99 protein-coding genes are annotated in these 115,343 nt (G+C 60.6%); 48 read left to right on the forward strand and 51 right to left on the reverse strand.

Features of this window, described 5'->3' with window-relative positions:
* Positions 1-113: 113 nt before the first annotated feature.
* Positions 114-1,403: an MFS transporter gene (locus J1G35_RS09235; RefSeq protein ID WP_053127573.1), complete on the reverse strand. Its 1,290-nt coding sequence runs from the start codon at positions 1,401-1,403 to the stop codon at positions 114-116.
* Positions 1,404-1,814: 411 nt separating this feature from the next.
* Here J1G35_RS09235 and J1G35_RS09240 point away from each other — a divergent pair, with 411 nt between their 5' ends.
* On the forward strand, positions 1,815-2,219 hold the full coding sequence (locus J1G35_RS09240; protein ID WP_003176975.1) for an acyl-CoA thioesterase: 405 nt from the start codon (positions 1,815-1,817) through the stop codon (positions 2,217-2,219).
* A 57-nt stretch (positions 2,220-2,276) separates the two neighbouring features.
* Positions 2,277-3,176, forward strand: coding sequence for a D-hexose-6-phosphate mutarotase (locus J1G35_RS09245; protein ID WP_223014743.1), 900 nt, complete (start codon positions 2,277-2,279; stop codon positions 3,174-3,176).
* Positions 3,177-3,235: 59 nt separating this feature from the next.
* Here the strand turns inward: J1G35_RS09245 and J1G35_RS09250 are convergent, their stop codons facing one another.
* From J1G35_RS09250 to J1G35_RS09270, 5 genes are all read right to left on the reverse strand, one after another.
* On the reverse strand, positions 3,236-3,772 hold the full coding sequence (locus J1G35_RS09250) for a DUF3299 domain-containing protein (protein WP_053128148.1): 537 nt from the start codon (positions 3,770-3,772) through the stop codon (positions 3,236-3,238).
* Positions 3,773-3,850: 78 nt separating this feature from the next.
* Positions 3,851-4,096: a GlsB/YeaQ/YmgE family stress response membrane protein gene (locus J1G35_RS09255; protein WP_005792540.1), complete on the reverse strand. Its 246-nt coding sequence runs from the start codon at positions 4,094-4,096 to the stop codon at positions 3,851-3,853.
* Positions 4,097-4,207: 111 nt separating this feature from the next.
* On the reverse strand, positions 4,208-5,287 hold the full coding sequence (locus tag J1G35_RS09260; protein ID WP_223014744.1) for a 5-(carboxyamino)imidazole ribonucleotide synthase: 1,080 nt from the start codon (positions 5,285-5,287) through the stop codon (positions 4,208-4,210).
* An 11-nt stretch (positions 5,288-5,298) separates the two neighbouring features.
* Positions 5,299-5,790, reverse strand: a complete 492-nt coding sequence (gene purE / locus J1G35_RS09265) for a 5-(carboxyamino)imidazole ribonucleotide mutase (protein ID WP_003176980.1) — start codon at positions 5,788-5,790, stop codon at positions 5,299-5,301.
* 308 nt (positions 5,791-6,098) lie between these two features.
* Positions 6,099-7,007, reverse strand: coding sequence for a LysR substrate-binding domain-containing protein (locus J1G35_RS09270; RefSeq protein WP_053127569.1), 909 nt, complete (start codon positions 7,005-7,007; stop codon positions 6,099-6,101).
* A gap of 182 nt (positions 7,008-7,189) precedes the next feature.
* On the opposite strand from J1G35_RS09270, the gene aspA reads away from it, so the two are divergent.
* The 7 genes from aspA to J1G35_RS09305 all read left to right on the forward strand — a co-directional run bounded on the left by aspA (position 7,190) and on the right by J1G35_RS09305 (position 19,949).
* Positions 7,190-8,614, forward strand: a complete 1,425-nt coding sequence (aspA, locus tag J1G35_RS09275) for an aspartate ammonia-lyase (protein ID WP_025854459.1) — start codon at positions 7,190-7,192, stop codon at positions 8,612-8,614.
* 392 nt (positions 8,615-9,006) lie between these two features.
* On the forward strand, positions 9,007-10,452 hold the full coding sequence (locus J1G35_RS09280) for an alanine/glycine:cation symporter family protein (protein ID WP_053127567.1): 1,446 nt from the start codon (positions 9,007-9,009) through the stop codon (positions 10,450-10,452).
* A gap of 76 nt (positions 10,453-10,528) precedes the next feature.
* On the forward strand, positions 10,529-11,506 hold the full coding sequence (locus tag J1G35_RS09285; RefSeq protein ID WP_223014745.1) for an asparaginase: 978 nt from the start codon (positions 10,529-10,531) through the stop codon (positions 11,504-11,506).
* Between the two features lie 452 nt (positions 11,507-11,958).
* Positions 11,959-12,951 carry an AraC family transcriptional regulator gene (locus J1G35_RS09290; RefSeq protein WP_223014746.1) on the forward strand — a complete coding sequence of 331 codons (993 nt, stop codon included), beginning with the start codon at positions 11,959-11,961 and terminating at the stop codon, positions 12,949-12,951.
* A gap of 133 nt (positions 12,952-13,084) precedes the next feature.
* Complete coding sequence (locus tag J1G35_RS09295; protein ID WP_223014747.1) at positions 13,085-14,119, forward strand: histone deacetylase family protein; 1,035 nt, start codon at positions 13,085-13,087, stop codon at positions 14,117-14,119.
* Positions 14,116-15,207: a polyamine ABC transporter substrate-binding protein gene (locus J1G35_RS09300; protein ID WP_223014748.1), complete on the forward strand. Its 1,092-nt coding sequence runs from the start codon at positions 14,116-14,118 to the stop codon at positions 15,205-15,207. Before J1G35_RS09295 ends, J1G35_RS09300 begins: the two co-directional genes overlap by 4 nt.
* Before the next feature lie 116 nt (positions 15,208-15,323).
* Entirely contained in the window at positions 15,324-19,949 is a 4,626-nt protein-coding gene (locus J1G35_RS09305; RefSeq protein WP_223014749.1) for a DUF6543 domain-containing protein, read from the forward strand.
* Between the two features lie 3 nt (positions 19,950-19,952).
* Here the strand turns inward: J1G35_RS09305 and J1G35_RS09310 are convergent, their stop codons facing one another.
* Entirely contained in the window at positions 19,953-21,494 is a 1,542-nt protein-coding gene (locus J1G35_RS09310) for a PLP-dependent aminotransferase family protein (protein WP_223014750.1), read from the reverse strand.
* Between the two features lie 87 nt (positions 21,495-21,581).
* Between J1G35_RS09310 and J1G35_RS09315 the strand changes: the two genes are divergently transcribed.
* The 3 genes from J1G35_RS09315 to J1G35_RS09325 are packed head-to-tail and all read left to right on the forward strand — an operon-like array spanning position 21,582 to position 23,354.
* Complete coding sequence (locus J1G35_RS09315; RefSeq protein ID WP_223014751.1) at positions 21,582-22,220, forward strand: FMN-binding negative transcriptional regulator; 639 nt, start codon at positions 21,582-21,584, stop codon at positions 22,218-22,220.
* Positions 22,217-22,663: a GNAT family N-acetyltransferase gene (locus J1G35_RS09320; protein ID WP_053127552.1), complete on the forward strand. Its 447-nt coding sequence runs from the start codon at positions 22,217-22,219 to the stop codon at positions 22,661-22,663. Before J1G35_RS09315 ends, J1G35_RS09320 begins: the two co-directional genes overlap by 4 nt.
* 10 nt (positions 22,664-22,673) lie before the next feature.
* On the forward strand, positions 22,674-23,354 hold the full coding sequence (locus J1G35_RS09325) for a GNAT family protein (RefSeq protein WP_053127550.1): 681 nt from the start codon (positions 22,674-22,676) through the stop codon (positions 23,352-23,354).
* A gap of 3 nt (positions 23,355-23,357) precedes the next feature.
* Here the strand turns inward: J1G35_RS09325 and J1G35_RS09330 are convergent, their stop codons facing one another.
* The gene (locus J1G35_RS09330; RefSeq protein WP_223014752.1) at positions 23,358-24,257 is read right to left on the reverse strand and encodes a homocysteine S-methyltransferase family protein; all 900 of its coding nucleotides are present in this window, start codon (positions 24,255-24,257) and stop codon (positions 23,358-23,360) included.
* 113 nt (positions 24,258-24,370) lie between these two features.
* Here J1G35_RS09330 and J1G35_RS09335 point away from each other — a divergent pair, with 113 nt between their 5' ends.
* From J1G35_RS09335 to J1G35_RS09350, 4 genes are all read left to right on the forward strand, one after another.
* On the forward strand, positions 24,371-25,192 hold the full coding sequence (locus tag J1G35_RS09335) for an ABC transporter substrate-binding protein (protein WP_223014753.1): 822 nt from the start codon (positions 24,371-24,373) through the stop codon (positions 25,190-25,192).
* Positions 25,193-25,221: 29 nt separating this feature from the next.
* Entirely contained in the window at positions 25,222-25,992 is a 771-nt protein-coding gene (locus J1G35_RS09340; protein WP_053128145.1) for an amino acid ABC transporter permease, read from the forward strand.
* A gap of 158 nt (positions 25,993-26,150) precedes the next feature.
* On the forward strand, positions 26,151-27,458 hold the full coding sequence (locus tag J1G35_RS09345; RefSeq protein ID WP_223014754.1) for an autotransporter outer membrane beta-barrel domain-containing protein: 1,308 nt from the start codon (positions 26,151-26,153) through the stop codon (positions 27,456-27,458).
* A gap of 111 nt (positions 27,459-27,569) precedes the next feature.
* Positions 27,570-28,718 (forward strand): hypothetical protein, encoded by a 1,149-nt coding sequence (locus tag J1G35_RS09350; protein WP_223014755.1) that lies wholly within the window; start codon positions 27,570-27,572, stop codon positions 28,716-28,718.
* Between the two features lie 73 nt (positions 28,719-28,791).
* Here J1G35_RS09350 and oadA read toward each other — a convergent pair whose 3' ends face one another.
* Positions 28,792-30,600: a sodium-extruding oxaloacetate decarboxylase subunit alpha gene (gene oadA, locus J1G35_RS09355; protein ID WP_223014756.1), complete on the reverse strand. Its 1,809-nt coding sequence runs from the start codon at positions 30,598-30,600 to the stop codon at positions 28,792-28,794.
* A gap of 10 nt (positions 30,601-30,610) precedes the next feature.
* The gene (locus J1G35_RS09360) at positions 30,611-32,026 is read right to left on the reverse strand and encodes an acetyl-CoA carboxylase biotin carboxylase subunit (protein ID WP_223014757.1); all 1,416 of its coding nucleotides are present in this window, start codon (positions 32,024-32,026) and stop codon (positions 30,611-30,613) included.
* A gap of 195 nt (positions 32,027-32,221) precedes the next feature.
* Here J1G35_RS09360 and J1G35_RS09365 point away from each other — a divergent pair, with 195 nt between their 5' ends.
* On the forward strand, positions 32,222-33,196 hold the full coding sequence (locus J1G35_RS09365) for a LysR family transcriptional regulator (RefSeq protein ID WP_027608220.1): 975 nt from the start codon (positions 32,222-32,224) through the stop codon (positions 33,194-33,196).
* Here the strand turns inward: J1G35_RS09365 and J1G35_RS30880 are convergent.
* From J1G35_RS30880 to J1G35_RS09375, 3 genes are all read right to left on the reverse strand, one after another.
* Positions 33,126-33,323 (reverse strand): hypothetical protein, encoded by a 198-nt coding sequence (locus tag J1G35_RS30880; RefSeq protein ID WP_082340881.1) that lies wholly within the window; start codon positions 33,321-33,323, stop codon positions 33,126-33,128. The two genes, J1G35_RS09365 and J1G35_RS30880, sit on opposite strands and share 71 nt — an antisense overlap.
* Before the next feature lie 224 nt (positions 33,324-33,547).
* The gene (gene hexR, locus J1G35_RS09370; RefSeq protein ID WP_010168370.1) at positions 33,548-34,414 is read right to left on the reverse strand and encodes a transcriptional regulator HexR; all 867 of its coding nucleotides are present in this window, start codon (positions 34,412-34,414) and stop codon (positions 33,548-33,550) included.
* 161 nt (positions 34,415-34,575) lie between these two features.
* Complete coding sequence (locus J1G35_RS09375; RefSeq protein ID WP_223014758.1) at positions 34,576-37,449, reverse strand: EAL domain-containing protein; 2,874 nt, start codon at positions 37,447-37,449, stop codon at positions 34,576-34,578.
* Positions 37,450-37,727: 278 nt separating this feature from the next.
* Here J1G35_RS09375 and uvrD point away from each other — a divergent pair, with 278 nt between their 5' ends.
* The 3 genes from uvrD to J1G35_RS09390 all read left to right on the forward strand — a co-directional run bounded on the left by uvrD (position 37,728) and on the right by J1G35_RS09390 (position 41,511).
* A complete protein-coding gene (gene uvrD / locus J1G35_RS09380; RefSeq protein WP_223014759.1) occupies positions 37,728-39,911 on the forward strand; it encodes a DNA helicase II in 2,184 nt (727 codons plus the stop codon).
* A 189-nt stretch (positions 39,912-40,100) separates the two neighbouring features.
* The gene (locus J1G35_RS09385; protein ID WP_223014760.1) at positions 40,101-40,970 is read left to right on the forward strand and encodes a Tim44 domain-containing protein; all 870 of its coding nucleotides are present in this window, start codon (positions 40,101-40,103) and stop codon (positions 40,968-40,970) included.
* 133 nt (positions 40,971-41,103) lie between these two features.
* Positions 41,104-41,511: an SMI1/KNR4 family protein gene (locus J1G35_RS09390; RefSeq protein ID WP_017739032.1), complete on the forward strand. Its 408-nt coding sequence runs from the start codon at positions 41,104-41,106 to the stop codon at positions 41,509-41,511.
* Positions 41,512-41,586: 75 nt separating this feature from the next.
* On the opposite strand, the gene J1G35_RS09395 is transcribed toward J1G35_RS09390, so the two are convergent.
* Complete coding sequence (locus J1G35_RS09395; RefSeq protein WP_053127534.1) at positions 41,587-43,350, reverse strand: cation:proton antiporter; 1,764 nt, start codon at positions 43,348-43,350, stop codon at positions 41,587-41,589.
* Between the two features lie 291 nt (positions 43,351-43,641).
* On the opposite strand from J1G35_RS09395, the gene J1G35_RS09400 reads away from it, so the two are divergent.
* A complete protein-coding gene (locus tag J1G35_RS09400) occupies positions 43,642-44,127 on the forward strand; it encodes an acyl-CoA thioesterase (protein ID WP_053127532.1) in 486 nt (161 codons plus the stop codon).
* A 54-nt stretch (positions 44,128-44,181) separates the two neighbouring features.
* On the opposite strand, the gene pdxY is transcribed toward J1G35_RS09400, so the two are convergent.
* A complete protein-coding gene (gene pdxY / locus J1G35_RS09405) occupies positions 44,182-45,054 on the reverse strand; it encodes a pyridoxal kinase PdxY (protein WP_053127530.1) in 873 nt (290 codons plus the stop codon).
* Between the two features lie 117 nt (positions 45,055-45,171).
* Here pdxY and J1G35_RS09410 point away from each other — a divergent pair, with 117 nt between their 5' ends.
* Positions 45,172-45,567 (forward strand): DUF3301 domain-containing protein, encoded by a 396-nt coding sequence (locus tag J1G35_RS09410; protein WP_223014761.1) that lies wholly within the window; start codon positions 45,172-45,174, stop codon positions 45,565-45,567.
* On the opposite strand, the gene J1G35_RS09415 is transcribed toward J1G35_RS09410, so the two are convergent.
* From J1G35_RS09415 to zigA, 3 genes are read right to left on the reverse strand one after another with little or no spacing between them, the layout of a single operon-like run.
* Positions 45,561-46,523, reverse strand: coding sequence for a CobW family GTP-binding protein (locus J1G35_RS09415; protein WP_223014762.1), 963 nt, complete (start codon positions 46,521-46,523; stop codon positions 45,561-45,563). The genes J1G35_RS09410 and J1G35_RS09415 overlap by 7 nt on opposite strands.
* Before the next feature lie 44 nt (positions 46,524-46,567).
* Positions 46,568-47,212, reverse strand: coding sequence for a DUF1826 domain-containing protein (locus J1G35_RS09420; RefSeq protein WP_223014763.1), 645 nt, complete (start codon positions 47,210-47,212; stop codon positions 46,568-46,570).
* Positions 47,212-48,417 (reverse strand): zinc metallochaperone GTPase ZigA, encoded by a 1,206-nt coding sequence (gene zigA / locus J1G35_RS09425; RefSeq protein WP_223014764.1) that lies wholly within the window; start codon positions 48,415-48,417, stop codon positions 47,212-47,214. Before zigA ends, J1G35_RS09420 begins: the two co-directional genes overlap by 1 nt.
* 155 nt (positions 48,418-48,572) lie before the next feature.
* Between zigA and J1G35_RS09430 the strand changes: the two genes are divergently transcribed.
* Positions 48,573-48,941, forward strand: coding sequence for a hypothetical protein (locus J1G35_RS09430; RefSeq protein WP_053127519.1), 369 nt, complete (start codon positions 48,573-48,575; stop codon positions 48,939-48,941).
* Here the strand turns inward: J1G35_RS09430 and J1G35_RS09435 are convergent.
* Positions 48,938-50,149, reverse strand: coding sequence for an N-acetylmuramoyl-L-alanine amidase (locus J1G35_RS09435; RefSeq protein ID WP_223014765.1), 1,212 nt, complete (start codon positions 50,147-50,149; stop codon positions 48,938-48,940). The genes J1G35_RS09430 and J1G35_RS09435 overlap by 4 nt on opposite strands.
* A gap of 128 nt (positions 50,150-50,277) precedes the next feature.
* Between J1G35_RS09435 and folE2 the strand changes: the two genes are divergently transcribed.
* From folE2 to J1G35_RS09470, 7 genes are read left to right on the forward strand one after another with little or no spacing between them, the layout of a single operon-like run.
* Positions 50,278-51,168 (forward strand): GTP cyclohydrolase FolE2, encoded by an 891-nt coding sequence (folE2, locus tag J1G35_RS09440; RefSeq protein ID WP_223014766.1) that lies wholly within the window; start codon positions 50,278-50,280, stop codon positions 51,166-51,168.
* Positions 51,165-51,833, forward strand: a complete 669-nt coding sequence (locus J1G35_RS09445; protein ID WP_223014767.1) for an ATP-binding cassette domain-containing protein — start codon at positions 51,165-51,167, stop codon at positions 51,831-51,833. The genes folE2 and J1G35_RS09445 overlap by 4 nt, the downstream gene beginning before the upstream one ends.
* Complete coding sequence (locus tag J1G35_RS09450; protein ID WP_053127510.1) at positions 51,833-52,699, forward strand: metal ABC transporter permease; 867 nt, start codon at positions 51,833-51,835, stop codon at positions 52,697-52,699. The genes J1G35_RS09445 and J1G35_RS09450 overlap by 1 nt, the downstream gene beginning before the upstream one ends.
* Before the next feature lie 11 nt (positions 52,700-52,710).
* Positions 52,711-53,589 (forward strand): metal ABC transporter substrate-binding protein, encoded by an 879-nt coding sequence (locus J1G35_RS09455; protein ID WP_223014768.1) that lies wholly within the window; start codon positions 52,711-52,713, stop codon positions 53,587-53,589.
* Positions 53,586-53,999 (forward strand): phosphoribosyl-AMP cyclohydrolase, encoded by a 414-nt coding sequence (gene hisI, locus J1G35_RS09460; RefSeq protein ID WP_223014769.1) that lies wholly within the window; start codon positions 53,586-53,588, stop codon positions 53,997-53,999. The genes J1G35_RS09455 and hisI overlap by 4 nt, the downstream gene beginning before the upstream one ends.
* The gene (locus J1G35_RS09465; RefSeq protein ID WP_005792581.1) at positions 53,996-54,556 is read left to right on the forward strand and encodes a DapH/DapD/GlmU-related protein; all 561 of its coding nucleotides are present in this window, start codon (positions 53,996-53,998) and stop codon (positions 54,554-54,556) included. The genes hisI and J1G35_RS09465 overlap by 4 nt, the downstream gene beginning before the upstream one ends.
* A gap of 3 nt (positions 54,557-54,559) precedes the next feature.
* Entirely contained in the window at positions 54,560-55,897 is a 1,338-nt protein-coding gene (locus J1G35_RS09470; RefSeq protein ID WP_223014770.1) for a dihydroorotase, read from the forward strand.
* 21 nt (positions 55,898-55,918) lie between these two features.
* Here J1G35_RS09470 and J1G35_RS09475 read toward each other — a convergent pair whose 3' ends face one another.
* On the reverse strand, positions 55,919-56,440 hold the full coding sequence (locus J1G35_RS09475; RefSeq protein ID WP_223014771.1) for a DUF3617 domain-containing protein: 522 nt from the start codon (positions 56,438-56,440) through the stop codon (positions 55,919-55,921).
* A gap of 130 nt (positions 56,441-56,570) precedes the next feature.
* On the opposite strand from J1G35_RS09475, the gene cls reads away from it, so the two are divergent.
* Positions 56,571-58,010, forward strand: coding sequence for a cardiolipin synthase (cls, locus tag J1G35_RS09480; protein WP_223014772.1), 1,440 nt, complete (start codon positions 56,571-56,573; stop codon positions 58,008-58,010).
* A 78-nt stretch (positions 58,011-58,088) separates the two neighbouring features.
* On the opposite strand, the gene cfaB is transcribed toward cls, so the two are convergent.
* From cfaB to J1G35_RS09520, 8 genes are all read right to left on the reverse strand, one after another.
* Positions 58,089-59,273 carry a C17 cyclopropane fatty acid synthase CfaB gene (gene cfaB, locus J1G35_RS09485; protein WP_223014773.1) on the reverse strand — a complete coding sequence of 395 codons (1,185 nt, stop codon included), beginning with the start codon at positions 59,271-59,273 and terminating at the stop codon, positions 58,089-58,091.
* 86 nt (positions 59,274-59,359) lie between these two features.
* Positions 59,360-60,148: a DNA-binding domain-containing protein gene (locus J1G35_RS09490; protein ID WP_223014774.1), complete on the reverse strand. Its 789-nt coding sequence runs from the start codon at positions 60,146-60,148 to the stop codon at positions 59,360-59,362.
* Positions 60,139-60,984 carry a DUF692 domain-containing protein gene (locus J1G35_RS09495; protein ID WP_223014775.1) on the reverse strand — a complete coding sequence of 282 codons (846 nt, stop codon included), beginning with the start codon at positions 60,982-60,984 and terminating at the stop codon, positions 60,139-60,141. The genes J1G35_RS09490 and J1G35_RS09495 overlap by 10 nt, the downstream gene beginning before the upstream one ends.
* Before the next feature lie 66 nt (positions 60,985-61,050).
* Complete coding sequence (locus J1G35_RS09500) at positions 61,051-61,302, reverse strand: hypothetical protein (protein WP_053127493.1); 252 nt, start codon at positions 61,300-61,302, stop codon at positions 61,051-61,053.
* 116 nt (positions 61,303-61,418) lie between these two features.
* A complete protein-coding gene (locus tag J1G35_RS09505) occupies positions 61,419-63,305 on the reverse strand; it encodes a cation-translocating P-type ATPase (RefSeq protein ID WP_223014776.1) in 1,887 nt (628 codons plus the stop codon).
* Complete coding sequence (locus J1G35_RS09510) at positions 63,302-64,336, reverse strand: protease modulator HflK (RefSeq protein ID WP_223014777.1); 1,035 nt, start codon at positions 64,334-64,336, stop codon at positions 63,302-63,304. The genes J1G35_RS09505 and J1G35_RS09510 overlap by 4 nt, the downstream gene beginning before the upstream one ends.
* Positions 64,333-65,322, reverse strand: a complete 990-nt coding sequence (locus J1G35_RS09515; RefSeq protein ID WP_223014824.1) for a protease modulator HflC — start codon at positions 65,320-65,322, stop codon at positions 64,333-64,335. The genes J1G35_RS09510 and J1G35_RS09515 overlap by 4 nt, the downstream gene beginning before the upstream one ends.
* Before the next feature lie 9 nt (positions 65,323-65,331).
* Positions 65,332-67,236 (reverse strand): protease modulator HflK, encoded by a 1,905-nt coding sequence (locus J1G35_RS09520; protein WP_223014778.1) that lies wholly within the window; start codon positions 67,234-67,236, stop codon positions 65,332-65,334.
* Between the two features lie 319 nt (positions 67,237-67,555).
* Between J1G35_RS09520 and J1G35_RS09525 the strand changes: the two genes are divergently transcribed.
* The 10 genes from J1G35_RS09525 (at position 67,556) to pbpC (ending at position 82,624) form a co-directional block, all read left to right on the forward strand.
* Entirely contained in the window at positions 67,556-68,179 is a 624-nt protein-coding gene (locus tag J1G35_RS09525; protein ID WP_053127483.1) for a CDP-alcohol phosphatidyltransferase family protein, read from the forward strand.
* Between the two features lie 10 nt (positions 68,180-68,189).
* On the forward strand, positions 68,190-69,944 hold the full coding sequence (locus J1G35_RS09530) for a bifunctional alpha/beta hydrolase/class I SAM-dependent methyltransferase (RefSeq protein WP_223014779.1): 1,755 nt from the start codon (positions 68,190-68,192) through the stop codon (positions 69,942-69,944).
* 2 nt (positions 69,945-69,946) lie between these two features.
* A complete protein-coding gene (locus J1G35_RS09535; RefSeq protein WP_223014780.1) occupies positions 69,947-71,245 on the forward strand; it encodes a phosphatase PAP2/dual specificity phosphatase family protein in 1,299 nt (432 codons plus the stop codon).
* On the forward strand, positions 71,235-71,678 hold the full coding sequence (locus J1G35_RS09540; protein ID WP_053127477.1) for a hypothetical protein: 444 nt from the start codon (positions 71,235-71,237) through the stop codon (positions 71,676-71,678). The genes J1G35_RS09535 and J1G35_RS09540 overlap by 11 nt, the downstream gene beginning before the upstream one ends.
* A gap of 9 nt (positions 71,679-71,687) precedes the next feature.
* Positions 71,688-72,308 carry a lysophospholipid acyltransferase family protein gene (locus J1G35_RS09545; protein ID WP_223014781.1) on the forward strand — a complete coding sequence of 207 codons (621 nt, stop codon included), beginning with the start codon at positions 71,688-71,690 and terminating at the stop codon, positions 72,306-72,308.
* A gap of 1 nt (position 72,309) precedes the next feature.
* Complete coding sequence (locus tag J1G35_RS09550; RefSeq protein ID WP_223014782.1) at positions 72,310-73,242, forward strand: phosphatidate cytidylyltransferase; 933 nt, start codon at positions 72,310-72,312, stop codon at positions 73,240-73,242.
* A gap of 162 nt (positions 73,243-73,404) precedes the next feature.
* Positions 73,405-73,869, forward strand: a complete 465-nt coding sequence (locus tag J1G35_RS09555; protein ID WP_027608185.1) for a helix-turn-helix domain-containing protein — start codon at positions 73,405-73,407, stop codon at positions 73,867-73,869.
* Positions 73,860-74,447 (forward strand): mobile mystery protein B, encoded by a 588-nt coding sequence (locus J1G35_RS09560; RefSeq protein WP_053127469.1) that lies wholly within the window; start codon positions 73,860-73,862, stop codon positions 74,445-74,447. Before J1G35_RS09555 ends, J1G35_RS09560 begins: the two co-directional genes overlap by 10 nt.
* 94 nt (positions 74,448-74,541) lie before the next feature.
* The gene (locus tag J1G35_RS09565; RefSeq protein ID WP_223014783.1) at positions 74,542-80,346 is read left to right on the forward strand and encodes an alpha-2-macroglobulin; all 5,805 of its coding nucleotides are present in this window, start codon (positions 74,542-74,544) and stop codon (positions 80,344-80,346) included.
* Positions 80,327-82,624 (forward strand): penicillin-binding protein 1C, encoded by a 2,298-nt coding sequence (gene pbpC, locus J1G35_RS09570; RefSeq protein WP_223014784.1) that lies wholly within the window; start codon positions 80,327-80,329, stop codon positions 82,622-82,624. The genes J1G35_RS09565 and pbpC overlap by 20 nt, the downstream gene beginning before the upstream one ends.
* On the opposite strand, the gene J1G35_RS09575 is transcribed toward pbpC, so the two are convergent.
* The 17 genes from J1G35_RS09575 to mnmG form a co-directional block, all read right to left on the reverse strand.
* Positions 82,621-82,998: a hypothetical protein gene (locus J1G35_RS09575; RefSeq protein WP_223014785.1), complete on the reverse strand. Its 378-nt coding sequence runs from the start codon at positions 82,996-82,998 to the stop codon at positions 82,621-82,623. The genes pbpC and J1G35_RS09575 overlap by 4 nt on opposite strands.
* Positions 82,999-83,058: 60 nt before the next feature.
* On the reverse strand, positions 83,059-84,891 hold the full coding sequence (gene glmS / locus J1G35_RS09580; protein WP_223014786.1) for a glutamine--fructose-6-phosphate transaminase (isomerizing): 1,833 nt from the start codon (positions 84,889-84,891) through the stop codon (positions 83,059-83,061).
* Positions 84,892-84,901: 10 nt separating this feature from the next.
* A complete protein-coding gene (locus J1G35_RS09585) occupies positions 84,902-85,669 on the reverse strand; it encodes a DeoR family transcriptional regulator (RefSeq protein ID WP_027608178.1) in 768 nt (255 codons plus the stop codon).
* A gap of 165 nt (positions 85,670-85,834) precedes the next feature.
* Positions 85,835-87,202 carry a bifunctional UDP-N-acetylglucosamine diphosphorylase/glucosamine-1-phosphate N-acetyltransferase GlmU gene (gene glmU, locus J1G35_RS09590; RefSeq protein WP_053127458.1) on the reverse strand — a complete coding sequence of 456 codons (1,368 nt, stop codon included), beginning with the start codon at positions 87,200-87,202 and terminating at the stop codon, positions 85,835-85,837.
* Between the two features lie 123 nt (positions 87,203-87,325).
* Entirely contained in the window at positions 87,326-87,742 is a 417-nt protein-coding gene (locus tag J1G35_RS09595; protein WP_003195825.1) for a F0F1 ATP synthase subunit epsilon, read from the reverse strand.
* A gap of 44 nt (positions 87,743-87,786) precedes the next feature.
* Entirely contained in the window at positions 87,787-89,163 is a 1,377-nt protein-coding gene (gene atpD, locus J1G35_RS09600; protein WP_003177062.1) for a F0F1 ATP synthase subunit beta, read from the reverse strand.
* A gap of 27 nt (positions 89,164-89,190) precedes the next feature.
* On the reverse strand, positions 89,191-90,051 hold the full coding sequence (gene atpG / locus J1G35_RS09605) for a F0F1 ATP synthase subunit gamma (protein WP_003195829.1): 861 nt from the start codon (positions 90,049-90,051) through the stop codon (positions 89,191-89,193).
* 50 nt (positions 90,052-90,101) lie between these two features.
* The gene (gene atpA / locus J1G35_RS09610; protein ID WP_053127456.1) at positions 90,102-91,646 is read right to left on the reverse strand and encodes a F0F1 ATP synthase subunit alpha; all 1,545 of its coding nucleotides are present in this window, start codon (positions 91,644-91,646) and stop codon (positions 90,102-90,104) included.
* 21 nt (positions 91,647-91,667) lie between these two features.
* Positions 91,668-92,204, reverse strand: a complete 537-nt coding sequence (locus J1G35_RS09615; protein ID WP_053127454.1) for a F0F1 ATP synthase subunit delta — start codon at positions 92,202-92,204, stop codon at positions 91,668-91,670.
* 12 nt (positions 92,205-92,216) lie between these two features.
* On the reverse strand, positions 92,217-92,687 hold the full coding sequence (locus J1G35_RS09620) for a F0F1 ATP synthase subunit B (RefSeq protein WP_008439543.1): 471 nt from the start codon (positions 92,685-92,687) through the stop codon (positions 92,217-92,219).
* A gap of 55 nt (positions 92,688-92,742) precedes the next feature.
* A complete protein-coding gene (atpE, locus tag J1G35_RS09625) occupies positions 92,743-93,000 on the reverse strand; it encodes a F0F1 ATP synthase subunit C (RefSeq protein WP_002555987.1) in 258 nt (85 codons plus the stop codon).
* A gap of 133 nt (positions 93,001-93,133) precedes the next feature.
* Positions 93,134-94,003 (reverse strand): F0F1 ATP synthase subunit A, encoded by an 870-nt coding sequence (gene atpB / locus J1G35_RS09630; RefSeq protein ID WP_017736231.1) that lies wholly within the window; start codon positions 94,001-94,003, stop codon positions 93,134-93,136.
* Positions 94,004-94,019: 16 nt separating this feature from the next.
* The gene (locus tag J1G35_RS09635) at positions 94,020-94,427 is read right to left on the reverse strand and encodes a F0F1 ATP synthase subunit I (protein ID WP_010565865.1); all 408 of its coding nucleotides are present in this window, start codon (positions 94,425-94,427) and stop codon (positions 94,020-94,022) included.
* Positions 94,428-94,575: 148 nt separating this feature from the next.
* Positions 94,576-95,448, reverse strand: a complete 873-nt coding sequence (locus J1G35_RS09640) for a ParB/RepB/Spo0J family partition protein (RefSeq protein ID WP_053127452.1) — start codon at positions 95,446-95,448, stop codon at positions 94,576-94,578.
* 9 nt (positions 95,449-95,457) lie between these two features.
* Positions 95,458-96,255, reverse strand: a complete 798-nt coding sequence (locus J1G35_RS09645; protein ID WP_016978715.1) for a ParA family protein — start codon at positions 96,253-96,255, stop codon at positions 95,458-95,460.
* Positions 96,256-96,273: 18 nt separating this feature from the next.
* Positions 96,274-96,918: a 16S rRNA (guanine(527)-N(7))-methyltransferase RsmG gene (gene rsmG / locus J1G35_RS09650; protein ID WP_053127450.1), complete on the reverse strand. Its 645-nt coding sequence runs from the start codon at positions 96,916-96,918 to the stop codon at positions 96,274-96,276.
* A complete protein-coding gene (gene mnmG / locus J1G35_RS09655; RefSeq protein ID WP_053127447.1) occupies positions 96,915-98,807 on the reverse strand; it encodes a tRNA uridine-5-carboxymethylaminomethyl(34) synthesis enzyme MnmG in 1,893 nt (630 codons plus the stop codon). Before mnmG ends, rsmG begins: the two co-directional genes overlap by 4 nt.
* Positions 98,808-99,371: 564 nt before the next feature.
* On the opposite strand from mnmG, the gene J1G35_RS09660 reads away from it, so the two are divergent.
* From J1G35_RS09660 to J1G35_RS09670, 3 genes are all read left to right on the forward strand, one after another.
* Positions 99,372-99,878, forward strand: coding sequence for a sigma-70 family RNA polymerase sigma factor (locus J1G35_RS09660; RefSeq protein WP_223014787.1), 507 nt, complete (start codon positions 99,372-99,374; stop codon positions 99,876-99,878).
* Positions 99,878-100,822, forward strand: coding sequence for a FecR domain-containing protein (locus J1G35_RS09665; RefSeq protein WP_223014788.1), 945 nt, complete (start codon positions 99,878-99,880; stop codon positions 100,820-100,822). The genes J1G35_RS09660 and J1G35_RS09665 overlap by 1 nt, the downstream gene beginning before the upstream one ends.
* Positions 100,823-100,914: 92 nt before the next feature.
* A complete protein-coding gene (locus J1G35_RS09670) occupies positions 100,915-103,353 on the forward strand; it encodes a TonB-dependent siderophore receptor (RefSeq protein ID WP_223014789.1) in 2,439 nt (812 codons plus the stop codon).
* Between the two features lie 53 nt (positions 103,354-103,406).
* On the opposite strand, the gene mnmE is transcribed toward J1G35_RS09670, so the two are convergent.
* The 5 genes from mnmE to rpmH all read right to left on the reverse strand — a co-directional run bounded on the left by mnmE (position 103,407) and on the right by rpmH (position 107,356).
* On the reverse strand, positions 103,407-104,777 hold the full coding sequence (gene mnmE, locus J1G35_RS09675) for a tRNA uridine-5-carboxymethylaminomethyl(34) synthesis GTPase MnmE (RefSeq protein WP_223014790.1): 1,371 nt from the start codon (positions 104,775-104,777) through the stop codon (positions 103,407-103,409).
* A 79-nt stretch (positions 104,778-104,856) separates the two neighbouring features.
* A complete protein-coding gene (yidC, locus tag J1G35_RS09680; RefSeq protein ID WP_053127438.1) occupies positions 104,857-106,560 on the reverse strand; it encodes a membrane protein insertase YidC in 1,704 nt (567 codons plus the stop codon).
* Positions 106,561-106,562: 2 nt separating this feature from the next.
* Positions 106,563-106,808 (reverse strand): membrane protein insertion efficiency factor YidD, encoded by a 246-nt coding sequence (yidD, locus tag J1G35_RS09685; protein ID WP_010207715.1) that lies wholly within the window; start codon positions 106,806-106,808, stop codon positions 106,563-106,565.
* Entirely contained in the window at positions 106,801-107,205 is a 405-nt protein-coding gene (gene rnpA, locus J1G35_RS09690; RefSeq protein ID WP_053128141.1) for a ribonuclease P protein component, read from the reverse strand. Before rnpA ends, yidD begins: the two co-directional genes overlap by 8 nt.
* A gap of 16 nt (positions 107,206-107,221) precedes the next feature.
* Positions 107,222-107,356: a 50S ribosomal protein L34 gene (gene rpmH, locus J1G35_RS09695; RefSeq protein WP_003213577.1), complete on the reverse strand. Its 135-nt coding sequence runs from the start codon at positions 107,354-107,356 to the stop codon at positions 107,222-107,224.
* A 585-nt stretch (positions 107,357-107,941) separates the two neighbouring features.
* Here rpmH and dnaA point away from each other — a divergent pair.
* Genes dnaA through gyrB form a run of 4 tightly spaced genes read left to right on the forward strand, consistent with a single transcriptional unit; the run spans position 107,942 to position 114,150 of the window.
* A complete protein-coding gene (gene dnaA, locus J1G35_RS09700) occupies positions 107,942-109,462 on the forward strand; it encodes a chromosomal replication initiator protein DnaA (RefSeq protein WP_053127436.1) in 1,521 nt (506 codons plus the stop codon).
* A 38-nt stretch (positions 109,463-109,500) separates the two neighbouring features.
* Positions 109,501-110,604: a DNA polymerase III subunit beta gene (gene dnaN / locus J1G35_RS09705; RefSeq protein ID WP_005783345.1), complete on the forward strand. Its 1,104-nt coding sequence runs from the start codon at positions 109,501-109,503 to the stop codon at positions 110,602-110,604.
* Positions 110,605-110,624: 20 nt separating this feature from the next.
* Positions 110,625-111,728, forward strand: a complete 1,104-nt coding sequence (recF, locus tag J1G35_RS09710; RefSeq protein WP_003187251.1) for a DNA replication/repair protein RecF — start codon at positions 110,625-110,627, stop codon at positions 111,726-111,728.
* Positions 111,729-111,732: 4 nt separating this feature from the next.
* On the forward strand, positions 111,733-114,150 hold the full coding sequence (gyrB, locus tag J1G35_RS09715) for a DNA topoisomerase (ATP-hydrolyzing) subunit B (protein ID WP_053127434.1): 2,418 nt from the start codon (positions 111,733-111,735) through the stop codon (positions 114,148-114,150).
* Positions 114,151-114,256: 106 nt separating this feature from the next.
* On the opposite strand, the gene J1G35_RS09720 is transcribed toward gyrB, so the two are convergent.
* Positions 114,257-114,979, reverse strand: coding sequence for a response regulator transcription factor (locus J1G35_RS09720; protein WP_053127432.1), 723 nt, complete (start codon positions 114,977-114,979; stop codon positions 114,257-114,259).
* Between the last annotated feature and the right edge of the window lie 364 nt (positions 114,980-115,343).

A 115,343-nucleotide genomic window follows, 5' to 3' on the forward strand; every position in this document is an offset into this window, starting at 1 on the left:
CTGAAGCTAAATGGCCTGAGTCCTGTGGGATACAGAACTCAGGCCGCTCAGGCATAGACATGTAATCGTCCAGCTTTGTGGGGTCAGTTCAGAGCGTGGGAACGATCAGTAGCTTAGCGGCCTTTTTTCCACAGATACCCACCCACCACCATCCCCATCACACACAGGACAGCCACGTAGTAAGCCGGGCCCATCGGGCTTTCCTTCATCAGCAGCGACACCGCCAGCGGCGTCAGCCCGCCGAACACGGCGTAGGCGACGTTGTAGGAAAACGACAAGCCACTGAAGCGCACCACGGGTGGGAAGGCTTTCACCATCACGTAAGGCACCACGCCAATGGTGCCGACGAACAGGCCGGTCAAAGCGTACAGCGGGAACAGCCAGTCCGGGTGATCCAGCAAGCTGTGGTACAGCGTCCACGACGTTGCCAGCAACAGTGCGCAACCGGCAACCAGTACACGACCCGCACCGAAGCGGTCGGCCAGGGCGCCGGAGGCAATGCAGCCCAGGCTCAGTGTCACGATGGCCAGGCTATTGGCTTGCAGCGCAACGGTCGGGCTGAAGTGGTAGATGGTCTGCAGCACGGTCGGGGTCATCAGGATCACTACCACGACGCCGGCCGACAGCAGCCAGGTCAGCAGCATCGACAACACGATGGCACCACGGTGATCGCGCAGTACGGCACGCAATGGCAGCTCGGCGGCCAGGGTCTTGCGTTGCTGCATCTCGGCGAAGATCGGTGTTTCATGCAACCAGCGGCGCAGGTACACCGACAGCAGGCCGAACACGCCGCCGAGCAGGAACGGAATCCGCCAGGCGTAATCCGAGACCTGCTCCGGGCTATAGATAGTGTTGATTGCAGTGGCAACCAGTGAACCCAGCAGGATACCGGCGGTGAGGCCGCTGGTCAGGGTGCCGCAGGCGTAGCCAATATGGCGCGGCGGTACGTGTTCGGAGACGAACACCCAAGCGCCCGGTACTTCGCCGCCAATCGCCGCACCCTGGATCACGCGCATCAGCAGCAACAGCAGCGGCGCCCACAGCCCGATCTGCGCGTAGGTCGGCAGCAGGCCCATGATCAGGGTCGGTACGGCCATCATGAAGATGCTCAGGGTGAACATTTTCTTGCGGCCCAGCAGGTCACCGAAGTGCGCCATGATGATGCCGCCCAGCGGGCGTGCCAGGTAACCGGCGGCGAAGATGCCGAAGGTCTGCATCATGCGCAGCCACTCGGGCATGTCCACGGGGAAGAACAGTTTTCCGACCACGGTGGCGAAAAACACGAAAATGATGAAATCATAAAACTCCAACGCCCCGCCCAAGGCAGACAGCGACAGGGTTTTGTAGTCGTTGCGGGTCAGCGGGCGCGAGGGTTGCGCACTGCTTGCGGGCACGGAGGACATGGCAAGGCTTCTCTTATAGTAGGCAGCTTGATAAGGACGGCACGCCCGGGACTGGCGGCGGGTCTGGCAAGATAGCAAATCGCTTGTAAAAGCACAGCGCCAGGAGAACAGTTGCGCGCAAAAGCCGCGATACAGCGGCTATTTACCGACCAAATGAGCGCCGGGAGGTCGTCGTGGCGCCAGGGTCTCGATATACTCGGCCCTTGCAGGCTCAAGACCCGCATCCTTGAGGGGCTGCTGTGCCAAAACGTCGTTGGGTGCCATCCAGCCGGTTTGGCAGAGTTTCCCTTTAGTACGCCTTACGAGAAACGTATCGAACGGAGTATGTTTGTGCTGAAACGTTTTTCCACCAGTCGGCTATCCACTTTGCAACATCTATAAAAAGCGTCACGGGTCAGAGGCACCCCCGGCATGATCGAACTCGAACAAGAAGATCCTATCCCGCAAGGCGATCTCGCCCTGCAAATCACCGCGCTTCCGCGTGAAACCAACGGTTTTGGCGATATCTTCGGCGGCTGGCTGGTCGCGCAGATGGACCTCGCCGGTACGGCGATGGCCAGCAAGGTTGCGGGTGGTCGCGTGGCTACCGTGGCCATTGATCGCATGGCGTTCCTGGTGCCGGTGGCCGTGGGCGCGCAATTGTCCTTCTATACCCAGGCCCTGGAAATCGGCCGCAGCTCGATCCAGATGATGGTCGAAGTGTGGAGCGACGACCCGCTGTCCAGCGAATGGCGCAAGGTGACCGAGGCGGTGTTTGTATTCGTCGCGATCGATGGCAGCGGCCGCACACGTTCGGTGCCTTCACGCGCGCGTTAAACCTCGTGGGGTTTTGACGGTCCATTGCCCCATTGCTTGCCATTGAGAGTGCCTGTTATGCCTACGCCCCACGTTGAGCCCGTAAAGATCGACGAACTGGACTGCTGGCGCATCCGCCACAACGGCGCCGAGCTGATGATTGCCCAACAGGGCGCACACATCTTCAGTTACGGCCGCGAGGGCGAGCAGCCGCTGATTTGGCCGAACCCCGAGGCGCTATTCAAGAAAGGCAAAGGCATCCGCACCGGCGTACCGGTGTGCTGGCCATGGTTTGGCGTATTTGATCGCAACCCGCACAGCGTAAAGGCGATGCGCCACAGTGATCAGCCTGCAGGCGCCCACGGTTTCGCGCGTACCGCGACCTGGGTATTGGCCGGGACCACGCTTGAAGGTCAAGCGCTGCGGGTAGACCTGGAACTACCGGTTCCTGCGGGCGGCTTCCCCGGCTGGCCCCATCAGGTGGAGCTGAAACTGAGCCTGTTGCTGGACGATCAACTGCACATCCGCCTGACCAGCCACAACCGTGGCGACGACACTGTCACGCTCAGCCAGGCGCTGCACACCTACTTCGCCGTGAGCGACGTACGCAACGTGCAGGTCGACGGCCTGGACGGTTCGGCCTACATCGATACCGCCGATGGCTGGAGCGAGAAGACACAATCCGGCCTGCTGCACTTCAGCGCCGAGACCGACCGCATCTACCTCGATACCCCCTCATCGCTGAACATCGTCGATAAGGACTGGCAGCGCCGTATCCAGCTCACCAGCCAAGGCTCGAAATCCACCGTGATCTGGAACCCCTGGACCGAACGCGCCAAGGCCTTCGACGACATGGCCGACGATGGCTGGCAGGGCATGCTGTGCATCGAAACCGCGAATGTGCTGGATGATGTGGTGAGCCTGGCCCCAGGTGAAAGCCATACGTTGGGCGTGAGCATCACCGCTATCGCCCTGTAAACCCAATCGAAAATGTGGGAGGGGCGCACCGCCCCCCCCACATTGGGTTTTGCGTAAGCTTAGAGATCGGATTCCTTTACGACCCGCACTTTCCCAGCATCCAGCGCATACGCCGCATCCGCCAGGTCGTTATTCACTGTCTCCACCTTCAACGTACCGGTAACCCACAGCGGCGTGTAGATGTCATCCAGCTTCAAGCCCTTGGGATAACGCACCAGCACCAACTGGTTCGGCGGCGGTGGCGGCACGTGGATGCAGGCACCTGGGTACGGCACCAGGAAGAACAATGTACTGCGGCCCTTGGCGTCGGTTTCCAACGGCACCGGGTAACCGCCGATGCGGATGTTCTTGCCGTTCATGGCGGCCACGGTCTTGGTCGAATACATCACCGCCGGCAAGCCTTTGCTCTGCTTCAGGCCACCTTTGTCGGTGAACGTGCCTTGGGCTTCGGGGGAGTTGTGGTCGATCTCGGGCATGGCCTCGAGGGCCTTCTGGTCCGACAGCGGCATCAGGTCGAGCCAGTCGGTTTCCGGCAGTTCGCCGGCGTGCGCCAGGCCAGAGCCCAGCAAGAGAAGAGTCAACAGGAAACGGCGCATGGAGAGGCTCGGCAAGTAACAAGTGCCGAGCATTCTAGCCCTCTGCGCCTGCGCAGCGCAGAGGACTTTGTCGGCTGATTACTTCTTTTTGATCAGGCCGTAGATCACCAGCAACACAATGGCGCCGACCAGTGCGCCGATAAAGCCTGCACCTTGACCCGCCTGGTAGATGCCCAGTGCCTGACCACCGTAGGTCGCGGCCAGGGAGCCGGCGATACCCAGCAGAATGGTCATGATCCAGCCCATGCTGTCGTCGCCGGGCTTGAGGAAACGCGCCAGCAGGCCGACGATCAAGCCGATAAAGATGGTTCCGATGATACCCATGGCATTTCCCTCTGAATGAAGTGAGCTATGCCAAAGCCTAGACAGGCTTTGGCATCCTGCAATCAGAGGACGGCGATAACCGAATGGTTCCCGCCGATCCCTGGCTTATTGCTAGGCGATCAGCGCTTCGACCTTGAGGATCTGCGCTTGCAGCGTTGCGCGGTCCTTGCAGCGCAGGTTGGCGTGGCCGACCTTGCGCCCGGCCTTGAAGGCCTTGCCGTAGTGATGCAGGTGGCAGTCTTCGATCGCGATCACGCGCTCAACCGGCGGTACCACGCCGATAAAGTTGAGCATCGCGCTCTCACCGACCTTGGCCGTGGAGCCCAACGGCAAGCCCGCCACCGCCCGCAGGTGGTTTTCGAACTGGCTGCATTCGGCGCCTTCGGTGGTCCAGTGCCCGGAGTTGTGCACACGCGGGGCGATTTCGTTGGCCTTGAGGCCACCGTCGACTTCAAAGAACTCGAACGCCATCACACCGACGTAATCCAGCTGCTTGAGCACACGGCTGGAATAGTCTTCGGCCAGGGCCTGCAACGGGTGATCGGTGCTGGCCACGGACAGCTTGAGGATGCCGCTGTCGTGGGTGTTGTGCACCAACGGGTAGAAGCGGGTCTCGCCATCACGGGCACGCACGGCGATCAACGAGACTTCGCCGGTGAAGGGCACGAAGCCTTCCAGCAGGCAGGCCACGCTGCCCAGTTCGGCAAAGGTGCCGACCACGTCGGCGGCGGTGCGCAGGACTTTCTGGCCCTTGCCGTCGTAACCCAGGGTGCGGGTTTTCAGCACGGCTGGCAGGCCGATGCTGGCGACAGCGGCGTCCAGGTCCGCCTGGGACTGGATATCGGCGAAGGCCGGGGTCGGAATGCCCAGGTCCTTGAACATGCTCTTCTCGAACCAGCGGTCACGGGCGATGCGCAAGGCTTCGGCGCTCGGGTACACCGGTACGAACTGTGACAGGAAGGCCACGGTTTCGGCCGGCACGCTTTCGAACTCGAAGGTCACCAGGTCAACTTCGTCGGCCAGTTGGCGCAGGTGGTCCGGGTCGCTGTAGTCAGCGCGCAGGTGTTCACCCAACGCAGCCGCACAGGCGTCCGGCGCCGGGTCCAGGAAAGCGAAGTTCATCCCCAGCGGGGTGCCCGCCAGGGCCAGCATGCGGCCCAGTTGGCCGCCACCGATTACACCGATTTTCATCGTCAACAACCTCAGGCGATACGTGGGTCTGGATTGTCCAGCACGCTGTCTGTCTGTTCAGCACGGAATTTCTTCAGCACCGCGTGGAACTGCGGGTGCTTGGCGCCCAGGATGCTGGCGGACAGCAGGGCTGCGTTGATCGCGCCGGCCTTGCCGATCGCCAGGGTGGCCACCGGGATACCGGCCGGCATCTGCACGATGGACAACAGCGAATCGACGCCCGAGAGCATTGCCGACTGCACCGGTACGCCAAGCACTGGCAGGTGAGTCTTGGCCGCACACATGCCCGGCAGGTGCGCTGCGCCGCCGGCACCGGCGATGATCACCTCGATGCCACGGGATTCTGCTTCATCGGCATACTGGAACAGCAAATCCGGGGTGCGGTGGGCAGAGACCACTTTCACTTCATACGGAATGCCGAGTTTTTCCAGCATATCGGCGGTGTGGCTAAGGGTGGACCAATCGGACTTGGAGCCCATGATCACGCCAACCAATGCACTCATCGTCGTGCCTCTTCTCTCTGGGCGCCCGCAGGCGCGTCAAAAAACAACAAGCCACGCGGGAAATCCGGCGTGGCTTGTTGTACGAAATTTGGCCGGTTGGACCGGCCGAAGGCCGCGCAGTATACCGTAATAATCCAGATAAACAGCCCCTGGAATGACCATCTGTCCAGCGGCGCAAACCGGCGGTTTTATTGACCCTGTAGGAGCGAGCTTGCTCGCGAAGATCGCCAACGATGACGCGGGCGTTCTGAATGGATGCGGCGCTCTCAGGTTTTTCGCGAGCACGCTCGCTCCTACAGGGATCGCATTCAGGTACTTTGTGCCGCCCCACCTTCCAACTTACGCCACAACAACCGCACGTTCGCCTTGCGCACCAGCGCGCAGCGATACAGCCGAATCTCCAGCGGCACATGCCATTGCGGCCCGCCGCACACCACCAGTTCGCCTCGGGCCAGTTCGGCACGCACGCTCAACTGCGGCACCCAGGCAATGCCCAGGCCTTCGAGGGCCATGCTTTTGAGGCTGTCGGCCATCGCGGTTTCGTAAACCGTCGTGAAGCGCAACGCGCGCTGGCGCAGCAGCAGATGCACCGACCGGCCAAGGAACGCGCCAGCACTGTAGGCCAGCAACGGCACACTGCCCTCGCCTTCCAGATCGAACAACGGCTTGCCATCCGCGTCGGCCGCGCACACCGGGAGCATTTCGGTATTGCCCAAGTGCAGTGAGGGGAAGATCTCGGCATCCATCTGCATGGCCGCATCCGGGTCGTAGAAGGCCAGCATCAAATCGCAACCGCCTTCGCGCAGGGCGTGCACGGCGTCACCGACGTTGGTGGCAACCAGCCGTGTGGCGATGTTCAGGCCTTCGTTGCGCAGTTGCGCGATCCAGCGCGGGAAGAATCCCAGCGCCAGGGAGTGGGCAGCGGCCACCTGCATGACCTCGCCCTGCCCGCCTTCCAGGTGATGCAAATGGCGCAGCACTTCGCCGAGCTGCTCGACCACAGTGCGTGCGGTGACCAGGAACAACTGTCCCGCCGCCGTCAGCTCAACCGGCGTGCGCGAGCGGTTGACCAGGGTCAGGCCCAGTGCGGCCTCAAGGCTGCGGATACGTCGGCTGAACGCTGGCTGGGTGACAAAACGCCGCTCCGCCGCCTGGGAAAAGCTGCGCGTCGCCGCCAGGGCACTGAAGTCTTCCAGCCATTTGCTCTCAAGGTTCATCACTGCCTCCCACGGGTACGCACCATTTTGGCACACACGCCCGCCATGATAGCCGGGTCACACTCACATTATGCCGTTTATGCATAGGCCAGTGTTTAACAGCATTGGCCCAAAATTTCCTACAGGCCTAGCATTCGCAGCGTTCCGGCCTGTTCCGGGTCCTTATCGAGATGATTTCCGTCATGTCCTCCGCCGCATCATTCCGCACAGAAAAAGACCTGCTTGGCGTACTTGAAGTACCTGCTCAAGCGTATTACGGCATCCAGACTCTGCGTGCGGTGAACAACTTCCGCCTCTCGGGCGTCCCGATTTCGCATTACCCGAAACTGGTGGTCGGCCTGGCAATGGTCAAGCAAGCCGCCGCTGACGCCAACCGCGAGTTGGGCCAGCTCAGCGAAGCCAAGCACGCTGCCATCAGCGAAGCCTGTGCCCGCCTGATCCGCGGCGATTTCCACGAAGAGTTCGTGGTGGACATGATTCAAGGCGGCGCCGGCACTTCAACCAATATGAATGCCAACGAAGTCATCGCCAACATCGCGTTGGAGGCCATGGGCCACAACAAGGGCGAGTACCAATACCTGCACCCCAACAATGACGTGAACATGGCGCAGTCGACCAACGACGCCTATCCGACCGCGATCCGCCTGGGTCTGCTGTTGGGCCATGACGCGCTGCTGGCCAGCCTCGACAGCCTGATCCAAGCGTTTGCCGCCAAGGGCGTCGAGTTCAGCCACGTGCTGAAAATGGGCCGTACCCAATTGCAAGACGCCGTGCCGATGACCCTCGGCCAGGAATTCCGCGCCTTCGCCACCACCCTCGGTGAAGACCTGGCCCGCCTGAAAACCCTGGCGCCAGAGTTGCTGACCGAAGTGAACCTGGGCGGTACCGCCATCGGTACCGGCATCAACGCCGACCCGCGTTACCAGGCCCTGGCCGTACAACGCCTGGCCGTTATCAGCGGCCAGCCAGTGGTCCCGGCTGCCGACCTGATCGAAGCCACCTCCGACATGGGCGCCTTCGTGCTGTTCTCCGGCATGCTCAAGCGTACCGCCGTGAAACTGTCGAAGATCTGCAACGACCTGCGCCTGCTGTCCAGTGGCCCACGCACCGGCATCAACGAGATCAACCTGCCGGCGCGCCAGCCAGGCAGCTCGATCATGCCCGGCAAGGTCAACCCGGTGATCCCGGAAGCCGTGAACCAGGTTGCGTTCCAAGTCATCGGTAACGACCTGGCCCTGACCATGGCGGCCGAAGGCGGCCAGCTGCAGTTGAACGTGATGGAGCCACTGATCGCCTTCAAGATCTTCGACTCGATCCGCCTGCTGCAACGCGCCATGGACATGCTGCGCGAACACTGCATCGTCGGCATCACCGCCAACGAAGCCCGCTGCCGCGAACTGGTGGAGCACTCCATCGGCCTGGTCACCGCACTGAACCCGTACATCGGCTATGAAAACGCCACCCGCATCGCGCGTATCGCCCTCGAAAGCGGCCGCGGCGTGCTGGAACTGGTGCGCGAAGAAGGCTTGCTCGACGACGCCATGCTCGACGACATCCTGCGCCCCGAAAACATGATCGCTCCACGCTTGGTCCCGTTGAAGGCCTAAGCGTTTGTTGCACCGCTCACCAGGTTGAGGGACTAGACACCTCTCACCTTTTGAGGGCCTGAAGGCTCGTTCTTCAGGCCCTTTTTTTTGCCTCAAGGTTGTGAAATGACGCCCATAAAAAATCCAATATCGCCCCGTAAACCTTCCTTGCCTGTAACAGCGTGGCTGAAACCTTTAATCAGCCCGAGCAGACGGATCACGTTCGCCTAGGTATAGTGCCGCCCCTCTTCGCGTCTGCGGCAGTCGGTAACGAGGCCCGGATACACGCGAAAGCGCATGAATAACAACACCCGCAAAAGGATTGGGGTCGAAACGTCGCGCACTGCCTGGTGCTATGCGAAGGCTCGGACCGTCCTGCGTTTGCCATTAGAAAAATCAGCGAGGAACACTCCATGCTCGAAGTCATCAACGACTTCCTCTCAGGGAAAGTACTGATCGTGCTCATTGTCGGGCTCGGCGGTTATTTCACGATCCGCTCGCGTTTCGTTCAGTTGCGTCACTTTTTCCACATGTTTTCGGTGTTTCGCGACAGCCTGAAAAGCAGCTCCGACCAACTCAGCTCGTTCCAGGCGCTGATGCTCAGCCTGGCCGGCCGCGTCGGTGCCGGTAACATCGCGGGTGTCGGCATTGCCGTGACCCTGGGCGGCCCGGGTGCCGTGTTCTGGATGTGGGTCACCGCGCTGGTGGGCATGTCTTCGAGCTTTATCGAGTGCTCCCTGGGCCAGTTGTACAAGCGTACTGACGCTGAAGGCACCTACCGTGGCGGCCCGGCCTATTACATCCAGCACGGTTTGCAGAAGCGCTGGCTGGGGATGGTCATGGCGTTCCTGCTGCTGGTGACCTTCGGCTTTGCCTTCAACGGCCTGCAAGCCCATGCCGTGACCCACTCGCTGAACAATGCTTTCGGCCTCGACACCACCTACACCGGCCTGGCCCTGGCGGCATTGCTGGGCCTGGTGTTCATCGGCGGGATCAAGCGCATCGCTTCGATCGCCGACCTGTTGGTGCCGGTCAAGACCCTGGTCTACATCGCCGTGACCCTGTATGTGATCGTGCTGCAATTCGACCACGTACCGGCCATGCTCGCGACCATCGTCAAAAGCGCCTTCGGCCTCGACCAAGCCTTCGGTGGCCTGGTAGGCAGCGCGATCATCATGGGTGTGAAACGCGGCGTGTTCGCCAACGAAGCCGGTTTGGGCAGTGCGCCTAACGTGGCGGCAGTCGCTTCGGTAGAACACCCGATCGCCCAAGGCGTGGTCCAGGCGTTCAGCGTGTTCCTCGACACCTTCGTGATCTGCACCTGCACCGCCTTGCTGATCCTGCTCTCCGGCTTCTACACCCCAGGCTTCGAAGGCGACGGCATTGCCCTGACCCAGAACTCCCTGGCCGCTGTCGTGGGTGACTGGGGCCGCATGTTTATCTCGGTGGCCCTGGCGTTGTTCGTGTTCACCTCGATCATGTACAACTACTACCTGGGCGAGAGCAACCTGCGCTTCCTGGTGGGCAACAACCGCAAGGTGCTGATGGGTTATCGCGCGCTGGTGCTGGTGCTGATTTTCTGGGGCTCGATCGAGAACCTGAGCACCGTGTTCGCCTTCGCCGACATCACCATGACCATGCTGGCGTTCGTCAACCTGTTCGCCCTGGCGTTCCTGTTCAAGATTGCCATGCGCATCCTGAACGACTACGACAACCAGCGCGCGGCGGGCATCAAGACCCCGGTGTTCGACTCCAGCCAGTTCCCCGATCTGGACCTGGACCGCACCGCCTGGCCGGCCAATCCGGTACAACCGCAAGCGACTCCAGCGGCTGAACTGAACGCTCAAGTACAACGCTGAGCGTAGACAGATGACACGCCGCCTGGCCTTGGGCATGCTCTGGGCCCGGCGGCGTTTTTCGTTCAGGAGAAAATTCATGTCCCCATCCCGCACTATCATGGTGCTCTACACCGGCGGCACCATCGGCATGCAGGCCAGCGCCAACGGCCTTGCGCCCGCATCCGGGTTCGAATCGCGCATGCGCGAACAATTGGCCGACGCGCCAGTGCCCGCCTGGCGCTTCCGGGAAATGTCCCCACTGATCGACAGCGCCAACATGACACCTGCCTACTGGCAGCGTCTGCGCACCGCCGTGGTCGAGGCCGTGGACGCAGGTTGCGATGCGGTGCTGATCCTGCATGGCACCGACACCCTGGCCTACAGCGCCGCAGCCATGAGTTTCCAACTGCTCGGCTTGCCGGCGCCGGTGGTGTTTACCGGCTCGATGCTCCCCGCAGGCGTGCCTGACAGCGATGCCTGGGAAAACGTCAGCGGCGCGCTAATGGCCCTTGGCGAAGGCCTGGCGGCGGGCGTGCACCTGTACTTCCACGGCGCGCTGATGGCCCCGACCCGCTGTGCGAAGATCCGCAGCTTTGGTCGCCATCCGTTTGCCGCGTTGCAGCGCAACGGCGGCGCGCCCAAGGCCGAGGCGCTTCCAGCGGCACTGGATTACCGCCAGTCCAAGGCCCTGGCCAACGTCGGCGTATTACCGCTGGTACCGGGCATCGCCGCCGCGCAGGTAGAGGCGCTGGTCGACAGCGGTATCCAGGCGCTGGTGCTGGAATGTTTCGGCAGCGGCACCGGACCCAGCGACAACCCGGCGTTCCTCGCCAGCCTCAAGCGCGCGCAGGATCAGGGCGTGGTGGTGGTGGCAATCACCCAATGCCATGAAGGCGGCGTGGAGCTGGATGTGTACGAAGCCGGCAGCCGTTTGCGCAGCGTCGGCGTGCTGTCAGGCGGCGGCATGACCCGCGAGGCGGCATTCGGCAAGCTCAATGCCTTGATCGGTGCGGGACTTTCCACCGCAGAGGTCCGTCGCCTGGTGGAGCTGGACCTGTGCGGCGAGCTGAGCTGATCCCCCACCCTTTCCCTGGCCGGTCGGCCCCTAGCATCATGGGTATCCACACAACTTTTCAGACCCTGAAAAATCTCCCTGTGGCGAGCGGGCTTGTCCCGCGTTGGGCTGCGAAGCAGCCCCAGTAAAGAAGAACGCGGTGTATCAAACACTCTGTAGAGGCTGGTTTTGGGGCTGCTCCGCAGCCCAACGCGGGACAAGCCCGCTCGCCACAACAGCCCTATCTGCCGGGCGTTCCGCGTTGGACCAGCGTTGTGTAGATACCTATGCCCTGACATGGAACACCCGAGCGACGACCTCGGGCCGTTTCCATCAAGGGGCTCAGCGAACAACAGCACATTGACTATTACCGCAGCGAAATCAGCCTGGAGACAGCCAGTCGGTTATTTTTTGGCCACAACTAGACGGCACAGTCCTTGCTGCCTCTGGCCAAACCCTGGCAGGACTCGCCCATGCTGCACTCGCACCTTACTACGCTCAACGCCGTCGCCCTGGTGCTCGACACCTTCCAGGCCGAAGGCGTGGCCAGCGAGGCGCTGCTGGCTGGCAGCGGTATCTGTGGCGAGGACCTGAGCCGCGCTGACACACATATCACCACCAACCAGGAGATGCGGGTGTGTGCCAACGCCGTGGCACTGCGCCCGGACCTCGGCCTGGAATTGGGCCGCCGCATGCATGTGTCGTCCTACGGCATGCTCGGCTATGCGCTGCTGACGAGTGCCACTTTCGGTGACGCTTTGCGCCTGGCCCTGCGCTACCCGGCGCTGTTGGGAACACTGTTTGAACTGAGCCTTGAGGAAGACGGCGAGCGCGTCTGGTTCACCGCCGGTGACTACCGGGAAGCCCCGGCACTGGCAATGTTCAACGTCGAACTGTGCCTGGCCTCGCTGAAGGTGATCTGCGACGACCTGCTCGGCCACCCCCTGCCGCTGCTCGCCGCGCGCTTTGCACATGATGCCCCGGACTACCACCCGCGCTATGCAGAGCACTTTCCCTGCCCGTTGCAATTTAAGGCCAGCACCCATGCCTTCGCCTTCGACCGGCACTGGCTCAAGCAGCCCCTGCCCCTGGCGGATGCGATTACCCATCAGGCCATGGCCGAGCGCTGCCGCAAGCAGAACCTGGAGTTCACCGGGCGCCAGGCCTGGCTGGGCCGGATTCGCCAACTGCTCACCCGCCAACTCAACGCGGCGCCTGGCCTGGAGGGCCTGGCCGCGCAGATGAATTGTTCGGCGCGCACCCTGCGCCGGCACCTGCATGACCAGGGTTGCAGCTACCAGGAACTGCTGGACGAACTGCGCTTCGAACGCGCCAAGCAGTTGTTGGTGCAGGATCAGTGGCCGATCTATCGGATTGCCGAAGCCCTGGGTTTCAGCGAGACGGCCAGCTTCAGGCATGCGTTTGTGCGCTGGAGCGGCGTGGCGCCGAGCCAATTTCGCGCATGATGCGCCATCGAGGGGCGAATTTCGGACAGACAATCTGGCCATATTGATCCCCTTTTGGCCGCTCCTGCCGTTCTCATAACACCCGCTGGCCGCAAGACTGCAGACACCGATACCGCCTGCGGAGAACAACAATATGCTGACGATCTACTCGGACGATCACCACCTGCACCACGGCCGGTGCGAATTGATGGACGGGCAACTGATGCCCTGCTTCGAAATGCCCTCGCGCGCCGACCACGTATTGCAACGGGTCAAGGACCGCGAACTGGGCCCGGTGCAAGCGCCGCAGGACTTCGGCCTGGCGCCACTGCAACGCATCCACAGCCGTGACTACCTGGACTTCTTCCAAGGCGCCTGGGCTCGCTGGCTTGAATTCGGCCAGGACGGCGACCTGCTGCCCTACACCTGGCCCGCCCGCACCTTGCGCCGAGTGCTGCCCACCAGCCTGCACGGCCAGCTTGGCTATTACAGCTTCGATGGCGGCGCACCGATCACCGCCGGCACCTGGCAAGCGGCCTACAGCGCGGCGCAGGTCGCCCTCACCGCGCAACACGCCATCCAGCACGGCGCCCACAGCGCATTCGCCCTGTGCCGGCCGCCGGGGCATCACGCCGCCGGCGATTTGATGGGCGGTTATTGCTACCTCAATAACGCCGCCATCGCCGCCCAGGCCTTTCTCGACCAGGGCCACGGGAAGGTCGCAATCCTTGATGTGGATTACCACCACGGCAACGGCACCCAGTCGATTTTCTATGAGCGCAGCGATGTGCTGTTCACCTCGATCCACGGGCACCCGGAAGCTGAGTTTCCGTTTTTTCTCGGCTATGCCGATGAGCTGGGCGACGGTGCCAGCGCGGGCTTCAACTTCAACTACCCGCTGCCGGCCGGTTCCGGCTGGGACACCTGGAGCGCCGCGCTGGAGCAGGCCTGCGAGGAAATCGAGCGCTACGCTGCGGACGTCATTGTGGTGTCCCTGGGCGTCGACACGTTCAAGGACGACCCCATCTCGCAGTTCAAGCTCGACAGCCCGGACTACCTGGCGATGGGCGCACGTATCGCCCGCCTGGGCCGGCCGACGCTGTTCGTGATGGAAGGCGGCTACGCAGTGGAAGAAATCGGCATCAATGCCGTCAACGTTCTCGAAGGTTTTGAGGAAGCAGCCCAATGAACAGGCTCAAGTCATTTGTGCTCTGCGCCGCCGTGCTCAGCGGCGCGGCCCACGCCGAAGAAAAAACCCTGCGGGTCTACAACTGGTTCGACTACATCACCCCCAAGGCCCTGGAAGACTTCAAGGCGCAGAACCCGAAGGTCAAGCTGGTCTACGACATCTTCGACACCAACGAAGCCCTGGAAGCCAAGCTGCTCACCGGCAATTCCGGCTATGACGTGGTGGTGCCGTCCAACGTGTTCCTGGCCAAGCAGATCGAGGCCGGCGTGTTCCAGCCGCTGGATCGCAGCCAGTTGCCGAACTGGAACCACCTCGATCCCAAGTTGATGAAGCTGATCGAAGCCAACGACCCTGGCAATAAATTTGCCGTGCCCTACATGTACGGCACCATCCTGATCGGCTTCAACCCCGACAAGGTCAAGGCCGCGCTGGGCGCCGATGCACCGGTGGACAGTTGGGACCTGATCTTCAAGGAAGAGAACATCAGCAAGCTCAAGCAATGCGGCGTGGCACTGCTGGATTCACCGTCGGAGATCCTGCCCCTGGCCTTGCAGCACCTGGGCCTGGACCCCAACAGCAGCAACCCCAAGGACTATGAAAAAGCCGAAGCGCTGCTGATGAAGATCCGCCCGTACATCACCTACTTCCACTCCTCCAAGTACATGGCCGATATCGCCAACGGCGACATCTGCGTCGCCGTTGGCTACTCCGGCAGCTTCTCCCAGGCCGCCAACCGCGCCAAGGACGCCAAGAACGGCGTGACCGTGGACATGCGCCTGCCCAAGGAAGGCGCGCCGATCTGGTTCGATATGCTCGCGATTCCCAAGGGCGCGAAAAACCCGCAGGACGCCTACACCTTTATCAACTACCTGCTGCAACCCGGGGTGATCGCACCGATCAGTGATTTTGTCGGCTACCCCAATCCCAACAAAGACGCGACCGAGCAGGTGGACCCGGCGATCCGCAACAACCCCAACCTGTACCCCACTGAAGCAGCGATGGCCACGCTCTACACCCTCAAACCCCTGGGGCGCGATGCCGAACGCGCCAGAACCCGCGCCTGGACCAAGATCAAATCCGGGACCTGATCGGCCACGGCCGCGGAGCCTGCTCCCCGGCCGTGATTACTTATCTACCGTCTTGCCCACCGCGTGGAAAATTACCGTGCAGCTCTTCATGCCTCATACCGGCCAAGGAGCTGCACATGCCCATCGAATCGCCCACCGCCAATAATCGCCCGCCCAGTTCCTATGAACTGCTGACGCAACTGAGTACGGGCCCCTCCATCCGCGAAGTCGCCGCCAACCTGTTGCGCTCATCGCTCAAGGAACAATACCCCGCACTGAATATCGACCCGGACCTGGCCATGGTCGTTACGCCGCACTGGCGCATCCTCAACGACGTCATCGAGCCCGCGCCCGCCTCCATGGAGTCACTGACCTCGATCCTGGCCAACCAGGCCTTATCGCCAACCCCGATCATCTATATCGACGGCGACCATTTCCTCACGCTTGAGCCGGACGCCGAGCCCATCGAGCACTTGCCGGTGGAGATCGATGCCATCGCACGGCTGATCAATGAGCTGGTGCCACTGATATTTGCCGCCTTCCAGGAGCAACAGCTCGATTACTGGAACACCTCCAACGGTGTTTCCGGGCCCCGCTGGCAGAGCCTCTCCCACTCCCTGCGTAACATCTGGAACGTCACCCAGCAGGAAGGCTGGGATGAACACGACTGCGCCATGGCCAGGATGCTGTTCCATTTCCCTGAGCAGGCCAGGCGCAAGGCCTTCGATACGTTTCAGACACATGCTTTTCTGATCGACGTGGATGGGCAGCACAACAATCAGTCCACTCACATTGGCCTGTCGGACATGGCGGTGTTGATCGGCAAACATGAACAAAGCGAGCGGATTCTGGCCTATTCACTGCTTAACGGTTATGAGAAGTTCGAGTCGCTGGAGAAGCTAGGTGAATCACTGCCTTCAAGCCTGGTGCAATTTCAACCGAACGTCAGCGTGCAATGGCGACTGTACGAACCCGCCGGGAATTTCTTCGACAGCCTGGCGTGCAACCTGATCACCCTGCAATTGCAGGCCATCGGCTCGATTGGCTCATCCAACATCGAAGCACTACCCGCGCCTGTCTCCACCAGCCAGGCGGTCACCCGGATCCTGCCGGTGATTGAGGATTTGAGCGATCACTCGCTGTCGAGCATCCGCCAGATTCACGAACAACTCCCCGACTGGCTCGCCAACGCTTCAGACCTGGACGTGTCGACCTACAGCCGGTACGTGATCGATCTGGCCGAGCTGCATACCCACAACCTCGGCCGAACCTTCCAGGACGGCATACCACCGATTCGCGACTACGCCCGAGAGCAGCTGCAAAATAAAATCCAAGAACAGCCCAATGGCGCGGGACTGAACCTGGACGACGTCGAGATCAGCATCCAGAGCCCGGTGGTCTGGGGCACCTTTGTGCTGCCCGGTGCCAGCGAGATCACCCGGCGCAGCCTGATCGACCTGGCCCTGGAAAACCTCACCGGGTTACCCACCGGCACCCCCAGCGTGCACTACAACGGTCGCAAGACCCCAACATGGCTGACGTACAACTACCTCAAGGACGTCATCGAAACCGTCGACATCGGCGAGCAATACCCGGCCCTGATCAAAAAAACCCTGCTCGACGACCCGACTCAGTCCATAAGCCGGCAAGCCCTCTACACCTCGCACCTGCGAGTGCAACTGCCGCTGCTGGCGCTGCAATGGAAAATCCAGCGCCTGCATGGCCTCGATGATCGCGGCTACCGCTACATCGCCGCCGCCGTGCAGGCACAGACCCACGAGCGGCAAGTCGATGGGCAAGAGATCGTCATCCGCCGCCTGGCATTCATGCCGACCTTGCGTCCTGGCAACCAACAGGATGGGGTAGCGAACATGTTCGTGATCGGCCCCCGCGACCACACCCAGGGTCCGTGCCTGCTGTATCGCCCACTGCTGGATCCGGTATTGGTGCAGTTTCCGTCCCGGCAAAACCTGCTCTATGCCATCAAGCATCACCGCACCCTGCGCGATTCGGTGCTGGCCTGGTTGCCCGATGACATCCGCTTCAACTACGAGCAATACGTCTTCCCTGCCGCCCTGCCCTCGCCATGGACCGTCGTGCGCGGGCTGGTGGAACCGCAGGTGGTGGTACAAATGAGCGGCCCCATCGCATTGAGCGATGAAGTGGTGGGCAACGACCCCCTGGCGACCCTGTTCAAAGACAACGCTAATGCCATGGTCGAGCTGGCCAACCGGCAATCGGTGTCCAACGCGCAGAAACGCTGGAACAGCTACCGACAGGCCGGCTGGCTGATTTTCAGCGCGGCGTTGCCATTCCTGGGGCGCACGGTGGGAATCGCCGCGTGGATCTGGCAAATCATGGATGACCTGCAAGAAACCTTCCGCGCTGAACCCGGGCCTGACGGCCAGGTTGCCTGGACCGCGCAAGTCGACCTGCTGCTCAACCTGGGCATGGCTCTGGTGCTGCATGTCGCCCTGCGCCATCCGCCGCAGCGACGTCCGCTAGACGCAGCGCCTGGCCCCAAACAAATAGAGCCTGAAACGACACAGGGGGAGCCTCCAGAGCAGGCACCGCCGCCGGTGCGCAAGGTGCTCGTGGAGCAACAGCCCAACCTGCCTGAAGCCGAACTGCCGGCTCGCCATCAAGACCTGCTGCACAGCAGTGGTGCGCTCAACCGCTCGCCCGCCAGCCTGGGAGCCACGCTGGACCGCTTCAAAGTCGACAAGCCCGCTGGGCTGGGAGAATCCATCAAAGAACCAGGGGCTCACCTGCACCTCTATGCCCTTGGCGATAAATGGTATGCACCGGTCAATGAACGCTGGTTCGAGGTGACGCTGGATGAAAACGAAAACGTCATGATCGTTGACCCCAGACGCCCCTCCCACCTCGGCCCCTTGCTGATAAGCAACCTGGCCGGCCAATGGTTCGTCGACACACGCTTGCGCCTGCGTGGCGCCGGGTTTCGGAATCGGCGCAGGACCGCGCAGGCGAAAAGACCTTCTCGGATCACTGAACTCAGGGAGCAGCTCAACACGTTCAATGCAGAGCAACGCCACGAACAGGCGCAAATCAACGAAGCCCGTGCCGCAATAGACCCACAACCCGGCCCTTCCGCCAACCGACAGCGCCAGACATTCATCGACAAAGTGGACAAGCGCCTGGCCGAGTACGACGTCCCCATCCGCCAGCTCAGAGCCCTGAAAGTCCTTGATACAGTGCCCAATTACAAGGGCAACATGATCGACTATTTGCACCAGCAACTGCTGCTGACCCGCTTCGCCGTCTCCGATAGCCTGCCCACTTTCCGCACAGAGTTGTTGTCGACTCTGAATGAGATGGAAGCCCTCGAACCGACGCAAACCCTGAGGCAGACGGCACTCGCCGAGAAAATGTCGAAGCTGAACCTGGCCATGATCAGCCGCATGGAATACGCGCAAACCCGTTACCTGCAACTGCAGGATCTGGGCGCCGAAGGCAACAAGGTTATCGCGGCCACCATCCGTGCCTTGCCCGAGTTCGATCTGCACGACCTCAAGGCCATGCAAATCACTCTGACCCGCTACCTGTGCATCAAGGAGGGCAGTGGTGAAGCAGTCTCCGATGCCCACAACCAGCTCAATCAAATCGTCAACACCGCCGACCTCAACATACAAACCTGGATCGAGACACTGCCCGACGCCAACATCAGCAATCCGGACGAGCGCCTTGAGGTACTCAACAGCCTGGTCGAACAATTCGCCCTCGTCGACCAACGCCTGCTGGACCTGCACGCCGAGCATCCAGAGCTCGTGCAGAGAGACCCCATCGAAGACCTTCGCCAGCGTATTGATGAATTCAACCAGCAAGCCGTCCATGAGCTGGCCAAACGCTTGAAAGAGCGCAAGCCACTGCAACCCAAGGCCGGCTCGTCAAAAGCGATGCAGGCACCGAAAAAAAAGGTCATCAAGACCCGCTTCAATGCCGTGGTCGTGGGAGAGCCACGGCCGAGCGAAGAAGGACTTCTGGATGTAAAGGCGCCGATCACGGGCAAGGTCATTGCGACCTTTCACGAGAAAAGTCCTGGGGTGTGGGTCGAGCGCACAAAGCCGACCCCTCGGCCGCAAGGGCCACAGGCTGTGGACCTGAATACCAGCATGAGCACCGCGCAGACCTTGCTTGATGAGGAACCCACCGCTACCCAGCGCATCCTGGCACAGTCGAGAAAGCCCGGGCGGCTCCCGGTGGAAATCGAAGAGATGCTGCACCAGCACGCCGCGCGCATGGAGCAAGCGGTAACCAACATCGAAGAAGCGCTGACCCAACGCAACCTCACCGAAAGTGATCGCCCCTCTGCCGCCACTCTCAACCGTAAACTCAACGACGCCGTTCAGCGGCTCTACGCCCTGGGCACCAGCACCCGCATCAGCATGAGCAAGCAGCAACCGCCCACTGCCGCGCGGGTGGAATGGCTGCACAGCCAGGGGGCGGTAAACATTGCCAAAGTCATCACGCGTCGACGTCTCAAGGGGGCCGACAAGAACTACCTGGATGAGTACGCGATCAGCGATCACCACACCCAGGAAGTGCTGTGGTATGCGCATTTCCACTACGAATCACCCCAAGCCGAGTTGGACCACTTCACCGCCGGCCACCTCAAGACCCGTGACCAGCAGAAACTCGGCGGTGCTATCCATCGTACCGGCCTGAACGATCGTGATCAGATTGCAATTTATCGCAGCGAAATCAGCCCGCAATTGGCCCGTTCGCTGTTCTTCCAGAACTGAGCGTCAACCGGCCTGCCAGGCCCTGCGCAGCGTTGCCAGGGCCTGGGCAATCGCCGCTTCAGGCACGGCGGCAAACCCCAGCACCAGGCCGGCGCGCTGATCCGCCGGGGTGGCGGATTGCGCCAGCCAGTAACTGCTCAGACCATTGATTTCAATATCCACGGCGTGGGCCTGTTCCAGCAGTTGCTGCTCGCGGGCCAGGCTGTCCACGCGCACCGTCATGTGCAGCCCCGCCGCCACGCCGGGTAACTCGCCGACACCCGGCAGGCCGCTGGGCCAACCGGCCAGCAAGGCATTACGTCGACTCAACGCCGCCCGCCGCATACGGCGGATATGCCGCTGGAAGTGTCCGGCGGCCATGAATTCGGCCATCACCGCCTGGGTGCTGACTTCGGAGTGGCGCATGTCTACGGCGCGCCGCCGCGAGAAGGCATCCACCAGGGCCGGCGGCAGTACCAGGTAACCCAGGCGCAAGGCCGGGAACGCGACTTTGCCGAAGGTACCGACGTAGAGCACGCGGCCACTGCGGTCCAGCGCGGCCAGGGGCGCCAGCGGGGCGCCGCTGTAGCGGTATTCGCCGTCGTAGTCGTCCTCCACGATCCAGCCGCCGGTGCGCTCGGCCCAGGCCAGCAATTCCAGGCGTCGCGCCAGGCTCATCACCACACCCAACGGGTATTGGTGGGAGGGTGTGACATACGCCAGACGACAATCTTCCAGACGATTGAGGGTTTGGCAGTCGATTCCGTCAGTGTCCACCGGCACGCCATGCAGGTTCGCACCGGCCAGGGCGAAGGCGTGGCCGGCTGCACGGTAGCCCGGGTTTTCCACCGCCACCCCGTCACCGGGCTCTATCAGCAACTGTGCACAAAGGCTGATTGCCTGCTGTGCGCCACAGGTGATCACTATTTGCTCAGCCGTGCACTGCATGCCCCGTGAGCTGCGCAGGTAGGCGGCGATCAAACCGCGCAGCCGACCATCACCCGCCGGGTCGCCATAACACAGCTGCTCAAGGTCCGGCTTGCGCCAGAACGCCCCGTTCAGCTTGGCCCAGACCTCAAACGGAAACAGATCGAACGCCGGTACGCCCACACGAAACGCCCGTGGCGGTCCCGAGGGAGGCTGGGACAGATGGTTGTTTTTCACCCGTGCCAGGCCCGCACTGTGGATAATTTCGTTGTCGAGGTTTTCCGGCAAATCTGCCCATTTTGTGGATAAGGCTGGGGATAAGCTTGTTGATAACCCTGTGGACACTTTTGTGGATAATTTTTTCGCGCTCGGCAGTTGGGCCACATAGGTGCCATCGCCGACACGGCCTTCGATAAATCCTTCGGCGTACAACTGATCGTAGGCGCGCACTACGCTGTTGCGAGAAATCGCCAAGGCCGCCGCCAGGTCACGACTGGCGGGCAAGCGCGTGCCACTGATCAAGCGTCCGTCCAGCACGCGCTGGCGCAGAGCTTCATACAGCTGGCGGGTGAGGCCCTGGCGGCGGTCCAGCTCAATTCCGGCAGGGTTGAATGACAGGGGCGGCGATGAGGGCGACATATTGGACCTATGAAATTGGCCTTAGATGGCTCTTACAACAGACCATTAGCCTGCCTAGGATGGCGGTATTCGCCAAGGAAAATATTCATGTACACACCTCGCGCCTTTGCCCTTGAAGACTTGCCCGAACTCCAGCAACTGATCCAGCACACGCGCCTGGCGCAGCTGGTGACCTTTGGCGAACAAGGCCTTCAGGCCAGCCACTTGCCGCTGCTGCTCAACCCCGACGAAGGCCCCAATGGCACGCTGTACGGGCACCTGGCCAAGGCCAATCCGCAGTGGCGCGAACTGCAAAACGGCAGCGAAGCCCTGGTGATCTTTGCCGGCGCCGAGGCTTACATCAGTCCGGCGTTTTACCCGGCCAAGGCTGAGCACGGCAAAGTGGTGCCCACCTGGAATTACATCGCCGTGCATGCCTACGGCAAGGCCGAGGTGTTTACCGATGCCGAACGTTTGCTCGCCCTGGTCAGCGCCCTCACCGACCGCCATGAAGGCAACCGCGCACAGCCGTGGAAAGTCAGCGACGCCCCGGCCGACTACATTGACGGCATGCTCAAGGCCATCGTCGGCTTCAGCCTGCCGATCGAGCGTCTGATCGGCAAACGCAAGCTCAGCCAGAACCGCAGCGCGGCCGACATCGCCGGTGTGCGCGACGGCCTGGCCGCCAGCGCCGATATACGCGACCAGACCCTCGCGCGCTTTATTCCCCAAGGAGTTTCAGAATGAGCCAGATCGACATCCGCCAGGTCACCGCGGCCGACCACGCCGCCTGGCTGCCGCTGTGGCAGGCGTATTTAAAGTTCTACAACACCGAACTGCCGGACGCCGTCAGCCACAGCACCTGGCAGCGCCTGATCGATCCCCGTGAGCCGACCCACTCTGCGCTGGCCTGGCAGGATGGCAAGGCGGTGGGCATGGTCAACTTCATCTACCACCGTTCCAACTGGAGCATCGAGAATTCCTGCTACCTGCAGGACCTGCTGGTGGACCCGGCCCAGCGTGGCACCGGCGTCGGCCGTAAACTGATCGAGTTCGTCTACGCCACCGCCAAGGCCGACGGCTGCTGCAAGGTCCATTGGCTGACCCACGAGACCAACGCCACCGCGATCCAACTCTACGAGCGCATCGCCGAACGCCCTGGCTTCATTCAATTTCGCAAAGGTCTTTAAGGAGCGCAGCATGTCTACTTCCCTCGCCGACTGGAAAGGCGCCCCTGCGCCCACCGCTCAACTGCTCGAAGGGCGCTTTATCCGCCTGGAAAAACTCGACCCGGCCCGCCACGCCGACCAACTGTGGCAAGCCCTCGAAGGCCCCGGCGCCGACCCCAAGTTGTGGGATTACTTGCCGTACGGCCCGTTTGCCGAGCGCAGCGCGTTCGATGCGTGGCTGAACAACCACGCGGCCAACACTGATCCGTATTTCTTCAGCGTGGTCGACCGTGCGTCCGGCCAGGTACAGGGCATCCTCAGCCTGATGTCCATCGTCCCGGCCCAGGGCCGTATCGAAATCGGCCATGTCACCTTCGGCGCGCCGATGCAGCGCTCACCCAAAAGCACCGAGGCGGTGTACCTCTTGGCCAAATACGCGTTCGAGCAGGGCTACCGTCGCCTGGAGTGGAAGTGCAACAACGGCAACGCTCGCTCCAAATATGCGGCTGAGCGGTTGGGGTTCAGTTTTGAGGGGGTGTTCCGCCAGCATATGGTGGTGAAGGGGCAGAACCGCGATACGGCGTGGTATTCGATTTTGGATTCGGAATGGCCGACGGTGGGCGCGGGGTTTGAGGCGTGGTTGTCGGAGGCGAACCAGGCAGGCTCCGGGCAGTTGAAGGGCCTGGCGGAGTGTCGCCGCCAGGCGCTTTAAGGCTTAGTCCAGCTTCTGGGCCAGCACCGCAATGTGCTCCGGCCCGATCCCGCAGCACCCGCCCAAGTGGCTGGCACCGCGCTTTTGCCAGTCCGCGGCCCACTGCAGGTAGCCCGGCGGGTCGAGATCTTCGCGCAAGGGATCCAGGCCGTCGTTGGCCGTGGCTTCCTTGGGCTGTGGCGGGAAGGCATTGGCATAGGCGCCGATCTGAATCGCCACGCCCAGCCGCTCGAAGGTCTGGCGGGCGGCATCGATCGCCGCGCCGATCACTTCCGGCTGGCTACAGTTGAACAGCAACACTTGCACGCCCAACTGCGCGGCGGCTTCGGCCGCGTCCGCCACCGGTTCGCCGGAGCGCAGGCGCGGTACTTCGTCGGTGTCTTCGTCTTTCAAGGTAAACGACAGCCAGAACGGCTTGCCATCCTTCGGCAGGCCCGCATGAATCGCCCGCGCTTCGACGATTGAGCTCTGGGTTTCCGCCAGCCACAGGTCGACATGGGGTGCCAGGCCCTGCACCAGCGGCGTCAGCAGCTCAGACACGCGCTGCGGCTCGAACAGGTCGGGACGATACGAACCAAACAGCGGCGGCAGCGAGCCGGCCACACGCACGGCTTTGCCCGAAGCCTGCACCGCCCTTCTCGCCAACTCACCCGCCAGCGCCGCCAGGGCCTGGCCTTCGGCAGCAAACCGCGCCTCACCGATATGAAACGGCACCACCGCGTAACTGTTGCTGGTAATCACGTTGGCACCGCTGTCGATATAGGCCGCATGCACAGCCTCGACCGCTTGCGGCGCTTCGCTCAACGCCAGCGCCGACCACTCCGGCTGCCGGAAGGGCGCGCCACGGCGTTGCAGTTCACGGCCCATGCCGCCGTCCAGAATTACTGTGCTTACTGCGCCCATATGCTTTTTACTCATAAGCTTATGAAAATAACTCACTATGAGAGTCGTTCTTATAACTATTTAATACGTTCCATTCGGTTCATAACAACCTCTTTTTTATTCAGGTGCCCACTTTGAAACTTAAACCGCTACTGGCCTTGGGCCTGACGATTCTGGCTGCTTCAACCCAAGCCTTTGGCGGCGCGACCCTGGACCGGGTTGAGAAGAAGAAAGAACTGGTGGGCGTGCTGATGGAAAGCTACCCGCCGTTCTCGTTCCTCAACGACCAAAACCAACTCGACGGCTTCGACGTCGATGTGGCCAAGGCCGTCGCGCAGAAGCTCGGTGTGAAACTGCGCCTGGAAACGCCGTCGTGGGACGTGATCGCCGCTGGCCGCTGGAGCGGTCGCTACGACATCTGCATCTGCTCGATGACCCCGAGCAAGGCCCGCGCCGAGGTGTTTGATTTCCCGGTGGAGTACTACGCCTCCCCGGCCGTGATCGTGGTCAATGCCAAGGATGATCGCATCCACGGCGCCAAGGACCTGAGCGGTAAAAAGGTCGGGCTCACCAGCGCCTCCAGCTACGAAAGCTACCTGAACAAGAACCTGGTGATCGAAGGCGCCGAAGACACCCAACTGCAGTACCCGTTCGAGGACGTGCAGATCGCCCCGTACGACACCGATAACGTCGCCTTCCAGGACCTTGGCCTGGGCGCCGGTGTGCGTCTGGATGCGATCCTCACCAACCTGGTCACCGCCCAGCCGCGCTTGAACCAGGACAACCGCTTCAAGCTCGCCGGCGAGCCGCTGTACGCCGAACCCAATTCGGTCGCCATCGAAAAAGGCGATGCCCAGTGGGACGCCAAGGTGCGTGAGGTGTTTGCTCAGTTGAAACAGGACGGCACCCTGAGCAAACTGTCGCAAAAATGGATCGGTGCCGATATCAGCCAATGAGTGTTCCTCCAAAACCTGCGCGCGCCCTGCTGGGCTTTCGCACGCGGCTTTACCTGACCTGGGCGGCCCTGTTCGCCCTGTTTGCCAGTTTCTTCCTGAGCTTTGACCTGAAGTTCTCGATCATCGTCGACAAGCTGCCCAATCTGGTTGGCCTGCACCTGGCACCCAATGGCTTCCTGCAAGGCGCAGCGCTGACGCTGTTCCTGTGCCTGTGTTCGATTGCCGCTTCGTCGGTGTTGGGCTTCGTCACCGCGCTCGGGCGCTTGTCCAAAAGTGCCGTGGCCTTTGGCATCGCCAGCTTTTACGCGTCGTTTTTCCGTGGTACGCCGCTGCTGATCCAGATCCTGCTGATCTACCTGGGCCTGCCGCAACTGGGCCTGGTGCCGGGCGCCATCGTCGCCGGGATCATTGCGCTGTCGCTGAACTATGGCGCTTACCTGAGCGAAATCTTTCGCGCCGGCATTCTTGGCGTCCCCCACGGGCAACGCGAAGCCGCGCTGGCCCTGGGCATGCGCGACAGTGCAATCTTCTGGCACGTCACCCTGCCCCAGGCCATGCGTACGATTATTCCGCCGACCACCAACCAGTTCATTTCCATGCTCAAGGACTCGTCGCTGATCTCGGTGATGGGCGTGTGGGAAGTGATGTTCCTGGCGCAATCCTACGGCCGCTCCAGCTATCGCTACATCGAGATGCTCACCACGGCCGCAATCATTTACTGGGTCATGTCCCTGGGCCTGGAACTGATCCAGGCGCGGATGGAGCGTCACTATGGCAAGGGGTACGTCAGGCGCGGGTGAGACCGCTGAAGTCGCCCCCACAATTCGAGCGACCACCCAGGTCTTTTGCCACAGCAGACTAGAGAGTTCTCCCGCAAGTGAGCGGCACCTGACCTGACAGTCATTACCTCGACGTCCGGCTAAATTCCCTGACCTCATACATCAGAGGTCGGGATTGCATGTCTTCCACATCACAACAATTTGTACTTGCCATCACCTTTGCGCTGGGCCTCACCAGCGTTCAACTCGCACAGGCGCAGGCACAGCCACCCAACAAGTGGATCTTCCAGAGGCCCTACGACCCCGAGCGGGGTCCGGGCTATCCCGCGCTGCCTGTGCCTTCCGACTTCACCTTCGCCGGGCAAGCGACCAGCCGTAATGGCCTTATGGCGGCGCATGTACTCGACTCCGCGGTAGACGCCTTGCTGAAGTCGGATGAGCTAAGCGACTGGGACAAACATGAAATAGGTCAAATCGGCGACTACCTCCACAGCCTTGCGCCTGGCAGGGTCGGCGCGGTCCTGGAGCAACTGGCCGGGAGCCAGAATGCCAACCTCGGCACGGCCACCCAACAAGGTGTGGAACAGATCAGCAGCGGCTTGTTGTCAGCCATGCGCGAACCGCCTAACGGCTCCGTCGAAGACAGCACACGTGTGTGGGCCCTGGGCCTGAACAATGGCGGTCGCCTGTCCGGGCAGCACGGCAGTGCCGGCTTGCAGCGCGACATCCGGGGCGTGGTGGTCGGTGCCGACTGGGCCGCGGGCCATGAATGGCGAATCGGACTGATGGGCGGAAAATCCGACAGCACCTTCGACGCCAATCGTTTCCACGCCGAACTGGACAGCTGGCACCTGGGCAGTTACGCCGTGCGCCAGGACGGCCCGATGGCCCTTCGCCTCGGGGCGATCTACAGCAGCCATGACGGTCAGAACAAACGCAACATCGACATTGATTTCTTCGACTATCGGGAGCAGCTCAAGGGCAAATACAGCGCCCAAAGCCAGTCAGCCTTCGCCGAACTGGGCTACCAGATGACCAAGGGTGACTTCACCGCCGAGCCCTTCGCGGGTATCGGCTACCAGCGTTATCACCGTGACAGCTTCAAGGAAAACGGTGGCCGGGCGGCCCTGAATGTCGGCGAACAAACCCAGAAGAACTTCAGCAGCACCTTCGGCGTTCGACTGGCCAGCCTTCACCGACTGGATAACCAGATGAGCCTCAAGCCCTACCTGACCACCAGCTGGAAGCACCTGTATGGCAACGTCGACAGCAAGGTTCGGCAGTCTTCCACCCTGGTCGATAACAAAGACTTCAACAGCAATTTCACCATCGAAGGCACTGCCCTGGACCGCAACAGCCTGGGCCTGCAAGCGGGCCTTGACTGGGGTCTGTCGGCACAACAGACCGTCAGCGTCGCGTACACCGCAGACATCGGCACCGACAGTCGCAACCACGGTGTGATGGGCCAGTGGCAAATGGGGTTTTAACGCCAGCACCTTAAGGAAACCTCACACACGCACCCGCTGCACGCTCTGGCATCCGCGGTGTGCGCCTTCTCGCTACATTTCGGTCTCGACCCCACACGAGACCGAACCACTATGTCGTCAATATCATCGTACTTACCCACCCTGGGCGCGTTGCTGGCCTATGGCACCCGCACGCTGGCACAGGCCGTACAGGAAACGCCAAAACCGGCTCCCCTCGACCACCACCTCAGCGCGCCCCCAGACCCGAAGAGTGAGCTCAGCACAGCCCCCGTCCTGCCGCCAAACACCAGCCTGCGCTCCGTCTCGATTACGCTCAACAATGGCACGGGGCTCAACATCGACCGATTCGCCAAACTGATCACCCCCTCCAACAAACCTGCGACATCACTCTCGTTGCACACCGTCGAAATCAACAACAGCGCGAGCGCAAAAACCACTGGCCCTGACCACGGGCTGCACACCGCAGGCCTGATGCCAGTCTGGCTGGAGAACCAAGGGCTTATCGCCGGTAAACGGGGCGCCGGGGTGACGTTCAATGGGGACAAATCTGACGTGGTGATCAACGCTGGCTTGATTGCCGGTGGCAACGGCGTCGCCCTGGAGATGGGTGGTGGCGACGACGTGTTGATTGTTCGCGGTGGCGGCCGCTTCGACGGCACCATCGATGGCGGCAGTGGCACGAATCAAGTCATTCTCGACGATACCAAGGGCGGCCATTTCAACGGTGCCAACCAGATGCAACACCTGTGGGTCGGCGCAGGCACCTGGACCCTGACCGGTGCGGTGGACTCGAACCAGCAGGGCGAGGTCTACAGCGGCGCAACCTTGATCAACCAAAGTCGTATTGGCGGCTCAATGAAGGTCGACGCCGGCGGCACCTACAGGGGGGGCACCGTTGACAATTTGCGCGTGGCCGGCCACTTGCAGCTGGACCCTGCCACGCAAACCCAGACCCGGATCAAAAACGACCTGCATCTGGAAAAACAATCGACCCTGGGCTTTACCGTCGGTACGGGGCAAGCCCACCGCACGCTGAAAGTCGACAACGCCGCCAACCTCGGCGGTGGCACGCTGAACATACAGGTGCAGAACGAAAGTGACGAGTTGCTCACGCGGCAGTTGCGCATCGTCAACGCGAAGGCGCTTGAAGGACAGTTCGGCACCGTGACCAGTAACCTGAAAACCCTGACACCGGAGCTGACCTACACTCCGACGGGCGTATTCGTCGGCTTCAAACGCAAGGATCCCGCACTGGCCTGAGAGCCAAATTCCAGGCAAAAAAAAGGGGGGCACCTGCCCCCCCGAGGATTAAACGGTCGTGTCGAAGGCTGGATCAGCCTTCGATTTCAATCAGGATTTCGCCAGGATTCACCCGGTCGCCCTTCGCCACGTGAACGGCGGTCACCTTGCCGGCAATCGCAGCCTGCACTTCGGTTTCCATCTTCATCGCTTCAGTGATCAACACGGCCTGGCCGGCCTTGACCACATCGCCTTCCTTGACCAGCACGTCGACGATGTTGCCCGGCATCGCCGTGCTGACATGGCCCGGCGCGGTAGCGTGCTTGCGCTTGCTGCCGCCGCTGCTGACAAACTCGTTGAGCGGTTCGAACACCACTTCTTCGGGCATGCCGTCGATGGACAGGTAGAAGTGGCGCTTGCCTTCGGCCTTCACGCCGACACCGGTGATGTCCACACGATAGCTTTCGCCGTGCACGTCGATGACGAACTCGGTCGGCACCCCTTCACCACCGGCACGAGCCACGCCACCGGCTTCAGGGATCGGCAGCAGCACCTCTGGAGCCAAGGTGCCGGCGTCACGTTCTTCGAGGAACTTGCGCCCGATGTCCGGGAACATGGCGTAGGTCAGCACGTCTTCTTCGGACTTGGCCAGTGCGCCGATTTCGCCGCGCAGCTTGGTCATCTCCGGCTTGAGCAGGTCGGCTGGGCGCACGTCGATCACCTCTTCGCTGCCGATGGCCTGGCGGCGCAACTTCTCGTTCACCGTGCCCGGCGCCTTGCCGTAGCCGCCTTGCAGGTACAGCTTCACTTCGTTGGTGATGGTCTTGTAGCGCTCACCGGCCAGCACGTTGAAGAACGCCTGGGTGCCGACGATCTGCGAAGTCGGGGTCACCAGCGGCGGGAAGCCGAGGTCTTCACGCACCCGTGGAATTTCAGCCAGCACTTCGCCCATGCGGTTGAGCGCGCCCTGCTCTTTCAACTGGTTGGCCAGGTTGGAAATCATCCCGCCCGGTACCTGGTTGACTTGCACACGGGTGTCGACGGCGGTGAATTCGCTTTCGAACTGGTGGTACTTCTTGCGCACGGCATAGAAGTACAGGCCGATCTCCTGCAGCAGCTCCAGATCGAGACCGGTATCGAATTCGCTGCCTTTAAGGGCGGCGACCATCGACTCTGTGCCCGGGTGGCTGGTGCCCCAGGCAAAGCTGGAGATCGCGGTGTCGATATGGTCGGCCCCGTTTTCGATGGCCTTGAGTTGGCACATCGCGGCCAAACCGGCGGTGTCGTGGGAGTGGATAAAGATCGGCAGGCTCTGCTCGGCTTTCAACGCCTTGACCAGTTCACCGGTGGCGTACGGCGTCAGCAGGCCGGCCATGTCCTTGATCGCGATCGAGTCGCAACCCATGGATTCCAGCTGCTTGGCCTGGGCCACGAAGGCCTCGACGGTGTGCACCGGGCTGGTGGTGTAGGCGATGGTGCCCTGGGCATGTTTGCCGGCCGCTTTGACCGCTTCGATGGCCACGCGCAGGTTACGCACGTCGTTCATGGCGTCGAAGATGCGGAATACGTCGATGCCATTCACCGCGGCCTTGGCCACGAAGGCCTTGACCACGTCGTCGCTGTAGTGGCGGTAGCCGAGCAGGTTCTGGCCGCGCAGGAGCATTTGCAGGCGGGTGTTGGGCAACGCGGCGCGCAGTTTGCGCAGGCGCTCCCACGGGTCTTCCTTGAGGAAGCGTACACACGCGTCGAAGGTCGCGCCGCCCCAGACTTCCAGGGACCAGTAGCCGACTTTGTCGAGCTTGTCGCAGATCGGCAGCATGTCGTCGGTGCGCATGCGGGTTGCCAGCAACGATTGGTGGGCGTCGCGCAGGATAGTGTCGGTTACGAAGATTTTTTTAGTCATTGGATGTTCCTCACAGGCCTGCGTGGGCGGCGATGGCGGCGGCGATGGCCAGGGCCAGCTCTTCGGGTTTGCGCTTGATCGAGTAGTTGGTCAGCTCAGGGTGGTTTTCCACAAAACTGGTGTTGAACTGGCCGCTGCGGAATTCCGGGTTGCGCAGGATTTCCTGGTAGTAGGCGGCCGTGGTCTTCACGCCTTGCAGGCGCATGTCGTCCAGGGCGCGCAGGCCGCGGTCCATGGCTTCTTCCCAGGTCAACGCCCAGACCACCAGCTTCAGGCACATGGAGTCGTAGAACGGTGGAATGGTGTAGCCGGTGTAGATCGCTGTGTCGGTGCGCACGCCGGGGCCGCCGGGCGCGTAGTAACGGGTGATCTTGCCGAAGCTGGGGAGGAAGTTGTTCTTCGGGTCTTCGGCGTTGATGCGGAACTGCAACGCGAAACCCCGGTGCTGAATGTCTTCCTGCTTGACCGACAGCGGCAGGCCCGACGCAATGCGGATCTGCTCACGCACGATGTCGATGCCGGTGATCTCTTCGGTGATGGTGTGTTCCACCTGCACCCGGGTGTTCATCTCCATGAAGTACACCTCGCCCTCGGCGAGCAGGAACTCCACGGTGCCGGCGTTCTCGTAGCCCACGGCCTTGGCCGCGCGCACCGACAGGTCGCCGATGTAGGCGCGCTGTTCCGGGGTGAGTTGCGGGCTCGGGGCGATTTCGATGAGCTTCTGATTGCGGCGCTGGATCGAGCAATCGCGCTCGAACAGGTGCACGACGTTGCCGAAGCTGTCACCGAGAATCTGCGCCTCGATGTGCTTGGGATTGACGATGCATTTTTCCAGGAACACCTCCGCCGAACCGAACGCCTTGGTGGCTTCGGAGATCACGCGGGGGAAGGCTTGTTCAAGTTCTTCGCGGCTGTTGCAACGACGGATGCCGCGACCGCCACCACCAGAGGTGGCCTTGAGCATCACCGGGTAACCAATGCGGTCGCCTTCGGTGAGGGCCTCGGCGATGTCGGCGACGTTGCCTTCGGTGCCGGGCGTGACCGGTACGCCGGCCTTGATCATGCTGCGGCGAGCTTCGGTCTTGTCGCCCATGCGGCGAATCACTTCCGCCGAAGGACCAATGAATTTGATTCCACGCTCGGCGCAGATGTCCGCCAGTTCGGCGTTTTCCGACAGGAAGCCGTAACCGGGGTGGAGCGCGTCGCAACCGGTTTCCACCGCCAGGTTCACCAGCTTGCGCGGGTTCAGGTAGCCGGCCAGCGGCTCGGCGCCGATGCTGTGGGCTTCGTCGGCACGTTTGACGTGCAACGCATGGCGGTCGGCGTCCGAGTACACCGCGACCGAGCGAATGCCCATCTCGGCGCAGGCACGCACGATTCGTACGGCAATTTCACCACGGTTGGCGATCAGGATCTTTTTTATCACTTGGAAATTCCCTTGAGCCGATTGCTGCGTTCTTCGACCCGCTGGAGCCGGGTCGGCGCGTGACCAAATGTTTCAAGCCAGTCGCAGGCACACACTAAGCCCGTGGAGGGATTAACAAAAATCAATAATTATTTGGTCATGCATAAGTAAAGACTTATAGTTGGCCGGTCGGCCTGGGGCGAGAGGATTTAAATAATGCGTAAGTCATTGATGCGTATGACATTGCGTCAATTGCAGATCTTCAATGAAGTGTGCGATTTGCGCTCTTATAGCCGCGCAGCCGAGGAAATGTCTCTCACCCAACCGGCCGTCAGCCTGCAAATTCGCCAGCTGGAAGAGCTGGTCGGCCAGCCGCTGTTCGATTATGTCGGCAAAAAACTCTACATGACCGAGGCGGCTGAAGCCCTGCAACGGGCCAGTCGGGATATTTTCGGGCGTTTGGAAAACCTCGATATGCAGCTGTCGGACATGCAGGGTTCGCTGCAGGGCCAGCTCAAGCTCGCGATCGAGTCCAGCGCCAAGTACTTCGTGCCGCACCTGTTTGCCGCGTTCAAGCGCCAGCATCCTGAAGTACAGCTGCACCTGACCGTGGTCAACCGGGCCCAGGTGATTCGTCGTCTCTCTGACAATCGCGACGACCTGGTGATCATGTCCATGGTGCCCCAGGACATGGGCCTGGAATTCCTGCCGTTTCTCAACAATCCGATCGTAGCCGTAGCGCCACCCGATCACCCCTTGAGCCTGCAAGGGCCGCTGCGCTTGCAGGACCTTGAACCCTACACGCTGTTGCTGCGCGAACCGGGTTCCGGCACGCGACTGGCCTGCGAGGAGTATTTCAAGGAGAAACGCGTGCACTTCACCCAGACCGTGGAAGTGGCCTCGGCCGAGGCCCAACGTGAATGCGTCTGCGCCGGACTGGGCGTGGCTTTGCTGACGCGCCATGCGGTCAATATGGAACTGGCCACCGGCGGGCTCAAAGAGCTGCCGGTGGAAGAACTGCCGCTGTACCGCAGTTGGTGCCTGGTGCAGGCCAAAGCCAAGCGCCTGTCACCGGTGGCCCATGCCTTCCTGGGCTTTATCCGCAGCGAACGGGTGCAGATCAGCGCGCTGGCTGAGCGCTTCGCTGGGCAGCCGCGGGTGCCTGCCAGTGGAGTTCCGGGTAGTCACTGATGCTCTGGAGCAGTTGGCGCTCCTGGCAACGGTCTTCGATTGCGCGACGGAACGCCATGCGGCGCTGGTCTTCCTGCTGACGACGGGTTTTGACGGAGCTGTTGGTGTCTTCGTAGGGCCGGGCCATTTGGAGTCTCCCAATGCGAGTACGGGGAGTACAGGATGGGTTGTGGCGATGACGGTTTAACGGCGTGGGGGTTACAGGACGATGAATCTTCCGAATAGGTAAACAATCCAAATGTGGGAAGGGGCTTGCTCCCGATTACGGTACATCAGCCGATTTCTCTTTGACTGACCCACTGCTATCAGGAGCAAGCCCCCTCCCACATTTTGAGCGTGTATGGCCCTGGATCAGTCGTCGAGGGCTTTGACGGACTTGGGCGAGAGACGCAGGCTGCGCAAACTGCGCTTCACGCTCTTGAGGTGGTTGACCAGGCTCGGTCCGCGCGCCATGGCCACGCCCATCGCCAACACGTCGATCACCACCAGATGGGCGATGCGCGACGTCAGCGGGGTGTAGATCTCGGTGTCTTCGTGCACATCGATGGCCAGGTTGACCGTGGACAGCTCCGCCAACGGCGTCTGGCTCGGGCACAAGGTAATCAGCGTGGCGCCGCTTTCACGCACCAGGTTGGCAGTGATCAGCAGGTCTTTGGAACGGCCCGACTGGGAAATACAGATCGCCACGTCAGTCGGCTTTAAGGTCACCGCCGACATGGCCTGCATGTGCGGGTCGCTGTAGGCCGCCGCAGTCAGCAGCAGGCGGAAAAATTTGTGCTGGGCGTCGGCCGCCACCGCACCGGATGCGCCGAAACCATAGAACTCCACACGCTGGGCCTGGGACATGGCGGTCACGGCTTTTTGCAGCTCCACCGGGTCGAGCTTCTCGCGCACTTCCATCAGCGTGTGCAGGGTGGTGTCGAAGATTTTCAGGCTGTAGTCGGCGACGGAATCGTCTTCGTGAATTGCAAACTGGCCGAAGCTCGCGCCAGCAGCCAGGCTCTGGGCCAGCTTGAGTTTCAAGTCCTGGAACCCGGAGCAACCGATGGCACGGCAGAAGCGCACGATGGTCGGCTCGCTGATGCCCACGCTGTGGGCCAGGTCGGCCATGGAACTGTGCATCACGGCCGCAGGGTCAAGCAGCACGTGATCGGCAACCTTGAGTTCCGATTTGCGTAACAGGTGGCGCGACTGGGCGATATGTTGCAACAGGTTCAAAGGGCAGGACTCTTGTTATTGGCAGGGCCAGGGATGTAGCAAGCTTGTAGTTATACTACAAGAATTGTCGTTTTGCCCGCCCGACGCATCACTAAATTGCCCTGTCACCCTCATATTCAAAGGCCAGGCGCTTTGTAGCCACAGGGGAAATCCTCGCGCGACTAAGGAAAATCTGCATTTTTCCGTAACAAATCTGCCAGTCCATCAGCCTGCATCGGCCGGCTGATCAAATAGCCCTGCACCTCGTCACAATGTTCCAGGCGCAGGAAATCCAGCTGCTGCTGATCCTCCACGCCTTCGGCCACCACTTTGAGCGCCAAACCGTGCGCCATGGCAATGATCGCCCGGGTGATGGCCGCATCCTCGCGCCCCTGGCCGAGCCCACGGATAAACGTCTGATCGATCTTCACGTAGTCCACGGGGATGCGCTTGAGGTAACTGAGGGACGAATAGCCGGTGCCAAAGTCGTCGATGGCCAGCTTCACGCCCAAATCACGCAACTGCTGGAAGGTCGCGATGATGTGTTCGACACTGTCGAGCAACTGGCTTTCGGTCAGCTCCAGCTCAAGGTATTGCGGGTCCAGGCCGGTTTCTTCCAGCACCTGGCGCACCAGGCTGACCAGCTTGCCCTGGCGCAACTGATGCACCGACAGGTTCACCGACACACGAATCGGCGCCAGCCCCTGGCGCTGCCACTCACAGGCTTGCCAGCAGGCCTCGCGCAGCACGAATTCGCCCAGCGGCACGATCAGGCCCGTTTCTTCAGCCAGGCCGATAAAGTCGCAGGGCGGCACCATGCCCCATTGCGGATGTTCCCAACGGATCAACGCTTCAGCGGCGTTCAGCTTGCCGGTGGCCAGGCACAGCTTGGGCTGGTAGAACACCGTGAGCTGGCGCTCGTCGATAGCTTTGCGCAGATGGTTTTCCAGCTGCAAACGCTCCAGGGTGCTGGCTTGCAGGCTGTCGGTGTAGAACTGGAAGTTGTTGCCGCCCAAGTGTTTGGCGTGCTGCATGGCCATGTTCGATTGGCTGACCAGCGCGGAAATTTCCCGCGCGTTATCCGGCAACAGGCTGATGCCCATCGACGCACTCACCACCAACTCATGTCCTTCCACCGTCACCGGCACCCGCAGCTTGGCCAGCAGCCGTGTGGCCACCCGCGCCAGGCTCGACAGGTTGCCGTAGGCGTCGAACAACACGGCGAATTCATCGCCGGACAAACGTGCGATGGTGTCGGCCTCGGGCAAGGCATTGATCAACCGGCGGGCCATTTTTTGCAGCAACTGGTCGGCCACTTCATGGCCCAGGCTGTCATTGAGCAACTTGAAGCGGTCGAGGTTGATATGCAGCAACGCCAGGCTGCGCCCGCCCTGGCGTACACGCTGATGGGCCTCGCGCAGCCGTTCGCGGAACAGCGAGCGGTTGGCCAGGCCGGTCAACTCATCGTAGTGGGTGAGGTAGCGCATGCGCTCCTCGGATTCGCGCCGCGCCGATAGATCGGCGAAGAAGCCCACGATATGACTGACTTTTCCGCGAATATCGCGCACCACGTTCAGTTGCAGCCATTGCGGGTACAGTTCACCATTCTTACGCGTTTCTACCAATTCGCCCTGCCAGGTCCCATGCGTGAGCAGCGCTTGGCGGATCACCGGGAAGTGGCGCCGTGCATCACGACTGCTGGGCAGCTCGACGACGTTGCGACCGAGCATGTCATCGATCTCAAAGCCAGTGACACGGCTGAAAGCCTGATTGACGGCGATTAATTTGTAGTCCGGATCAAGGATCACAATGCCTTCGCTGGCCGCCTCGAACACGGTCGAGGCCAGTCGCTGTTGCTCCTCCAGGGCTTTGCCGGCGCTGACGTCGCGGCGTGTGCCGAGCATTCGAATCACTCGCCCGCTCGGCGCGCGCTCTACGGCGCGACCACGGTCTTCGATCCATACCCAGTGACCATCGCCATGGCGCACGCGGTATTCCACCTGGTAATCCTCAGTGCGCCCTTTAAGGTGCTCCACCAGCGCCCGCTTGAGCAGCGGCAGGTCGTCGGGGTGCAGCCGTGGCTTGAGGTGGCCGAGCATGGCCGTGACGTACTCGGGTTCCAGGCCGAACAGCTCTTTGAGCTGGGTGTGATGAACCTCGTCGGTTTGCAGGTTCCAGTCCCACAGCCCGAGCTCGCTGGCTTGCAGGGCCATGGCCAGGCGCGCCTCGCTTTTATTCAGGGCAAGGCTGGCGGCGTCCAGTTCCTGGCTGCGTTGCGCCACGCGGTCCTGCAGGCCGATCTGCGCCTCACGTAGTTCCTGCTCAACCTGACGCCGCTGCTCGACTTCGCGCACCAGATCCTGATTCAGCTGCTCGCTGCGCTGCTGCGCCTGCTGCAGATGCTCAATCAATGCCTGGTTCTGGAAACGCCGCAGCAGCCCGCGCTGGATCAGGCGGTTGACCTGCCACGCCACCACGCTCAAGGACGCCAGCAGGATCAGGCCCAGCACGCCCCAGCCCTGCTGTTGCGGGGCGCCGTTCCAGAACAGATAGACGATGGCCGGCACCAGGCATGGCAAGGCAAAGGACAGGAACGCCGGCAGGCTCACCGCGTAGGCGACACTGGCGGACAGCGTCGCCGCACCGATCAGGCCGAACACCCAGGCCTGTTGCATGAAACTGTCCACCGGCACCAGGGCGATGGCGGCGGTGGCCAGGGTCAGGCCGCTGACCGCCGAGCCGAGCATGAACATGCGCCGCCAGATCGGTTGGGCCTGGCGGCTGGGCATGGCCGAATCAAAGGCCGCCACCTGGATCACGCGCATCGCCACCAGGGCCAGCAGCCACACCAGCCAGATGCTGTCGAGCAGGTATTGCTTGGGGTTCCACAGCAGCCAGGCGCAGACCAGGCCGTTGACCAGCATTAATAAGGTGGGCAGCAACGAGCCCTGATAGAGCAGGCGTGTGCGCTCGACCGCCATCTCGGTGGCGTAATGTTTGCGGATAACCTGCGCGGGCGCCGCCGAGGGGCCAAGCAGGTCGGTGCTGAGAGTCATAGGCAGTGTTCTTATAATGGTGAGCCCGAAACGTCGACGGAGCATACACAAGCAAGCGCTTGGGCCAAACTGCTCCAGATCATAAAAATCACCCGGTGATCAGCCGCAAACCTTGGTGCCAGACCCCTTGAGCGAGGCAGTGCGCGGGCTGTGGCCTATGACTTACCGGTCGTCAGCCCTGCCAGAATGTTTGCCCTGCCGGATCACCTCGGAGTTTTTGCGTCGACCACCCGGCATTGGGATTTGCCCGACTCTCCCCGGCACCCTAGAATGCGCCGATGCGCGATGATCTCTCTCTTTTGCTGAACTCCCTCAACGATGCCCAACGCCAGGCCGTAGCGGCCCCCGTTGGCCGTCAGTTGGTCCTGGCCGGTGCTGGCTCCGGTAAAACCCGAGTGCTGGTGCACCGTATCGCCTGGTTGATCCAGGTCGAGAACGCGTCCCCGCATTCCATCCTGTCGGTGACCTTCACCAATAAGGCCGCTGCCGAGATGCGCCACCGCATCGAGCAGTTGATGGGCATCAGCCCGGCCGGCATGTGGGTGGGCACCTTCCACGGCCTGGCGCACCGCTTGTTGCGGGCACACTGGCAGGAAGCGGGCCTGGCCCAGACCTTCCAGATCCTCGACAGCGATGACCAGCAACGTCTGGTCAAGCGCGTGATCCGCGAGCTGGGCCTCGACGAACAGCGTTGGCCGGCACGCCAGGCCCAGTGGTTTATCAACGGCCAGAAAGACGAAGGCCTGCGCCCGCAGCATATCCAGGCCAGCGGCGACTTGTTCCTGGCCACCATGCGCAGCATTTATGAAGCCTACGAGGCCGCCTGCGCACGCGCCGGTGTCATCGACTTCTCCGAGCTGCTGCTGCGCGCCCTCGACCTGTGGCGCGACAACCCAGGCTTGCTGGCCCATTACCAGAAACGCTTCCGTCACATTCTGGTAGACGAATTCCAGGACACCAACGCCGTGCAGTACGCCTGGTTGCGCCTGCTGGCCAAGGGCGGCGACAGCCTGATGGTGGTGGGCGACGACGACCAGTCGATCTACGGCTGGCGTGGCGCGAAAATCGAGAACATCTACCAGTACTCCGACGATTTCCCCGACGCGGTCACCATCCGCCTGGAGCAGAACTACCGCTCCACCGCCGGCATCCTCAAGGCTGCCAACGCCTTGATCGCCAACAACACCGGGCGCCTGGGCAAAGAGCTGTGGACCGACGGCAGCGAAGGCGAAGCGATCAACCTGTACGCCGCGTTCAACGAACACGATGAAGCGCGCTACGTGGTGGAAACCATCGAAAGCGCACTGAAAACCGGCCTGGCGCGCAGCGACATCGCGATCCTGTACCGCTCCAACGCCCAATCACGGGTGCTGGAAGAAGCTTTGCTGCGCGAACGTATCCCGTACCGCATCTATGGTGGCCAGCGCTTCTTCGAACGGGCGGAAATCAAGAACGCCATGGCTTACCTGCGTTTGCTCGAAGGCCGTGGCAACGATGCGGCGCTGGAGCGGGTGATCAATATTCCGGCGCGTGGCATCGGCGAGAAAACCGTCGAGGCGATCCGCGACCACGCGCGTCACGCCGATGTGTCGATGTGGGAAGCCATGCGCTTGCTGATCGCCAATAAAGGCCTGACCGGGCGTGCCGCCGGGGCGCTGGGGGTGTTTGTCGAGCTGATCGAAAACCTCGCCGCCAAATGCGCAGAAATGCCCCTGCACCTGATGACCCAGACGGTGATCGAGCAGTCCGGGCTGATCGCTTATCACGAAGCGGAAAAAGGCGAGAAAGGCCAGGCCCGGGTAGAAAACCTTGAGGAACTGGTCAGCGCCGCCCGCGCGTTCGAAAACACCGAGGAGGACGAAGAGTTGACCCCGCTCGCCGCCTTCCTCGGCCATGCGTCCCTGGAAGCCGGCGACACCCAGGCCGATGAGCATGAGGACAGCATCCAGTTGATGACCCTGCACAGCGCCAAGGGCCTGGAATTCCCCTATGTGTTCCTGGTGGGCATGGAAGAAGGCCTGTTCCCCCACAAGATGAGCCTCGAAGAACCCGGCCGCCTTGAGGAAGAACGCCGCCTGGCCTACGTAGGCATCACTCGCGCGATGCAGAACCTGGTGATGACCTACGCCGAGACCCGACGCCTGTATGGCAGCGAGACCTACAACAAGGTGTCGCGCTTCGTACGCGAAGTGCCGAAGGGGCTGATCCAGGAAGTGCGCCTGTCCAACAGCGTCAGTCGCCCGTTCGGCGGCGGCCAGCAGCAGAACTCCAGCAGCATGTTCGCCGGTTCCGAGATCCCGGAAACCCCGTTCAGCCTGGGCCAGCAGGTCAAGCATGCGATTTTCGGCGAAGGGGTGATCCTCAACTTCGAAGGCGCCGGTGCTCAGGCTCGGGTGCAGGTGAATTTCGCCGAAGGCAGCAAGTGGCTGATGATGGGCTACGCGAAGCTCGAAGCAGTCTGAAACATTTGCCTACATGAAGGTTATTGGCCCGCCCTTGTTTTTAACGAGCGCGGGCCAATATCTGTAATAAGTCCTACAGGCCATTCTGATTCGGTCTTACGCAAAAGCCCGAAACATTATGTCGCTAGCCACTGTCACGACACCTGTGCAACATGGCGCGCGTGCAATCCACAAATGGGAATTCCCTTTATGAAACGTTTTCTTAGCATCGCCATGGCGTTGTGCATCGGCCTGACGATGAGTCTCGACGCCAACGCCAAACGCTTCGGTGGCGGCAAAAGCTCGGGCGCGGCACCGACTCACCAGACCAGCCAAATGGCTCCATCCGCCGGTGCAGGCGGTGCTGCCGCTACCGCAGGCGCAGCCGGTGCTGCTGGCGCCGCTGCCAAGGCCGGCGGTGCTTCGCGCTGGTTGGGCCCTCTGGCCGGTATCGCGGCCGGTGGTCTGCTCGCTTCCATGTTCATGGGCGGCGGCTTCGAGGGTATGCAGATCTTCGACATCCTGATCATGGCGGTCATCGCCTTCCTGGTCTTCCGTTTCATTGCCGCCCGTCGCCGCAAGCAGCAGGAGCAACTGGCTCCGGCCGGCGCGCCGATGCAGCGTGAAGTGTTCGAGCAGAAGCCAGCCATGGGTTCGATCTTCGGTGGTTCGGCTGCACCTGCCGCTGCCCGCCCGGTGATCAACGCCCCGGCCTGGTTCAACGAAGAACGTTTCATCGAAGCGGCCCGCAGCCACTTCCAGTCCCTGCAGCAGCACTGGGACGCCAATGAAATGGACAAGATCTCCGAGTTCGTGACCCCACAACTGCTGGAGTTCCTCAAGCGCGAGCGCGCCGACCTGGGCGACGGCTTCCAGTCGACCTATATCGACGACCTGCACGTGCAACTGGATGGTGTGGATGATCGCGCCGACAAGACCATCGCAACTTTGACCTTCAGTGGCGTGTCGAAGACTTCGCGTTTCGACCAGGGTGAAGTGTTCAGCGAAAGCTGGAACATGGAACGTGCCCAAGGCGACAACCAGCCATGGCTGGTCGCCGGTATCCGCCAGAACGGCTGATACCCACGCGCTTGAGCAAGCCGTAAAAAAACCCCGGACCTGTCCGGGGTTTTCTATTTCACGGTTGCACTTATAGCGAGCTACTGTATAAAACGCCCCTATAAACCGCGCCATCAGCAAGAGGATCCCGGCCGTGGAAGAAATCATCGAACAATTGCGTGAAGCCAACGAACCGGTCCCGGTTCCTCTGGAGTTGCCTGACGAAGATCAACTGGTGGAAATCGAGGAACAGCTGTTCATCGATATCCCGTTTGTCTTCCGTGAATTCCTGCTGACCGTCAGCGACGTGGTGTACGGCAGCCTGGAGCCGGTGACTGTCACCGACCCGCAATCCCACACCTACCTGCCGGACGTGGCTGCCAACGCCTGGGATGCCGGTGTTGACCGCAGCATGATCCCGATCTGCCAGGACGGTGACGATTACTACTGCGTCGAAGAAGACGGCACCGTGGTGCTGTGGTCCGGCGAAGAAGAACTCGTCACCGAAGAAACCTGGGAGTCGGTGTGGCACTGGGCGCGGGACGTCTGGCTGGAAAGCTGACACCTGATCCCCCTGGCGAACGGGCTTGCTGTGGTGAGCGGGCTTGTCCCGCGCCGGGCCGCGTAGCGGCCCCCACTAGTGCTCCGGCGTATCCTTATGGTTATCCAGCGTCTCCAGCAAGGCGACCTGCATCCGCGTATGCACGCGGATGAACCATCGCCAGAGCACCGCCGCCACCGCTGCCGTGACCACGGCAATCAGCACCAGCAACTTGTTGGTCGGCAGAATACTGGCCGACAAGGCTGCCAATAGCACAAAGATCACCAGCAGCGACAAAATCGGGATCAGCTCCGCAATCACCCGGCGCACCCGCTGGGTATGTCGCCCGGCCATCTCCGGTTTCACGCTCATCTCCGCCAGCAACATCGACAGCGCTTTGAGCTTGCGGTACGCCGCAATCAGGAACGGCAGCGACAACAGCAATGCCCCACCCCAGATCAACGCCTTCTGCCAGCTTGGATCACTGATCCAACCCTCCAGATACCCACCAATGCGCACCGCGAAAAAGCTTCCGGCGAAGAAAATCGCGATCACCAGCGCCAGGTTCACGCCCACCTGCAGGATGATCTTGCGGATCATCGACGCCAGCATTGCGCCCTCGCCTTGCGGCTGAATACTGCGCAACCATTCGCCGTACATGCCAAACACCCGGCTCATACGCTTGGGCATCACGGCGGCGATCTTCAATGACAAGGGATCGGCGCCGCGAATCAGGTACGGCGTGAGCAGCGTAGTGATCGCCGAAACGGCCACCGCCACCGGATACAGGAAGTCGCTGGTGACCTGCAAGGTCATGCCCAGCGCGGCGATGATGAAGGAAAACTCGCCAATTTGTGACAGCCCCATGCCTACGCGCAGTGAGGTACGGCCGTCATTGCCGGCGATAAAGGCACCCAGGCCGCAGGACAGCATCTTGCCCAGCACCACGGCCACGGTGATCACCGCGATCGGCCAGGCGTATTGCAGGAGGATCTGCGGGTCGATCATCAAGCCGATCGCCACGAAGAAGATCGCGCTGAACATGTCGCGAACCGGCTCGATCAGGCGCTCGATCTTCACCAATTGCCGGGATTCGGCCATGATCGCGCCGATCAGGAACGCGCCCAGCACCATGCTGTACTCCAGCTTGACCACCAGCAGGCAGAAACCGAAACACAGGCCCAATACGGTAATCAGCAGCATTTCGTTGCTTTCGAACTTGGCCACGTAGGCCAGCAGGCGCGGCACCAGCAGGATGCCAATCACCAAGGCCACAATCATGAACAGCGAAAGCTTGCCGACCGTGGAGAACACCTCGCCGGAACTCACCGTGCCGCTGACGGCGATGCTCGACAGCAAGGCGATGATGCCGATGCCAAGAATATCTTCGACGATCAGCACGCCAAAAATCAGTTGGGCGAAGCGTTGGTTTTTCATCTTCAGGTCATTAAGTGCCTTCACGATGATAGTGGTCGAGGAGATTGCCAGGATCGCGCCGAGGAACAGCGAATCCATGGTGTTCCAGTCGAACCAGCGGCCAATCTCGTAGCCGATCCAGATCATCAGAATGATTTCCAGGAAGGCCGCGATAAACGCCGTGGCACCCACCTTGAACAGCTTGCGCAGGCTGAACTCCAGGCCCAGGCAGAACATCAGGAAGATCACCCCCAGCTCGGCGAGGGTCTTGATGGTGTCTTCGTCGTGGATCAGGCCGAACGGCGGCGTGTGCGGGCCAATGATGAAGCCGGCGACGATGTACCCCAGCACCACGGGCTGCTTGAGGCGGTGAAACAGGACGGTGACCACCCCTGCCACCAACATGATCACGGCCAAGTCCTGGATAAAGCTGATGGCGTGCATGGCGAGGGGCTCCTTGAGGGTACTGGCGCTTTTCCCACTTCCGCCCACGCCCATAAGAGGCCGTGAAGATCGGAAGGAAAAGTCTGCCTTGATCGTAAGAAATGCCCTGAGATGGGCTTTGGAAGGTTAACACCGCGACTTCCGCCGGAAAGCCGGTGCAATATATGGAAACAGATCGGTGAACGCGTGACGGCAAGCCGCCCACTGGCGTCCCGTAAGGGATGGCGCTGCAAAGATTCCAGCACCCGCAGAGGTGCCCCCCAACCAATGCCTACAACCCGTGAGTGTGCTATGGAACCCGGAAACGCCCAACTGTCGATGACGGTATTGATGACCCCTGACATGGCCAACTTCTCAGGCAATGTCCACGGCGGCACCCTGCTCAAGTACCTCGACGAAGTGGCCTACGCCTGCGCGAGCCGTTATGCCGGTCGCTATGTGGTGACGTTGTCGGTGGACCAGGTGATTTTTCGCGAGCCGATCCATGTCGGCGAGCTGGTGACATTCCTTGCATCGGTCAACTACACCGGCAATACGTCGATGGAAGTGGGCATCAAGGTGGTGACCGAGAACATCCGCGAACGCTCGGTGCGCCATACCAACAGCTGCTTCTTCACCATGGTGGCCGTGGACGACCAGCGCAAACCCGCTGCCGTACCGCCGCTGCAACCGCACAACAGTGAAGACAAGCGCCGGTTCGTGCAGGCCCAGCAACGCCGGCAGATCCGCCAGGAGCTGGAGAAGCGCTACCAGGAAATCAAGGATGACGCGCTGTAAGTCCAGGCCTGTAAGCCCGATCAAAATGTGGGAGGGACTTGCTCCCTCCCACACTTACAGGCCGATCGGCGTCGCCTCGAAACGTACGCGAGGATGGGCGATGCGGTCCTGGGCGCGTACCAGTTCCAGCTCGTAACTGGCGCAGGCCTGGGTTTCCAGCAGCACTTCGTGCACCGCCGCTGCCGTGAACTCAAAAGCCGCCAGCAGGCTGTCGCCCAGCAGCACCCGCGCCAGGAACAGCCCCGACGTCAGGTCGCCCACGCCCACCGGCTGGCGCGGGAAAGCCAGCAGCGGCCGACGCAGGTGCCAGCTGCCCTCGGCGGTTACCAACAGCATCTCGAAGCCATCCGGCAGCTTGCCCGGATAATCCAGGTGCTTGACCAGCACCGCCTTCGGCCCGCGCGCCAACAGCGCCTTGGCCATTCCCAGGCAATCGAACAGCGATTGCGGCTTGCGCCCGGCAAAGCTGTCCAGTTCCAGTTGGTTGGGGCACAGGAAGTCGGCCATGGCGGCGGCTTCTTCCAGCAGGAAATCGCTGACTTCCTGCGGCACGATGCAGCCTTTTTCCGGATGGCCCATCACCGGGTCGCACAGGTAGAGAGCCTTGGGGTTGATGGCCTTGATGCGCGCCACACCGGTAAGAATCGCGCGGCCTTGATCGGCACTGCCCAGGTAGCCAGACAGGATCGCATCGCAGTTACCCAACTCACCGATGGCAGCAATGCCTTCCACCAGCGCAGGAATCTGCTGCGGCGCCAACACTTCGCCCGCCCACTGGCCATACTGCGTATGGTTGGAGAACTGCACTGTGTTCAGCGGCCAGACATTCACCCCGACCCGCTGCATGGGGAACACGGCGGCGCTGTTTCCGGCGTGGCCAAATACCACATGAGACTGGATCGCAAGCAGATGAGGTGTGCGTTTCATGCAGGGGGTTTCCGTCAAGCGATTGAAATTCTGGCCGCGCAGTATGCGACTAAACGCAGCCTGTACGACAGACCGGCGACACAGTTAAGCTGCTCTCACTTTGTTGGAGTTTTTCGCATGCTGACCCTGGGAAACATCTTCGTGTTGATGCTGCTGGCGACCGGCGCCGCCTGGGTATGGCACAACCACGGCCTGCGAGAGCGGGCGCTGGCGCGGGTCAAGCAGCATTGTGCCAAGCTCGATATCGAATTGCTCGACGGCGCCGTAGCGTTGAAGCGCATCGGTTTTGTGAAGGACGCCAACGGTCGGCGGCGTCTGGCGCGTATCTACAATTTCGAGTTCACCGTCACGGGCGAGACCCGTCACAGCGGAACCATCACGCAATTCGGCGCCCACAGCGCGCAAATCGAACTGGCGCCCTACCCGTTCGAGGCCAAGGAAACACCGCCCAGCGCCAATGTGATCGAGCTGAGCCAGTGGCGCCAGGACCACGCCACCAAGAACCGTCAGTAACGGCAGGCAGCCAGTGCGGCCTGCAACGTGGCCACGTCCTGTGGCGCACTGAAGATCAATTCGATACGTGAGTCGCGACGCCATTCGCTGGGTTGCCAGGCAAGCGGGCTGTTATCCACAGCGTTGGCCGAGATCCAGCCATCATGGCTGTGGATAACCAGTTTGGCGCGGCGCCACTCAAGGGATGTCAGCCACAGGTGCAGGCGCTCGGAATCGAATTGCTGGCTCGGGTGCCAGCGCCAACCGATACTCCAGCCGCCCTCCTGGACCTGGCTCAGGCAGATCGGCGATGCTGGATCGCTCCAGATAGCCGGCAATTGAGACAATCCCTTGGGCACGGCGAAGTTATCCACAGCAGCTTCAGCCTGCGCATTCAAGCCTGGCAGTTTGCCGAGCGGCACGTGCGCCTGGCGCGTCCAATAAATGTCGCGTTCGGGTAGCTGTCGTTCGACGGCCTCGCGTTGCGCAGCATCCAATCCCTCATCCTTGTTCAAGACCAACAGCCCGGCACTGGCCAACGCTTCCTGCTGCGCTGGCGGCAAAGGTTTGCCCGCTGCCAGCGCCTGGGCATCCAGCACCAGCACACAGGGCTGAACCGCCAGTACCTGCTGCCATGGCGCTTCGCGCAACTGCTTGAGCAACTGCGCAGGATGGCCCAGGCCCGAAGGTTCGATAAACAACCGATCCGGCTTGGCCTTACGCAGCAACCGGCCCAGGCCTACCTGGAACGGTGCGCCATTCACACAACAGAGACAGCCACCGGCAACTTCGCCGAGGGCAATGCCGTCGTCATCCAGGGTCAGCAGTGCAGCGTCCAGGCCGATCTGGCCGAACTCGTTGATCAACACCGCCCAGCGCTCGTTGGCCGGGCGTTGGGCGAGCAGGTGCTTGATCAGGCTGGTCTTGCCGGCGCCCAAGGGCCCGGCAATCACGTGGGTGGGAATGTTCTGCAGCATGAGTGCCATCGTTCGGACCGTGTAGAGCGTTTGATCCTACGCGGTTACGCGAGCCAATCCAGCGTCAGAATCAAGCGGCGCTCATCCGCTTTCCGCGCGGGGGAGCGATGGATCAGGCCGTGATCTTCGTTGCCATGCCATTTGGTGCCTTTGAGCAGGGCCACTTCACCGCACCGGATCTGTTCGATGCGCTCACGGGGTTCAGCCTCCGGTTGGCTGAGCTTGCGCCGGTCCATCACCCCTTCGCGCAACCACTGGCTGCCGATGCCGGCATAGGTGGTGATCAGCCGTACCGGCACATGGTCGACGTGAAAACGCGGGCACATGGCTTTATCCAGCAACCGCAGGCGTACACCGATGCGCTTGGCGCCGAGCAAGCACGCAAAGGCGCTGACCAGCCAAGACACATCGGCGATAAAACCTTCGTAGCCTTCAAGATCGCGGCAACTGGACGCCAGGCCGCGCAAGTTCGGCTCGGCGTCTTCGCTGTTGAGGTCGATCACCAGGGACTCGGCCAACGGCTCATTGAGCGCCACCAGCAAGGCGCCGAACTCGGCGATATGCAGCGGCAATTGGCGCTGCCACAGCGCCAGGTTCACGCCGTCTTCGAGAATATCGGACAGCGCCAGCGGGGTTTCACCACGGGTCTGGCGAATCACGGGGCGCAAGGTATTAACCGATGCCAGCATCAGGCGGCCTCTTCATACCAGGGACCAAACGGATCAGCTAGCAGGCGCCAACCTTCGACACCCAGGGCCATTTCTTCATCGGTGAGCAAGCACGCGTCCAACTCGGCACGCATCCGCGCGAAGTCGATGTTCTGTCCGATAAACACCAGTTCCTGACGGCAGTCGCCGGTATTGAGCTGCCAGTTACCCATGATGGCGGCGACGCTTTCTTCATCCTGGGGCCATTGGCTTTTCGGCACAAAACGCCACCAGCGTCCGGCAAACCCGTGGCGCATCAAGCCACCGGCCTGGGACCAACTGCCCGCATCCTGATGCTTGCTGGCCAGCCAGAAAAAACCCTTGGAACGCAGCAGTTTGCCGTTGACCCAAGGCCGGTCGATAAAGTCGAAGAAGCGTTGCGGATGGAAGGGGCGACGTGCGCGATAAGCCGTGGAGGCGATGCCGTACTCTTCGGTTTCCGGCACATGTTCACCACGCAACGCCTGCAACCAACCTGGCGCTTGCGCGGCGCGTTCGAAGTCGAAGCGGCCGGTGTTGAGGATCTTGTTCAGCGGCACTTCACCCATGACCATCGGGATGATTTCCGCCTGGGCATTGAGGCGCTCAAGGATCGCCATCAGTTCCTCGCGCTCATGGCTGCTGATCAGGTCGATCTTGCTGATCAGGATGACGTCGGCGAATTCGATCTGCTCAATCAACAGGTCGGTGATCGAGCGTTCGTCTTCCTCACCGAGGGTTTCGCCCCGTGAGGCCAGGCTTTCGGCAGCCTGGTAGTCGAGCAGGAAGTTCATGCCGTCGACCACGGTGACCATGGTGTCCAGGCGCGCGATGTCAGCCAGGCTTTGCTCGTTTTCATCGCGGAAGGTAAAGGTTTCAGCCACTGGCAATGGCTCGGAGATACCGGTGGACTCGATCAACAGGTAATCGAAACGACCTTCCTTGGCGAGTTTTCCGACTTCTTCGAGCAAGTCTTCACGCAAGGTGCAGCAGATACAGCCGTTGCTCATCTCCACCAGTTTTTCTTCGGAACGGTTGAGGGTGACGTCACGCTGCACCTCGCTGCCGTCGATATTGATTTCGCTCATGTCGTTGACGATCACCGCCACACGCAGGTTTTCGCGGTTGCGCAGGATGTAGTTGAGCAGTGTGCTTTTACCGGCGCCGAGAAAGCCGGACAACACGGTAACGGGGAGACGATTGGGCATCAGGTAATCCTCATCAGGGTTGACCTGTCAGGGTGAGCGGTTCACGGGCCAGGCTGCGCCAATGTTATAGTATAACAATGCAAATAAGCCAATCCCCCTTGCTCGTTACGACGAAGGGCGCAATGCTTGAACCCTTGCCGGCCCCGAGACCCCTTATGAAATACCTGGTGTGCGCCCTGTTACTGGCAGCGGCAGGACCTGCCTGCGCCCAAGCACCAAGCTTGCTGGCCAATTGCACGCGCAGCGCCAACCTGTTGGCCTGTGTGGATCCGCTGGGCAATGCCTACAGCGTGGCGACGGTGGGCACCACTACGTATTTGCGTGGTTTCGAGGTGGTCGGTAAACGTTATTGGGCGCAAACCAACAGCCGCTACGGGCAACTGACGTTCTTTACCGGCCTGGCGTCGGATGGGGAGGCATGGGTCGGCTACACGCGGCGGGTGGGCTGGACCACGATCAACCGGTTTTCCAGCTCCGGTGGCGCCACTGCCAAGTTCACGTGCAGCCGAATTACCGGCTGTTAGACCTGAGCGCTCTTCTGTTCCTGAACCCAGGCCATGTAGCTGTTCATCGGCGGGTTCTTTTGGAAGTATTTTTTCAGGCCTTCAAACAAACCATCCGCAACCGCTTGTTGATGGCGCGCCGTCACCAGGCGCTGGGCGTCCTGGGCATTGGAGATAAAGCCGGTCTCCACCAGGATCGACGGCACGTCCGGTGACTTGAGCACCGCGAACCCCGCCTGTTCCACACGTTTCTGATGCAGGCTGGTGATGTTTTGCAGGCTCCCCAACACCGAGCTGCCCAGTTGCAGGCTGGAGGCGATGGTGGCGTTCATCGACATATCAAGAATCACCCCGGCCAGCATCGGATCCTTATCCTTGAGATTCAGCAACGTGGTAGCGCCCAGCAGGTCCGCACCGTTTTCGCGCTGGGCCATAAAACGCGCCGTGGCCGAGGTGGCGCCGCCCTCCGACAGCGCATACACCGAGGCGCCCGAGGCAGTGAGCCGTGGCGCAGCATCGGCATGCACCGAGATGAACATATCGGCCTTGTGCTGACGGGCGATGTCCACGCGCTTGCGCAACGGCACAAAGAAGTCATCGTTACGCACCAGTTTCACGTCAAAACCCTTTTCGCGTTTCAGGCGCTTGGCCAGCAGTTGGGCGATAGACAACACCACGTCTTTTTCGCGCTGGCCCTTGGACCCGACAGCACCGGGGTCTTTGCCGCCGTGGCCGGGGTCGACCACCACAATGATGTCGCGCTTGGGGTGCGCCTTGTCCACCGGGGCCACCAAGGGCACGGCCTCAGCCGCGATTTGACGCGGTGCACGGGTGGCGCTGGTCAGGTCCAGCACCAGGCGATGCCCCTGCCCGTCCTGAGGCGGCAATACAAAGCTGTTGAGCTGCATCGGCGCGGCCAGGTCAAGCACGATGCGCGTATCCGCCTTGCCGAAATGCCCCGAGCGAATCGAGGTGATCCCGCTGTTCTTCAGCTCAAGTTGAGAAAAGTCACCACTGAGGCCTGCGCCGCTCAGGTCGATGATCAGGCGTTCCGGTGCCGTCAGAGAGAACGTCTTGTATTGCACTGGGCCGCTAAGGTCGAACACCAGGCGCAGCTTGTCGTCCGAGCGCCACAGGCGCGCATTGCGGATCTGAGTCGCGTGGACGGCGAACGGCAAAGCAAACAAAGGGCTGGCCAGGAGCAGGTTGAGGAGCTGACGTCTGTGCATGACAAATACCGCGAATAAAGGAGCGTCCGTACTCGACATGACTGAAAAAAGGCCGGGGCAGAAAATTCATCGTGGATTCTATTGTTATACTATAACATGTCGAATTATTTCCAACGATGGACCTGCTTATGAATGCGCTGACTCTGCCGGATATCGCCGCGCAGGCTTCACGCCAAGCCTTGCCACTCGACTGGGTGGGCATGTGCGGCATCGCCCTGCCGATCCTCATCGATGGCCAGCGCCTGACCGCCACCGCCGATGCCGGCGTCAGCCTGGACGACGGCACCGCCCGTGGCATTCATATGTCACGCCTGTACCTGGCACTGGAGATGCTTGACCAGCAGCCCCTTACGCCTGCACTTCTGCGCAATGTACTGCAGCGGTTTCTCGACAGTCATGAAGATTTATCTAAGAACGCCTACCTGCGTCTGCACACGCATTTACTGCTGAAACGCCCGGCGCTGGTCAGCCCGCTGGCCGGTTGGAAAAGCTACCCAGTGAGCATCGAAGCGCGCCTGGAAAACCAGATGTTCCACGTGGAACTAAAAATTGACGTTACATATTCCTCAACCTGCCCCTGTTCCGCTGCCCTCGCCAGGCAGTTGATTCAGCAGCAATTTATCCAAGACTTCGGCAACACGCCGTTGCTGCATGAAGACGTACTGACCTGGCTCGGCAGCGCCAACGGTATCGTCGCCACGCCCCACAGCCAGCGCAGCAGTGCGCAGTTGCACGTCCACCTGCAAGGCGATCACCTGCCACTGACGGACCTGATCAACACTGCCGAAGCGGCCCTCGGCACCGCCGTGCAAACCGCCGTAAAACGCGCGGACGAACAAGCCTTCGCCCTGGCCAACGGGCAGAACCTAATGTTCTGCGAAGACGCCGCCCGCCGCCTTAACCTCGCCTTGAAACGCTCGGACGCCGTCAAAGCCTTCCACCTCAAAGTGATCCACGCCGAAAGCCTGCACGCGCACGATGCCGTGGCTGAAAGCCGCTGGACGAGAAACCCTGCATGATCACCTGCACCGCTTTGCGCTGGGGCGCCCCCGGCCAACCACTCACTCCCGCCGTGGATTTCACCCTGGAAAAAGGCAGCCTCACCGGTGTGATTGGCCCCAACGGCTGCGGCAAAAGCAGCCTGCTCAAAGTCATCGCCGGCCTGCAAAAACCGTTGGCGGGCAACGTCACCGTGGATGTTCCACGCCGAGGTGGCCTGTCGTTCCTGCCCCAGCAACAGCACCTTGATCGTCAGTTCCCCATCAGCCTGCAAGAACTGGTCGCCGCCGGTTTCTGGGGCACACGGCTCACCCCGCAGCAAAGAAGCGAGCGCCTGCAAAAAGTATTGGAAGACTGGTGCCTCAGCGGTCTTGAACAGCGCCCGCTGATGGCGTTGTCCGGTGGGCAACTACAACGCGCCCTGCTCGCCCGCATGAGCCTGGCCGAGTCGCCAGTGTTACTGCTTGACGAGCCCCATGCCGCCCTAGACGAAGAAGGCCAAGCGCTGTGCTGGAACCATATCCACGCCTGGCACGCCGAAGGCCGAACCTTGGTGGTGGTGTGCCATGACCTGGCCTCCGTACGCCATCACACCCAGCAAGTGGTGCAAATCAAAAGCAGTGGCTGTGTATTCGGCCCCAGCAAAGAGTTGATCCGCCCACAGCCTCACATGCAGGTGGCCTGATGCACTTCGCCGCCCACCTGTGGATGCCCTTCCTCGACTTCGTCTTCATGCGTCGCGCGCTGATCGGCGGGCTGGTGCTCGCCTGCAGCACCGCTCCGCTCGGCGTCTTTCTGATCCTGCGGCGCATGAGCCTGATCGGTGACGCCGTCGCCCACGGCATATTGCCCGGCGCCGCACTGGGCTTCTGGTTCGCGGGCTTGAGCCTGCCCGCACTGACCATCGGCGGCCTGGGCGCGGGCCTGAGCATGGCCGGCCTGTCGGCGTGGATTACCCGCCGCACCGGCCTGCGCGAAGACGCCAGCCTCGCCGCTATCTACCCCATCTCCCTCGCCGCCGGCGTATTGATCCTGGGCCTGGCCGGCAAACGTCTGGACCTGCTGCACCTGCTGTTCGGCTCTGCCCTGGCTGTCGACGAAACCACCCTGACCGGCATGCTCTGGGTCTCCGGGTTCAGCCTGATCGCCATGGCGCTGATCTACAAACCGCTGCTGCTGGACACCCTCGACCCGCTGTTCCTGCAAACCGTCAGCCGCCTTGGCCCCCTGGCCCACGGCTTGTTCCTGACCCTGGTGGTACTGAACCTGGTGATTGGCTTCCAGGCCATCGGCGCCTTGATGGTGGTGGGTTTGATGATGTTACCGGCCATCGCTTCACGCTTCTGGAGCCGGCGCCTGCCGGTGTTGATCGCGGTATCGGCAGTGCTGGGATGCCTGTCGGTGTGGTTGGGTTTGTTGCTGTCGTTCTACTTCTCGCTGCCCAGCGGCCCGGCGATTGTGCTGGTGGCTGGCGGCGGGTACCTGCTGTCCGTGGTCTTCGGTCCGGTGCACGGCTTGCTGCGCCGCCCGCCTTTGCTTACATCCCAATGAGGTGTTTCCCGATGCGCGCTCTACTCGTGCTGTTCAGCCTGCTGCTGCCACTGTCGATGGCCCAGGCCGCCGACAAACTCCAAGTGGTTACCAGCTTCAGTATTCTCGATGACATCACCCACCAGATCGGTGGTGATCACATCCAGATCAGCAACATGGTCGGCCCCGACGCCGATGCCCATACCTACGAACCCACCCCGGACGACGCCAAGGCGCTGCTCAAGGCCAAGCTGATCATCAAGAACGGCCTGGGCTTCGAGCCGTGGCTGGACCGCCTGGTCACCAGCACCGAAACCAAGGCCACCGTGGTCACCGCCAGCAAAGGCGTGATTTCCCACACCATGGAGGAAGACGGCGAAACCATCCCCGACCCGCACGCCTGGCACAATCTGGCCAACGCCGAAATTTATGTGAACAACATCACCAAGGCGCTGGTAGCCGCCGACCCGGCCAACAAAGCCGACTACCTGCGCAACAGCCAGGCCTACCTGAAGGAAATCTATCGCCTGCTGGCCGAAGCCAAGACCAAATTCGACGCGCTGCCGCCGGGTAACCGTCGCATCGTTACCTCCCATGACGCCTTCGGCTACCTGGGCCAGGCCTATGGCATCCAGTTCCTGGCGCCGCAAGGCCTGTCCACCGAACGTGAACCGTCGGCCGCCGAAGTCGCCGCGCTGATCACCCAGATCCGCAAAGACAAGGTCAAGGCCGTGTTCATGGAAAACATCAAGGACTCGCGCCTGCTCAAGCAGATCGCCGATGAAAGCGGCGCGCAGATCGGCGGCACGCTGTACTCCGACGCCCTGGCTGCAGAAGGCCCGGCGAGCACCTTCACCGGGCTGTTCGAGTACAACCTCAACACGCTGTGCGCAGCGTTGAGCAAGCCGTGACCCTGAGCATGCTCGAACTGGAAGGGGCCGCCGTCGGCAGCCGCTTTCCACTCGCCGCTGTGCTCGACGCCCTGCCGTGGAACAGCGACGGCCTGATCGCCGCCATCGCCCAGCAACATGGCAGCGGCGAAGTGTTGATGCTGGCCTGGATGAACCGCCAGGCCCTCAACGAAACACTGGCTACCGGGCAGGTCTGCTACTGGTCGCGCTCGCGCCGACAGCTGTGGCGCAAAGGCGAAAGCTCCGGCCACTGGCAACAGTTGGTGGAAGCACGCCTGGATTGTGACGGCGACGCGGTACTGCTGATCGTCGACCAACAAGGCCCGGCCTGCCACACCGGCCGCCCCACCTGCTTCTACAACGCCATCGACGGCGCCTACGTTCATGTCATTACGGAGCCAGTTACATGATCCGCAAGAACCCTTCCGGCGATCTGCCGGTGATTGCCGAATCGGCCTACGTCGACAAGACCGCGATCATCTGCGGCAAGGTCATCATCGGCGAGAACGTGTTTGTCGGCCCCTACGCCGTGATCCGCGCCGACGAAGTCGACGCCAGCGGCGCCATGGACCCGATCACCATCGGCGCCAACTCCAATATCCAGGACGGCGTGGTCATCCACTCCAAGTCTGGCGCGGCGGTGACGATAGGCGAATTTACATCCATCGCGCATCGCTCCATCGTCCACGGCCCCTGCACCGTCGGCGACCGCGTATTTATCGGTTTCAACAGCGTGCTGTTCAACTGCGCCGTCGGCGATGGGTGCGTGGTGCGCCATAACTCGGTGGTCGACGGCCGTGATTTGCCCGCCGCCTTCTACGTGCCCTCCACCACCCGCATCGGGCCGAATACCGACTTGTCGCAATTCCCGCCGGTGAGTGTCAGCGCCTCGGAGTTTTCCGAAGACGTGGCACGTACCAACGTTGATCTGGTGCGCGGTTACAAAGCCCTGCAAAACGAGTTCTGAGCCATGAGCCGCCTGCTGATCCGCAACGCCCGCCTGGTGAACGAGGGCCAGGAATTCGATGCCGACGTGTTGGTCGCCAATGGCCGTATCGAGAAGATCGCCAGCAGCATCGGCGGGAACGCCGCGCCCGTGGCCATCGACGCCCAAGGCCAGTGGCTGCTGCCGGGCATGATTGACGATCAGGTGCATTTTCGCGACCCGGGCGCGCCGGACAAGGGCAGCTTCTACAGCGAGTCCCGTGCAGCCGTGGCCGGCGGCATTACCAGTGTGATGGACATGCCCAACACCCAGCCCGCCACACTGAACCTGGAAGCCCTGGCCGATAAAAAGCGCCGCGCGGCCCTGCACTCGGTGACCAACTACGGCTTTCACTTCGGGGTCAGCAACGACAACCTCGACACCGTCGCCGCCCTCGACCCGCGCGAAGTGGCCGGGGTCAAAGTGTTCATGGGCGCCTCTACCGGCAATATGCTGGTGGACGATCCACGGATCCTGGAACGGCTATTTGCCGAGGTGCCGACCATCCTCCTCGCCCACTGCGAACACACGCCGAGCATCCAAGCCAACCAGCAGCGCATGCGTGAACGCTTCGGTGACAAGATCCCCGCCGTCGCCCACCCGCTGATCCGCGATGCCGAAGCCTGCTATCGCTCATCCTCATTCGCGGTGGAATTGGCCAAGCGTCATGGCACGCGCTTGCATGTACTGCACCTGACCAGCGCCCGCGAGTTGGAATTGTTCGAAGACAAACCCCTGGCGCAAAAACGCATTACCGCTGAAGTCTGCGTGCATCACCTGCTGTTCGATGACCACGACTATCACCGCCTTGGCCACCAGATCAAATGCAACCCGGCGATCAAGACCCGCGCTGACCGCGACGCCCTGCGCCTGGCCTTGCTGAGTGATCGTCTGGATGTGATTGGCACTGACCATGCACCGCATACCTGGGCGCAAAAACAGTTGGAGTATCGTGAGGCGCCCGCGGGTTTGCCCCTGGTGCAACACGCGCTGCCGGCGCTGTTGGAGTTGGTGGCCGATGGGCTGGTGCCGCTGACCACCCTGGTGGCCAAGACCAGCCACCGGGTCGCCGACCTGTTTGCCATCCCCGACCGGGGTTATCTACGCGAAGGGTATTGGGCCGACCTGGTGTTGATCAAACCTGAGCCCGAAGGAAAGCCGGTCAGGGATGAACCGATTCTTGCCCGCTGCGGCTGGACGCCGTTCGCCGAACGTAGCTTTCGCCACAGCGTGAGCACCACCCTGGTCTCCGGCCACCTGGCCTGGCACAACGGCCAGGTGGTCGACAGCTGCCAGGGTTTGCCCCTGCATTTCCTAAGGTAGGCGCGAGCTCGCTCCCACAGGTTAAGCGCGAGGCTTGACCGTACCGCAATCGTTGCCCAGCCATTGGGCGTGGGTGTCCAGGCTGCCCTTCTGCTGAACGCCGGTGGCATTGAAGGTGCCGTTGACGGTGGTGATGAATTCTTTCTGGCTCTGGAAGGTAGCGACGCCGGTGCCCTGGGCTTTCGGGCAACTGAAACGGAATTTCCACTGGTTACCGGTCTTGTCGGTCACTTCCTGTTTGCAGCCCGATTGCGGGTCCGTCAGGGGGATTGAATCAGAGGCGACTTGTGCCGGGGTGAGGCACACCTGCACGCCTTTGCCGGCCATGGTGATGCCTTGCTTTTCCAGCATGGCGCGCTGTTCGGGGGTCATCTGTTGCTTGAGCTGACCGAGGATCAGCGACAGGTCCGGCAGGTCCTGGTTATCGACTTTCATGTTGCTGGTGGTCAACTCCCACAAGCCCGGCGCCAGCATCTGCGCCTGCGCTGCCACCGGCAACGACAAACCAACAACCATGGCCAAACCAAGCAGACGAGCATTCATCGGGTAACTCCTGGGCAATTGTGGGCGTTAGACGCCGCAAAAGTGCCAGTGTTGCACGGCAAATAAAATAGCGACATTCGCAGCCGTTCATGGTCTGTTAGGCATTGGATTGCCTGGAGTACCGTCGTCCATGGATTTCTTTGGCCCGCACCTGCTCGCCTACTTCATCGCCACGCTGCATTTTCTGGGGACGCTCGCCGCGATCCACGCGGTGCTGACCGTCAGGACCGCCCAAGGCTCGATCGCCTGGGCCCTGTCACTGATGTTCATGCCCTATCTCACGCTGATTCCCTACCTGATTTTTGGCCGCAGCACCTTCGACGCGTACATCCAGGCCCGTCGCCAGGCCAATCAGGAAATGCACACCGCCATCACCGAGCTGAACTGGCGCCCCTGGGTCGAGGAGGCTCTCGCCGCGCGCAACTCCAGCGCCTACGCTTCGTTGCGCGCCATGCCCAAACTGGGGCGCATGCCGTGCCTGGCGAACAATGAAGTGCACCTGCTGATCAATGGCGAGGCAACCTTCAGTGCGATCTTCGAGGCCATTCGCAACGCAAAAACCGCCGTGCTGTTTCAGTTCTTCATCATTCACGACGATGAACTCGGCCGCCAATTGCAGAGCCTGTTGAAGGAAAAAGCCGCTCAAGGCGTGGGCATCTACGTACTGTACGACCGCATCGGCAGCCATGCCCTGCCCCATCGCTACGTGCAATCGCTGCGCGACGCCGGGGTGCAGGTCAAGGCATTCGCCACCCGCAGCGGTTGGCTCAATCGTTTCCAGGTCAACTTCCGCAACCATCGCAAGATCGTGGTGGTGGACGGTATCACCGGGTTCGTCGGTGGGCACAACGTGGGCGATGAATACCTGGGCAAAAAACCGCCGCTGGCGCCGTGGCGCGATACCCATGTGCAAGTTACCGGCCCGGTAGTGGCCTGCCTGCAGGAGTCGTTTGCCGAGGACTGGTTCTGGGCCGCGCGCGAGTTGCCGCCGCTGATCCTGCCGGACGCCTACCCCGAAGACGGCGTGCTCTGCCAATTGCTCGCCAGCGGCCCGGCCGATCCATATGAAACCTGTTCGCTGTTTTTCGTCGAGGCCATCCATGCGGCAACCGAGCGCGTATGGATCACCAGCCCGTATTTCATCCCCGACGAAGCGGTCTTCGCCGCCCTGCGCCTGGCGGTCCTGCGCGGGGTGGATGTGCGCCTGCTGCTGCCATCGCGACCCGACCACCGCATCGTGTATGCCGCGTCCAGCCTGTATGCGATCGAAGCGGTGCGCGCCGGTGTCCGGGTGTTCCGCTACACGCCAGGCTTTCTGCATCAGAAGGTGGTGTTGGTGGACAGCGAGATCAGCGCCATCGGCAGCGCCAACATGGACAACCGCTCGTTCCGGCTGAATTTCGAAGTGATGTTGCTGACGGTCGACGAAGCCTTCGCCAAACAGGTGGAACAGATGCTGCTGGACGACTTCGCCCTGGCCCACGAGGTCAGCCAGGAAGAAAGCCGCGAGACCCGCCGCCTGCAACAACTGGGCATGCGGGTGGCGCGCTTGATCTCACCGATTCTCTAACGGCCAATGCGGTAAAAAAATGTGGGAGGGAGCTTGCTCCCTCCCACAGCTGGATCTCCACCTTTCTGGAACATCAGCTCAGCGATAGATGTCTTCCCGCGTCCACGGCAGTTCATGGCTGCCATCCGCGTGAGGCTTCACCGCGAGGATCTGGTGCAGGTTGATCCAGCCCCGGGCAAACGCATAAGCACACCCCGCCAGGTACAAGCGCCAGATGCGCAACGCCTGCGCCGGCACCATCTTCGCCGCCGCTTCCAGATTGTCTTCCAGGCGCTCGCTCCAATGGTCCAGGGTGCGGGCGTAATGCAGGCGCAGGCTTTCGACGTCGACCACTTCCAGCCCGACTTCGCTGATCTCGGCGGTCATCATCGCCAGGTGCGGCAGTTCGCCGTTGGGGAAAACATAACGCTCGATAAACTCCCCAGCGCCACGGCCCACAGGCCGGCCGTCGGTGTGCTTGGCGGTAATGCCGTGGTTCATCACCAGGCCGCCTTCGCGCACGGCACCAAACAGGGTCTTGCAGTATTGCGCCAGGTTGGCGTGGCCGACGTGTTCAAACATGCCCACGCTCACCACTTTGTCGAAACGACCATCCTGGGGCAGGTCGCGGTAGTCGAGCAGTTGCAGGTCGATCTGGTCTTCCAGACCCTCGGCTTTTACCCGCTCCTTGGCCAACGCCAGCTGTTCCTTGCTCAGGGTGATACCAAACACTTTCACCCCGAACTCACGCGCCGCGAAACGTGCCAGCCCGCCCCAGCCGCAGCCTACGTCGAGCAGGTACTCGCCTGGCTGCAAGCGCAACTTGCGGCACAGGTGGCGGAATTTGTCTTGCTGGGCCTGATCGATGGATTCGCTGCCGGTTTCGAAATACCCGCAGGAGTACGCCATGTCCTGGTCCAACCACAGCTGGTAGAACTCGTTGGACAGGTCGTAATGGTAGGAAATAGCCGCGGCGTCGGTGGCCTTGTCGTGGATCGAACGCACCGGCAGACTCGCGCCGTCGTCCTCGACCAGGGCATGACTCAACTCATCACAGACCCGGATCACTTCGCTGATGGAGCCTTCCAGCTCCAGTTTGCCCTCGACGAAGGCTTCACCCAACGAGTCGAGTGTGGGATGGGTCAGTTGGGGCACGACCGTGGGGTCCTTCACCACGATAGTCACACTGGGCTCGGGGCCCAAGTTGAATTCATGGCCATCCCAGAGTCGAAGACGCAGCGGCAGCTGAAGATTCTGTAAGGCCGGTGGAAGTTGCGCGAGCATGAGTAGTCCCCCCTTGTTTCAGACGTCTGGAATGAGGGTAGACCATCCCAAGAAAAGTAGGAGGCTATCGATTTGATAGCGCTTTTCTATGGGGCTCGGCGTTGGAGCAAACCGTCCTGGATCCACTGTTTCAGCCACGTAACCGCTTGCAGCGGTGCACCCTCTCCATAAGTGACTGCCAGTTGCGCACACAGTTCTGCGAAGGTCCAACCGGTCGTCACCATGCCTGCCAATGCAAAGGCTTCTGCGGGTTCCAGGCTGCGGTAACGGCACACATTCTGATCGCGCCATACCAGGCAGATCTGTGCGAGGTCCAAGGTGTGGCTGTCGGGGAAATCCGCGCCATCCTTGCTGGCACGCCAGATGGCCACGCTGTTGAAGTGGCAGAGTCGCTGCTGGACGGACGGTGTCAGACAGACCTGCAAACCGGGCCAATCCTCGGGCGGCAGGCCCGCCATATCGTTGAGGGTCAGCGGCTCACCCTGGGGTGCATCGAACGCCAGGGTGAAGGCCCACTCCAACTGGGCCAGTTCAACCAACGGCGCACTTTGCTCGGCCACCAGATGCTCGTGGATAAACCCCGCAAACCGCTCACCCAGCCAGCGCAGGCTGTAGTGGGCCGAGGGATAACGACGCACGTAAGCTTGCGTCAGCCGCGCAAACTCCTCATCTCCCAGCCAATACAGGATGGCGCTGAAGTCATGCCGCAACACCTCCTGCAGCCGTGCCAGATAAGCGTTGTGGTAGATCGCCAGGCCGGTGTCTACATCCAGCGTCGGCCCGCCCAATAAAGTCGCGGCAAAGCCACTGTTGGCATCCGGCGTCTGCGCTGACAAGTGCTGCTCAAAGGCCAATTGCCAGTCGGTCAGGCGCATAACGACCTCCTGGCCAAGGCTGCGGCGCCCAACTCCCGGGCCTTTTCCAGCTCGGTGAGCAGTTCTTCGAACGGCGGGAAATGGTCATCGCGCTCCAACAGCGTCGAGACCGGCCCCAAATGCTCCAGGGTCTGTTGATACAACGCCCACACCGGGTCGCACACTGGGTGGTCGTGGGTATCGACTACGTAGTCGCCATAATCCATATGCCCGGCCAGATGCAGCTGGCGGATGCTGTCGGGCGGCAGGTTGCGGATGAAGGTCCAGGCATCGAAGCCATGGTTGCGTGCACTGACATACACGTTGTTAACGTCCAGCAGCAGCTGGCACCCCGACAAGTGGGCAAGGGCATTGAGGAATTCCCATTCGGTGAATTCATCCGCCTTGGAACGCACATAGCTGGAGACATTTTCCAGCACCAACGGGCGCTGCAATACATCCTGCACTTGGCGAACGCGAGCAGCCACATAGCAGAGGCTTTCTTCGGTGTAAGGCAGGGGCAGCAGGTCATGCAACTGGTGCGCACTGCCACGGCTCCAGCACAGGTGATCGGAAATCCACGCGGGCTGGATGCGCTCGGCGAGCTGCTTGATGTGTTTCAGGTAGTCCATATCGACGGGGTGGGGGCCGCCGATGGACAGGGACACACCATGCATCACCAAGGGGTAACGCTCGGCTATCGCGTCCAGGTAGTACAAGGCTTTGCCGCCCTGCACCAGATAGTTCTCGGAGATCACTTCGAACCAATCCACGGCTGGCGATTGTTCGAGGATCTGCTGGTAGTACTCACTGCGTAAACCCAGGCCATAACCCAGACTTGGAAGGGACGCGGACATGACTCACTCCTGGGGAAAGTGTCCGCAGCGACGGGGGCTGCCGCTGCGGTTGCACTCGTTTGCCGGTTATTCGCCGACTTTGCCGCCCGCCGCGTCACAGGCGGCCTTGGTCATGGCCTTGAAGCCGTGGCCCTTGCAGACCGCCTGGCCTTTGCAGGCGTTTTCAGCGGTTTTGCAGTCGTTCATGCCTTTGCAGGACGTCACGCCGTAGCAATGCACTTGCGCATCTGCGGCTTGTACCTGGGTCGCAACACCAGCAAACATAGTGGCGGCGGCCATCGCCAGGGCAGCACCAGCAGCAGCGGATTTAATGTTCATTCTCGTATTCCTCATGATCGGTAGTGGCGTCGGTCTGAACGGAGTGCTCAGTCTCGACACAGCACTAGAGTGAGGCCCCTTATCGGCGTTACAGTCGTGTGCAAATATTTCTGAAATTAATCCTCAAGCTTCGACAGCGGCTCCTGAAACCGCAGTAAACGCCCGGCATTGCCCAGTACCAGCAAGGTGCTGAGGTTATGCAGCACCGCCGCAATCATCGCCCCCGCAGCGCCCAGCCAGCCAAAGGCGGCAAACACCACGATGGCCAACGTCCAGCCCAGGCCGATGACCACATTGACCTGCAACGTACGCCGGCACTGGCGACTCAAGCGCACACAAGTGCCCAGGCGCCGCAGGTCGCTGCCGATCAACACCACATCCGCCGAGGCCAGGGCAATGTCCGCCCCGCCCGCCCCCATGGCCACGCCAACCACGCCAGCCTTGAGCGCCAGGGAATCGTTGATCCCATCACCGACCACCATGGGCCGGAAGCCGCTGCCGATTTCCCCCAGCACGCGGTTGAGCTTGTCTTCCGGCAACGCCTGGGCTTCGACATCGCTGATGCCCACCTCCAGCGCCAGGCTGTCGGCCACGCTTTGACGGTCGCCGGTCAGCAGCAGTTGGCGACCCAGGCCCAAATCCCGCAACTCTTGCAGGGCTTGGCGGGCTTCCGGCTTGACGCTGTCGGCCAGCAGCAGCCAGGCCAGAAACTGCCCGTTCAGGGCCAGCCCGGCAATCGGGCCGTCATGGTTCGGCACCGTCGTCGTGACAATACCCAATTGCTCGAACAACTCGGGACGGCCCAACGCCGCTTCGCCCTGCTCGGTGTGTGCCACGACGCCCAGGCCCTGGCGCTCGCGGATATCCGTGAGCGCCAGCATTTGTGCCTGAGTCGCCAACCCCGCCAACGCACGGCTGACTGGGTGGCTGCTGGCCGAACCGAGGCTGGCCGCAAGGTTGAGCAGCGCCTGGAGGTCGGTCGACGAGGTTTCGATGGACTGCAAACGCAGGGTGCCAAAAGTCAGGGTGCCGGTCTTGTCGACCACCAGCGAGGTCAGGTCCGCCAACTCTTCGAGGAACGCCGAGCTGCGAATCAGGATCCCATGCCGGGCCGCCACGGCGATCCCGGCAATCGCCGTCGCCGGTGCCGACAGCACCAGGGCGCACGGGCACGCCGCCACCAGCACCGCGAGCATCGCCTGGGCGTCATTGGTCACAAACCAGGTCACTGCCGCCAGCAGCAACACCAGCACCATATAGCTGCCCGCGTAACGCTCCAGCAGCCGCGTGATTGGCGGCTTGGAACGTTCGGCGTTCTGCATCAGCGCGATGACTTTGCCCAGGGTCGACTCATTGCCGGTGCGCGTCACTTGCAGGCGCAACAGGCCATCGAGGTTGATCGCCCCGCCAAACACCTGCACCCCCACACTGGCTTCCAACGGCACTGACTCGCCGGTGATCGGCGCCGTGTCCAGGCTCGCCTGGCCCGACAGAACCACGCCATCGGCGGGCACGCGATCACCGGCACGCACCTCGACGATATCGCCGGTGCTCAGCGTGCCGTTATCCACTTCGATGATGCTGCCGTCGGCCTGCACCCGCCGCGCATGGCTGCGGGTCAGTTTACCCAGGGCATGAATCGCCTCCTGGGAGCCGATCACGCTGCGCTCTTCCAAGACGTGGCCGAAGATCATGATGATCGGCAGCAGCGCGGCGGTCAGCAGATCGCCGGTTGCCCAGGCGCCGAGCATCGCCAGGGCGATCAGTTGGTCGGTAATGCCATGCAGGCTGGGAAAACGCAGGCTGTACCAGGCCGAGCGCATCACCGGCACCGCCACCAGCAACGACGCCACACCGAGCAACAACTGACTGACGCCGGTCTGGTCCGGCGCCAGCCAGCGCCATACCAGCCCCAGCATCAGCAAGCCCAGGGCGAGCATGGCCAGGGTCAATTGCCGGGCAGCGCTGCGCTGTTCGGCGGAGGTCAGCATAGGTGCGCTCATTGTTCGGCTCCCTGGATGATCAAGCGGGAGTCGTCTTTAGGATCGACCGTGGTCACCGAACCGGCCTGGCCGAGAATCGTCGGCATACGCTCGCGGTACAGGCGCAACAGCAAGCCCGGGTCTTTGACCTGGGCCAGGCTGGCGACCGTGGCGGTTTGCGCCTGGGCATTGGCCAGGCGTTCACTGGCCTGGGCGTGGGCAACTTGCACCAGGCGGTCGGCCTGCTGGTTGGCGGTCTGGGTGAGTTTCTCCGCTTCGGTCCGGGCGTTTGCCACGGCTTTGTCGGCTTGTTGACTGGCGGTGAGTACGGCGTTGAATGCGTTCACCGCCGGGCCCGGCAGGCTCGATTGCACATCGACCCGCGTCACCTCGATGCCCAGCCCCAGGCCGGTGGCGGCCAACTCGGCCAGGCGCTTGTTGATGCCTTGCACCAAGTCACCCCGCAGCCGCTCGCGACGCTCGGCGGCGCCATTGTCGGTGCCGATCAATTCGGGGCGCGCCACCAGGATCGTGTCCAGATCACGCGCCGCCGTCAGGGCCACGGCGCTGCGGGTCACCAGGCGATCCAGGGCGGGCAGCACATGCGCGCCCTGCAACACAAAGGCGTAGGGCTCGGTGACCTTGTAGAACACCCGGACATCCAGTTGCACCACACCGGCATCGCCGGTCAGCAAATAGCCGGAGCCAGCCAGGGCATCGCTCAAGGGCGTGGCGAAACTGGCCACGCGATCAGCCTGCACCGCCGCATCGGAACGCAACAGGTTCTCCACCCGACGCTCGATTACCCGGTCGGCCGCCGGCAATAACACCACCTGCTCGAACGGCTGCGGCCAGGCCAGCAGCAGCCCGGCATTCTGGATGCGGTCGAGGGCGCCGAAGTGCAGCACCACGGCGCGGTTCTGCGGGTCGATCTGCCGCACGTTGGAAAACGCCCATGCCAACGCGGCCAACACGGTCACCGCGTACAACGCCAGGAACGTCAGGCGCCCGGCCTGGATCCAGGGGCTGTCCGGGCTGTCACGCTCGGTCATGGCTGAACGTCCTTGGGCCCGTCCACCAACGCGCGAAAGGGCGCAGCGTCGGTGCGCAGGATGATTTTAGTGCCAGGGGTCACGACCGTGCCCAGGGTATCCAGGGAGCGCAGCAGGTTATACAGCTGCGGATTGCCGGCGTAGGCACGTCCATAAATCTGCGCGGCTTCGACCCGTGACTGGGCTTCGATGTCGGCGGCTTTCACCGTCGCATCGGCCTGCACGATCCGCGCGTCACGCTCCGCCGCGGAGCGAATCTGCGCGGCCTCGCGCTTGCCCACGGCCGTGCGTTCGGTGGCGATGGTTTCACGCTCGGCACGCATGCGGTCGACGGTGGCGGTCAGCGTGACCGACGGCAACGTCAGGCGCTCGATCCCCACCTGCGCCACACGTACGCCATAGGTGGTGAGCAATTGTTGATCAATCTGCTGGCGCAACTGCGCCTCGAAATCGGCGATGCGCACCTGGCTGGCGTCGGTGTTGATCAAGCTCGACAGGTCAAAACTGGCCGCCGTGGTTTCCAGTGCCGAGCCGACGAAGGTGCGAATCTGCCGCGCCGCCTCATCCGGCTGGTTCTGCACGGCGCGCATAAAGCGCTGCACATTGTCGGCATCGCCCTGCACCTGCCACGCCACATAGGCCTGCACGATAATCCGCAGGCCGTCGCGCGTGCCCACATCCTGCAGGCCGCTGGAGGTGGTGCGCAGGCGCAAGTCCACCGGGATCGCCGCTTCGAACGGCGCCGGCCAGCGCCAGCCCAGGCCCGGTTCCAGCAACACCCGCGATGGGTTGCCGAAGCGGGTAATCACCGTGGCCTCGCCGGAGCGCACCTGCACCAGGCTCGCCGCCGCCACCGCAAACAGCACCAGCAACAACGCCCAGGCCATACGCCGCCAAGGGAAAGGCCCCGCCACCTGTTCATCACCGTGATGATGGTGATGGTGGCCGTGGTGGTGACCATGATCGTGAGAATGAGCGCTCAACAGACAGACTCCTTATTGAACGGCTTTACGCGGCAGCGAAGGGTCGGCCGGCAAAGTAAAAGAACGCAGATCAATCGTCGGTGCACCTTCGGCGCCCAGGCGGTGATCCAGAATAAGCAGCTTGGCGTGGGCCAGGCCCAGGCTGAGTTGGCCCAGGTACTGTTCCAGCACAAAGGCCCGACCGGCCGTGGCGTAGGCCTTTTGTTCGGCGGTAAAGCGCAGGTCGGCCGCTTGGGCGCCGGCATTCACTTCACGCGCGGTGGCCAAGGCCTGGTCGCGGGCGGTGCTGGCTTGCAGCAAGGCCTGGTTGGTGTGTTCGCTGGCGGCGCCGCGCTCGCGGGAGATCAGGGCCTGGGCGCCGATCTGCGCGGCTTGCACGCCGTGGTAGGCATTGGCGGCGCCGGCTGGTGGGTGGATGGCTTCCACGACGGTGGCGAGGATTTCCACACCGCTGTCGAGTTTCTGCAAATCCGCCTGCACGGCGCGGCCGATTTCGTCGGCCAGGCGGGTGCGTTGTTCGCCGAGCAATTCGTCGAGGGTACGCGAAGCAAAATCGTGCACCAGGATGCGGCTGGCGGTGCTGCGGATCAGGGTCGGCACATCCGCACTGTTATAGGTGGCGGCGAGTGCGGCCTGGTCGGTGAGGCCAATGCGGTAAACGAAGCGCACATCCATGTTGACGATCTGGAAGCTCTGTTTATCGCCGCTGCTGCTGGCGATCACCTGGGATTTGTCATTCACATGGCTGGCGTCCCACAGCCGATTGGCAATCAGCGGTGCCGGGCCTTCGGCAGGCGCCAACTCCGGTGCGGCGGTCTCGCTGACGCTGGTGGCCAACTCATGCACCACGCCGTTCTCGATGCTTAACACACGACCCAAGGGCCACGGCAACCCGGCATGCAGGCCAGGGCCGAACACCTCGACGGGTTTGCCAAAGCGTTCATAAATCCCACGGCCTTGCAGGGGCACTTCATGCACGCCAGTCAGCGCCCAGCCGACCGCCAGCACCACCAGCAACACCGGCAAAAACGCCCGGCGCATGTAGGTAAACGCCCAGATCTGGCGCAGGTCGATGCCGAAGCGGTTGTGTAATTCGTGCTGCAACGCCAGCAGCGGTTGTGGCGGCCAGCGCAGCAACCCGGCGATGAAGCTTTGCGCCATCAGGCGTGGTTCAAGGCGCGGCTGGCGCGGGCTGAACAGCGACAGCACGCCTCTTAATAGAAACTCCAGCGCCACCAGCGCCGGCAACAGCCCGACCAGCACCGCCAGTCGTAACGGCCAGACCGACTCAGCCCCGGCAAACAGCAGGCAAATGGCACTGACCACCAGGCAGGTAATCCCGACCCGGCTCAATTGCGCCAGTTGCGCGGCTTCCGGCCATTGGGCCGTGGTTTCCTGAGCCAGGCGCCGTTCGAACACCAGCAAGCCAAACGCCAGCGCCAACGCCAATGCCGCCCCCACGCTGGCCGCTTGGCCCACAGGCGCCGAGGGCAGGGCCAGGTTCCAGAATTCGAGGATGCTGACCAGCGCCAGCAGCGACCAGCCGCCCAGCCACAACACTGGCGCACCGATCTGCCGGCCAAAGTGCCCCAGAAGGCGGGTGTAAAGGCCCGTTTCTTCAACCGGTAACTCAACCGCGGGCTCTTCCAGCGCCTGGGCACGCCAATCGGCCACCCACCACGCCGACTGCAGCCCCGCCACCAGCACCAGCAGGGCCGATGCACAGTTGATCAACACCACCGGCCAGATCGACACAGGTGCAAACAGCGCGACAAACAACGCCAGCACCCAACCGACAACGGCCAGCACCGTCAGGCTGATACCGGCTTGCCGCAATCGGCGGGCATGGAACAGCCCCTGCTGAAAACGCGGCAGGCCTTCAACCGAAGCGCCGTCCGCCTCTAGATCCACTTGCATGCCAACACGTCCGCCTGTACACAATTCGTTACGATATAACACGCGGCGTGAAATTTTTGTTCGTTAAACAGCGTTTTTAAGCTGCACACAAATCTCCTGTGGGAGGGGCTTGCTCCCGATGGCGGTTGATCAGCCAGCACCTGCATCGACTGACAGACCGCTATCGGGAGCAAGCCCCCTCCCACATTTGTCCCTCAGTGCTTTCCAGATCGTGACTAAACCCCCATAAACACGAGCCATCACTGGTGCACGCCATGAATAATCGGCACACTCCAAGCAGTTTTTCGCGGGCTCTCGGACAAGGAAGCGTCACCCCCCCATGATTTCTATCTATCAGCTCAAACCGCGGTTTCAGAACCTGCTGCGCCCACTCGTGCAGCGCCTCTACGACAATGGCACCACGGCCAACCAGATCACCGTGCTGGCCGGGGTCATTTCCCTGCTGGTCGGCCTGTTGATCGCCAGCTTCGCCCAACACCTGTGGCTGTTTGCGCTGATCCCGCTGTGGATGATCCTGCGCATGGCCCTCAACGCCATCGACGGCATGCTCGCCCGGGAATTCGGCCAGCAGTCGCGTTTGGGCGCCTACCTCAATGAACTGTGCGACGTGATTGCCGACAGTGCGCTGATCCTGCCCTTCGCGCTGATCCCCGGCGTGAGCCTGGTGCCGGTGCTGCTGGTGGCGCTGCTGGCGGTGTTCAGTGAATACGCTGGCGTGCTGGGGCCGATGGTCGGCGCCTCACGGCGCTATGACGGGCCGATGGGCAAGAGTGACCGTGCGTTCGTCCTCGGCGTGCTGGCCACCGGTGTGGCGCTCGGCTGGCTCGGCGCCGGCTGGGTCGACACGGTGATGTGGCTGGTCGCCGCCCTGCTCGCCTACACCCTGGTCAACCGGGTGCGCCAGGGCCTGAAAGAAGAACAACACATCTCCCCTTCTGCATAAGGATTTTGCAATGCGCGAACAGCAAGAGCACACCTTCAGTACCCATGACGGCGTCGAGCTTTTCTACCGTCATTGGCCGGCCAGCGCGCCTGCGGACGGCGAGCCGCGCAAGGCGATCCTGCTGTTTCACCGTGGCCATGAGCACTCGGGCCGTATCGCGCACCTGGTGGATGAACTGGACCTGCCGCAGTTCGATTTCTTCGCCTGGGACGCCCGTGGCCACGGCCAATCGCCTGGCGAACGCGGCGACAGCCCGAGCTTCGCTACCAGTGCCCGCGATGTGCAGACCTTCCGCGACCATATCGGTGCCACCTATGGCATCGAGGAAGAACAGTGTGCCGTGATCGCCCAAAGTGTCGGCGCGGTGATCGCAGCCACCTGGGTGCATGACTACGCGCCGAAAATCCGCGCCCTGGTGCTCGCGTCCCCGGCGTTCAAGGTCAAGCTCTACGTGCCCTTCGCCCGGCCGGGCCTGGCGCTCATGCGCAAATTTCGCGGCAACTTTTTCGTCAACAGCTACGTCAAGGCCAAGTTCCTCAGCCATGACCCGGAGCGCGTAGCGTCCTACGACAGCGACCCGCTGATCACCAAGGCCATCTCGGTAAACGTGCTGCTGGGCCTGTACGAAGCCGCCGACCGGGTTGTCGCCGATGCCCAGGCGATCCAGGTGCCGACCCAATTGCTGATCTCGGGCTCCGACTTTGTGGTGCACCGCAAACCCCAGCAGCAATTTTTCGACCGCCTTGGCAGCCTGAAAAAAGAACTGCATATCCTCCCCGGTTTTTTCCACGACACCCTCGGTGAACGTGACCGCGCAGTGGCCGTGAGCAGCGCCAGGCGTTTTATCCTGCAGAACTTCGCCCACCCGCTGGACCGCGCATCCCTGCTGGACGCCGACAAACTGGGCGCCACCTGCGCCGAATCCGAATCCCTCGCAGCGCCCTTGCCACGCAATTCCCTGCGCGACCTGTACTGGCGCCTGACCCGCGCCAGCATGGGCCTGGGCAAGAACCTGTCGGACGGCGTAAAGCTGGGCTTCGACACCGGCTTCGATTCCGGCAGCACCCTGGACTACGTGTACCGCAACACGCCCACCGGCAAGGGCGGGCTGGGGCGCATGATCGACACCAACTACCTCAACTCCATCGGCTGGCGCGGTATTCGCCAGCGCAAGCTGAACGTCGAGGAACTGCTGCGCCTGGCCATGGCCAAGCTGAGGGATGAACAGCGCGAAGTGCGCATCGTCGACATCGCGGCCGGTCATGGGCGCTACATTCTTGAAGCCTTGCAGGGCGTGTCGCCGCTGCCGGAATCAATCCTGCTGCGCGACTACAGCGACATCAACGTGCGCGATGGTGGCGCGCTGATTCGTGAGAAAGGCCTGGGAGACATCGCGCAGTTCGTCAAAGGCGATGCGTTTGACCGCTTGGATTTGGCGGCACTGCAACCCAAGCCGACGCTGGCGGTGGTGTCCGGGCTGTATGAACTGTTTGCCGATAACGCCATGGTCGGTGGTTCGTTGGCCGGCCTGGCTGAAGCCGTGGAGCCCGGCGGTTACCTCGTATACACCGGCCAACCGTGGCACCCGCAACTGGAACTGATCGCCCGCGCACTGACCAGCCATCGCCAGGGCCAGGCCTGGGTGATGCGTCGTCGCAGCCAGGCGGAAATGGACCAACTGGTAGAAGCAGCGGGCTTTCGCAAGATCACCCAGCGTGTGGATGAGTGGGGCATCTTTACCGTGTCCCTGGCCCAGAAGATCTGACCATGCGCGAACCCGGTTTATTGAAACCAGCGGTCTTGTGGCTGCTGTTGTTGGCGCCGCTGTTTTTCAGCACTTACGGCTTCGCCACGTGGGTCACCAGCCAGCGCAGCGACGTCGGCACCCTGGTGTTCGGCTGGGAAACCCATATGCCGTTCTGGGCCTGGACCATCGTGCCCTATTGGTCCATCGACCTGCTCTACGGTTTCTCCCTGCTGCTGCCCAACAGCCGCCATGAGCTGAAGCAACACGCGTTGCGCCTGCTCAGCGCGCAGGTCATCGCCGTGAGTTGCTTCCTGATCTGGCCGCTGCGCTTCACCTTCGAGCGGCCGGAACTGGATGGCGTGTTCGGCTGGCTGTTTGCCGTGCTGGCGGGTTTCGACAAACCGTTCAACCAGGCGCCCTCGCTGCATATCGCGCTGCTGGTGATCCTGTGGGTCATGTATCAGCGCCACACCCAAGGAATGTGGCGCTGGCTGGTGCATGGCTGGTTCGCCTTGATCGGTATTTCGGTGCTGACCACTTATCAACATCACTTTATCGACTTACCCACAGGCGCCCTCGCCGGCTGGATCTGCGTGTGGCTGTGGCCGGTGGAACATCCAATCCCCTGGCTGAATGCACGGCTGACCCGGGATTCGAAGCGCTGGCGCTTGGGCCTGCGCTATGGGCTTGGGGCGTTGGCACTGGTGATGCTCGCGTTTTCCCTGGGCGGCGCCTGGTTATGGCTGCTCTGGCCGGCCGTGTCCCTGGGCTTGATCAAGGCGAATTACCTGGTGCTCGGCGCGTCGGGCTTTCAGAAACGCAGCGATGGCCGGCTCACACCCGCAGCGCGTTGGCTGTATGCCCCCTACCTGGCCGGGGCGTGGATAAATTCGCGCCTGTGGACACGCAAACACCCACAGCCGGACCTGATTGTGGATAACGTGTGGCTGGGGCGGATTCCCAGTGCGAACGAGCAGGATTCATTCAGCGCCATCGTCGACCTCTGTGCCGAATTGCCGATCAATCCACAGGGCCGCGCGTATCAAAGCATCCCCGTGCTGGACCTGATCGCCCCGACACCCGCCGAATGCCAGCAAGCCGCTGAGGCCATCGAGCGCCTGCGTTCAAGCGGCCCGGTGCTGGTGTGCTGCGCCCTCGGCTACTCACGTAGCGCCACCGCCGTCGCCGCCTGGCTGCTGCACAGTCGGCGCGCCGCCACGGTGGACCAAGCGCTGGCTATTATTCGTACAGCGCGGGCCCATGTGGTCCTGCATCCTGCTCATCGTCAAGCGTTGGAGGGTTTACCCCATGCCCGCTGATATGGAACTCCAGGTGGTCGCCAGCCTGCTGCGCCGTGGCCGTTCACTGGATCAGTTATCCACAGGCCTGACCGTGGCCGGTGTGCTATTTGGCTTGGCCCAATTACTGATGGCGAGTGTTTCAACCCTCTGCCTGCTGCTCAGCCTGTGGATGATTATCCTCGGGCTGCTGCAAAAGTACTGGGCGCTGCGCGTGGCCTTCGACGCCGACCTGTTCGCCCTGCTGGCCCGCGATACCGAGCGCACTGCGGACCTCGACCAAGCCCTGCAAGCCCTTGGCCTGCAATCGGCCAAGCGTGCCGGCCGGCCCTGGACCGAGCGCCGTCGCGGCGCCCTCAAATTGCTGCGCAAACAAGCCTGGCTGCTGGGCGCGCAAGCGCTGCTGACCCTCGCCGTGATCCTCGCCAGTCCCTGGCTGCCTTTCGCCGGATAAGGAATTCCCATGTTCGAACCCGTGGTCGCCACGCTCATTACCTCCATGGCCCGCACCGTCACCGGCGCCCGCAGCCTGTGGCTGGGTTGCGCGCCAGTGCCGGTGCAACGTATCTATTTCGCCAACCACAGCAGCCACGGCGACTTCGTACTGCTGTGGGCCTCGCTGCCGCAGAACCTGCGCAAATTCACGCGCCCGGTGGCCGGCAGTGATTACTGGAATAAAAGCGCCCTGCGCCGCTACATCATCAACCGCGTGTTCAATGGCGTGCTGATCGACCGCGAGCGCAAAGACCCTGTGGATAACCCCTTGCAGCCCATGCTCGCCGCGCTGGAAAGCGGCGACTCGCTGATCATCTTTCCCGAGGGCACGCGCAACCTGGAGGACGGCTTGCTGCCGTTCAAAAGCGGCATCTACCATCTGGCCAAAAGTTACCCACAGGCTGAATTGATCCCGGTGTGGATCGCCAACCTCAACCGGGTCATGCCCAAGGGCCGCGTGCTTCCGCTGCCTTTGCTGTGCACCACCAGCTTCGGCGCCCCCTTGCAATTGGAAGAAGGCGAAGACAAAGCCGCGTTCCTTGCCCGAACCCGCGACGCCCTGCTCGCCCTCGCCCCGGAGCACTCCTGAGATGGATAGCCAAACCCTGATGTTATTCGGCGGCATCGGCGCGATCCTGGTGCTCGCCTCGCTGATCGGCCTGATCCTCAAACTGCGCACCCGTGGCACCCCCAATGCGGTGATCGACAACCTCAACGCGCGCATCAACGCCTGGTGGGTGATGGTGGTGGTCATCGGCATCGCCTTCTGGCTCGGTACTGGCGCGGTGATCCTGCTGTTCTACGCAGTGTCGTTCTACGCCCTGCGCGAATTCCTCACCCTCACGCCCACCCGGCGCAGCGACTACCCGGCCCTGGTGGCCGCGTTCTACCTGGCATTGCCGCTGCAATACCTGCTGATCTACTCGGACTGGTACGGGTTGTTCTCGATCTTTATCCCGGTGTACGTGTTCCTGCTGCTGCCGATCCTGGCCTCCCTCGGCGGCGACACCACGCACTTCCTCGAACGCGCCTCCAAAGTGCAATGGGGACTGATGATCGCAGTGTTCTGCGTGTCCTTCGTGCCCGCCCTGCTGACCCTCGACATCCCCGGCTACGAAGGCCGCAACCTGCTGCTGATCGCCTACCTGGTGATCGTGGTGCAACTCTCGGACGTGCTGCAGTACGTGTGCGGCAAGCTGTTCGGCAAACGCAAGATTGCGCCCAACCTGTCGCCATCGAAGACTGTGGAAGGCTTTGTCGGCGGGATTCTGTTGTCATCCCTGATCGGTGCGGCGCTGTGGTGGACCACGCCGTTCAACCCGTGGCAGTCGTTCCTGATCGCCTTGCTGATCAACCTGCTCGGCTTCGCCGGCGGCATCGTCATGTCGGCAATCAAGCGCGACCGGGGGGTGAAGGATTGGGGGCATATGATCGAAGGGCACGGCGGGATGCTGGATCGCCTGGATTCGGTGTGTTTTGCGGCGCCGATTTTCTTCCACCTCGTGCGCTACTGGTGGACCTGAACTTCTTGAAAGCTAACAAATTGAATTACTTTGTAAGCCTATAGGCAAACAGAATCCTGTATTTTGTTAGCTTATAGGCTTATTTTTTGCGCTTACTGTATGCCTATAGGCTAACATTTATTTCAATATTGATAGCCTATAGGCTTACAAAGGTCTTTCACCATGGGTACTTCCAACCTCTACAAGCTGCGCCTTTCTCAAGTAGAACGCGCTATTGAACCCTTTAACACCGTTAAAGGCGCACCCGTTCCGCCAGGCGGATGGTTGCGGTCTATCAGAGAATCGTTGGGTCGCTCATTAAGAGCCCAGGCCGAAATGGCGGGCGTGTCTTCAGTGACCTTGACCAAGTCTGAGCGCTCCGAAGCTGAGGATCGCATTTCGCTTGCACAGCTAAGAAAGCTCGCGGCAGCACTGGACTGTGAACTCGTGTACGGCCTGGTCCCCAAAAAGCCCCTGCATGAAGTCATCCAAGACCGCGCCGAACTCATGGCCAAGCAAGAAATCCTAGGCGTCGCTCATTCCATGAGCCTCGAAGATCAACGTCCTTCTGATGCCTTCATCGAACGTCAGATTGATGAACGTCGAAAAGAATTGCTCGACGGTCCATGGACACGCCTATGGCAATAGAACTGGAACTTAAACCAGGTCAAACCCCGCTCGATCCGGACGAAGTCGCTGGGCTGAAACCGAGACACATCGCCACCCAAGGCGAATTGGATGAATGGGAGGCGCAAAACATCCTCAAAGCCTCGCGTTGGGTAGCTCGGCAAAAAAAGCTGGATGTGCTGAATGATCATTTCTGCCGCGAACTCCACGTGAAAATGTTCGACGACACTTGGAAGTGGGCCGGTACTTTCCGAAAATCAGATAAAAACATTGGCTGTGACTGGACACAGATTGCCGTCAACTTGCGTCAATTGCTCGACAACGTGGCTTACTGGCTGGAGCACAACGTATTCCTGCCAGAAGAGATTGCCGTGCGCTTTCATCATCGACTTGTGTGGCTACACGCTTTCCCCAATGGCAACGGTAGACATGCTCGCCTCATGACCGATTGCCTGCTGAGGCAATGTGGTCTTGCTCCCTTCTCCTGGGGGCGCGGTAACCTGGTGATCGTGAACGAAGTTCGCCAACGCTACATCCAGGCGCTTCGCGCTGCCGACGCCAATGATTACGCGCTGCTGTTGGCATTCGTGCGCAGCTGACTCGGTAAACATCCCCGCCGTGCGGCGTATCGGTGTCATCTTTTGTATCAAAGACGCGTGTAAGATACGCCGCACTTAGCCAGGGATGCTCACCATGTTCGATTCGCTCAAAGCCATCAGCCGTCGTGTTGTCGGTGTGTTTCTGACTGTGGTGGGGGCCGTTTTTGGCCAATGGCATCCGCCGCTGTGGCTGCGTGCCATCGGCCGTGGCCTGGCGAACCTGGGTAACAAGGCCCGCGCTTATCCGCGCCAGGCCGGTGCCGGCGTGTTGGGCCTGGTGCTGCTGGCGGCCGCTGGCTTCTATGGCTGGCACTGGTACTCCAACCTGCCGCAGCCCCACACCGTGGGCTATTCGCTGCACAAACCCAATCTGACTGACTACACCCAGCAACCGCCGGTTGTGGATAACTTGCAAGTGCGTTTTGCCGAATCGGTGGCCCCGCTGGCCGCCATTGGCAAGCCGGTCACCGAAGGCATCACCCTCAAACCTGGCGTGGCCGGTACCTGGCGTTGGTCCGACGACCGCACTCTGCTGTTCGTGCCGGAGAAAGACTGGCCCATCGAAGCGGGTTATACCCTTGATCTGGCCAGGAAAGGTTTGCTGGCCGATGGCATGCTGCTCAGCCAGTACAGCAGCCAGTTCTCCACCCAGCCGTTCCGCGCCACCCTGGCACAAAACGAGTTGTATCAAGACCCGTCCAACCCAACGCTGAAACAACTGGTGGCGACCTTCCATTTTTCCCATCCGGTCGATGAAGACAGCCTGCGCAAGCGCGTCTCCGTAACCCTCGGCAAAGGCCTGGCCTACCGCGACGCGCAGTTGCCCAACCGTCCGGAAATCAGCTTCGACGAGACTAAGCTCAACGCTTACGTACGCTCCGCCGCCCTGGCCACGCCGCTGGAAAGCACGCCGGTCAGCGCCAAGTTGGATGAGGGCGTCAAAGCCCGCGACGGCGGCAACGCCAGCACCGCGCCGCTGGTGGCGGAAGTCACCGTGCCCGGCCGCTATCGCCTGACCTTTACCGGCGCCGAAGTGAGCTTTGTGGATAACGAGCGCGGTGAGCCTGAGCCGGTGCTGATGTTCAGCAGTTCCAGCGCCGTAGCCGATGACACCATTGCCGGTAAGGTCCAGGCCTGGCTGCTGCCGGAAAAAGCCCAGGACGACACCCGTCCCTATAACAGCAACGACATAGACGACGCCCTGCTGGCCCGTAGCACCAAGGTCACGCTGACCCACGTGCCCAGCGTCGAACCGCTGAACACCCTGCACGCCTTCAAGTTCAAGGCCCCGGCCGGCCGTGCCCTGTATGTGCGCGTGCCCGCCAACCTGGAAGCCATCGGTGGCTACCTGGCGAAAAACCCGACGGCCTCTCTGATCAGCATGCCGGCTTATCCGCGCACCTTGCAGTTCCTGTCCGACGGCGCGTTGCTCAGCCTCAATGGCGAAAAACGCCTGGGTTTCATGGCCCGTGGTGTACCTGGCGCCCATGTGGAAATCGCGCGCTTGCTGCCCAACCAATTGCAGCACCTGGTGGACCAGAGCAGCGGCAGCTTTGCCCGGCCCAATTTCGGCAACGAGTACTTCGACCGCATGGTTGAACGCCAGTCCCTGGATATTGCGCTGTCGTCCTCGGACCCGGCGAAAACCGTCTATGACAACGTCGATCTGAGCCACTACCTCACCGCCAACGGCGGCCGTCGCGGCATTTTCGTGCTCAAGCTCAGCCCTCAGGATGAGCCGGCCGAGCGCACGTTCGACTATTCGCGCAGCACCACCTCTGACCTGCGCTTTATCGTGGTCACCGACCTCGGCATCATCGCCAAGCGCTCCAGCGATGGCAGTCATGACGTGTATGTGCAGTCCATCGGCAACGGTTCGCCGGTGTCCGACGCCCAGGTCGACATCATTGGCCGCAACGGTCTGCCCGTGAGCAGCGGCCACACCGACAGCGAAGGCCACGTGCATTTCGCCAAGCTGGATGAACTGCGCCGTGAGAAAACGCCGCTGATGTATGTGGTCACTCGCGGCAATGACCAATCGTTCCTGCCGATCGCCCGTCAGTCGCAGCAGCTGGATTTGTCGCGCTTCGACGTAGGCGGTTTGGAAGAAGACGGCGCGATTGATCGCCTCAGTGCCTACCTGTTCACCGACCGTGGCCTTTACCGCCCTGGCGAAACCGCGCACCTGGGCATGATCGTGCGCAGCGGCAACTGGAAAGGTGCCCTGCAAGGCCTGCCCGTGGAGTTGCAGATCACCGACCCACGTGGCCTTGAAGTGATTCGCCAGCCGCTGAAACTGTCTGCCAGCGGTTTTGAAACCTTTGATTTCCCCAGCAGCGAAGTCGCCCCCGCCGGGGATTACACCGCGACCTTGCAGTTGATTGGCCAGAAACAGACCCGCACCGACCTGGGCAGTGTCAGCTTCAAGGTTCGTGATTTCGAGCCGGACCGCATGAAGGTCAGCCTGAGCTTGCATGACACCCCGGTGCAAGGCTGGATTCCACCGGACCAGGTGGTGGCCAAGGTCACCGCGATGCACCTGTTCGGCGCGCCGGCGGCCGGCCGTCGCGTCACCGCAAAAATGTCCCTGAGCCCGACGCTCGCGGCATTTGAGCGTTACCCCGACTACCGTTTCCGCCTCAACGATTCCCTGGAAGAGGCCAGCACCGAAGACCTGGCCGAAACCACCGTCGACGACAACGGCCAGGCCGTACTCGACCTCAACCTGCAACGCTTCGCCAACAGCACCTATCGCTTACAAGTGATGACCCAGGTGTTCGAGGCCGAAGGGGGTCGTAACGTGGCGGCGCAAAGTGCGTTGCTGGTGTCGTCCGCACCCTACCTTGTGGGTGTGAAAAGTCAGGACTCGCTGTCGTACATCGCCAAGGACGCCCCGCGCCAGGTGCAATGGCTGGCCGTCGCGCCAGACCTCACTCCGCTGGCGGTGGATGGCCTGACCAGCGAAGTGGTCGAGCATCGCTACGTGTCGGTACTGGTGAAACAGTCCAACGGCACCTACAAGTACGAGTCGCGCATCAAGAACATCAGCCAGCCGGCCTCACCGCTGGTGATGACCAAGGACGGCGCCAAGCAGGCCCTGAACACCGCCACCCCTGGCGATTTCACCCTGCAAGTGAAGGACGCCAACGGCAACTTGCTCAACCAGATCGACTACAGCGTGGCCGGACGCGGGAATACCTCGCGCTCCCTGGAACGCAACGCCGAGCTGCAACTGCGCCTGGATAAACGCAGCTACGCCACCGGCGATGAGATCGCGATCAGCATCCGCGCGCCTTACACCGGTGCGGGCCTGATCACCATCGAGCGGGACAAGGTCTACACCCAGCAGTGGTTCAAGGCCGACAGTACCAACAGCGTGCAACATATCCGCGTGCCTGCGGGGCTTGAGGGCAATGCCTACGTCAACGTGCAGTTTGTGCGCGACATCGGCTCGTCCGAGGTCTATATGAGCCCGCTGTCCTACGGGGTGGTGCCGTTCAGCATCAACCTGGATGCGCGACGCATGGCGTTGAAGGTCGAGGGCCCTGCGAAAATAGAGCCGGGACAGACCCTCGACATCAAGGTCAACGCCGACCGCCCCGGCCGCGCGGTGGTGTATGCGGTGGACGAAGGCATCTTGCAGGTAGCGCGCTACCAGACGCCCGACCCGCTGGGTTTCTTCTTCCAGAAGCGTGCGCTGGAAGTCGGCACCAGTCAGATCCTTGACCTGATCCTGCCGGAATTCAGCCGCCTGCTCAGTGGGGCGGCGCCCGGTGGCGATACGGAAGGCGCCCTGGCCAACCACCTCAACCCGTTCAAGCGTAAACATCAGCCGCCAGTGGCCTGGTGGTCCGGGCTGGTGGACTTGCCCGCCGGTGAAACCGTGCTGCATTACCAGGTGCCGGACAGCTTCAACGGCAAGCTGCACCTGTTTGCGGTGGCAGTGGATGCCGACAGCGTGGGTGTCAGCGAGGCCAATACCGAGGTCCGTGGCGCGATCGTCATCACGCCGAACGTACCAGCCTTCGTGGCGCCGGGTGATGTGTTCAACGTCAGCGCCGGGGTATTCAGTAACCTCGAGGCTGCGGCGGACGTGAAGTTTGAAGTGCAGACCAGCGACGGCCTGGTGGTGCAGGGCGACAAAGCCAGCACCTTGTCCCTGCAACCGCGCAAGGAGGGCACCGCCGAGTTCAAGATCAAAGTCGGCGAAACCCTCGGTTCGGCGGATTTGCGCTTTGTCGCAGTGCTGCCGGATGGCAAGCGGATCCAGGTGGCGGAAACCACTTCGATTCGCCCTCTGAGCGAGCATCGCGTGGCCCTCAGCCTGGGCCGCTTCGACAGCGCCAGCAAAGAGCTCAAGCCCACCCGTGAACTGTTCAGCCAGTTGCGCGACGTGCAACTGGGTGTGGCGGCCTCGCCGCTGGTGTGGGCCAACGGCCTCAAGCATTACCTGGATGACTACGGCTATGCCTGCACCGAGCAACTGGTGTCCAAGGCCATGCCGGCGTTGATCTGGGGCGGTACCGCACCCGAGGCAGAACAGGCCTTCAGCAGCGCGGTGCGCATGTTGCGTCAGCGCCAGAACCAGGCCGGTGGTTTCGGTTTGTGGGCCGCCAACCCGGATGTGGCGCCCTACGCCAGCCTATATGCCACCGATTTCCTGATCGAAGCCAAGGAACGCGGGCTACCGGTGCCGGAAGACCTGCTGGTGCGCGCCAATAGCTATCTGACGGACTTGGCCAACGGCCCGAGCGAAGGCCTGTCGGAATTGCGCAACCGCGCCTACGCCAGTTACCTGTTGAGTCGTCAGGGGATTCTGGTGAGCGGCGCCTTGAGCGATATCCGCGAACGCTACGAAAGCTACTTCAAGGACAGCTGGCAGAACGACCTGGGCGCCGCCTACCTGGCGGCCAGCTACAAACTGCTCAAGCAGGATCGCCAGGCCGACACCTTGTTCCGCAAGGTCCCTTGGCGTTCGCTTGTGGATAAGTGGGACAGCGACGGCCTGTATTACGACCCGCTGGTCCACGATGCCGAGCACCTGCATCTGCTCGCTCGCCATTTCCCCGAGTTGCTGGACGATGTTCCTACCGCCCTGCTGGATAAACTCGGCAAGCGCCTCAACGAACAGCGCTACAACTCGCTGTCGGCGGCGCTGTTACTGCGGGCCTTGGACAACTACGGCCAGCGCGCGCAAAGCGATATGACCCTCAAGGCCACCGCCTGGCTGGGCGACAAGCAGCAACAATTGCTGGAAATGGCCGGCCAGCCACCCCGCGCAGCGGTGCCGGGCGCCACGCAAAAACTGCTGATGGAAAAATCCGACGGCCCGGCGGCGTTCTACATGCTCAGCGAAGCCGGTTTCGATAAGGGTGCCAAGCTCAAGCCGATCAACAACGGGCTGGAGATCATCCACGAATACCTCGACCTCAAAGGCGAGCCGGTGAGCACAGTGGCGGTCGGCGATGAGTTCCTGGTGCGCTTGCGCCTGCGTGCCACCGACCGTGACCAAGTGCAGCAAGTGGCCGTGGTCGACCTGCTGCCCGGTGGCGTCGAGCCTGTGTATAACTTGCCACCGGAGCCGGAAACCGCCAGTACCGAGGAAAGTGAAGGCGAAGAGGCCGATTACGTAGAAGAAAGCGATCAGGAAGCCGATGCCTGGCAAGCGCCGATCGGCGAAACCGAGCTGAGCAACTGGCAGCCGGACTACGTGGATGTGCGTGATGATCGGGTGGTGTTGTACGGCACGGCACTGCGCGACGTAGGCACCTTCGTCTATCGCGTGCGCGCCACCAACGCCGGCACGTTCAATACGCCACCGGCCTACGCCGAAGGCATGTACGAAACCACCCTGCAAGGGCGCGGCAAAGTAGGCCAGCTTGAAATTACCAAGCCTTAAACGCCTGGCGCCGCTGCTGGCAGCGGCGCTGGTGCTGGCGGGGCTACGGCTGTGGCCCCATGCCCCGCTGGAACAGGCTGTGACGTCGTCACGAGTGGTACTGGCCGATGACGGTTCGCTGCTGCGCATGACCCTGGCGGATGACGGCCAATACCGTTTATGGCTGCCGCTGGAGCGCATCTCGCCGTCACTGGTCGAGGCCTTGCTGCTCAAGGAAGACCGCAATTTCTACTGGCACCCGGGGATCAACCCCCCGGCGTTGCTGCGCGCGGCCCTGGCCACCTACAGCGGCGGCCAGCGTCAGGGCGGCTCGACCTTGAGCATGCAACTGGCGCGGCGCCTGTGGGATCTCAACACCCGCCAGGTACCCGGCAAATTGCGGCAGATGGCCTTGGCCCTGTGGCTAGAGGCGCGCTACAGCAAGCACGACATTCTTGAGGCGTACCTGAACCTGGCGCCCATGGGCGGCAATATCGAAGGCGCCGAAGCGGCCAGTCGCATCTACTTTGGCAAGGCCGCGGCGCAGTTGTCGTTGTCCGAAGCCTTGGCGCTGGCGGTGATTCCCCAGCAGCCGGGGCGGCGCGCACGCTTTGGGCCGTCACTGCAAAACGCGCGACTGCGCTTGATGCATGACTGGCGTGAAACTTATCCACAAGACCCGCGTAACGACAGTTTGCTCGACCTGCCCCTGGAAGCCCGCAACCGCCAGCAGATACCGTTTCTGGCGCCGCATCTGAGCGAGCAGCTATTGGCCTCCCAGCCAGGCAACGAACTCAACAGCACCCTCAACCTGCCCCTGCAGCAATTGCTCGAACGCCTGATCAGCGGCTTTATCGCCGAGCGGCGCAGCACCGGTGTGGAAAATGCCACGGCCATCCTGATCGACAGCCGCGACCAGAGCGTCAAGGCGCTGGTGGGCTCGGCGGATTACTTATCCACAGGCATCCACGGCCAGGTCAACGGCGTATTGTCACGCCGTTCGCCAGGGTCGACCCTCAAGCCGTTTCTCTACGGGCTGGCGCTGGATCAAGGGGTGATCCACCCCATGAGTATCCTCAAGGATTTGCCCAGTAACTTCGGCTACTTCCAGCCGGAAAATTTCGACGGCAGTTTTGTCGGGCCTCTGATCGCACGGGATGCGTTGATCCGTAGCCGGAATATCCCGGCGGTGTGGCTGGCCAGCCAAGTGAAGTCGCCGTCGTTGTATGGCTTGCTGCAACGCGCCGGGATCAAGGGCCTGCGCGGTGAAAGCCATTACGGCCTGGCCCTGGCCCTCGGTGGCGGTGAGATGACGCCGGAAGAGCTGGCGCGACTGTATGTGATGCTGGCGGGCGACGGCCATCTGCGGCCGTTGCGCTATTTACAGGAGCAGCCCCAAGCCACCGGCCCGCAACTCCTCACCCCGCAGGCCGCCTTCATGGTGCGCGACATGCTGCGCCGCAACCCGCGACCGGATGGCCTGCCCGCGCGGCACTGGCGCACCGCCTGGAAAACCGGCACGTCCTGGGGGTTCCATGATGCGTGGAGCGCGGGCCTGGTCGGTCCCTATGTGCTGGTGGTGTGGGTGGGCAACTTCGATGGTCGACCCAACCCGGCGTTTATCGGTGCCAAGACCGCTGCACCGCTGTTCTTCCGCATCGCCGACGCCCTGCCCCTGGCCTTGCCCAACGTCGTGATCAAGGCTGACAAACCACCTGCCGGCCTGGTGCGCATCGACGTCTGCGCCGCCTCGGGCGAATTGCCCAACCGCTGGTGCCCGCAAACCCGCAAGACCTGGTACATCCCCGGTGTTTCACCGATTCGCGTGTCCAACCTGCACCGCCCGGTACTGATCGACACCCGCACCGGCAAGGCCGCGTGCCCGCCGTTCGAGGCGCAATACACCCGCGAGGAAGTCTTCGAATTCTGGCCCAGCGACATACAACGCCTGTACCGCGCCGCCGGCCTGCCCCGCCGCACGCCACCCAACGTGATGAAAAACTGCCAGCCCAACCGCATCAGCGACCAGAGCGAAGCCCCGCAGATCCGCTCGCCGCTGACTCAAGTGAGTTATCAGTTGCGCCTGTCCCAACCCCAGGAAAGCATCCCACTGAACGCAAATGCGGCCAGCGATGCGGCGACGCTGTACTGGTTTGCTGATCAAACCTTGATCGGCCAGGGCCCGCCGCAAGCCACATTGAACTGGCGGCCGGGCAAGTCGGGAGAGTATCGGTTGCGGGTCAGTGATGATCAGGGGCGTAGTGCGAGTCGGGGGTTGAGGGTGGAGTTTGTGCCTTAGGAGTGGCCATCACACTCTGCAAGCTCCACGTAGTTCGACTGCCCACCTCCCGTCGCCCCCGACAACCAGCCCCACACGAAACTCAACGTGGTACGCCCGGCAGCATCGATACCGATGATGCCCCGCGACCAGCCGGCCAGCTGCTCACCTTCCAGCGTCAGGCACTGATACAGCAGCTCGATAGCGTCTGGGCCTGTGACGCGGCCGACCTGCGTACCCAGGCGGATACGGCCGCCTTGGTAGGTGCCGGAAATCGCATCGCCTTCGACCAGATAATGAAACACCGTACCCGCGCCGGACAGCCCGTGGGTGTTATTGGCGACGGTGAATCGGCGGTTGTGCAAACGCTCGTGGAGTTGCGAGGGAGTGTTCATTGAAGGCGCGTCCTTTCGCGGGGATCTGGAGGTCCGGGTGGACCTCCAGGGTAGAGCGGGTTACTCCACCGTCACCGACTTCGCCAGGTTACGCGGCTGGTCAACGTCGGTGCCTTTGAGCACGGCGACGTAGTACGACAGCAGTTGCAGCGGGATGGTGTAGAGGATCGGCGACAGGGTGTCGTGGATGTGCGGCATGTTGATGACGTGGGTGCCTTCGCCGTTGGTCATGCCGGCTTTTTCGTCGGCGAACACGATCAGTTGGCCGCCACGGGCGCGGACTTCCTGCAGGTTGGACTTGAGCTTCTCCAGCAGTTCGTTGTTCGGCGCGACGGTGACCACCGGCATGTCGTCGTCCACCAGGGCCAACGGGCCGTGTTTGAGCTCACCGGCCGGGTAGGCTTCGGCGTGGATGTACGAAATTTCCTTGAGCTTCAGCGAGCCTTCCATCGCCACCGGGTACTGCGCGCCACGGCCGAGGAACAGGGTGTGATTCTTGTCGGCGAACAGCTCGGCGACTTTTTCCACGGTGCTGTCCATGGCCAAGGCTTCGCCCAGGCGGGTCGGCAGGCGGCGCAGTTCTTCCACCAGGGTGGCTTCGACGCCGGCAGCCAAGGTGCCGCGAACCTGGCCCAGGGACAGGGTCAGCAGCAACAGACCGACCAACTGGGTGGTGAACGCTTTGGTGGAGGCCACGCCGATTTCGCGACCGGCCTGGGTCAGCAGGGTCAGGTCGGACTCACGTACCAGGGAGCTGATGCTGACGTTGCAGATCGCCAGGCTGGCGAGGAAGCCCAGTTCCTTGGCGTTGCGCAGCGCGGCCAGGGTGTCGGCGGTTTCGCCGGACTGGGAAATGGTCACGAACAGCGTGTCGGGCTGCACCACCACCTTGCGGTAGCGGAACTCGCTGGCGACTTCGACCTGGCACGGGATGCCGGCCAGTTCTTCCAGCCAGTAACGGGCAACCATGCCGGCGTGGTAGCTGGTGCCACAGGCGACAATCTGCACATTGCGCACTTTGGCGAACAGCTCGGCGGCTTGCGGGCCGAAGGCATTGACCAACACTTGCTTGTCGCCAAGGCGGCCTTCCAGGGTGCGTTGCACCACGGATGGCTGTTCGTGGATTTCCTTGAGCATGAAGTGGCGGAACTCGCCCTTGTCGGCAGCTTCGGCACCATCGCGGTATTGCACCGCTTCGCGCTCGACGGAATTGCCGTTCACGTCCCAGATCGCCACGCTTTCACGACGGATGTCGGCAATATCGCCTTCTTCCAGGTACATGAAGCGGTCTGTCACCTGGCGCAGGGCCAGTTGGTCGGAGGCGAGGAAGTTCTCTCCCAGGCCCAGGCCGATCACCAGCGGGCTGCCACTGCGGGCGGCAACCACGCGGTCCGGTTGGCTGGAGCTGACCACGGCCAGACCGTAGGCGCCGTGCAGTTCCTTGACCGTGGCCTTGAGGGCGGTGGTCAGGTCGCTGTGGTCCTTGAGCTTGTGGTTGAGCAGGTGGGCGATGACTTCGGTGTCGGTGTCCGACGTGAAGACGTAGCCCATGCCTTTCAGTTGTTCACGCAGCACTTCGTGGTTTTCGATGATGCCGTTGTGCACCACGGCCAGGTCGCCGGAAAAGTGCGGGTGGGCGTTGCGTTCGCACGGCGCGCCGTGGGTAGCCCAGCGGGTGTGGGCAATGCCCAGGCGACCTACCAGCGGCTCTCCGGCCAACGCCTGCTCCAACTCGCTGACCTTGCCTGGGCGGCGCATGCGCTCAAGCTTGCCCGCGTTGGTGAAGACGGCCACGCCCGCGCTGTCGTAGCCGCGGTATTCCAGGCGCTTGAGGCCTTCAAGCAGGATGGCCGTTACGTTACGTTCGGCGACTGCGCCAACAATTCCACACATGCTGCTTCTCCTAGATGATTGCCGCGCATATCAGCGTAATGCCGCGGGCTTGGATCTGGTCGCGGGCCTCAAGCGGCAGGCGATCATCGGTAATAAGGGTATGGACGCTGCTCCAAGGCAGTTCCAGGTTGGGAATCTTGCGGCCGATCTTGTCGGATTCGACCATCACCACCACTTCACGGGCGACCTCGGCCATCACACGACTCAGGCCCAGTAATTCGTTGAAGGTGGTGGTGCCACGCTGCAGATCAATGCCGTCGGCGCCGATGAACAGTTGATCAAAGTCGTAGGAACGCAACACCTGCTCGGCGACCTGGCCTTGGAACGAGTCCGAATGCGGGTCCCAGGTGCCACCGGTCATCAACAACACCGGCTCGTGTTCCAGTTCGCTCAAGGCGCTGGCCACGTGCAGGGAGTTGGTCATGACCACCAGGCCGGGCTGATGGCCCAGTTCCGGGATCATGGCGGCGGTGGTGCTGCCGCTGTCGATGATGATGCGGGCGTGCTCACGCAAACGCATCACGGCAGCACGGGCGATCGCACGCTTGTAGGCCGAGACCGGTTGGGCGGGGTCGCCCACCAGTTCCTGAGGCATGGTGATCGCACCACCGTAACGGCGCAGCAACAGGCCGTTACTTTCGAGCGCGGCCAAGTCCTTGCGGATGGTGACTTCCGAGGTTTCGAAACGCTTGGCCAATTCGTCCACGCTGACTTCGCCCTGTTCGTTGAGCAAGGTCAGGATGTTGTGGCGTCGTTGGGGTGTATTTCGTTTCGACATGGTGATGATAAGTTTCGTTTCGAAAGATAACGAAGGCAATCAAAACCTATTGGCAAGGTATCGTCAAGCGTGGGGAACAGATTTTTCGAACAACACACGACAAATGTGGGGGGGGGTTGTCCCCTCCCACATTTGGGTAGTACTGCTGATGAGACTGTGGATAACTCAGGTCTTTTTGATTTTGACCGGGCGTTTCCAGCCGTCGATATTGCGTTGGCGGGCGCGGGCTACGGCCAGTTGGGACTTATCCACATCCTGATTGATGGTTGAGCCTGCGGCAGTGTTCGAACCATCACCGATAGTCACTGGCGCAATCAGCGAGTTATTCGAGCCGATGAAGACGTCCTCACCAATAGTGGTCTGGTACTTGTTGGCACCGTCGTAGTTGCAGGTAATTGCGCCAGCGCCGATGTTGCTGCGGGCGCCGATCACCGCGTCACCGAGGTAAGCCAGGTGACCGGCCTTTGCGTCGTCGCCCATTTGCGCGTTTTTCAGTTCGACGAAATTGCCGACGTGCGCCCTGGCGCCCATCACTGTGCCCGGACGCAAGCGCGCAAACGGGCCGGCATCGCTGCCCTCGCCCATCACCGCACCGTCGATATGGCTGTTGGCCTTGATCACCACGCCCTTGCGCAGGGTGCTGTCCTTGATCACGCAGTTCGGGCCGATGACCACGTCGTCTTCGATGATTACGCGACCTTCGAGGATCACGTTGATGTCGATCAGCACGTCGCGGCCCACGGTGACTTCACCGCGCACGTCAAAGCGTGCCGGGTCGCGCAGAGTGACGCCCTGGGCCATCAGGCGGCGGCCTTCGCGCAGTTGGTAGTGACGTTCCAGTTCGGCCAGTTGCTTGCGATCATTGGCGCCCTGCACTTCCATCGGATCATGGGGCTGTTCGGTGGCGACCAGCAGGCCATCACTCACGGCCATCTCGATCACGTCGGTGAGGTAGTACTCGCCTTGGGCGTTGTTGTTGGACAGGCGGCTCATCCAGTCGGCAAGACGATCGGCCGGCACCGCGAGGATCCCGGTATTGCCTTCGGTGATAGCGCGCTGGGCTTCGCTGGCGTCCTTGTGTTCGACGATGGCCGTGACCTTGCCTTCTGCGTCGCGCACGATGCGCCCGTAGCCGGTGGGGTCATCCAGTTCGACGGTGAGCAGGCCCATCTGGCCAGGCACTACGTGCTTGAGCAGGCGTTGCAGGGTTTGCACTTCAATCAGCGGCACATCGCCATAGAGGATCAGCACGGTATCGGCCGTGATAAACGGCACCGCTTGGGCGGTGGCATGACCGGTGCCCAGTTGTTTGTCCTGCAATACGAAATTCAGGTCATCTGCGGCCAAGCGCTCACGCACCACATCGGCACCATGACCGATCACTACGTGGATACGTTGTGGGTCCAACTGTCGAGCGCTGTGGATAACATGCCCAAGCATGGAATTGCCTGCAATCGGGTGCAGCACCTTGGGCAGGGCCGAACGCATGCGGGTGCCCTGGCCTGCGGCGAGAATGACGATTTCAAGAGACATGAATGGCTACCAATCCTGGACGGTCCCGGCTTCAGACCAAAGATGTATTTTGCTAAAAAAGAAAAAGGGTAGCCGAGGCTACCCTTTTTAATCAATCGCGCATAAGCATCACGGCGTGGCCGCTTACTTCTTGCGGATCTGCTGGAGCGTGCGCAGCTGAGCTGCAGCCTCGGCCAGACGTACAGCAGCAGCGCTGTAGTCGAAGTCCGCACCCTTTTCGTTCAGGGCCTTCTCGGCAGCCTTGACGGCTTCCTGAGCGGAGGCTTCATCCAGATCGCCAGCACGTTGCACGGTGTCGGCAAGTACCTTGACCATGTTCGGCTGAACCTCGAGGAAACCACCGGAGATGTAAAACACCTCACGTTCCCCGCCTTGCTTGGTCAGAGTGATCGGACCTGGCTTCAAGCTGGTGATCAGCGGTGCGTGGCCCATGGCGATACCAAGATCACCCAGGTCACCGTGCGCTGTCACAAACTCCACCAGACCGGAGAAGATTTCCCCTTCCGCGCTGACGATATCGCAATGGACTGTCATAGCCATCTGATTGCCTCAACCTGATGAGCGCCCGTTTCCGGGCGCTTGGATTACAGTTTCTTGGCTTTCTCGATCGCTTCTTCGATGCCGCCGACCATGTAGAACGCTTGTTCTGGCAGGTGGTCGTAGTCACCGTTGAGGATGCCTTTGAAGCCAGCAATGGTGTCTTTCAGGGAAACGTATTTACCCGAAGCACCGGTGAAGACTTCAGCCACGAAGAACGGCTGCGACAAGAAGCGCTGGATCTTACGAGCACGGTTTACCAACTGCTTGTCGGCTTCCGACAGCTCGTCCATACCCAGGATCGCAATGATGTCCTTCAGTTCTTTATAACGCTGCAGCACGTACTGAACGCCGCGAGCGGTGTCGTAGTGCTCCTGGCCGATCACGTTCGGGTCCAGCTGGCGCGAAGTCGAGTCGAGTGGATCGACCGCTGGGTAGATACCCAGGGAAGCGATGTCACGGGACAGAACGACGGTGGCGTCCAAGTGGGCGAAGGTGGTCGCAGGCGATGGGTCGGTCAAGTCATCCGCAGGTACGTATACCGCTTGGATCGAAGTGATCGAACCTTCCTTGGTCGAAGTGATACGTTCTTGCAGAACGCCCATCTCTTCAGCCAGGGTCGGCTGGTAACCTACTGCGGAAGGCATACGGCCCAGCAGTGCGGATACTTCAGTACCGGCCAGGGTGTAACGGTAGATGTTGTCGACGAACAGCAGAACGTCGTTACCTTCGTCACGGAACTTCTCGGCCATGGTCAGGCCAGTCAGTGCTACGCGCAGACGGTTTCCCGGCGGCTCGTTCATCTGACCGTAAACCAGTGCCACTTTGTCCAGAACGTTGGAGTCCTTCATCTCGTGGTAGAAGTCGTTACCCTCACGAGTACGCTCACCCACACCGGCGAACACGGAATAACCGCTGTGCTCGATGGCGATGTTACGGATCAGTTCCATCATGTTTACGGTCTTGCCTACACCGGCACCACCGAACAGACCGACTTTACCGCCCTTGGCGAACGGGCAAACCAGGTCGATAACCTTGATGCCGGTTTCCAGCAGGTCGTTGCCGCCAGCTTGTTCCGCGAACGAAGGTGCTGGACGGTGAATGCCCCAGCGCTCTTCGGTGTCGATCGGGCCAGCTTCGTCAATCGGGTTGCCCAGTACGTCCATGATCCGGCCCAGGGTCGCTTTACCGACCGGTACGGAGATGGCAGCGCCAGAGTCGATAACGTCCAGACCGCGCTTCAAGCCTTCGGTGGAACCCATCGCAATGGTACGAACTACGCCGTCGCCCAGCTGCTGCTGAACTTCCAGAGTAGTTTCCGCGCCTTGTACTTTCAGCGCGTTGTAGATGCTCGGTACGCTGTCGCGTGGAAATTCCACGTCGATAACGGCGCCGATGATTTGAACGATACGTCCGCTACTCATAGCTGGATCCTCTGAATATTTGAACCGTTAAACCGCGGCAGCGCCGCCGACGATTTCCGAGATCTCTTGGGTGATCGCAGCCTGACGCGCCTTGTTGTAGATCAGCTGCAAATCGCTGATCAGATCACCGGCGTTATCGGTAGCGTTTTTCATCGCGATCATCCGCGCCGCTTGTTCAGCTGCGTTGTTCTCGACCACCGCCTGGTACACCTGCGACTCCACGTAGCGCACCATCAAGCCGTCAAGCAGCTCTTTGGCGTCTGGTTCGTAGAGGTAGTCCCAGTGGTGCTTGAGTTCCTGATCCGGAGTCGCCACCAGTGGAATCAATTGCTCCACGGTTGGCTGCTGGGTCATGGTGTTGATGAACTTGTTGGATACCACGGAGAGGCGGTCAATCCGGCCTTCCAGGTACGCATCCAGCATCACCTTCACACTGCCGATCAAATCATTGATCGACGGCTCTTCACCCAGGTGGCTGATAGCTGCAACGACGTTACCGCCGAAGTTGCGGAAAAAGGCCGCACCCTTGCTACCAACAACACACAGATCGATCTCGACGCCGTTTTCGCGGTTTACCGCCATGTCCTTGACCAGGGCCTTGAACAGGTTGGTATTCAAACCACCGCACAAACCACGGTCACTGCTCACTACCACATAACCCACACGCTTGACGGCGCGCTCGATCATGAACGGGTGGCGGTATTCCGGGTTGGCGTTGGCCAGATGCCCAATTACCTGGCGGATACGCTCCGCATAAGGACGGCTAGCAGCCATGCGCATTTGTGCCTTGCGCATTTTGCTGACCGCCACTTTTTCCATGGCGCTGGTAATTTTTTGCGTGCTTTTGATGCTCGCAATCTTACTGCGAATCTCTTTTGCGCCTGCCATGTAACACCTATCAGGTTAGCAAGCGGGAGCCTTGCGGCTCCCGCTGCGGCTTACCAGGTTTGGGTGGCCTTGAACTTCTCGATACCGGCTTTCATGCCAGCGTCGATATCGTCATTGAAGTCACCCTTCACGTTGATCTTCGCCATCAATTCGGCGTGATCGCGGTTGAAGTAAGCAATCAGCGCTTGTTCAAAGCTGCCGACCTTGGCGATTTCAACGTCGGTCAGGAACCCACGCTCAGCGGCATACAGCGACAACGCCATGTCAGCGATCGACATTGGGGCGTATTGCTTCTGCTTCATCAGCTCGGTAACGCGCTGACCATGCTCAAGTTGCTTACGGGTCGCTTCGTCCAGGTCAGAAGCAAACTGGGCGAATGCCGCCAGTTCACGGTACTGAGCCAGAGCGGTACGGATACCACCGGAGAGCTTCTTGATGATCTTGGTCTGAGCGGCACCACCCACACGGGATACCGAAACACCGGCGTTCACTGCAGGGCGGATGCCCGAGTTGAACATGGCCGATTCCAGGAAGATCTGACCGTCGGTGATGGAAATCACGTTGGTCGGAACGAACGCGGAAACGTCGCCAGCCTGGGTTTCGATGATCGGCAATGCGGTCAGGGAACCGGTTTTGCCGGTCACTGCGCCGTTGGTGAACTTCTCTACGTACTCTTCGGAAACGCGGGATGCGCGTTCCAGCAGACGGGAGTGGAGATAGAACACGTCGCCTGGGTAAGCTTCACGGCCTGGTGGACGGCGCAGCAGCAGGGAAATCTGGCGGTAAGCCACTGCTTGCTTGGACAGATCGTCATAAACGATCAGCGCGTCTTCACCGCGGTCGCGGAAGAATTCACCCATGGTGCAACCGGAGTACGGTGCCAGGAATTGCAGCGCAGGAGATTCCGAAGCACTGGCAGCCACGATGATCGTGTTGGCCAGGGCGCCGTTTTCTTCCAGCTTGCGAACCACGTTGGCGATGGTCGATTGCTTCTGACCGATCGCTACGTAGACGCAGAAAATGCCGCTGTTCTTCTGGTTGATGATCGCGTCGATCGCCAGAGCGGTTTTACCGATCTGACGGTCACCGATGATCAGCTCGCGCTGGCCACGGCCGACTGGGATCATGGCATCGACAGCCTTGTAGCCAGTCTGTACAGGCTGGTCTACCGACTTACGCCAGATCACGCCTGGAGCAACTTTCTCGACCGCGTCGGTCTCGGTGTTGCCCAGTGGACCTTTACCGTCAACAGGGTTACCCAGTGCGTCGACTACGCGACCCAGCAGTTCCTTACCAACCGGAACCTCCAGGATGCGGCCTGTGCACTTGGCGCTCATGCCTTCAGCCAGACTGGTGTACGCGCCCAAGACAACGGCACCTACGGAGTCTTGCTCCAGGTTGAGGGCCATACCGAAGACGCCGCCCGGAAACTCGATCATCTCGCCGTACATAACGTCGGCCAGACCGTGAATCCGCACGATGCCGTCAGATACGCTGACGACAGTGCCTTCGTTACGGGCTTGGGAGGTCACATCGAGCTTGTCGATGCGGCCCTTGATAATTTCACTTATTTCGGAAGGATTGAGTTGCTGCATTGCTCTGCTGCCCCTTCAAACTCAAGATTTCAATGCTTCGGCAAGATTCGCGAGTTTGCCGCGAATCGAGCCATCGATAACCAGGTCGCCGGCGCGAATGACAACACCCCCAATAAGGGATGGGTCTTCCGCAACTTGCAGGCGCACTTCCCGGTCGAGTCGTGCACTGAGAACCTTGGCGAGTTTGTCTTGCTGTTCTTGGTTCAATGCAAAAGCACTGGTCACTTCAACGTCTACCGATTTCTCTTGCTCGGCCTTGTACAGGTCGAACAGAGCGGCAATCTCCGGCAAAAGCAGGAGACGGTCGTTTTCGGCGATGACATTGATGAAGTTCTGCACTTTCACATCAAACTTGTCGCCGCACACTTCAATAAAAGTGGCGGCCTTGTCTGCGCTCGTCAGTCGCGGGGCCTTGAGCACGCGCTGCATGGTGTCGTCTTGCGACACTGCTGCAGCCAGGCCGAGCATGGCTGACCAAGAGGCCAGCTGCTGGTGGGCCTGGGCGTGCTCGAAGGCTGCCTTAGCGTAAGGTCGGGCCAACGTGGTCAATTCTGCCATGATCGCCCTCGCTTAAATTTCAGCAGCCAGTTTATTAACCAGCTCCGCGTGCGCGTTTTGATCAATTGTGGCACCCAGGATCTTCTCAGCACCGCCGACGGCCAGAGCACCCAATTGGGCACGCAGCGCATCTTTGACACCGTTCAGTTCCTGCTCGATCTCGGCTTGAGCCTGAACCTTCACACGGTCAGCGTCGATACGGGCTTTTTCAACAGCCTCTTCAACAATCTGGTTACCGCGTTTCTTGGCTTGCTCAATGATTTCGGCTGCTTGAGCTTTCGCTTCGCGCAGTTGCTGACCCGCTTTATCTTGGGCCAACTCCAGGTCGCGAGCTGCTCGTGCGGCAGCGTCCAGTCCATCCGCGATCTTCTTTTGACGTTCGTGCAAAGCCGCGATGACCGGAGGCCATACGAACTTCATGCAGAAAACGACAAAAATCAAGAACGCTAAGGACTGACCAATAATGGTTGCATTAATGTTCACGCCAATACCTCGCTCATTCGTTGCACAACACACCAATCACTCGCAAAACGAGTGATTAACCGGCGAGTTGACCAACGAAGGGGTTCGCGAAGGTGAAGAACAGAGCGATACCAACGCCGATCATGGTCACGGCGTCGAGCAGGCCGGCAACGATGAACATTTTAACTTGCAGCATTGGAACCATTTCTGGCTGACGCGCTGCGCCTTCCAGGAACTTGCCGCCCAGCAGGCCGAAACCAATGGCAGTACCCAGGGCGCCCAGGCCGATCAACAGTGCAACAGCGATAGCGGTTAGACCAACTACAGTTTCCATCTTTCCTCCCGACTTTTACGTCGTATGGTTTAGGTTTTTTAGATTTTAAAGCGGTAAAACAAATCGTTTCATAGCCCTGGTGGGCCACCTTCCCGTTTCACCGGGAAGGACATCAGACTAGTCGAGACTGGTCTTAATGGTTCTCTTCGTGCGCCATCGACAGATAGACGATGGTCAGCATCATGAAGATGAAGGCCTGCAGGGTAATGATCAGGATGTGGAACACAGCCCACGCCCACTGCAGAACAATGCCCAGGCCGCTAAGCCAGAGCAGGCCGCTGCCGAACATCACAGCGATCAGAATGAACACCAGCTCGCCGGCATACATGTTGCCGAACAGTCGCAGGGCCAGGGAGATCGGCTTGGCGATCAGGGTGACGAATTCCAGCAGGAAGTTCACCGGGATCAGCAGGGCTTGAACGAAGATGTTCTTGCTGCCGAAAGGGTGCAGGGTCAGTTCGCCGATGAAGCCGCCGATGCCCTTGATCTTGATGCTGTAGAAAATGATCAACGCAAATACCGACAGGGCCATGCCCAGGGTAGCGTTCGGGTCAGTGGTCGATACGGCACGGAAAGGAATGTGCGGGTCGCCGGAAATCGCCATGGCCAACTGAGGAATCCAGTCAACCGGGATCAGGTCGACGGCGTTCATCAGGAACACCCAGACGAAGATGGTCAGTGCCAGCGGTGCAATCACCGGGCTACGGCCATGGAAGCTGTCTTTCACGCTGCCATCGACGAATTCGACCAATACTTCAACGAAGTTCTGCAAAGCACCTGGCTGACCGGAAGTCGCCTTCTTTGCCGCCATGCGGAAAATCAGGACGAAGATCAGACCCAAAGCGACCGACCAGCCCAGAGTATCCAGGTGGAAAGCCCAGAAGCCCATTTCTTTGGCTTCTGCTGCGGAGTGGGCAAAGCCCCAGCCGCCGTTGGGAAGCTGACCGAAGGTCAGGTTCTGCAAGTGGTGCTGGATATAGCCCGAAGCGGTTGTTTCTGCCATGGTTGCCTCAAACGCCCTAAGGTTTCGAAAGTCTTGTTTTCATTAGCAGGGGAGCGAACCAGCTGACCAGTTGGGTCAACACGAAGACGCCGAATACAGCCAGCGGCGCCAATGGCTTCACACCTGCAAAGGTCAGTGCAAACAGCACTGCCGTCAAAATCAGTTTCCCCGCCTCGCCGGCATAAAAAGACCGGACGATAGCCTGGGCTGCTCGGGCGCCGGAAAACCGAAAGGCCCTGTGAGCAAAATACATATTGGGCAGCAAGGCTATCAGGCCTCCGCAAAGTCCTGAATATCCGGCTACGACTCCATGCCAATACCAAAGCGCCAAAGCGGCGATCAGCAAAATGACAAATTGAGCCAATAAAACCGGAAAAACAGCCAAGCGATGGAAGGGCAACGTGTTTGGCGTGCGGGTTTCCATCACTCTTGCTCCTCAATAGTCGGCTGCCGGAAATCAATAACTTGGCATAATTTGTGCCGACAAAATGCGCGCAGAGTATAGGGGCGGTTCTGCCCCTATTCAACTGCCGGGTAGTGATTTCCGATCACGCGCTACATAAGCAAATGTTTCAGCGGATGTGGGCAAGGACGCCCTGAAGCTCATCAAGGGAGTTATATCCGATGACCAATTGTCCTTTGCCTTTCTTCCCGTGGCGAATTTGCACCGCAGAGCCCAGGCGCTCGGCCAGGCGTTGCTCAAGGCGCGCGATATCCGGATCAGGTTTGGCCGTTTCGACCGGTGCAGGTTTGCCGCTGAGCCACTGGCGAACCAAGGCCTCGGTCTGACGAACGGTGAGCCCTCGTGCGACAACGTGTCGCGCCCCTTCAACCTGTTGATTTTCCGGCAAACCGAGCAAAGCACGGGCGTGACCCATCTCCAGGTCGCCATGGGACAACATGGTCTTGATGACTTCCGGCAGCGCGATCAGGCGCAGCAAGTTGGACACGGTGACACGGGATTTACCCACGGCCTCGGCCACTTGCTGCTGGGTCAACTGGAATTCCTGCTGAAGACGCTGCAAGGCGATCGCTTCTTCGATCGGATTGAGGTCTTCACGCTGGATATTCTCGATCAACGCCATGGCGATCGCGGTTTCATCCGGTACATCGCGCACCATCGCCGGGATGGTGTCCTTGCCGGCCTGTTGGCTGGCGCGCCAGCGGCGTTCACCGGCGATGATTTCAAAACGGCCGCCGCCTATCGGGCGCACCACGATCGGCTGCATCACGCCCTGGGCCTTGATCGAGTTAGCCAGTTCTTCGAGCGCCTGGGGGTCCATGTCACGGCGTGGCTGGTATTTGCCGCGCTGGATCAGGTCCAGGGGCAGGTGCTGCAGCTCACGCTCCTCAGCCTGCACCGCTTGTTCTTCAAGCGATGTGACGGTCGGACCACTCAACAGTGCATCCAGTCCACGTCCGAGACCTCGTTTCTTGACGGCCATGGGAATTCCTTAAGTTGGCTGGGCTGCAGCGGTGCGTGAGTTGCGGCGTTGGCGACGGACCATCTCGCCGGCCAATGCCAGGTAGGCGATGGCACCACGCGATGATTTGTCGTACGCCAGCGCGGGCATGCCATAGCTTGGCGCTTCGGCCAGGCGGATATTGCGTGGAATCACGGTGTCGTACAGCTGGTCGCCAAAGTGTTCCTTGAGCTGCGCCGACACATCGTTCATCAGGCTCAGGCGCGGATCGAACATGGTCCGCAGCAGGCCTTCGATCTGCAGGTTCGGGTTGAGCAGCTCGGCGATACGCTTGATGTTATCCACAAGGTCGCTCAACCCTTCCAGCGCGTAGTACTCGCACTGCATGGGGATAATCACCCCATCGGCAGCCACCAATGCGTTAAGCGTGAGCATCGACAGCGACGGTGGGCAGTCGATCAAAATGTAGTCGTAGTTCTCGCGGATCGGTGCCAAAGCACTGCGCAGACGGCTTTCCTTCATCTGCATTTCCAGCAGCACCACTTCCGCCGCGGTCAAATCGCGGTTGGCCGGCAGCAGTTGATAACCGCCATGCTCGGAGTAGTGCATGGCCTGGGCCAGGTCGCACTCGCCAATCAGCAAGTCGTAGACCGAGTTTTCCAGGCCGTGTTTATCCACACCGCTACCCATGGTGGCGTTGCCCTGTGGATCGAGATCGATCAACAGCACCCGGCGCTTGGTGGCGACCAGGGATGCTGCGAGGTTGATGCAGGTGGTGGTTTTGCCCACGCCACCTTTCTGGTTCGCTATCGCGAATACCTTAGCCATTCTTGCTTGTGTTCCCAATCATGCCGTGCGGCGCAGTATCAGCAGATGGCGTTGGCCTTGGCAACCGGGTACGGCCAAGGCGTGTTCGCTATCGAGGTGGAAGTCTGCCGGCAATGCTAACAGCTCATCGCTTGGATGGACGCCCTTCATTGCCAGCCAGCGGGTGTCACGGTCGCCCAGGTGACGGGTCCAGTTGCTGAAGTTCTCCATGCTGCTGAACGCCCGGGAAACAATTCCGTTGAACGGCAGTTCAGGCGTAAAGGCTTCGACGCGACTGTGGATAACTTGCAGGTTATCCAGTTTGAGTTCGAGTTTGACCTGGGTCAGGAAACGAGTTTTCTTGCCGTTGCTGTCCAGGCAGGTCACCTGCGACTCGGGAAACAGGATAGCCAGTGGAATGCCAGGCATACCGCCACCACTGCCCACGTCAAGCCAACGACCGTTTTCGATAAATGGCATCACGCTCAGGCTGTCGAGCAAGTGACGGGAAACCATTTCGTCGGGATCACGCACTGCCGTCAGGTTGTAAGCCTTGTTCCACTTGATCAACAGGGCTAGGTAACCCAGCAGTAAATCGTGCTGGCCTTCGGTCAAGTCCACGCCCAATTGGCGCGCACCTGTGGATAACTCTTCGGCGTGTTGCGAGGTGACCAACGAACTCAAGCGCTTTGCTCCAACTGACGGCCCGCGCCGCGTTTTTTCAAATGAATCATCAACAACGAAATGGCTGCCGGGGTGACGCCGGGGATACGTGAAGCCTGACCAAGCGTTTCAGGGCGAGTTATCCCCAGCTTGCTTTGGATTTCTTTCGACAACCCGGAAATACCGGTGTAGTCGATATCCACAGGCAGCTTGGTGTCTTCACTGGCGCGCAGGCGAGCGATCTCGTCCTGCTGGCGGTCAATGTAACCGGCGTACTTGGTCTTGATTTCGACCTGCTCGGCAACCTGTGGATCATCTGCGCCGCCGCCGGTCACTTCGACCAGACCCGCGTAATCGATCTCCGGGCGGGACAGCAGGTTCAGCAGGTTGTACTCGTGGGTCAGCGGCGTACCGAATTTTTCCGCGATCGCATCGCCCTGCTCGGTGCCCGGGCGAACCCAAGTACTTTTCAGGCGTTGCTCCTCGAGCTCGATGCTTTCGCGTTTTTTGCAGAAGGCGGCCCAACGTGCGTCATCGACCAGGCCCAGTTCACGACCTTTTTCGGTCAGGCGCAGGTCGGCGTTGTCTTCGCGCAGGATCAGGCGATATTCCGCACGGGAAGTGAACATCCGATACGGTTCCTGGGTTCCCAGGGTAATCAGGTCATCGACCAACACGCCGATATACGCTTCATCGCGACGCGGGCACCAGCTCTCTTTGCCCTGGGCACGCAATGCGGCGTTGGTCCCGGCCAGCAAACCTTGGGCACCGGCTTCTTCGTAACCGGTGGTGCCGTTGATTTGCCCGGCGAAGAACAGGCCGCCGATCACTTTGGTTTCCAGGCTGTACTTCAGGTCACGTGGGTCGAAGTAGTCATATTCGATGGCGTAGCCCGGACGCACGATGTGCGCGTTTTCCATGCCGCGAATCGATTGCACGATCTGGATTTGCACGTCGAACGGCAGGGAAGTGGAAATCCCGTTCGGGTACAGCTCGTGGGTGGTCAGGCCTTCGGGCTCGATGAAGACCTGGTGGCTTTCCTTGTCGGCAAAGCGGTGGATCTTGTCTTCGATCGATGGGCAGTAACGCGGGCCAATCCCTTCGATTACTCCGGAGTACATCGGCGAGCGGTCGAGGTTCGCCGCGATGATTTCGTGGGTGCGGGCGTTGGTGTGGGTAATCCAGCAGCTCACCTGTTTGGGGTGTTGCTCCTTGGAACCCATGAACGACATCACCGGAATCGGCGTATCGCCAGCTTGTTCGGTCATCACCGAGAAATCCACAGAACGCCCGTCGATACGCGGAGGGGTCCCGGTTTTCAGGCGTCCGACACGCAAAGGCAATTCACGCAGGCGTTTTGCCAAGGCAATCGACGGCGGATCACCGGCACGACCACCCGAATAGTTCTGCATACCGATGTGGATAAGTCCGCCGAGGAACGTACCGGTGGTCAACACCACGGATTCTGCAAAGAAACGCAGGCCCATTTGGGTGACAACACCACGGACAACGTCTTGTTCGACGATCAGGTCATCGGCGGCTTGTTGAAATATCCACAGGTTGGGCTGGTTTTCCAGGGTTTCGCGGACCGCAGCTTTGTACAGGATGCGGTCGGCTTGGGCCCGAGTGGCACGTACAGCCGGGCCTTTGCGGCTGTTGAGCACGCGAAATTGAATACCACCCTTGTCGGTAGCTTCGGCCATCACGCCACCAAGGGCGTCGATTTCCTTGACCAGGTGGCTTTTGCCGATCCCACCAATGGCGGGGTTGCAACTCATGGCACCGAGGGTTTCCACGTTATGCGTCAACAACAGGGTTTTTACGCCCATGCGTGCTGACGCCAGTGCTGCCTCGGTACCGGCATGACCGCCGCCGATGACGATCACTTCAAAACGGGAAGGGAAATCCACCACGCACCTCGTGCCTGCTTATGTAGGTAATTAGGAATTGATTGGTTGAGCTGGTTTTAGAGCTTTGGCGGCAAGTATAGGGACTTCGCCCTTCCTAAAGAACCCTTTGCACAAAATTTAACCAGCTGTGGATGAATCACAGACAATAGAAATTAAAAGAGAGAAAGTTATTAAATCTTTGTTTTTATGTTTATTTCTACTGAGCATGATTTCTGTGGATAGATCTCTACAGGCCTTTATTTACAATATGTACAGCGATTCAAAAGTCTGTGGTCATGTGCCAATGAGGCCCTTGGATAAGTGCTTTAAGCCTGTGGATTAAACATGTGGTTATCCACAGAGGGGTTTTTACTCAGGTTTCAAGCCCTGTTATCAACTGGGCACAGGGGCGGTTATTCACAGGGCTTAATCCACAGAAATCCGGCAATGGTGCGAATTTCGCCCACGACGAAGCCAACCGAATCTTTCTATTCGGGGGTGAGCACGTCAAAAAGAGATCTATTGTGAGAAAACAGCCAGGCAGTTAATAATAGCGATTATCATTAACCTAGCTTGTCATGCCCTATGTCCCCTTCTTCACACACGGCTGCGGTTCAGAACATCTACGAGCAGCACCATTCCTGGTTGCACGGGTGGCTCAAAGGTAAGTTGCATAACGCCTGCGATGCAGCCGATGTGGCACACGATACGTTCTTGCGCATTTTGGGTGGGCGGCATGCCGCGCAGATCGTTGAACCGCGTGACTACCTGGCGACCATCGCCAGGGGCCTGGTGATTGATCGTTATCGTCGGCACGCCATCGAGCAGGCCTACAAGCAAACCTTGGCCGCACGGCCTGAAGCGACGGCCATCAGTGAAGAAGACAAGGCCATTATCATCGAGACGCTGGTGGCTGTGGATAAAGTCCTGTCTGGACTCGGTGAGCGAGCGCGACAGATCTTCCTGTTGTCGCAGATCGAGGGGCTGACTTATCAACAGATCGCCGATCAACTGCAGGTGTCGCTGACCACGGTGAAGAAGCACATGATCCGCGCGTTGACTGAATGCTCGCTGATCATGGCCAGCCTGTAATGGCCGCCCCCGATCGCAAGACCTTCGAGGCCGCTGCTAACTGGTATGTACAGTTTCAATCCCAAACGCCTACGGCTGCTGAACGGCTTGCCTGGCAACAATGGCTCAACGGCGATCCGTCCCATCAGGCGGCTTGGAACCAGATGGAGCAATTGCAGCGCAGTCTCGGCGCCCTGCCCCAGGATTTCACCCGCCGGGCATTGTCGACCACGCAACAACGTCGTCAGGTATTGAAGTGGATGCTGGTAATGGGAGGTACCGGGTGCCTGGGCTGGAATGTTCAGCAACATACCTCCCTGGGCAATGTATGGGCCGACTACCGGACGTCTGTGGGTGAACGCCGGCGTGTCGCATTGGCTGACGGCACACGGATTGATCTGAATACCAGCACGGCAATTGACGTGATATTCGATGGGCGCCAACGTTTGATCCGGCTGCGTGAAGGTGAAGTACATATCCACACCGGCAAGTTGGGCGGGCAGACGCCCTTTTATGTCGAAACCCGCCAAGGCCGAGTCCAGGCGCTGGGTACACGGTTTACAGTGCGCCAATTGCCAGACTCCACGCGTGTCGGTGTTCTGGAGGATCGCGTAAGTGTGTCCCCTGGTGACCAGCCCGACCATGCTCGACTGCTCGGTGCCGGTGAGAGCGCTGACTTTGATCGTCAAAACGTAGGGCTTGACCACACGTATAGCGGGTCCCAGGCAGCCTGGGTCGATGGGCAGCTGATCGTATTGGATGCTCGCCTCGGGGATGTGATCGAAGACCTTGCCCGCTACCGTGCCGGTGTCCTGAAATGCGACTTGGCTTGCGCACGCCTACGTGTTTCCGGGACCTTCCGCCTGGATTCCACCGATGCGGTATTGGCGAATCTGCAGGCAACCTTGCCTATTCAGGTGAAATACTTCACTCGCTATTGGGTTTCGGTGAAGCGAATCGCTTGATCGCAAAAAATATCCTCACAAGGGGTTATCTTTTTTTTACCTGGCACGGCCCTAAAGGTAATCACGACGCCACCTTCAGGGCTTACCCACCTATGCGCCTTCGCACCAAGCTCCGCCAGCGACTTTCCTACCACGGTATGACGTGCAGCCTGCTGCTCGGCACGGCAGCCACAGCCGGTGTTTTGCTATCCAGTGATGCCATGGCCGCCAGCGCGGTGCAGCATTACGCCATTGCGGCCGGTCCCCTGGACAATGCCTTGAGCCAATTTGCCGCCAGGGCGAATGTGATTCTGTCTTTCTCGCCCCAGCAAACCGCGCGCTTGAACACAACCGGGCTGGAAGGTGACTATTCGGTTGATCAAGGTTTTGCACTGTTGCTGCAGAACTCGGGGTTACAAGCGATAGTTCAGGCGCCTGGCAGCTATGTCCTGCAGGCCATTCCTACAGGGCAACTCACGCTCGCGCCCACCACGGTCAGCACATATCAAACGGCGGGGTTCAGTCAAGAGGTTGCCGGGGATGTGGGCTACAAAGCGCAAAACAGCCGTATCGGTACCAAGACCAGCACGCCTCTGTCGGAAACACCGCGTTCGGTATCGGTCGTCACCGGCCAGCGCATCAAGGACCAGAAGTCGCAGACCCTGACTGAAGTATTGGGCTACGTGCCAGGTATCTTCGCGCCGCCCTTTGCTGCTGGCGACGGTCTCGCGGGTGACTTGTTCTTCATCCGCGGTTTCAATGCCACGGATTACGGCTACGGCCTGCTGCGAGATGGCCTGCGCGTACAAGGCAATCGGTACGACACCACCAGTGAGCCCTATGGTCTGGAGCGGGTCGAAGTCTTCCGTGGGCCTTCTTCCCTTCTGTACGGTGAAAACGCGCCTGGCGGCTTAGTGAACCTGGTGAGCAAACATCCGACTGCCACGCCGCAAGGGGAAGTGCAGTTCGGTTATGGCTCGAATAATCGGCGTCAGTTGGGTGTGGATATCTCTGGTCCACTCAACGACAGCGGAAACATCCTTGGCCGGGTTGTGATGCTCGGCCGCAAGTCTGACACGCAGACTGACCATGTTCCTGATGATCGCCTGTACATCGCGCCTTCATTGACCCTGAATTTCGACGACTTCAACACGCTCACTCTGTTGGCCAATTACCAAAAAGACCACACCAATCTCGAACTCGGCCTACCCGCCGCGGGGACCCTGCTTACAAATCCGAACGGGAAGCTGTCCAAGCACACCATGCTCGGCGACCCGGACTGGAATACGTTCGAACGTGAAGCCTGGAGCAGCGGATACGAATTCAGCCACAGCTTCAATGATGAGTGGCAGTTCCGCCAGAACTCGCGGTACATGCAATCGCGCATCAACCGCCACGAAACCTGGCCGAGCACATTGAACAATGGCGGTTTCGGCACCCAACTGAACATGACGGCCTACGACCGCTACAACAAGTCGATGGTCTACTCCCTGGATAACCAGTTGGAAGGCAAATTCCAGGTCGGGGACCTGGACAATACGGTGCTGTTCGGCGCCAGTTATGACCGCACCTCGTTCAACCAGGATTGGGACGCAGGTTTCGCCGGCACCATCAATGTGTATAACCCAGTGTACCTGCGTGAGCCGCTTACCCCAGTGGCTGTGCAAAACACCTTGCTCGAGCAGCAGATGAAGGGTGTTTATGCACAAATCCAGAGCAAGTATGACCACTGGTTGTTCCTGCTGGGCGGCCGCCAGGACTGGGTCGACAGTGATTACCGCGACAAGGTCAACACGGCCAGCAACACCGGCTCCGAAGACCGCAAGTTTACCTACCAGGGCGGGGTGATGTACCAGTTCGACAACGGCCTGACGCCGTACGTCAGCTACTCCACCGCATTTGTGCCTGTACAGCAGATCTCCAACGCCGGTTCACCGTTGAAGCCGATCACCAGCAGTCAGTACGAAGTGGGTGTGAAGTACGAGCCGGTCGGCTGGGATACAGCGATGACCCTGTCGGTGTATGACTTGCGCAAGGAAGACGACACCTACCTCGACACCACCACCAACAGCTACCGCCAGGTAGGCGAAAGTCGGGCCAAAGGTGCCGAGGTCGAGGTGAACAGCAACATCACGCCCAACCTGAATGTGACCGCAGCCTACACCTACACTGACGCTCGTATTACCAAGGACTCCGCTACCTCGCTGGTCGAGGGGCATCAGATGACGGGGGTTCCGCGCAACCAGGCCTCGGTGTGGGGCAAGTACCGCTTCCTCGATGGCCAACTCAAGGGCTTGTCCCTGGGCGGCGGTGTGCGCTATTTCGACAGTACGTTTTCTTACACCCAGCCAAGTCTGTACGGAAAGCTGGATGCTGGGAGCGTCACTCTGGTGGACGCAGCCGTCGGCTATCAGATCGACAAGCACTGGTCAGTGGACGTGAACGCCAAGAACCTGTTCGACAAGGAGTATGTTTCTGGATGCAACGACGCGGGCCGCTGCTACTGGGGTGACAGTCGTACACTGCTTGGGACTGTTTCGTACAACTGGTGAAGGATGAAGGCCTGAAAATATTCTTCAGGCCTCTATCGCTGGCAAGCCAGCTCCTACTTGCCGATGCAGAAGCTGGAGAAGATCCGCCCCAGCAGATCATCCGAGCTGAACGCACCGGTGATTTCTCCCAACAGCTGCTGCGCCTGACGCAAGTCCTCAGCCAACAGCTCACCAGCCCCCGCCAAGGTCAATTGAGCCCGACCGTGCTCCAATGCCGCGCTAGCGTGGCGCAGCGCCTCCAGGTGCCTGCGGCGTGCACTGAAGCTGCTTTCCGAGGTCTGCTCGTAACCCATGCAGGCCTTGAGGTGGTCGCGCAACAACTCCAGCCCCTCACCGGCCGATTTCGCACTCAGGCTGATGGTGACATGGCCATCCTCGCTGGTTTCCATCGCTATGGCTTCACCGGTCAGGTCAGCTTTATTCCGAATCAAGGTGACTTTGGACGGGTCTGGCCGTTGCTCAAGGAATTCCGGCCACAGCGCGAATGGATCTGCAGCTTCTGGCGCCGTGGCATCTACCACCAGCAAAACACGGTCCGCCTCACTGATAGCCTTGAGCGCACGCTCGACGCCGATCTTTTCCACTTGATCGTCGGTGTCGCGTAAACCCGCGGTGTCGACCACGTGCAACGGCATGCCATCAATGTGGATATGTTCGCGCAGGATATCCCGGGTAGTACCAGCAATCTCGGTAACGATGGCCGCTTCACGACCGGCCAGGGCGTTGAGCAGACTGGATTTGCCGGCATTGGGGCGCCCAGCGATCACCACTGTCATGCCGTCGCGCAGCAACGCGCCCTGCCCGGCTTCACGCAGGACTGTGGATAATTCATCGCGGACTTTATCCAGCATCGTCAGGACATGGCCATCGGCGAGGAAGTCGATTTCTTCTTCTGGAAAATCAATCGCGGCCTCGACGTAGATGCGCAGGCTTATCAACTGCTCGGTCAAGTTATGCACACGCAGGGAAAAAGCGCCCTGCAAAGAGCGCAATGCGTTGCGTGCTGCCTGTGCAGAACTGGCCTCGATCAAATCGGCAATTGCTTCAGCCTGTGCCAGGTCGAGCTTGTCGTTAAGGAATGCCCGCTCACTGAATTCTCCAGGGCGAGCCAGGCGGCAACCCAATTGCAGGCAGCGCTGCAGCAACATATCCAGAACGATTGGGCCGCCATGCCCCTGCAACTCCAGCACGTCTTCACCCGTGAAGGAGTTTGGTCCAGGGAAGTACAGGGCCAGGCCTTCGTCCAATACTTCTTCATCAGAGCCCAGGAACGGGCCGTAATGGGCATAGCGCGGCTTCAACTCTCTCCCGCTGATGGCCTTTGCAGCAATGCCGGCGAGCGGCCCGGAAATACGAACGATACCGACACCGCCGCGACCCTGGGCGGTAGCGACAGCAGCGATGGTTTCACGAGGAGCGCTCATCAGCAGGTTCCAGAATAAAAGTGACGGAAAGCAAAACGCCCCACTAGGGGGCGTCTTGAGTGGTTATCCACAGGGTAAATTACGCCTCGGCTTTTTTGGTAGCCGCTTCGATTTTACGCGTGATGTACCACTGTTGAGAGATCGACAACACGTTGTTGACCACCCAGTACAGAACCAGACCAGCAGGGAACCACAGGAAGAAGAAGGTGAAGATGATTGGCATCATTTTCATCACTTTGGCCTGCATCGGATCCGGCGGTGTCGGGTTCAGGCGCTGCTGGATAAACATGGTTGCGCCCATGATGATCGGCAGGATAAAGAACGGGTCTTTGATCGACAGGTCAGTTATCCACAGCATGAACGGTGCCTGGCGCATTTCCACGCTTTCCAGGAGTACCCAGTAAAGCGACAGGAATACCGGCATCTGCACCAGAATCGGCAAGCATCCACCCAGCGGGTTGATCTTCTCTTTCTTGTACAGCTCCATCATGGCCTGCGACATTTTCTGCCGGTCATCGCCATGTTGTTCTTTCAGCGCGGCCAGTTTAGGGGCCACGGCACGCATGCGCGCCATCGACTTGTAGCTGGCGGCCGACAGTGGGAAGAAGATCCCCTTGATCAACATCGTCAGGAAGATGATCGAGAAGCCCCAGTTGCCGACGATGCTGTGGATATGTTGCAACAACCAGAAGATCGGCTGGGCAATGAACCACAGAATGCCGTAATCCACAGTCAGTTCCAGACCTGGGGATAACTCTTTCAGCACGGCCTGGCTTTTCGGGCCTGCGTACAGGGTAGCGCTGGTTTCAGCCTTGGCACCTGGAGCGACGGTCATCGCCGGGCCGGTATAGCCGATGATGTAGTTACCTTTGCTGTCCTTGCGCGCCAGTACTGCATTGTTCTGGCCAGGCTGAGGAATCCAAGCAGTCACAAAGTAGTGTTGCAGCCAGGCTACCCAACCACCGTTCACGTTATAGGTGATCGGTGCCTTGGTTTTGTCTTCGGCGACTTTATCCATGTCCTTCATGGACACTTTTTTGTACGGCTCCGAACTTGTCCACAGGGCAGCGCCCAGGTAAGTCGCGGTGCCGGTGGCAGTGCTGGACGATGGATCGGAGCTGGCGTCACGCTTGAGCTGCGCAAACATTGCACCGGTCCAAGGCTGAGCGCTCTGGTTGTCGATCAAATAGGTGACAACGATGTCGTACAGGCCGCGCTTGAGGGTGAAGCGCTTGATGTAGTTGACGCCGTCCTTGCTGAACTTCAAATCTACGACCAGTTGGTCCTGGCCATCTGCCAGTTGATAGTTCTTCTTCTCTGCAGAGAAAATCGGACGACCGGTTGGGCTCGCATCAGGGCCGTTGGTGCCGATCAGGCCACTTTGTGCCTGGTAAACACGTTCGCCACCGTTATCGAACAACTGGAATGGAATTTCCGGGTGATCCTGACGACGCGGATACAGCGGAAGTGTCAGTTTGGCAACATCGCCACCTTGCGGGTCGATAGCCAGGTCCAATACATCCGTCTTGATCTGGATGAGATCGGTGCTTGCGGCGACTGCAACTTCGGCAGGTGCGTTTGTTTCGCCCGCTGCGCGTGGAATGTCATCACTGGCGGCAGTATTGGTGCCACTTACTGTGTCGGGAAGCCCCGCTGGAACAGCATTGGCAGCAACATTCTGAGTCGGCAGGGCAGCTTGGCCGTAGTCCTGGTTCCACTTAAGGACCATGACGTAGGACACGATTGCCAGGGCGACGATCAGGATCGTGCGTTTAATATCCATGATTACTCGGCCATCGAAGAAGAACGGGAGGTAGGGATAGGTGGAACCGGGTCATAACCACCGGGATTCCACGGATGACAGCGACCTAAACGACGAAAGGTCAGCCAGCCACCGCGCAGAAGACCATGATTTTCTATGGCCTCTAACGCGTAGCAGGAACAACTGGGGTAGAAACGACAGTGGCTGGCCATCAGAGGACTAATGGCATAGCGATAAAACTGGATCGGAACGAGCGCCAGTTTACGCATCGGTGCTGTCTACCCCTACAGTTTCGGTGCTGACTGCTGGTGCTGGTTTGTTGGTACGCGCCAGACGTTTCCAGAGCTTGCCGAAATGCTGAATCAATTCGGGGTTTTCTACATCCCCCAAGCCTTTGCGCGCGACGATAACAATATCCCAACCAACCAGAGTGTCCTGGTGGAGGCGAAACGATTCGCGCATCAGACGCTTGAGGCGATTGCGCTCAACGGAGAGCTTTACGCTCTTCTTGCCGATCACCAACCCGAGACGGGGGTGATCAAGATCGTTGTTACGCGCAAGGAGCAGGAGATTTTTCCCCGGAACCTTGCCGGTGGGGGAGTCAAAGACTGCCTTGAAGTGCCGGGGGGTTAGCAGACGCTTTTCCCGACTGAAGTCCTGACTCACCACCAGTACCGGATTATCAAACTGCCAGACGCGCACGACCTTTGGCGCGGCGACGCGACAGGACAGCACGGCCGTTCTTGGTAGCCATGCGAGCACGGAAGCCGTGGGTACGGGCGCGTTTGATGGTGCTTGGTTGGAAAGTACGTTTCATGGCGTTGTTACCTGGTTCGTCCACAACGGGCCGGAATGGCCCCCGTTTTAAGAGACCGGCGATTCTAGAGAAAGCAAGCCTCTAGGTCAATTTCCAACCAGCTTTTCCTTCAATTAGATCTTTACGGGCCTCCAGACCTTTTCTTTCCGTTCTGCTTCCATGAGCAATGCCATAGATATAAAAATAAAGAAGGAAGTTATTTAAAGCTTTTCTGTAAAGCTTATAAAAGCTAGGCAGGCCATCCTCTGTGGATAACTGCCTTAAGGCCATATTTCACGTGCTGTACAGAGAATGACAACACGGGGGAGAAACGGTGTTCTGCCTGTGCTGCGCTGTCGGATAAGCTGTGTGTGGAATGGCATGTTATCCACAGGCCAGTTACCCACAGACTTTTGACCCCACTTGTGCAACGAGCTCAGGGGCGCTTATCCACAGAGCTTATGCACAGACCGCTGGTCGCCTTTTTCAGCGATAAGACGTTGATTTTGGGTGGCCACTGAGCGACCTACATGTGGATAAGTGGGCGGTTGGCCGCTACAATGGCGGCTGTTTTTGCCTCACCGGCTTTCAACTTAGGGGATATCCGTGTCAGTGGAACTTTGGCAGCAGTGCGTGGAGCTTTTGCGCGATGAGCTGCCTGCCCAGCAATTCAACACCTGGATCCGCCCGCTACAGGTCGAAGCCGAAGGCGACGAGTTGCGCGTCTACGCACCCAATCGTTTTGTTCTGGACTGGGTCAACGAGAAGTACCTGAGCCGCGTTCTCGAATTGCTCGATGAACATGGCAATGGCCTCGCGCCCGTGCTCTCCTTATTAATAGGTAGCAAACGCAGCTCGGCACCTCGTGCAGCACCGAATGCCCCGCTGGCGGCAAGCGTCTCGCAGGCACAGGCCGCGGCGGCGCCTGTTAATAACTCGCCGGCACCGGTTGCCCAGACGCCTTCGAAATCCTCGTCGCAGAAAAATGCGCCTATTAATGAAGAGCCGTCCCGCGACAGCTTCGATCCGATGGCGGGCGCCAGTTCCCAGCAGGCTCCGGTTCGCGCCGAGCAGCGTACGGTGCAGGTCGAAGGTGCGCTCAAGCACACCAGCTACCTGAACCGCACATTCACCTTTGAGAACTTCGTCGAAGGTAAATCCAACCAGTTGGCCCGCGCGGCCGCCTGGCAGGTTGCCGATAACCCCAAGCATGGTTACAACCCGCTTTTCCTTTATGGTGGCGTTGGTTTGGGTAAGACCCACTTGATGCACGCTGTGGGTAACCACCTATTAAAGAAGAACCCGAATGCCAAGGTTGTGTACCTGCACTCGGAGCGCTTCGTCGCTGACATGGTCAAGGCCCTGCAGCTCAATGCAATCAACGAGTTCAAGCGGTTCTACCGCTCCGTTGATGCATTGCTGATCGATGACATCCAATTCTTCGCGCGCAAGGAGCGTTCCCAGGAAGAGTTTTTCCACACCTTCAACGCCCTGCTCGAAGGCGGCCAACAGGTCATCCTGACCAGTGACCGTTATCCGAAGGAAATCGAAGGCCTGGAAGAACGCTTGAAGTCGCGCTTCGGTTGGGGCCTGACCGTTGCGGTAGAGCCGCCCGAGTTGGAAACCCGCGTTGCGATCCTGATGAAAAAGGCCGACCAGGCGAAAGTCGATCTGCCTCACGACGCCGCGTTTTTCATCGCTCAACGCATCCGCTCCAACGTGCGTGAGTTGGAAGGTGCGCTCAAGCGTGTCATCGCGCACTCTCACTTCATGGGCCGCGACATCACCATCGAGCTGATTCGCGAATCCCTGAAGGACTTGCTGGCATTGCAGGACAAACTGGTGAGTGTGGATAACATCCAGCGCACCGTGGCCGAGTACTACAAGATCAAGATTTCCGACTTGCTGTCCAAGCGCCGTTCGCGCTCGGTGGCTCGTCCTCGTCAGGTGGCCATGGCGCTCTCCAAGGAGTTGACCAACCATAGCCTGCCGGAAATCGGTGATGTGTTTGGCGGTCGTGACCACACCACGGTCTTGCACGCGTGCCGCAAGATCAACGAACTTAAGGAATCCGACGCGGATATTCGCGAGGACTACAAGAACCTGCTGCGTACACTGACTACGTGATGACACCAGCGCAGCTTATTAAGGCAAGGGACTAGACCATGCATTTCACCATTCAACGCGAAGCCCTGTTGAAACCCCTGCAACTGGTCGCAGGCGTCGTCGAGCGCCGACAGACCTTGCCGGTGCTCTCCAACGTATTGCTGGTGGTCGAAGGCCAGCAATTGTCCCTGACCGGTACCGACCTGGAAGTCGAGCTGGTCGGTCGCGTGCAACTGGAAGAGCCCGCTGAACCTGGCGAGATCACAGTACCTGCCCGCAAGCTGATGGACATCTGCAAAAGCCTGCCGAACGACGCGCTGATCGACATTAAGGTTGATGAGCAGAAGTTGGTGGTCAAGGCCGGTCGCAGTCGTTTCACCCTGTCTACGTTGCCGGCCAACGATTTCCCGACTGTGGAAGAGGGCCCAGGCTCGCTGACCTGCAGCCTGGAGCAAAGCAAACTGCGTCGTCTGATTGAGCGCACCAGCTTTGCCATGGCTCAACAGGACGTGCGTTACTACCTCAACGGCATGCTGCTGGAAGTATCCGAAGGCATCATCCGCGCCGTAGCCACCGACGGTCACCGTCTGGCGATGTGCTCGATGCGTGCCGATATTGGCCAACCGGATCGTCACCAGGTGATTGTGCCGCGTAAGGGTATTCTCGAGTTGGCGCGCCTGCTCACTGAGCCGGATGGCAATGTCAGCATCGTACTGGGTCAGCACCATATCCGCGCGACCACCGGTGAGTTTACCTTCACCTCGAAGCTGGTTGACGGCAAGTTCCCAGATTACGAGCGCGTTCTGCCTAAAGGCGGTGACAAATTGGTGATCGGTGATCGCCAGGCTCTGCGTGAAGCGTTCAGCCGTACCGCAATTCTGTCCAACGAAAAGTACCGTGGGATTCGTCTGCAGCTGGCCAACGGTCAGTTGAAAATCCAGGCCAATAACCCTGAGCAGGAAGAAGCAGAAGAAGAAGTGGGCGTTGACTACAACGGCGGCTCTTTGGAAATCGGCTTTAACGTGAGCTATCTGCTGGACGTGCTGGGTGTGATGACCACCGAACAGGTTCGCCTGATCCTGTCTGACTCCAACAGCAGCGCCCTGGTGCAGGAATCCGATAACGACGACTCGGCTTACGTTGTTATGCCGATGCGCCTGTAATCATGCTCAGCAGAAGCTAGATGTCCCTTAGTCGCGTCTCGGTCACCGCGGTGCGCAATCTGCACCCGGTGACCTTCTCCCCCTCCCCCCGCATCAATATCCTCCACGGCGCCAACGGCAGTGGCAAAACCAGCGTGCTGGAAGCCATCCACTTGCTGGGGCTTGCCCGTTCCTTTCGCAGTGCCCGCTTGTTGCCGGTGATTCAGTACGAACAACTGGCTTGCACGGTATTTGGCCAGGTCGAACTGGCGGAAGGCGGCCACAGTAGCCTGGGGATTTCTCGTGATCGCGGCGGTGAGTTCCAGATTCGTATCGACGGGCAAAATGCTCGCAGTGCTGCGCAACTGGCAGAGATCCTGCCATTGCAACTGATCAACCCTGACAGCTTCCGCTTGCTGGAAGGCGCGCCAAAAATCCGCAGACAGTTCCTCGATTGGGGAGTGTTCCACGTGGAACCGCGATTCATGGCCACTTGGCAGCGCCTGCAGAAGGCCCTGCGGCAGCGGAACTCATGGCTGCGGCATGGTACACTTGACGCCGCTTCGCAAGCGGCCTGGGACCGGGAACTGTGCCTGGCCAGCGACGAAATAGATGAATACCGCCGCGCCTATATCAAAGCCTTGAAACCAGTCTTTGAGCAGACCTTGAGTGAGTTATTGGATCTCGAAGGGCTGACGTTGAGCTACTACCGTGGCTGGGACAAAGAGCGTGAACTGAGTGCAGTGCTCGCCACCTCCTTGCAGCGGGATCAGCAAATTGGCCATACCCAGGCCGGCCCCCAACGGGCTGATTTGCGTCTTAGATTAGGCGCACACAATGCTGCGGATATATTGTCCCGCGGCCAGCAGAAGTTGGTGGTGTGCGCGTTGCGTATCGCCCAGGGCCATCTGGTTAGCCAAGCCCGACGTGGTCAGTGTATTTATCTGGTGGATGACTTGCCGTCTGAACTCGACGAGCAACACCGCCGCTCGCTATGTCGCTTGTTGGAAGACTTACGCTGCCAGGTGTTTATCACCTGTGTAGACCACGAATTATTGAGGGAAGGCTGGCAGACGGAAACGCCAGTCGCTTTGTTCCACGTGGAACAAGGCCGTATCACCCAGACCCACGACCATCGGGAGTGAAGGCATGAGCGAAGAAAACACGTACGACTCGACCAGCATTAAAGTGCTGAAAGGTTTGGATGCCGTACGCAAACGTCCCGGTATGTACATTGGCGACACTGATGACGGTAGCGGTCTGCACCACATGGTGTTCGAGGTGGTCGACAACTCCATCGACGAAGCTCTGGCCGGTCACTGCGACGACATCAGCATCATCATCCATCCGGATGAATCCATCACCGTGCGCGACAACGGTCGTGGCATCCCGGTAGACGTGCACAAAGAAGAAGGCGTTTCGGCGGCAGAGGTCATCATGACCGTGCTCCACGCCGGCGGTAAGTTCGACGACAACTCCTATAAAGTCTCCGGTGGTTTGCACGGTGTGGGTGTCTCGGTGGTGAATGCTCTGTCCGAAGAGCTGATCCTGACCGTTCGCCGCAGTGGCAAGATCTGGGAGCAGACTTACGTCCACGGTGTGCCACAAGAGCCGATGAAGATCGTTGGCGACAGTGAAAGCACCGGTACCCAGATCCATTTCAAGCCATCGGCTGATACCTTCAAGAACATCCACTTCAGCTGGGACATCCTCGCCAAGCGGATTCGTGAACTGTCCTTCCTCAACTCCGGTGTTGGCATCGTCCTCAAGGATGAGCGCAGCGGCAAGGAAGAGCTGTTCAAATACGAAGGCGGCTTGCGTGCGTTTGTTGAATACCTGAACACCAACAAGACTGCGGTTAACCAGGTGTTCCACTTCAACATCCAGCGTGAAGACGGCATCGGCGTGGAAATCGCCCTGCAGTGGAACGACAGCTTCAACGAGAACCTGTTGTGCTTCACCAACAACATTCCGCAGCGTGACGGCGGTACTCACCTTGTGGGTTTCCGTTCCGCGCTGACGCGTAACCTGAACACCTACATCGAAGCCGAAGGCCTGGCGAAGAAGCATAAAGTTGCCACCACCGGTGACGATGCCCGCGAAGGCCTGACCGCGATTATCTCGGTGAAAGTGCCGGACCCTAAATTCAGCTCCCAGACCAAAGACAAGCTGGTGTCTTCCGAAGTGAAGACCGCCGTTGAACAGGAAATGGGCAAGTACTTCTCGGACTTCCTGCTGGAAAACCCGAACGAAGCCAAGCTGGTTGTGGGCAAGATGATCGACGCCGCGCGTGCCCGTGAAGCGGCGCGTAAAGCCCGTGAGATGACCCGCCGTAAAGGCGCGCTGGATATCGCCGGCTTGCCCGGCAAGCTGGCTGACTGCCAGGAGAAGGACCCTGCCCTCTCCGAACTGTATCTGGTGGAAGGTGACTCTGCTGGCGGTTCCGCCAAGCAGGGTCGTAACCGTCGCACCCAGGCCATCCTGCCGTTGAAGGGTAAGATCCTCAACGTCGAGAAAGCGCGCTTCGACAAGATGATTTCCTCCCAGGAAGTCGGCACCTTGATCACTGCGCTTGGCTGCGGTATTGGCCGTGACGAGTACAACATCGACAAGCTGCGTTACCACAACATCATCATCATGACCGATGCTGACGTCGACGGTTCGCACATCCGTACCCTGCTGCTGACCTTCTTCTTCCGTCAGTTGCCGGAGCTGATTGAGCGTGGCTACATCTATATCGCCCAGCCGCCGTTGTACAAAGTGAAGAAAGGCAAGCAAGAGCAATACATCAAAGACGACGACGCCATGGAAGAGTACATGACGCAGTCGGCCCTGGAAGATGCCAGCCTGCACTTGAACGACGAAGCCCCGGGAATCTCCGGCGAGGCGCTGGAGCGTCTGGTTAACGACTTCCGCATGGTAATGAAGACTCTTAAGCGCCTGTCGCGCCTGTACCCACAGGAACTGACCGAGCACTTCATCTACCTGCCGTCCGTAAGCCTGGAGCAGTTGGGCGATCACGCACACATGCAGGATTGGCTGGCCCAGTACGAGGTTCGCCTGCGCACCGTCGAGAAGTCTGGCCTGGTGTACAAAGCGAGCCTGCGTGAAGACCGTGAACGTAACGTCTGGCTGCCGGAGGTCGAATTGATCTCCCACGGTCTGTCGAACTACGTCACCTTCAACCGCGACTTCTTCGGCAGCAACGACTACAAGACCGTTGTGACCCTCGGCGCGCAACTGAGCACCCTGCTGGACGACGGTGCGTACATTCAACGTGGTGAGCGTAAGAAAGCGGTCAAGGAGTTCAAGGAAGCCCTGGACTGGTTGATGGCTGAAAGCACCAAGCGCCACACCATCCAGCGATACAAAGGTCTGGGTGAAATGAACCCCGATCAACTGTGGGAAACCACCATGGACCCAGCCCAGCGTCGTATGCTGCGTGTGACCATCGAAGACGCCATTGGCGCAGACCAGATCTTCAACACCCTGATGGGTGATGCGGTCGAACCTCGCCGTGACTTCATCGAGAGCAATGCCTTGGCAGTGTCTAACCTGGACTTCTGATCCAGGCGCGACCTCCAAAATAAAAAAGGCCAACGCTATGCGTTGGCCTTTTTTATTGCGTGGGAATCATGCTCTGCAAAATGCTCCACGTGGAACATCGTGGTTTTTATCCAGAAGAAGCTGTAGCCACACTCTCCAACCGATACCCATACCCATAGATCGTCAACAACTGCCAACCCCTATCCGCGGTAAGCCCGAGCTTGTTGCGCAGCCGATAGATGTGCGTATCCAACGGCCGAGAAGAGACCATTTCTTCATGGGTCCAGAACCGTTCATAAAGGTACTCACGCGACAGCGGCCGAGCCAGGTTGGCGAATAAGCAGCTCGCCAGGCGGTATTCGCGCTCGGTAAGGTTGATCGGTTTGCCTGCGCGCGTGACGGTCAACTCCGCGTCGTCGAAAGTCAGGTCATTAAAACTCTGCACTTCAGGGCTCGCTGATTTCTGCAGCCCGTGCCGCCGAAGTACAGCGGTGACCCGAGCTTTCAGCTCATTAGGGCGAAAGGGTTTGCTGACGTAATCGTCGGCGCCACTGTTCAATGCGGTGACGATATCGCTTTCGGCATCACGGCTGGTGAGCATGATGACGGCGGGTGGCGACTCCATGTGCTCACGGGTCCAGCGCAGCAATGCGATGCCGGTGATATCGGGCAGTTGCCAGTCGAGTATCAGCAGGTCAAAGGTTTCCCGACGCAACTGACGCAGCAGGTCTTCTCCGCGCTCGAAGCAATGCAGGGTCCAGGGCTGTTCGGCGGTGCTGGGGATTTGTCGCAGTGTCTGTTCCACCCGTCGCAATTCAGCGGGTTCGTCATCCAGTATTGCGACACGCATGGGTGGGTCCTTTCTTTTGAAGAGTACGGCAGTCGTATTGAGGGCACGTACTGCACAGATGCCAGTCATTGAATCTGAAGAATTGTGCTCAGATGCGACGACCCCTTGGATCTCTAGGTACGCTGGAATCAATATGCGATTAAGCCATTGAAAGTCCTCTATACCTATGTGGGAAAGATACCGGCTCCAAGCCGTAAGGAAAAGGATCAGCCGACGCGTGTGCTGTCGTAAACTCCGGTGCCCTGATAGGGGAGGCTCTTTGGAATCCCAGCGTTATGAAGATCAAGCAGGAAAATTTTTCTACTGCGTCGAAAATGAGCTTCACTGGGCTCAACGCATCGTTCTATCGCGTGCGCGTGTCGGC

The organism is Pseudomonas sp. SH10-3B, from assembly GCF_019891415.1.
Taxonomy (GTDB): Bacteria; Pseudomonadota; Gammaproteobacteria; order Pseudomonadales; family Pseudomonadaceae; genus Aquipseudomonas.

What these genes read in the sequence shown, in the direction of transcription:
- J1G35_RS09235 (WP_053127573.1), bottom strand. Translation starts at nt 1,403, where the DNA reads ATGTCCTCCGTGCCCGCAAGCAGTGCGCAACCCTCGCGCCCGCTGACC.
- J1G35_RS09240 (WP_003176975.1), top strand. Translation starts at nt 1,815, where the DNA reads ATGATCGAACTCGAACAAGAAGATCCTATCCCGCAAGGCGATCTCGCC.
- J1G35_RS09245 (WP_223014743.1), top strand. Translation starts at nt 2,277, where the DNA reads ATGCCTACGCCCCACGTTGAGCCCGTAAAGATCGACGAACTGGACTGC.
- J1G35_RS09250 (WP_053128148.1), bottom strand. Translation starts at nt 3,772, where the DNA reads ATGCGCCGTTTCCTGTTGACTCTTCTCTTGCTGGGCTCTGGCCTGGCG.
- J1G35_RS09255 (WP_005792540.1), bottom strand. Translation starts at nt 4,096, where the DNA reads ATGGGTATCATCGGAACCATCTTTATCGGCTTGATCGTCGGCCTGCTG.
- J1G35_RS09260 (WP_223014744.1), bottom strand. Translation starts at nt 5,287, where the DNA reads ATGAAAATCGGTGTAATCGGTGGCGGCCAACTGGGCCGCATGCTGGCC.
- purE (WP_003176980.1), bottom strand. Translation starts at nt 5,790, where the DNA reads ATGAGTGCATTGGTTGGCGTGATCATGGGCTCCAAGTCCGATTGGTCC.
- J1G35_RS09270 (WP_053127569.1), bottom strand. Translation starts at nt 7,007, where the DNA reads ATGAACCTTGAGAGCAAATGGCTGGAAGACTTCAGTGCCCTGGCGGCG.
- aspA (WP_025854459.1), top strand. Translation starts at nt 7,190, where the DNA reads ATGTCCTCCGCCGCATCATTCCGCACAGAAAAAGACCTGCTTGGCGTA.
- J1G35_RS09280 (WP_053127567.1), top strand. Translation starts at nt 9,007, where the DNA reads ATGCTCGAAGTCATCAACGACTTCCTCTCAGGGAAAGTACTGATCGTG.
- J1G35_RS09285 (WP_223014745.1), top strand. Translation starts at nt 10,529, where the DNA reads ATGTCCCCATCCCGCACTATCATGGTGCTCTACACCGGCGGCACCATC.
- J1G35_RS09290 (WP_223014746.1), top strand. Translation starts at nt 11,959, where the DNA reads ATGCTGCACTCGCACCTTACTACGCTCAACGCCGTCGCCCTGGTGCTC.
- J1G35_RS09295 (WP_223014747.1), top strand. Translation starts at nt 13,085, where the DNA reads ATGCTGACGATCTACTCGGACGATCACCACCTGCACCACGGCCGGTGC.
- J1G35_RS09300 (WP_223014748.1), top strand. Translation starts at nt 14,116, where the DNA reads ATGAACAGGCTCAAGTCATTTGTGCTCTGCGCCGCCGTGCTCAGCGGC.
- J1G35_RS09305 (WP_223014749.1), top strand. Translation starts at nt 15,324, where the DNA reads ATGCCCATCGAATCGCCCACCGCCAATAATCGCCCGCCCAGTTCCTAT.
- J1G35_RS09310 (WP_223014750.1), bottom strand. Translation starts at nt 21,494, where the DNA reads ATGTCGCCCTCATCGCCGCCCCTGTCATTCAACCCTGCCGGAATTGAG.
- J1G35_RS09315 (WP_223014751.1), top strand. Translation starts at nt 21,582, where the DNA reads ATGTACACACCTCGCGCCTTTGCCCTTGAAGACTTGCCCGAACTCCAG.
- J1G35_RS09320 (WP_053127552.1), top strand. Translation starts at nt 22,217, where the DNA reads ATGAGCCAGATCGACATCCGCCAGGTCACCGCGGCCGACCACGCCGCC.
- J1G35_RS09325 (WP_053127550.1), top strand. Translation starts at nt 22,674, where the DNA reads ATGTCTACTTCCCTCGCCGACTGGAAAGGCGCCCCTGCGCCCACCGCT.
- J1G35_RS09330 (WP_223014752.1), bottom strand. Translation starts at nt 24,257, where the DNA reads ATGGGCGCAGTAAGCACAGTAATTCTGGACGGCGGCATGGGCCGTGAA.
- J1G35_RS09345 (WP_223014754.1), top strand. Translation starts at nt 26,151, where the DNA reads ATGTCTTCCACATCACAACAATTTGTACTTGCCATCACCTTTGCGCTG.
- J1G35_RS09350 (WP_223014755.1), top strand. Translation starts at nt 27,570, where the DNA reads ATGTCGTCAATATCATCGTACTTACCCACCCTGGGCGCGTTGCTGGCC.
- oadA (WP_223014756.1), bottom strand. Translation starts at nt 30,600, where the DNA reads ATGACTAAAAAAATCTTCGTAACCGACACTATCCTGCGCGACGCCCAC.
- J1G35_RS09365 (WP_027608220.1), top strand. Translation starts at nt 32,222, where the DNA reads ATGCGTAAGTCATTGATGCGTATGACATTGCGTCAATTGCAGATCTTC.
- J1G35_RS30880 (WP_082340881.1), bottom strand. Translation starts at nt 33,323, where the DNA reads ATGGCCCGGCCCTACGAAGACACCAACAGCTCCGTCAAAACCCGTCGT.
- J1G35_RS09375 (WP_223014758.1), bottom strand. Translation starts at nt 37,449, where the DNA reads ATGACTCTCAGCACCGACCTGCTTGGCCCCTCGGCGGCGCCCGCGCAG.
- uvrD (WP_223014759.1), top strand. Translation starts at nt 37,728, where the DNA reads ATGCGCGATGATCTCTCTCTTTTGCTGAACTCCCTCAACGATGCCCAA.
- J1G35_RS09385 (WP_223014760.1), top strand. Translation starts at nt 40,101, where the DNA reads ATGAAACGTTTTCTTAGCATCGCCATGGCGTTGTGCATCGGCCTGACG.
- J1G35_RS09395 (WP_053127534.1), bottom strand. Translation starts at nt 43,350, where the DNA reads ATGCACGCCATCAGCTTTATCCAGGACTTGGCCGTGATCATGTTGGTG.
- J1G35_RS09400 (WP_053127532.1), top strand. Translation starts at nt 43,642, where the DNA reads ATGGAACCCGGAAACGCCCAACTGTCGATGACGGTATTGATGACCCCT.
- pdxY (WP_053127530.1), bottom strand. Translation starts at nt 45,054, where the DNA reads ATGAAACGCACACCTCATCTGCTTGCGATCCAGTCTCATGTGGTATTT.
- J1G35_RS09410 (WP_223014761.1), top strand. Translation starts at nt 45,172, where the DNA reads ATGCTGACCCTGGGAAACATCTTCGTGTTGATGCTGCTGGCGACCGGC.
- J1G35_RS09415 (WP_223014762.1), bottom strand. Translation starts at nt 46,523, where the DNA reads ATGCTGCAGAACATTCCCACCCACGTGATTGCCGGGCCCTTGGGCGCC.
- J1G35_RS09420 (WP_223014763.1), bottom strand. Translation starts at nt 47,212, where the DNA reads ATGCTGGCATCGGTTAATACCTTGCGCCCCGTGATTCGCCAGACCCGT.
- zigA (WP_223014764.1), bottom strand. Translation starts at nt 48,417, where the DNA reads ATGCCCAATCGTCTCCCCGTTACCGTGTTGTCCGGCTTTCTCGGCGCC.
- J1G35_RS09430 (WP_053127519.1), top strand. Translation starts at nt 48,573, where the DNA reads ATGAAATACCTGGTGTGCGCCCTGTTACTGGCAGCGGCAGGACCTGCC.
- J1G35_RS09435 (WP_223014765.1), bottom strand. Translation starts at nt 50,149, where the DNA reads ATGCACAGACGTCAGCTCCTCAACCTGCTCCTGGCCAGCCCTTTGTTT.
- folE2 (WP_223014766.1), top strand. Translation starts at nt 50,278, where the DNA reads ATGAATGCGCTGACTCTGCCGGATATCGCCGCGCAGGCTTCACGCCAA.
- J1G35_RS09445 (WP_223014767.1), top strand. Translation starts at nt 51,165, where the DNA reads ATGATCACCTGCACCGCTTTGCGCTGGGGCGCCCCCGGCCAACCACTC.
- J1G35_RS09450 (WP_053127510.1), top strand. Translation starts at nt 51,833, where the DNA reads ATGCACTTCGCCGCCCACCTGTGGATGCCCTTCCTCGACTTCGTCTTC.
- J1G35_RS09455 (WP_223014768.1), top strand. Translation starts at nt 52,711, where the DNA reads ATGCGCGCTCTACTCGTGCTGTTCAGCCTGCTGCTGCCACTGTCGATG.
- J1G35_RS09465 (WP_005792581.1), top strand. Translation starts at nt 53,996, where the DNA reads ATGATCCGCAAGAACCCTTCCGGCGATCTGCCGGTGATTGCCGAATCG.
- J1G35_RS09470 (WP_223014770.1), top strand. Translation starts at nt 54,560, where the DNA reads ATGAGCCGCCTGCTGATCCGCAACGCCCGCCTGGTGAACGAGGGCCAG.
- J1G35_RS09475 (WP_223014771.1), bottom strand. Translation starts at nt 56,440, where the DNA reads ATGAATGCTCGTCTGCTTGGTTTGGCCATGGTTGTTGGTTTGTCGTTG.
- cls (WP_223014772.1), top strand. Translation starts at nt 56,571, where the DNA reads ATGGATTTCTTTGGCCCGCACCTGCTCGCCTACTTCATCGCCACGCTG.
- cfaB (WP_223014773.1), bottom strand. Translation starts at nt 59,273, where the DNA reads ATGCTCGCGCAACTTCCACCGGCCTTACAGAATCTTCAGCTGCCGCTG.
- J1G35_RS09490 (WP_223014774.1), bottom strand. Translation starts at nt 60,148, where the DNA reads ATGCGCCTGACCGACTGGCAATTGGCCTTTGAGCAGCACTTGTCAGCG.
- J1G35_RS09495 (WP_223014775.1), bottom strand. Translation starts at nt 60,984, where the DNA reads ATGTCCGCGTCCCTTCCAAGTCTGGGTTATGGCCTGGGTTTACGCAGT.
- J1G35_RS09500 (WP_053127493.1), bottom strand. Translation starts at nt 61,302, where the DNA reads ATGAACATTAAATCCGCTGCTGCTGGTGCTGCCCTGGCGATGGCCGCC.
- J1G35_RS09505 (WP_223014776.1), bottom strand. Translation starts at nt 63,305, where the DNA reads ATGAGCGCACCTATGCTGACCTCCGCCGAACAGCGCAGCGCTGCCCGG.
- J1G35_RS09510 (WP_223014777.1), bottom strand. Translation starts at nt 64,336, where the DNA reads ATGACCGAGCGTGACAGCCCGGACAGCCCCTGGATCCAGGCCGGGCGC.
- J1G35_RS09520 (WP_223014778.1), bottom strand. Translation starts at nt 67,236, where the DNA reads ATGCAAGTGGATCTAGAGGCGGACGGCGCTTCGGTTGAAGGCCTGCCG.
- J1G35_RS09525 (WP_053127483.1), top strand. Translation starts at nt 67,556, where the DNA reads ATGATTTCTATCTATCAGCTCAAACCGCGGTTTCAGAACCTGCTGCGC.
- J1G35_RS09530 (WP_223014779.1), top strand. Translation starts at nt 68,190, where the DNA reads ATGCGCGAACAGCAAGAGCACACCTTCAGTACCCATGACGGCGTCGAG.
- J1G35_RS09535 (WP_223014780.1), top strand. Translation starts at nt 69,947, where the DNA reads ATGCGCGAACCCGGTTTATTGAAACCAGCGGTCTTGTGGCTGCTGTTG.
- J1G35_RS09540 (WP_053127477.1), top strand. Translation starts at nt 71,235, where the DNA reads ATGCCCGCTGATATGGAACTCCAGGTGGTCGCCAGCCTGCTGCGCCGT.
- J1G35_RS09545 (WP_223014781.1), top strand. Translation starts at nt 71,688, where the DNA reads ATGTTCGAACCCGTGGTCGCCACGCTCATTACCTCCATGGCCCGCACC.
- J1G35_RS09550 (WP_223014782.1), top strand. Translation starts at nt 72,310, where the DNA reads ATGGATAGCCAAACCCTGATGTTATTCGGCGGCATCGGCGCGATCCTG.
- J1G35_RS09555 (WP_027608185.1), top strand. Translation starts at nt 73,405, where the DNA reads ATGGGTACTTCCAACCTCTACAAGCTGCGCCTTTCTCAAGTAGAACGC.
- J1G35_RS09560 (WP_053127469.1), top strand. Translation starts at nt 73,860, where the DNA reads ATGGCAATAGAACTGGAACTTAAACCAGGTCAAACCCCGCTCGATCCG.
- J1G35_RS09565 (WP_223014783.1), top strand. Translation starts at nt 74,542, where the DNA reads ATGTTCGATTCGCTCAAAGCCATCAGCCGTCGTGTTGTCGGTGTGTTT.
- J1G35_RS09575 (WP_223014785.1), bottom strand. Translation starts at nt 82,998, where the DNA reads ATGAACACTCCCTCGCAACTCCACGAGCGTTTGCACAACCGCCGATTC.
- glmS (WP_223014786.1), bottom strand. Translation starts at nt 84,891, where the DNA reads ATGTGTGGAATTGTTGGCGCAGTCGCCGAACGTAACGTAACGGCCATC.
- J1G35_RS09585 (WP_027608178.1), bottom strand. Translation starts at nt 85,669, where the DNA reads ATGTCGAAACGAAATACACCCCAACGACGCCACAACATCCTGACCTTG.
- glmU (WP_053127458.1), bottom strand. Translation starts at nt 87,202, where the DNA reads ATGTCTCTTGAAATCGTCATTCTCGCCGCAGGCCAGGGCACCCGCATG.
- J1G35_RS09595 (WP_003195825.1), bottom strand. Translation starts at nt 87,742, where the DNA reads ATGGCTATGACAGTCCATTGCGATATCGTCAGCGCGGAAGGGGAAATC.
- atpD (WP_003177062.1), bottom strand. Translation starts at nt 89,163, where the DNA reads ATGAGTAGCGGACGTATCGTTCAAATCATCGGCGCCGTTATCGACGTG.
- atpG (WP_003195829.1), bottom strand. Translation starts at nt 90,051, where the DNA reads ATGGCAGGCGCAAAAGAGATTCGCAGTAAGATTGCGAGCATCAAAAGC.
- atpA (WP_053127456.1), bottom strand. Translation starts at nt 91,646, where the DNA reads ATGCAGCAACTCAATCCTTCCGAAATAAGTGAAATTATCAAGGGCCGC.
- J1G35_RS09615 (WP_053127454.1), bottom strand. Translation starts at nt 92,204, where the DNA reads ATGGCAGAATTGACCACGTTGGCCCGACCTTACGCTAAGGCAGCCTTC.
- atpE (WP_002555987.1), bottom strand. Translation starts at nt 93,000, where the DNA reads ATGGAAACTGTAGTTGGTCTAACCGCTATCGCTGTTGCACTGTTGATC.
- atpB (WP_017736231.1), bottom strand. Translation starts at nt 94,003, where the DNA reads ATGGCAGAAACAACCGCTTCGGGCTATATCCAGCACCACTTGCAGAAC.
- J1G35_RS09635 (WP_010565865.1), bottom strand. Translation starts at nt 94,427, where the DNA reads ATGGAAACCCGCACGCCAAACACGTTGCCCTTCCATCGCTTGGCTGTT.
- J1G35_RS09640 (WP_053127452.1), bottom strand. Translation starts at nt 95,448, where the DNA reads ATGGCCGTCAAGAAACGAGGTCTCGGACGTGGACTGGATGCACTGTTG.
- J1G35_RS09645 (WP_016978715.1), bottom strand. Translation starts at nt 96,255, where the DNA reads ATGGCTAAGGTATTCGCGATAGCGAACCAGAAAGGTGGCGTGGGCAAA.
- J1G35_RS09660 (WP_223014787.1), top strand. Translation starts at nt 99,372, where the DNA reads ATGTCCCCTTCTTCACACACGGCTGCGGTTCAGAACATCTACGAGCAG.
- J1G35_RS09665 (WP_223014788.1), top strand. Translation starts at nt 99,878, where the DNA reads ATGGCCGCCCCCGATCGCAAGACCTTCGAGGCCGCTGCTAACTGGTAT.
- J1G35_RS09670 (WP_223014789.1), top strand. Translation starts at nt 100,915, where the DNA reads ATGCGCCTTCGCACCAAGCTCCGCCAGCGACTTTCCTACCACGGTATG.
- mnmE (WP_223014790.1), bottom strand. Translation starts at nt 104,777, where the DNA reads ATGAGCGCTCCTCGTGAAACCATCGCTGCTGTCGCTACCGCCCAGGGT.
- yidC (WP_053127438.1), bottom strand. Translation starts at nt 106,560, where the DNA reads ATGGATATTAAACGCACGATCCTGATCGTCGCCCTGGCAATCGTGTCC.
- yidD (WP_010207715.1), bottom strand. Translation starts at nt 106,808, where the DNA reads ATGCGTAAACTGGCGCTCGTTCCGATCCAGTTTTATCGCTATGCCATT.
- rpmH (WP_003213577.1), bottom strand. Translation starts at nt 107,356, where the DNA reads ATGAAACGTACTTTCCAACCAAGCACCATCAAACGCGCCCGTACCCAC.
- dnaN (WP_005783345.1), top strand. Translation starts at nt 109,501, where the DNA reads ATGCATTTCACCATTCAACGCGAAGCCCTGTTGAAACCCCTGCAACTG.
- recF (WP_003187251.1), top strand. Translation starts at nt 110,625, where the DNA reads ATGTCCCTTAGTCGCGTCTCGGTCACCGCGGTGCGCAATCTGCACCCG.
- gyrB (WP_053127434.1), top strand. Translation starts at nt 111,733, where the DNA reads ATGAGCGAAGAAAACACGTACGACTCGACCAGCATTAAAGTGCTGAAA.
- J1G35_RS09720 (WP_053127432.1), bottom strand. Translation starts at nt 114,979, where the DNA reads ATGCGTGTCGCAATACTGGATGACGAACCCGCTGAATTGCGACGGGTG.